115 protein-coding genes and 2 pseudogenes (2 of these 117 running past the window's edge) are annotated in these 113,035 nt (G+C 67.3%); 72 read left to right on the top strand and 45 right to left on the bottom strand.

Annotation, left to right across the window (positions count from 1 at the left end; translation table 11 throughout):
* Positions 1–558: the beginning of an aldehyde dehydrogenase family protein gene (locus G6N67_RS12905; protein WP_036435032.1), read on the bottom strand. Its footprint begins 792 nt before the window's first position; 558 of the gene's 1,350 nt are visible here — the first part of the coding sequence; the start codon lies at positions 556–558; the stop codon falls past the left edge of the window.
* Between the two features lie 171 nt (positions 559–729).
* Here G6N67_RS12905 and G6N67_RS12910 point away from each other — a divergent pair, with 171 nt between their 5' ends.
* The 6 genes from G6N67_RS12910 to G6N67_RS12935 all read left to right on the top strand — a co-directional run bounded on the left by G6N67_RS12910 (position 730) and on the right by G6N67_RS12935 (position 5,758).
* The gene (locus tag G6N67_RS12910; RefSeq protein WP_036430755.1) at positions 730–1,287 is read left to right on the top strand and encodes a CsbD family protein; all 558 of its coding nucleotides are present in this window, start codon (positions 730–732) and stop codon (positions 1,285–1,287) included.
* Positions 1,288–1,311: 24 nt separating this feature from the next.
* The gene (locus tag G6N67_RS12915; RefSeq protein ID WP_036430756.1) at positions 1,312–1,989 is read left to right on the top strand and encodes a hypothetical protein; all 678 of its coding nucleotides are present in this window, start codon (positions 1,312–1,314) and stop codon (positions 1,987–1,989) included.
* An 88-nt stretch (positions 1,990–2,077) separates the two neighbouring features.
* Positions 2,078–3,202, top strand: a complete 1,125-nt coding sequence (locus G6N67_RS12920) for a glycoside hydrolase 5 family protein (protein WP_036430757.1) — start codon at positions 2,078–2,080, stop codon at positions 3,200–3,202.
* Positions 3,203–3,260: 58 nt separating this feature from the next.
* Complete coding sequence (locus tag G6N67_RS12925; protein ID WP_036430758.1) at positions 3,261–4,100, top strand: SDR family oxidoreductase; 840 nt, start codon at positions 3,261–3,263, stop codon at positions 4,098–4,100.
* A 102-nt stretch (positions 4,101–4,202) separates the two neighbouring features.
* Positions 4,203–4,610, top strand: coding sequence for a YciI family protein (locus tag G6N67_RS12930; RefSeq protein WP_036430759.1), 408 nt, complete (start codon positions 4,203–4,205; stop codon positions 4,608–4,610).
* A complete protein-coding gene (locus tag G6N67_RS12935; protein WP_036435034.1) occupies positions 4,610–5,758 on the top strand; it encodes an RNA polymerase sigma factor in 1,149 nt (382 codons plus the stop codon). The genes G6N67_RS12930 and G6N67_RS12935 overlap by 1 nt, the downstream gene beginning before the upstream one ends.
* A 4-nt stretch (positions 5,759–5,762) precedes the next feature.
* On the opposite strand, the gene G6N67_RS12940 is transcribed toward G6N67_RS12935, so the two are convergent.
* Positions 5,763–6,203: a nitroreductase family deazaflavin-dependent oxidoreductase gene (locus G6N67_RS12940; protein WP_036430760.1), complete on the bottom strand. Its 441-nt coding sequence runs from the start codon at positions 6,201–6,203 to the stop codon at positions 5,763–5,765.
* 101 nt (positions 6,204–6,304) lie between these two features.
* On the opposite strand from G6N67_RS12940, the gene G6N67_RS12945 reads away from it, so the two are divergent.
* The 5 genes from G6N67_RS12945 to G6N67_RS12965 all read left to right on the top strand — a co-directional run bounded on the left by G6N67_RS12945 (position 6,305) and on the right by G6N67_RS12965 (position 9,838).
* A complete protein-coding gene (locus tag G6N67_RS12945; RefSeq protein WP_036430761.1) occupies positions 6,305–6,892 on the top strand; it encodes a TetR/AcrR family transcriptional regulator in 588 nt (195 codons plus the stop codon).
* A gap of 156 nt (positions 6,893–7,048) precedes the next feature.
* Positions 7,049–7,522: a hypothetical protein gene (locus tag G6N67_RS12950; RefSeq protein ID WP_036435037.1), complete on the top strand. Its 474-nt coding sequence runs from the start codon at positions 7,049–7,051 to the stop codon at positions 7,520–7,522.
* Between the two features lie 29 nt (positions 7,523–7,551).
* Complete coding sequence (locus G6N67_RS12955; RefSeq protein ID WP_036430762.1) at positions 7,552–8,271, top strand: NUDIX hydrolase; 720 nt, start codon at positions 7,552–7,554, stop codon at positions 8,269–8,271.
* A gap of 108 nt (positions 8,272–8,379) precedes the next feature.
* Complete coding sequence (locus G6N67_RS12960; protein ID WP_051578605.1) at positions 8,380–9,000, top strand: HEAT repeat domain-containing protein; 621 nt, start codon at positions 8,380–8,382, stop codon at positions 8,998–9,000.
* A 22-nt stretch (positions 9,001–9,022) separates the two neighbouring features.
* Positions 9,023–9,838, top strand: a complete 816-nt coding sequence (locus tag G6N67_RS12965) for a transporter substrate-binding domain-containing protein (protein ID WP_036430765.1) — start codon at positions 9,023–9,025, stop codon at positions 9,836–9,838.
* 1 nt (position 9,839) lies between these two features.
* Here G6N67_RS12965 and G6N67_RS12970 read toward each other — a convergent pair whose 3' ends face one another.
* The 4 genes from G6N67_RS12970 to G6N67_RS12985 form a co-directional block, all read right to left on the bottom strand.
* Positions 9,840–10,670 carry a glycoside hydrolase family 16 protein gene (locus G6N67_RS12970; protein WP_036430767.1) on the bottom strand — a complete coding sequence of 277 codons (831 nt, stop codon included), beginning with the start codon at positions 10,668–10,670 and terminating at the stop codon, positions 9,840–9,842.
* A gap of 129 nt (positions 10,671–10,799) precedes the next feature.
* Positions 10,800–13,337 (bottom strand): DEAD/DEAH box helicase, encoded by a 2,538-nt coding sequence (locus tag G6N67_RS12975; RefSeq protein ID WP_036430770.1) that lies wholly within the window; start codon positions 13,335–13,337, stop codon positions 10,800–10,802.
* A 36-nt stretch (positions 13,338–13,373) separates the two neighbouring features.
* Positions 13,374–14,027, bottom strand: a complete 654-nt coding sequence (locus tag G6N67_RS12980) for a cutinase family protein (protein WP_036430772.1) — start codon at positions 14,025–14,027, stop codon at positions 13,374–13,376.
* Between the two features lie 74 nt (positions 14,028–14,101).
* Complete coding sequence (locus tag G6N67_RS12985; RefSeq protein WP_036435040.1) at positions 14,102–14,794, bottom strand: potassium channel family protein; 693 nt, start codon at positions 14,792–14,794, stop codon at positions 14,102–14,104.
* 79 nt (positions 14,795–14,873) lie between these two features.
* On the opposite strand from G6N67_RS12985, the gene G6N67_RS12990 reads away from it, so the two are divergent.
* Both G6N67_RS12990 and G6N67_RS12995 read left to right on the top strand, forming a co-directional pair.
* Positions 14,874–16,370, top strand: coding sequence for a potassium/proton antiporter (locus G6N67_RS12990; protein WP_036430774.1), 1,497 nt, complete (start codon positions 14,874–14,876; stop codon positions 16,368–16,370).
* 17 nt (positions 16,371–16,387) lie between these two features.
* Positions 16,388–17,188, top strand: a complete 801-nt coding sequence (locus G6N67_RS12995) for an enoyl-CoA hydratase/isomerase family protein (protein WP_036430776.1) — start codon at positions 16,388–16,390, stop codon at positions 17,186–17,188.
* 30 nt (positions 17,189–17,218) lie between these two features.
* On the opposite strand, the gene helR is transcribed toward G6N67_RS12995, so the two are convergent.
* The 3 genes from helR to G6N67_RS13010 all read right to left on the bottom strand — a co-directional run bounded on the left by helR (position 17,219) and on the right by G6N67_RS13010 (position 21,487).
* On the bottom strand, positions 17,219–19,432 hold the full coding sequence (gene helR, locus G6N67_RS13000; RefSeq protein ID WP_036430778.1) for an RNA polymerase recycling motor ATPase HelR: 2,214 nt from the start codon (positions 19,430–19,432) through the stop codon (positions 17,219–17,221).
* 125 nt (positions 19,433–19,557) lie between these two features.
* A complete protein-coding gene (locus G6N67_RS13005; RefSeq protein WP_036430780.1) occupies positions 19,558–20,742 on the bottom strand; it encodes a fibronectin type III domain-containing protein in 1,185 nt (394 codons plus the stop codon).
* Between the two features lie 148 nt (positions 20,743–20,890).
* Positions 20,891–21,487, bottom strand: a complete 597-nt coding sequence (locus tag G6N67_RS13010; protein WP_036430782.1) for a PadR family transcriptional regulator — start codon at positions 21,485–21,487, stop codon at positions 20,891–20,893.
* A 120-nt stretch (positions 21,488–21,607) separates the two neighbouring features.
* On the opposite strand from G6N67_RS13010, the gene G6N67_RS13015 reads away from it, so the two are divergent.
* Positions 21,608–22,003 carry a nuclear transport factor 2 family protein gene (locus G6N67_RS13015; protein ID WP_036430784.1) on the top strand — a complete coding sequence of 132 codons (396 nt, stop codon included), beginning with the start codon at positions 21,608–21,610 and terminating at the stop codon, positions 22,001–22,003.
* Between the two features lie 2 nt (positions 22,004–22,005).
* Entirely contained in the window at positions 22,006–23,043 is a 1,038-nt protein-coding gene (locus tag G6N67_RS13020; protein WP_036430786.1) for an LLM class F420-dependent oxidoreductase, read from the top strand.
* Between the two features lie 7 nt (positions 23,044–23,050).
* On the opposite strand, the gene G6N67_RS13025 is transcribed toward G6N67_RS13020, so the two are convergent.
* On the bottom strand, positions 23,051–23,524 hold the full coding sequence (locus G6N67_RS13025) for a carboxymuconolactone decarboxylase family protein (protein WP_036430788.1): 474 nt from the start codon (positions 23,522–23,524) through the stop codon (positions 23,051–23,053).
* Between the two features lie 156 nt (positions 23,525–23,680).
* Between G6N67_RS13025 and G6N67_RS13030 the strand changes: the two genes are divergently transcribed.
* The 16 genes from G6N67_RS13030 (at position 23,681) to G6N67_RS13100 (ending at position 36,178) form a co-directional block, all read left to right on the top strand.
* Complete coding sequence (locus G6N67_RS13030; RefSeq protein WP_036430789.1) at positions 23,681–25,075, top strand: FAD-dependent oxidoreductase; 1,395 nt, start codon at positions 23,681–23,683, stop codon at positions 25,073–25,075.
* A gap of 51 nt (positions 25,076–25,126) precedes the next feature.
* Positions 25,127–26,128, top strand: coding sequence for an AAA family ATPase (locus tag G6N67_RS13035; protein ID WP_036430790.1), 1,002 nt, complete (start codon positions 25,127–25,129; stop codon positions 26,126–26,128).
* A 10-nt stretch (positions 26,129–26,138) separates the two neighbouring features.
* Positions 26,139–27,011, top strand: coding sequence for a DUF58 domain-containing protein (locus tag G6N67_RS13040; protein WP_036430792.1), 873 nt, complete (start codon positions 26,139–26,141; stop codon positions 27,009–27,011).
* Entirely contained in the window at positions 27,001–27,471 is a 471-nt protein-coding gene (locus G6N67_RS13045; protein WP_036430794.1) for a hypothetical protein, read from the top strand. The genes G6N67_RS13040 and G6N67_RS13045 overlap by 11 nt, the downstream gene beginning before the upstream one ends.
* Complete coding sequence (locus tag G6N67_RS13050; RefSeq protein ID WP_036430796.1) at positions 27,462–28,424, top strand: hypothetical protein; 963 nt, start codon at positions 27,462–27,464, stop codon at positions 28,422–28,424. The genes G6N67_RS13045 and G6N67_RS13050 overlap by 10 nt, the downstream gene beginning before the upstream one ends.
* On the top strand, positions 28,421–29,317 hold the full coding sequence (locus G6N67_RS13055) for a vWA domain-containing protein (protein WP_036430799.1): 897 nt from the start codon (positions 28,421–28,423) through the stop codon (positions 29,315–29,317). The genes G6N67_RS13050 and G6N67_RS13055 overlap by 4 nt, the downstream gene beginning before the upstream one ends.
* Positions 29,314–30,015, top strand: coding sequence for a hypothetical protein (locus G6N67_RS13060; RefSeq protein ID WP_036430801.1), 702 nt, complete (start codon positions 29,314–29,316; stop codon positions 30,013–30,015). Before G6N67_RS13055 ends, G6N67_RS13060 begins: the two co-directional genes overlap by 4 nt.
* A 43-nt stretch (positions 30,016–30,058) precedes the next feature.
* Positions 30,059–30,658, top strand: coding sequence for a TetR family transcriptional regulator (locus G6N67_RS13065; protein ID WP_036435044.1), 600 nt, complete (start codon positions 30,059–30,061; stop codon positions 30,656–30,658).
* A gap of 82 nt (positions 30,659–30,740) precedes the next feature.
* Positions 30,741–31,433 carry a hypothetical protein gene (locus G6N67_RS13070; RefSeq protein ID WP_110798379.1) on the top strand — a complete coding sequence of 231 codons (693 nt, stop codon included), beginning with the start codon at positions 30,741–30,743 and terminating at the stop codon, positions 31,431–31,433.
* A 137-nt stretch (positions 31,434–31,570) separates the two neighbouring features.
* Positions 31,571–33,097, top strand: coding sequence for a nitric oxide reductase activation protein NorD (locus G6N67_RS13075; protein WP_036430803.1), 1,527 nt, complete (start codon positions 31,571–31,573; stop codon positions 33,095–33,097).
* Between the two features lie 13 nt (positions 33,098–33,110).
* Positions 33,111–33,902 (top strand): CbbQ/NirQ/NorQ/GpvN family protein, encoded by a 792-nt coding sequence (locus G6N67_RS13080; protein WP_036430805.1) that lies wholly within the window; start codon positions 33,111–33,113, stop codon positions 33,900–33,902.
* Between the two features lie 4 nt (positions 33,903–33,906).
* Complete coding sequence (locus tag G6N67_RS39515; RefSeq protein WP_036430807.1) at positions 33,907–34,035, top strand: hypothetical protein; 129 nt, start codon at positions 33,907–33,909, stop codon at positions 34,033–34,035.
* Complete coding sequence (locus G6N67_RS13085) at positions 34,023–34,727, top strand: hypothetical protein (RefSeq protein WP_407663348.1); 705 nt, start codon at positions 34,023–34,025, stop codon at positions 34,725–34,727. Before G6N67_RS39515 ends, G6N67_RS13085 begins: the two co-directional genes overlap by 13 nt.
* A 66-nt stretch (positions 34,728–34,793) precedes the next feature.
* Positions 34,794–35,135 (top strand): hypothetical protein, encoded by a 342-nt coding sequence (locus tag G6N67_RS13090; protein ID WP_229481570.1) that lies wholly within the window; start codon positions 34,794–34,796, stop codon positions 35,133–35,135.
* A gap of 88 nt (positions 35,136–35,223) precedes the next feature.
* Positions 35,224–35,727, top strand: coding sequence for a hypothetical protein (locus G6N67_RS13095; RefSeq protein WP_036435059.1), 504 nt, complete (start codon positions 35,224–35,226; stop codon positions 35,725–35,727).
* A 40-nt stretch (positions 35,728–35,767) separates the two neighbouring features.
* The gene (locus G6N67_RS13100; protein ID WP_036430813.1) at positions 35,768–36,178 is read left to right on the top strand and encodes a hypothetical protein; all 411 of its coding nucleotides are present in this window, start codon (positions 35,768–35,770) and stop codon (positions 36,176–36,178) included.
* On the opposite strand, the gene G6N67_RS13105 is transcribed toward G6N67_RS13100, so the two are convergent.
* Complete coding sequence (locus G6N67_RS13105) at positions 36,163–36,777, bottom strand: TetR/AcrR family transcriptional regulator (RefSeq protein WP_036430815.1); 615 nt, start codon at positions 36,775–36,777, stop codon at positions 36,163–36,165. The genes G6N67_RS13100 and G6N67_RS13105 overlap by 16 nt on opposite strands.
* A 257-nt stretch (positions 36,778–37,034) precedes the next feature.
* Between G6N67_RS13105 and G6N67_RS13110 the strand changes: the two genes are divergently transcribed.
* Positions 37,035–37,940 (top strand): alpha/beta hydrolase, encoded by a 906-nt coding sequence (locus tag G6N67_RS13110; protein WP_036430817.1) that lies wholly within the window; start codon positions 37,035–37,037, stop codon positions 37,938–37,940.
* Here G6N67_RS13110 and G6N67_RS13115 read toward each other — a convergent pair.
* Positions 37,937–38,389, bottom strand: a complete 453-nt coding sequence (locus G6N67_RS13115) for a 6,7-dimethyl-8-ribityllumazine synthase (protein WP_036430820.1) — start codon at positions 38,387–38,389, stop codon at positions 37,937–37,939. The two genes, G6N67_RS13110 and G6N67_RS13115, sit on opposite strands and share 4 nt — an antisense overlap.
* Positions 38,390–38,500: 111 nt before the next feature.
* Between G6N67_RS13115 and G6N67_RS13120 the strand changes: the two genes are divergently transcribed.
* Entirely contained in the window at positions 38,501–39,856 is a 1,356-nt protein-coding gene (locus G6N67_RS13120) for an FAD-dependent oxidoreductase (protein ID WP_036430822.1), read from the top strand.
* A 124-nt stretch (positions 39,857–39,980) separates the two neighbouring features.
* Here G6N67_RS13120 and G6N67_RS13125 read toward each other — a convergent pair whose 3' ends face one another.
* Positions 39,981–41,261, bottom strand: coding sequence for a PucR family transcriptional regulator (locus G6N67_RS13125; protein ID WP_131524634.1), 1,281 nt, complete (start codon positions 41,259–41,261; stop codon positions 39,981–39,983).
* Between the two features lie 91 nt (positions 41,262–41,352).
* On the opposite strand from G6N67_RS13125, the gene G6N67_RS13130 reads away from it, so the two are divergent.
* Both G6N67_RS13130 and G6N67_RS13135 read left to right on the top strand, forming a co-directional pair.
* Entirely contained in the window at positions 41,353–43,161 is a 1,809-nt protein-coding gene (locus G6N67_RS13130; protein WP_036430826.1) for a CocE/NonD family hydrolase, read from the top strand.
* A gap of 115 nt (positions 43,162–43,276) precedes the next feature.
* Positions 43,277–44,635 (top strand): S41 family peptidase, encoded by a 1,359-nt coding sequence (locus G6N67_RS13135; protein ID WP_163642180.1) that lies wholly within the window; start codon positions 43,277–43,279, stop codon positions 44,633–44,635.
* A 4-nt stretch (positions 44,636–44,639) separates the two neighbouring features.
* On the opposite strand, the gene G6N67_RS13140 is transcribed toward G6N67_RS13135, so the two are convergent.
* Both G6N67_RS13140 and G6N67_RS39650 read right to left on the bottom strand, forming a co-directional pair.
* A complete protein-coding gene (locus tag G6N67_RS13140; RefSeq protein ID WP_235684125.1) occupies positions 44,640–45,725 on the bottom strand; it encodes an aminotransferase-like domain-containing protein in 1,086 nt (361 codons plus the stop codon).
* Positions 45,726–45,881: 156 nt separating this feature from the next.
* A pseudogene (locus G6N67_RS39650) lies at positions 45,882–46,022 on the bottom strand (hypothetical protein); the annotation flags it as partial.
* Between G6N67_RS39650 and G6N67_RS13145 the strand changes: the two are divergent.
* Both G6N67_RS13145 and G6N67_RS13150 read left to right on the top strand, forming a co-directional pair.
* The gene (locus G6N67_RS13145) at positions 46,021–46,992 is read left to right on the top strand and encodes a DMT family transporter (protein ID WP_268951277.1); all 972 of its coding nucleotides are present in this window, start codon (positions 46,021–46,023) and stop codon (positions 46,990–46,992) included. The pseudogene G6N67_RS39650 and the gene G6N67_RS13145 overlap by 2 nt on opposite strands.
* Positions 46,993–47,008: 16 nt before the next feature.
* Positions 47,009–47,374, top strand: coding sequence for a hypothetical protein (locus G6N67_RS13150; protein ID WP_131524638.1), 366 nt, complete (start codon positions 47,009–47,011; stop codon positions 47,372–47,374).
* A 53-nt stretch (positions 47,375–47,427) separates the two neighbouring features.
* Here G6N67_RS13150 and G6N67_RS13155 read toward each other — a convergent pair whose 3' ends face one another.
* The 5 genes from G6N67_RS13155 to G6N67_RS13175 form a co-directional block, all read right to left on the bottom strand.
* Positions 47,428–48,084, bottom strand: a complete 657-nt coding sequence (locus G6N67_RS13155; RefSeq protein ID WP_051578607.1) for a hypothetical protein — start codon at positions 48,082–48,084, stop codon at positions 47,428–47,430.
* Positions 48,077–48,769 (bottom strand): DJ-1/PfpI family protein, encoded by a 693-nt coding sequence (locus tag G6N67_RS13160; protein WP_163642182.1) that lies wholly within the window; start codon positions 48,767–48,769, stop codon positions 48,077–48,079. Before G6N67_RS13160 ends, G6N67_RS13155 begins: the two co-directional genes overlap by 8 nt.
* Positions 48,770–48,809: 40 nt before the next feature.
* A complete protein-coding gene (locus G6N67_RS13165) occupies positions 48,810–49,754 on the bottom strand; it encodes a GlxA family transcriptional regulator (protein ID WP_063835107.1) in 945 nt (314 codons plus the stop codon).
* 120 nt (positions 49,755–49,874) lie between these two features.
* The gene (locus G6N67_RS13170; RefSeq protein WP_036430832.1) at positions 49,875–50,750 is read right to left on the bottom strand and encodes a glycoside hydrolase family protein; all 876 of its coding nucleotides are present in this window, start codon (positions 50,748–50,750) and stop codon (positions 49,875–49,877) included.
* 292 nt (positions 50,751–51,042) lie between these two features.
* The gene (locus tag G6N67_RS13175; RefSeq protein WP_036430833.1) at positions 51,043–51,804 is read right to left on the bottom strand and encodes an alpha/beta hydrolase family protein; all 762 of its coding nucleotides are present in this window, start codon (positions 51,802–51,804) and stop codon (positions 51,043–51,045) included.
* A 123-nt stretch (positions 51,805–51,927) separates the two neighbouring features.
* Here G6N67_RS13175 and G6N67_RS13180 point away from each other — a divergent pair, with 123 nt between their 5' ends.
* Positions 51,928–52,836: a mycobacterial-type methylenetetrahydrofolate reductase gene (locus G6N67_RS13180; RefSeq protein ID WP_110798380.1), complete on the top strand. Its 909-nt coding sequence runs from the start codon at positions 51,928–51,930 to the stop codon at positions 52,834–52,836.
* A 50-nt stretch (positions 52,837–52,886) separates the two neighbouring features.
* Complete coding sequence (locus G6N67_RS13185) at positions 52,887–54,536, top strand: HNH endonuclease signature motif containing protein (protein WP_081812471.1); 1,650 nt, start codon at positions 52,887–52,889, stop codon at positions 54,534–54,536.
* 23 nt (positions 54,537–54,559) lie between these two features.
* Here G6N67_RS13185 and G6N67_RS13190 read toward each other — a convergent pair whose 3' ends face one another.
* Both G6N67_RS13190 and G6N67_RS13195 read right to left on the bottom strand, forming a co-directional pair.
* Positions 54,560–55,270 carry a fumarylacetoacetate hydrolase family protein gene (locus tag G6N67_RS13190; RefSeq protein WP_036430835.1) on the bottom strand — a complete coding sequence of 237 codons (711 nt, stop codon included), beginning with the start codon at positions 55,268–55,270 and terminating at the stop codon, positions 54,560–54,562.
* Between the two features lie 25 nt (positions 55,271–55,295).
* Positions 55,296–57,125, bottom strand: coding sequence for an acyl-CoA dehydrogenase (locus G6N67_RS13195; protein ID WP_036430837.1), 1,830 nt, complete (start codon positions 57,123–57,125; stop codon positions 55,296–55,298).
* A 138-nt stretch (positions 57,126–57,263) separates the two neighbouring features.
* On the opposite strand from G6N67_RS13195, the gene hrpA reads away from it, so the two are divergent.
* The 4 genes and pseudogenes from hrpA to G6N67_RS13210 all read left to right on the top strand — a co-directional run bounded on the left by hrpA (position 57,264) and on the right by G6N67_RS13210 (position 62,999).
* Positions 57,264–61,151, top strand: a complete 3,888-nt coding sequence (hrpA, locus tag G6N67_RS13200; protein ID WP_036430839.1) for an ATP-dependent RNA helicase HrpA — start codon at positions 57,264–57,266, stop codon at positions 61,149–61,151.
* Positions 61,152–61,194: 43 nt separating this feature from the next.
* Positions 61,195–61,398 (top strand): annotated as a pseudogene (locus tag G6N67_RS39655) (GntR family transcriptional regulator); the annotation flags it as partial.
* A 61-nt stretch (positions 61,399–61,459) separates the two neighbouring features.
* On the top strand, positions 61,460–61,846 hold the full coding sequence (locus tag G6N67_RS39210; protein ID WP_268951289.1) for a GntR family transcriptional regulator: 387 nt from the start codon (positions 61,460–61,462) through the stop codon (positions 61,844–61,846).
* Between the two features lie 10 nt (positions 61,847–61,856).
* Positions 61,857–62,999: an FAD-dependent oxidoreductase gene (locus G6N67_RS13210; RefSeq protein ID WP_036430841.1), complete on the top strand. Its 1,143-nt coding sequence runs from the start codon at positions 61,857–61,859 to the stop codon at positions 62,997–62,999.
* An 11-nt stretch (positions 63,000–63,010) separates the two neighbouring features.
* Here the strand turns inward: G6N67_RS13210 and G6N67_RS13215 are convergent, their stop codons facing one another.
* Both G6N67_RS13215 and G6N67_RS13220 read right to left on the bottom strand, forming a co-directional pair.
* Complete coding sequence (locus G6N67_RS13215; protein WP_051578611.1) at positions 63,011–64,222, bottom strand: esterase family protein; 1,212 nt, start codon at positions 64,220–64,222, stop codon at positions 63,011–63,013.
* A gap of 66 nt (positions 64,223–64,288) precedes the next feature.
* On the bottom strand, positions 64,289–65,155 hold the full coding sequence (locus tag G6N67_RS13220) for a helix-turn-helix transcriptional regulator (protein WP_036435072.1): 867 nt from the start codon (positions 65,153–65,155) through the stop codon (positions 64,289–64,291).
* Positions 65,156–65,229: 74 nt separating this feature from the next.
* On the opposite strand from G6N67_RS13220, the gene G6N67_RS13225 reads away from it, so the two are divergent.
* Positions 65,230–65,895 carry a class I SAM-dependent methyltransferase gene (locus tag G6N67_RS13225; protein WP_036435074.1) on the top strand — a complete coding sequence of 222 codons (666 nt, stop codon included), beginning with the start codon at positions 65,230–65,232 and terminating at the stop codon, positions 65,893–65,895.
* Here the strand turns inward: G6N67_RS13225 and G6N67_RS13230 are convergent.
* Both G6N67_RS13230 and G6N67_RS13235 read right to left on the bottom strand, forming a co-directional pair.
* A complete protein-coding gene (locus G6N67_RS13230) occupies positions 65,864–67,681 on the bottom strand; it encodes a CocE/NonD family hydrolase (protein ID WP_036435076.1) in 1,818 nt (605 codons plus the stop codon). The two genes, G6N67_RS13225 and G6N67_RS13230, sit on opposite strands and share 32 nt — an antisense overlap.
* 55 nt (positions 67,682–67,736) lie before the next feature.
* Positions 67,737–68,807, bottom strand: a complete 1,071-nt coding sequence (locus G6N67_RS13235; RefSeq protein ID WP_051578613.1) for a LysR substrate-binding domain-containing protein — start codon at positions 68,805–68,807, stop codon at positions 67,737–67,739.
* Positions 68,808–68,865: 58 nt separating this feature from the next.
* On the opposite strand from G6N67_RS13235, the gene G6N67_RS13240 reads away from it, so the two are divergent.
* Together G6N67_RS13240 and G6N67_RS13245 are read left to right on the top strand one after the other, a co-directional pair.
* Entirely contained in the window at positions 68,866–69,771 is a 906-nt protein-coding gene (locus G6N67_RS13240) for an SDR family oxidoreductase (protein ID WP_036435080.1), read from the top strand.
* A 79-nt stretch (positions 69,772–69,850) separates the two neighbouring features.
* A complete protein-coding gene (locus G6N67_RS13245) occupies positions 69,851–70,615 on the top strand; it encodes an SDR family oxidoreductase (RefSeq protein ID WP_036430843.1) in 765 nt (254 codons plus the stop codon).
* A gap of 16 nt (positions 70,616–70,631) precedes the next feature.
* Here the strand turns inward: G6N67_RS13245 and G6N67_RS13250 are convergent, their stop codons facing one another.
* Complete coding sequence (locus G6N67_RS13250) at positions 70,632–71,030, bottom strand: heme-binding protein (protein ID WP_036435083.1); 399 nt, start codon at positions 71,028–71,030, stop codon at positions 70,632–70,634.
* A 273-nt stretch (positions 71,031–71,303) separates the two neighbouring features.
* A complete protein-coding gene (locus tag G6N67_RS13255) occupies positions 71,304–71,741 on the bottom strand; it encodes a DUF4383 domain-containing protein (RefSeq protein WP_036430846.1) in 438 nt (145 codons plus the stop codon).
* Positions 71,742–71,902: 161 nt separating this feature from the next.
* Between G6N67_RS13255 and G6N67_RS13260 the strand changes: the two genes are divergently transcribed.
* Positions 71,903–72,334 (top strand): PPOX class F420-dependent oxidoreductase, encoded by a 432-nt coding sequence (locus tag G6N67_RS13260; protein WP_036430848.1) that lies wholly within the window; start codon positions 71,903–71,905, stop codon positions 72,332–72,334.
* A gap of 1 nt (position 72,335) precedes the next feature.
* Here the strand turns inward: G6N67_RS13260 and lipE are convergent, their stop codons facing one another.
* The 4 genes from lipE to G6N67_RS13280 are packed head-to-tail and all read right to left on the bottom strand — an operon-like array spanning position 72,336 to position 75,081.
* A complete protein-coding gene (gene lipE, locus G6N67_RS13265; RefSeq protein WP_036430850.1) occupies positions 72,336–73,571 on the bottom strand; it encodes a lipase LipE in 1,236 nt (411 codons plus the stop codon).
* Positions 73,568–74,062, bottom strand: a complete 495-nt coding sequence (locus tag G6N67_RS13270) for a peroxynitrite isomerase (RefSeq protein WP_036430852.1) — start codon at positions 74,060–74,062, stop codon at positions 73,568–73,570. The genes lipE and G6N67_RS13270 overlap by 4 nt, the downstream gene beginning before the upstream one ends.
* 33 nt (positions 74,063–74,095) lie before the next feature.
* Complete coding sequence (locus G6N67_RS13275; protein WP_036430854.1) at positions 74,096–74,731, bottom strand: SRPBCC domain-containing protein; 636 nt, start codon at positions 74,729–74,731, stop codon at positions 74,096–74,098.
* Positions 74,728–75,081, bottom strand: a complete 354-nt coding sequence (locus G6N67_RS13280; RefSeq protein WP_036430856.1) for an ArsR/SmtB family transcription factor — start codon at positions 75,079–75,081, stop codon at positions 74,728–74,730. The genes G6N67_RS13275 and G6N67_RS13280 overlap by 4 nt, the downstream gene beginning before the upstream one ends.
* A gap of 196 nt (positions 75,082–75,277) precedes the next feature.
* On the opposite strand from G6N67_RS13280, the gene G6N67_RS13285 reads away from it, so the two are divergent.
* The gene (locus tag G6N67_RS13285; RefSeq protein WP_036430858.1) at positions 75,278–78,469 is read left to right on the top strand and encodes an ATP-binding protein; all 3,192 of its coding nucleotides are present in this window, start codon (positions 75,278–75,280) and stop codon (positions 78,467–78,469) included.
* On the opposite strand, the gene G6N67_RS13290 is transcribed toward G6N67_RS13285, so the two are convergent.
* Positions 78,449–79,117, bottom strand: a complete 669-nt coding sequence (locus G6N67_RS13290) for a class I SAM-dependent DNA methyltransferase (protein ID WP_036430860.1) — start codon at positions 79,115–79,117, stop codon at positions 78,449–78,451. The genes G6N67_RS13285 and G6N67_RS13290 overlap by 21 nt on opposite strands.
* 2 nt (positions 79,118–79,119) lie before the next feature.
* Here G6N67_RS13290 and G6N67_RS13295 point away from each other — a divergent pair, with 2 nt between their 5' ends.
* The 5 genes from G6N67_RS13295 to G6N67_RS13315 all read left to right on the top strand — a co-directional run bounded on the left by G6N67_RS13295 (position 79,120) and on the right by G6N67_RS13315 (position 83,313).
* Positions 79,120–79,587 (top strand): ATP-binding protein, encoded by a 468-nt coding sequence (locus G6N67_RS13295; protein ID WP_036430863.1) that lies wholly within the window; start codon positions 79,120–79,122, stop codon positions 79,585–79,587.
* Positions 79,588–79,597: 10 nt separating this feature from the next.
* Entirely contained in the window at positions 79,598–80,137 is a 540-nt protein-coding gene (locus G6N67_RS13300; protein ID WP_036430866.1) for a hypothetical protein, read from the top strand.
* Between the two features lie 93 nt (positions 80,138–80,230).
* Positions 80,231–81,610 (top strand): PepSY-associated TM helix domain-containing protein, encoded by a 1,380-nt coding sequence (locus G6N67_RS13305; RefSeq protein WP_036430869.1) that lies wholly within the window; start codon positions 80,231–80,233, stop codon positions 81,608–81,610.
* Positions 81,603–82,091, top strand: coding sequence for a copper chaperone PCu(A)C (locus G6N67_RS13310; RefSeq protein ID WP_036430871.1), 489 nt, complete (start codon positions 81,603–81,605; stop codon positions 82,089–82,091). The genes G6N67_RS13305 and G6N67_RS13310 overlap by 8 nt, the downstream gene beginning before the upstream one ends.
* Positions 82,084–83,313, top strand: coding sequence for a Dyp-type peroxidase (locus G6N67_RS13315; RefSeq protein ID WP_036430874.1), 1,230 nt, complete (start codon positions 82,084–82,086; stop codon positions 83,311–83,313). The genes G6N67_RS13310 and G6N67_RS13315 overlap by 8 nt, the downstream gene beginning before the upstream one ends.
* Here G6N67_RS13315 and G6N67_RS13320 read toward each other — a convergent pair.
* Positions 83,291–84,106: a class I SAM-dependent methyltransferase gene (locus G6N67_RS13320; protein WP_036430876.1), complete on the bottom strand. Its 816-nt coding sequence runs from the start codon at positions 84,104–84,106 to the stop codon at positions 83,291–83,293. The two genes, G6N67_RS13315 and G6N67_RS13320, sit on opposite strands and share 23 nt — an antisense overlap.
* A 61-nt stretch (positions 84,107–84,167) precedes the next feature.
* On the opposite strand from G6N67_RS13320, the gene G6N67_RS13325 reads away from it, so the two are divergent.
* Positions 84,168–84,836, top strand: a complete 669-nt coding sequence (locus tag G6N67_RS13325) for a GNAT family N-acetyltransferase (RefSeq protein ID WP_036430878.1) — start codon at positions 84,168–84,170, stop codon at positions 84,834–84,836.
* Between the two features lie 115 nt (positions 84,837–84,951).
* Positions 84,952–85,257, top strand: coding sequence for a hypothetical protein (locus G6N67_RS13330; protein WP_036430881.1), 306 nt, complete (start codon positions 84,952–84,954; stop codon positions 85,255–85,257).
* A 69-nt stretch (positions 85,258–85,326) separates the two neighbouring features.
* On the opposite strand, the gene G6N67_RS13335 is transcribed toward G6N67_RS13330, so the two are convergent.
* Both G6N67_RS13335 and G6N67_RS13340 read right to left on the bottom strand, forming a co-directional pair.
* The gene (locus tag G6N67_RS13335) at positions 85,327–85,989 is read right to left on the bottom strand and encodes an enoyl-CoA hydratase-related protein (protein WP_036430884.1); all 663 of its coding nucleotides are present in this window, start codon (positions 85,987–85,989) and stop codon (positions 85,327–85,329) included.
* Entirely contained in the window at positions 85,986–86,591 is a 606-nt protein-coding gene (locus G6N67_RS13340; RefSeq protein WP_036430887.1) for a TetR/AcrR family transcriptional regulator, read from the bottom strand. Before G6N67_RS13340 ends, G6N67_RS13335 begins: the two co-directional genes overlap by 4 nt.
* Positions 86,592–86,693: 102 nt before the next feature.
* Between G6N67_RS13340 and G6N67_RS13345 the strand changes: the two genes are divergently transcribed.
* The 6 genes from G6N67_RS13345 to G6N67_RS13370 all read left to right on the top strand — a co-directional run bounded on the left by G6N67_RS13345 (position 86,694) and on the right by G6N67_RS13370 (position 94,906).
* Entirely contained in the window at positions 86,694–87,398 is a 705-nt protein-coding gene (locus G6N67_RS13345; protein WP_036430889.1) for a TetR/AcrR family transcriptional regulator, read from the top strand.
* On the top strand, positions 87,398–89,959 hold the full coding sequence (locus G6N67_RS13350) for an ABC transporter ATP-binding protein/permease (RefSeq protein WP_036430893.1): 2,562 nt from the start codon (positions 87,398–87,400) through the stop codon (positions 89,957–89,959). Before G6N67_RS13345 ends, G6N67_RS13350 begins: the two co-directional genes overlap by 1 nt.
* Positions 89,956–91,704 carry an ABC transporter ATP-binding protein gene (locus G6N67_RS13355; protein WP_036430896.1) on the top strand — a complete coding sequence of 583 codons (1,749 nt, stop codon included), beginning with the start codon at positions 89,956–89,958 and terminating at the stop codon, positions 91,702–91,704. Before G6N67_RS13350 ends, G6N67_RS13355 begins: the two co-directional genes overlap by 4 nt.
* A gap of 27 nt (positions 91,705–91,731) precedes the next feature.
* Positions 91,732–93,141 (top strand): 9-bladed beta-propeller domain-containing protein, encoded by a 1,410-nt coding sequence (locus G6N67_RS13360; RefSeq protein WP_131524640.1) that lies wholly within the window; start codon positions 91,732–91,734, stop codon positions 93,139–93,141.
* A gap of 110 nt (positions 93,142–93,251) precedes the next feature.
* Positions 93,252–94,457 carry a cytochrome P450 gene (locus G6N67_RS13365; RefSeq protein WP_036430901.1) on the top strand — a complete coding sequence of 402 codons (1,206 nt, stop codon included), beginning with the start codon at positions 93,252–93,254 and terminating at the stop codon, positions 94,455–94,457.
* Positions 94,454–94,906 (top strand): hypothetical protein, encoded by a 453-nt coding sequence (locus G6N67_RS13370; RefSeq protein ID WP_036430903.1) that lies wholly within the window; start codon positions 94,454–94,456, stop codon positions 94,904–94,906. Before G6N67_RS13365 ends, G6N67_RS13370 begins: the two co-directional genes overlap by 4 nt.
* Here G6N67_RS13370 and G6N67_RS13375 read toward each other — a convergent pair.
* Entirely contained in the window at positions 94,879–95,775 is an 897-nt protein-coding gene (locus G6N67_RS13375) for a LysR family transcriptional regulator (RefSeq protein WP_036430905.1), read from the bottom strand. The genes G6N67_RS13370 and G6N67_RS13375 overlap by 28 nt on opposite strands.
* A 65-nt stretch (positions 95,776–95,840) precedes the next feature.
* Here G6N67_RS13375 and G6N67_RS13380 point away from each other — a divergent pair, with 65 nt between their 5' ends.
* The 4 genes from G6N67_RS13380 to G6N67_RS13395 are packed head-to-tail and all read left to right on the top strand — an operon-like array spanning position 95,841 to position 98,755.
* Positions 95,841–97,184, top strand: a complete 1,344-nt coding sequence (locus G6N67_RS13380; RefSeq protein WP_051578616.1) for a malate:quinone oxidoreductase — start codon at positions 95,841–95,843, stop codon at positions 97,182–97,184.
* 52 nt (positions 97,185–97,236) lie between these two features.
* Complete coding sequence (locus G6N67_RS13385; RefSeq protein WP_036430908.1) at positions 97,237–97,710, top strand: hypothetical protein; 474 nt, start codon at positions 97,237–97,239, stop codon at positions 97,708–97,710.
* A complete protein-coding gene (locus tag G6N67_RS13390) occupies positions 97,700–98,320 on the top strand; it encodes a DUF6529 family protein (protein ID WP_051578617.1) in 621 nt (206 codons plus the stop codon). Before G6N67_RS13385 ends, G6N67_RS13390 begins: the two co-directional genes overlap by 11 nt.
* A gap of 12 nt (positions 98,321–98,332) precedes the next feature.
* A complete protein-coding gene (locus G6N67_RS13395; protein ID WP_036430911.1) occupies positions 98,333–98,755 on the top strand; it encodes a QcrA and Rieske domain-containing protein in 423 nt (140 codons plus the stop codon).
* A 97-nt stretch (positions 98,756–98,852) separates the two neighbouring features.
* Here the strand turns inward: G6N67_RS13395 and G6N67_RS13400 are convergent, their stop codons facing one another.
* Positions 98,853–100,115 (bottom strand): amidohydrolase family protein, encoded by a 1,263-nt coding sequence (locus G6N67_RS13400; RefSeq protein ID WP_036430914.1) that lies wholly within the window; start codon positions 100,113–100,115, stop codon positions 98,853–98,855.
* A gap of 25 nt (positions 100,116–100,140) precedes the next feature.
* Between G6N67_RS13400 and G6N67_RS13405 the strand changes: the two genes are divergently transcribed.
* Positions 100,141–101,007, top strand: coding sequence for an AraC family transcriptional regulator (locus G6N67_RS13405; protein WP_036430917.1), 867 nt, complete (start codon positions 100,141–100,143; stop codon positions 101,005–101,007).
* On the opposite strand, the gene G6N67_RS13410 is transcribed toward G6N67_RS13405, so the two are convergent.
* Together G6N67_RS13410 and G6N67_RS13415 are read right to left on the bottom strand one after the other, a co-directional pair.
* The gene (locus tag G6N67_RS13410) at positions 100,916–101,734 is read right to left on the bottom strand and encodes a DUF2127 domain-containing protein (protein ID WP_036430921.1); all 819 of its coding nucleotides are present in this window, start codon (positions 101,732–101,734) and stop codon (positions 100,916–100,918) included. The two genes, G6N67_RS13405 and G6N67_RS13410, sit on opposite strands and share 92 nt — an antisense overlap.
* Positions 101,735–101,761: 27 nt before the next feature.
* Complete coding sequence (locus G6N67_RS13415) at positions 101,762–102,421, bottom strand: O-methyltransferase (RefSeq protein ID WP_036430924.1); 660 nt, start codon at positions 102,419–102,421, stop codon at positions 101,762–101,764.
* A gap of 29 nt (positions 102,422–102,450) precedes the next feature.
* On the opposite strand from G6N67_RS13415, the gene G6N67_RS13420 reads away from it, so the two are divergent.
* Positions 102,451–103,146, top strand: coding sequence for a histidine phosphatase family protein (locus tag G6N67_RS13420; protein ID WP_036430927.1), 696 nt, complete (start codon positions 102,451–102,453; stop codon positions 103,144–103,146).
* A 1-nt stretch (position 103,147) separates the two neighbouring features.
* Here the strand turns inward: G6N67_RS13420 and G6N67_RS13425 are convergent, their stop codons facing one another.
* Positions 103,148–104,596: an NHL repeat-containing protein gene (locus G6N67_RS13425; protein ID WP_051578618.1), complete on the bottom strand. Its 1,449-nt coding sequence runs from the start codon at positions 104,594–104,596 to the stop codon at positions 103,148–103,150.
* A gap of 265 nt (positions 104,597–104,861) precedes the next feature.
* Here G6N67_RS13425 and G6N67_RS13430 point away from each other — a divergent pair, with 265 nt between their 5' ends.
* Positions 104,862–105,155 (top strand): hypothetical protein, encoded by a 294-nt coding sequence (locus G6N67_RS13430; RefSeq protein ID WP_036430930.1) that lies wholly within the window; start codon positions 104,862–104,864, stop codon positions 105,153–105,155.
* Between the two features lie 87 nt (positions 105,156–105,242).
* Entirely contained in the window at positions 105,243–106,142 is a 900-nt protein-coding gene (locus G6N67_RS13435) for a DMT family transporter (protein ID WP_036430933.1), read from the top strand.
* Here the strand turns inward: G6N67_RS13435 and G6N67_RS13440 are convergent.
* The 4 genes from G6N67_RS13440 to G6N67_RS13455 form a co-directional block, all read right to left on the bottom strand.
* Positions 106,132–107,283 carry an MCE family protein gene (locus G6N67_RS13440; protein WP_110798494.1) on the bottom strand — a complete coding sequence of 384 codons (1,152 nt, stop codon included), beginning with the start codon at positions 107,281–107,283 and terminating at the stop codon, positions 106,132–106,134. The genes G6N67_RS13435 and G6N67_RS13440 overlap by 11 nt on opposite strands.
* A 228-nt stretch (positions 107,284–107,511) precedes the next feature.
* On the bottom strand, positions 107,512–109,671 hold the full coding sequence (locus G6N67_RS13445) for an elongation factor G-like protein EF-G2 (protein ID WP_036435093.1): 2,160 nt from the start codon (positions 109,669–109,671) through the stop codon (positions 107,512–107,514).
* A 98-nt stretch (positions 109,672–109,769) separates the two neighbouring features.
* Positions 109,770–110,189: a TIGR03668 family PPOX class F420-dependent oxidoreductase gene (locus G6N67_RS13450; RefSeq protein ID WP_036430936.1), complete on the bottom strand. Its 420-nt coding sequence runs from the start codon at positions 110,187–110,189 to the stop codon at positions 109,770–109,772.
* Positions 110,190–110,194: 5 nt separating this feature from the next.
* Positions 110,195–110,671, bottom strand: coding sequence for a hypothetical protein (locus tag G6N67_RS13455; protein WP_073906187.1), 477 nt, complete (start codon positions 110,669–110,671; stop codon positions 110,195–110,197).
* A 234-nt stretch (positions 110,672–110,905) separates the two neighbouring features.
* Between G6N67_RS13455 and G6N67_RS13460 the strand changes: the two genes are divergently transcribed.
* The 3 genes in view from G6N67_RS13460 to G6N67_RS13470 are tightly spaced (at most 8 nt apart) and all read left to right on the top strand, a layout consistent with a single transcriptional unit that may run on beyond the window.
* Positions 110,906–112,057, top strand: coding sequence for an ABC transporter substrate-binding protein (locus G6N67_RS13460; protein ID WP_036430939.1), 1,152 nt, complete (start codon positions 110,906–110,908; stop codon positions 112,055–112,057).
* Positions 112,058–112,065: 8 nt separating this feature from the next.
* Entirely contained in the window at positions 112,066–112,926 is an 861-nt protein-coding gene (locus tag G6N67_RS13465) for an ABC transporter permease (protein WP_036435098.1), read from the top strand.
* A protein-coding gene (locus G6N67_RS13470; protein WP_036430941.1) for an ABC transporter permease crosses the window boundary here: on the top strand, positions 112,923–113,035 show its 5' end (the start). 688 nt of this gene lie beyond the right edge of the window; only the first 113 of its 801 coding nucleotides appear in the window; its start codon is at positions 112,923–112,925; its stop codon lies off the right edge, out of view. Before G6N67_RS13465 ends, G6N67_RS13470 begins: the two co-directional genes overlap by 4 nt.

A 113,035-nucleotide genomic window follows, 5' to 3' on the forward strand; every position in this document is an offset into this window, starting at 1 on the left:
GACAGAACCCTCACCGTCGACGATCTGCAGCACACCCTCGGGCAGGTGCGCGGCGAGGATCTCCGCGAATCGCCTGCCCGTACGCGGGCAACGTTCACTTGGCTTGTGCACCACGGTGTTTCCCGTCACCAGCGCCGCTCCGAGCAGGCCGGCCGCCACGGCCACCGGATCGTTCCACGGCGTCAGGACCGCGACGACGCCCCGCGGCTGCGGAACCATCAGGTCGGTGGCCGACCAGGCGCCCTGCAGGCTCGCCCCGCGATGCAGCGGCCCCAGTTCGGCGTACTGCTGCAGCGTCGCCGCACCGGCCTGCACGCCGCCGAGCGCATCGTCGTACACCTTGCCGGTTTCGTGCTCGTTGAGCTCGGCAAGCTCGTCGGCCGCGGCGCGCACGTCGGCGGCCGCCGCGGCTACCGCGGCCGCCCGCTCGGCCGGCGCGGTGGCGGCCCAGGCCGGGAATGCTGTACGCGCCCGCGCGACCGCGTCGTCGCACGCGACCGGCGTGGCGACGGGTACTCGACTCACCACCTCGCACGTGCGGGGATCCAGGACGGTGATGGTGTCGCCGAAGGTCGAAGTCACGATGTGCGGCGTACCCGGTTGCCGGGTTTCCAATCACCTGGGGCCGCCTGTGGCCCGGGCCACATCGGGTTTCAGCGGCGCCAGCGGTGGTATGCCTGCGGGACGGAGGACACAAGAGGACCACGAGGCCGAACGGAGGGGACTGAGATGGCCGACAACGGCAAGGCGAGCGAGGCCCGCAAAGGCCTGATCGATTCGGTCAAGGGCAAGGCGAAAGAAGTCGCCGGTGCGTTGACCGACAACGATTCACTGGCTGCCGAAGGCCAGCTCGAGCAAACCGCCGCCAAACATCGCCGGGCCGCCAACAGCGCGGACGCCGTCGGCGAGGCAGAGGCACAGGAGGCGCGGGCCGACGCGATCGACACGAGCCTGGCGGGTACCGAGGCCCGGGATGCGGTCGACGCGCGTACCGATGCTGTCGAGGACGCGGTATCCGCCGAGCAGGCGGCGCGGAAGCAGGCGGCCGAGCACGCCGGGCAACAGGTCAAGGCAGGCGCGCGCACGCGGGCCGAACTCGATGCGCAGGGCGAGATCGAGAAGGCGAAGTCGGACGAGGACGCCGAGGTGGGCGCCGCGGTCGCGGACGTCGCCGACGCGGTGGCCGACCATCAGAGCGCCGTGCGCGAAGCCGCGGGCGCGAAGGCCGAAGCCGATCAGCTACGGCGACAGGCCGAGGCCATGACCGAAGATCCAGAACGCTCCTGAGCGTCCAGATACGGGAGGCACCACATGCGAGTCACCGAAATCCCATCTGCTGTACTGCGATTGCAATACCGCATTGCCCGGTTCCCACTGCAACTCATCGACGCTCACGTGGTGTCGCGACTGGATTCCGAAGCCCCGGCGCGGCTGCTCTACGAGAACTCGCTGGGGACGCTCGATGCCAAGATCGGTGGCGTACTGGGAGACGCCGAGCTCGAACAGCGTGGCACCGCGCTCAGCGAACGCAGCAAGGCGCTCGCCCGGGCGGCGCAACTCGACGCCATGGGCACCGAAGAGATCGAGCACGCCGACGCCGACCTTGAGGCCGTTCGCGACGACGCGATCGTGGATGTCCGGGAGGCGCGCGAGGCCAAGAACCGGCGGGTCGCGGACGCCAGGGCCACCGCAGAAGAGCGCAAAAAGACTGCAACACAGCGTGTTCAGAACCAGACCGAGGCCGCCAAGCGGCAGGCCGACCAGACCGCCGCCCACCGAAAGGCTTCGGCAGAGGCCGCCCGCCGTGACGAACGCGCCGGCATCGAGGCTGCCGAAGAGCGCTCGATTGCCGAAGACGAGGCCAAGCTCGACGACGCCGCGCAGGCCCGCAGCAGCGCCGCGGGCTATCGAGCTCAGGCCGATCGGCTCGAGGAGCTGGCCGATGCCAAGAAGCGGCAGCGGCGCGCCGAGCGTGCCGACGATGCCTGAGGCCAGCGTCAGCCGGTAAAATCGTCGGATAGCAAAGGAATTCGCATTGTTTCGGCAGTCGAAGCACGCTACGCACGACGGTTCCACGGTGGCACGCCGCACCGCGCTCAAGCTGTCCCTCCTGGCCGGGCCTGCCGCGGCGGCGTTCGCCCATGCACCCCATGCCGACGCCGGTCCCGGTCAGTGGCCGGTCGACCGGGCGCAGCACTGGTATCAATCTCAAGGCTGGCTTGTCGGCACCAACTACGTCGTGTCCAACGCGGTCAACCAGCTTGAGATGTTCCAGGCCGACACGTACGACCCTCAGCGCATCGACGCCGAACTGCGGATGGCCAGGTCGATCGGGTTCAACACGGTCCGCGTCTTCCTGCACGACCAGCTGTGGCCCCAGGACGGCTTTCAGGACCGCCTGGCACAGTTCGTCGACATCGCGGCAAGCCGCGGTGTCAAGCCACTTTTCGTCTTGTTCGATTCGTGCTGGGATCCGTTGCCCAAGGCCGGGCCGCAACGCGCGCCGCGCGCGGGCGTGCACAACTCCGGTTGGGTGCAGAGCCCCGGTGCCGTGGAACTCGACGAACCCCGACACCGGTCACTGCACGACTACGTCGTGGGTGTGCTGAGCCAGTTCCGGGACGACCCACGGGTTTTGGGTTGGGATCTGTGGAACGAGCCCGACAACCCTTCGCGCATGTACCGCGCAGTGGAGCGGCCCAACAAGCAGGAGGTGGTCGCGAGCCTGCTGCCCGAGGTGTTCCGATGGGCCCGGTCGGTCGACCCGATTCAGCCGTTGACCAGTGGCGTGTGGCAGGGGGTGTGGGGCGACCCGGACCGGCGCAGTGCGATCAGCAGCATCCAGCTCGACAACTCCGACGTCATCACGTTCCACAGCTACGCCAAGCCAGCGGACTTCGAGGCGCGGATCGACGAACTTTCCCACTTCGGCAGGCCCGTGATGTGCACGGAGTATCTGGCCCGGAGTATGGGCAGCACGGTCGAGGACATCCTGCCGATCGCCAGACGGCGCGGCGTCGGTGCCTACAGCTGGGGGCTCGTCGCGGGAAAGACCCAGACTTACCTGCCGTGGAACTCCTGGCAGCATCCCTACGCACAGCCTCCGCGGCTGTGGTTCAGCGATCTGCTCCGTGCCGACGGCAAGCCCTACCGCGACGATGAGGCCCGCACGATCCGGCAGCTGACGGGAGCCGCACGCTGAGCACACACATGACACCTATGGTGTGATGTGTAACGCCGGGCGTTGTACGGTCCTGGGTATGAGTCGAGTCTCGGTGATCACGGGTGGCGCGGGTGGAATGGGTCTGGCGACTGCACGGGTGGTCGGACGGGACCACGCGCTGGTGCTGTGTGACGTCCGGCGGGAGCGGCTGGACTCCGCGGTGGCGGCATTGACCGCCGAGGGAGTCGCCGTGACGGGGATCGACTGCGACGTGACCGACGAACCGGCCGTCACCGCATTGTTCGACACCGCGGCCGGGCTCGGGACCATCGCGTCGGTGATCCACACCGCGGGTGTCAGCCCGAGCATGGGCGCCGCCGACTACGTCATGAAGACCAACGCCATCGGCACGGTCAACGTCAACGAGGCGTTCCACCGCGTTGCCGCCGATGCAGCGGCGATCGTCAACGTCGCGTCGATGGCCGCGCACATGTTGCCCGACGAGATCGTCCCGACGGATCGGTTCCCCCTCGCACTCACCGACCCGGACCAGTTCATGGCGGAGATGACCGCGACGTGCAGCATGGCGCCCGAAGAGGCGCGGTCCGGCTTCGCCTACACCGTCAGCAAGAGCTTCGTCAAGTGGTACAGCTCGTCGCAGGCGGAACGATTCAACGGCCGCGGCATCAGGATCGTCTCGGTCTCACCCGGCTCGATCGACACCGAGATGGGCCGCCTCGAAGAGCAGGCCGGTGCCGGCGCGTTGGTGGCCGACGCCGCGGTTCCGCGGTGGGGCAGGCCCGAGGAGATGGCCGAGCTGCTGGCGTTCTGCGCAGGCGACAAGGCCGGTTATCTGACCGGCACCGACATCCTCAACGACGGAGGTGTCATCGCGTCGATCCGGGAACGCGCCCGGCGCGCCGCGGCCACCGCCTGAACTCGGTAGAAAATTTCTCCCGGCGGATGTCGAGAACGCCGTGACGGTTCCGTCCCAGATGTGAGCGACCAACTAGGGTCGCGAATCTGAAGGGAGAAACTCATGGCCAAGTACCTGATGCTCAAGCACTACCGGGGTGCGCCTGCGGCGGTCAACGACGTTCCGATGGACCGGTGGACCCCCGCCGAGATCGAGGCCCACATCCAGTACATGAACGACTTCGCGGACCGGCTCAAGGGCAGCGGCGAGTATGTCGACAGCCAGGCGCTTGCCCCCGAGGGCGCGTGGGTCCGCCATGACGGAGAGGGCAAGCCACCGGTCACCGACGGTCCGTTCGCGGAGACCAAGGATCTGATCGCGGGCTGGATGATCATCGACGTCGACTCCTACGAGCGGGCCGTCGAACTCGCCGGGGAACTGTCCGCGGCACCCGGCGCGGGCGGCAAGCCCATCCACGAGTGGCTCGAGCTGCGCCCGTTCCTGAACCACGAGCCCTGCGTCACCGAGTGATCGACGACGCCCGGCTGCGGGATCTGATCCCCGGCGTCCTGGCGGCCCTCGTCCACCGCGGCGCGGACTTCGCGACCGCGGAGGACGCCGTGCAGGACGCCCTGCTCAAAGCTTTCGAGGTCTGGGGGAACCAGCCGCCCGACGATCCCAAGGGCTGGCTGATCACCACGGCGTGGCGGCGCTTCCTCGACCTCACGCGGTCGGACGTCGCCAGGCGCAACCGAGAGCTGCGGGTGTCCGACGAACCTGCGGCCGGACCGGCCCTGGCAGTGGACGACACACTGCAGCTCTATTTCCTGTGTGCGCATCCGAGCCTGAGCCCGTCGTCTGCCGTCGCCCTGACGCTCCGCGCGGTCGGTGGCCTCACCACCCGCCAGATCGCACAGGCCTACCTGGTGCCCGAAGCCACCATGGCGCAACGGATCAGCCGCGCCAAGCGCACCGTGAGCAACGTGCGACTGGACCGGCCGGGGGATCTGCGCACTGTGCTACGGGTGCTGTACCTGGTGTTCAACGAGGGCTACAGCGGCGATGTCGACCTCGCCGCGGAGGCGATCCGGCTGGCCAGGCAGCTGTTCGCGACGACCAACGATCCGGAGGTCGCGGGCCTGCTCGCGTTGTTCCTGCTGCACCATGCGCGCAGGCCGGCGCGCACGCGTGCCGACGGCAGCCTCGTACCGCTGGCCGAGCAGGACCGTCGGCTGTGGCGGCGCGACCTCATCGTCGAGGGCATCGCCGTGCTGCAGGCCGCCTTGGCGCGGGACCGCCTGGGCGAATTCCAGGCACAGGCGGCGATCGCGGCCCTGCACGCCGACGCGCAGACCGCGGACGAGACCGACTGGACCCAGATCGTCGAGTGGTACGACGAACTCGTCGCGCTCACCGACAGCCCGGTCGTGCGCCTCAACCGCGCCGTGGCGGTCGGCGAGGCCGACGGGCCCCACGCGGGGCTCGCCGCGCTGGCGGAACTCGACCCGACGCTGCCGCGGTATTGCGCGGCAGCGGCCTACCTGCACGAGCGAGCCGGGGATATCGCCACCGCGGTGGATCTTTACGTCGAGGCCGCCGCGCACGCGCACAACGTCGCCGAACGCAACCACCTCACGCTGAAGGCGGCCGAGTTGCGGCAACGGCTCCCGGCCGGGTGAGCCGTCAGCTCACCAGATCGCAGATCACCACCGGGATGTCACGAGTCGTACGCTTCTGGTAGTTCGCGTACCCCTTGTACGCCGCGACGATCTTCGGCCACAGCTCGGCCTTCTCGTCGGCATTCGCGGTGCGGGCGTGCACCTTTCGCCGCTCGCCGTCGATCACCAGCTCGGCGTCGGGGTACGCCTGCAGGTTTCGGTACCAGTCGGGATGGCGGTCGTCGCCACCCTTCGACGCCACGAGCACCACCCGGTCGGCGTCGTGCAAAGGCGCGGTCAGGAAACACGACCGGGGCAGTCCGGACTTGCGCCCGGTGGTGTGAAGCTCGACCAGGGGCATGCCAAAAGGCTTCGCCAACAATCTCTTACCGCTGATCGTGAGGATCGCGCGATGCCCGATGTTCATCAGCTTGGCGCCGCCGTCTTTGAGCGCGTCGGTGTTCACGGGTTGTGATCCCTTCAGTCTTCTGCGGTGCTCAACTTGTGTAAGCAGTGCTTACACTAGGCACCGATGTAAGCACTGTCAACACTTGTTAGGTTGAGGTCATGTCGCCGCGTTACCACCATGGTGATCTGCCCAGTGCGCTCGTGCGTGCCGCCATCGAACTCCTCGAGGACGAAGGCGCGACCGAGTTGTCACTGCGCGCCGTGGCGCGACGGGCCGGTGTCTCCACCGCGGCGCCATACCGTCATTTCTCCGACCGCAATGCGCTCCTGTCGTCCGTCGCGGCCGTGGGTTACCGCGAGTTGGCCGCCGACCTGGCCGCGGTGCACCACGAATCGGTCAGCGCCGACGATCTCGGGAGCATCGCTGTCGCCTACGTCCAGTTCGCCCTGAAGCGCCCGGGCCTGTTCCGGGTGATGTTCGCCGAGCAGTGCGATTCCAGCAGCGCCGAACGCGTGGCCGCGGTCGAGGCCATCCAGGCGTACCTGAACTCGATTGTGCGGCAGGTATTTCCGACGGCCGATCAGGATGCCACCGCGACGGCGGTCTGGGGCATGGTGCACGGGCTGGCATTTCTGCACCTCGACGGCAAGCTCGACACGTCGTCTGACGAGGTCGTCGCCGAGTGCGTCCGCTCGGCGGTGCGTGCAGTGCTCGCGGCACCGGCTCACATCGCGGGTTCGCGCTGAACACACGTTGCGGCACGCCAGTGGACGTTGCCGACCGGATCCGCCGGAACCGGGAGCAGCCCTTCGGCGTGACCTGCATCGTTCAACCGATTGGTGGACAACCGGTTCAGTCGGGTGGTCGTCGCGCTGGGCATCCGTCACCGCCACGATGGGGTCATGTCCTGGGCCCGGGTGTGCCGCGCTGCCGTCGTCGTAGCCACCGCGCTGGCGTTCGCGCCGAACGCCGCGGCGTCGGAAGCTTTTGTCCCCCTGAGCCTGATGTACCGCGCGTGCGATCACACCAAGATCGGCTACCTGGGTGGGCGGGGTTCCGCTTCGGTCAACGCGTTGATGCGCTGGGACGCGGCCACGGTGTCCGCGGATGTCGAGATCGCGGTCGGCAAGCCGGACACCGTCTACCGGCTCCGGCTGATCCAGGTGCCGAGGCCCGCGGTGGGGACGTGCAATCCCGGCGACCCGGCAACGGTGGCAGGCACGCTGCGCACCGACGGCAACGGCACGGGCGCCGCGTCGGTCCAGGGCACCCGGTCACCGGGGGCGACGGGCTTCTGGGTGTGGGTCGACGGGCCGCGCGACGTGTCCGGCGTCCCGGAGTTCTACACGTCCGATTACGTGACTCGATTCGGGTAGCGGAATCATGCCGTCCTATCGTCGAACGGATGATCATCAGCTACGACGAGACGCTGCGGGACCGGATCCAGACCCATCTGGCGGCCCATGACCGCCGCGTCGTCACCGACCCGTCGAAACGGCACGCGGCAGTCGCGGTGGTGCTGGTGGATTCCGAGGTCGGCGAGGACCGCGTCGACCCGGCACCCGTGGATGACTGGATAGCCGGCCGCCCGATGCCGGAGGCCGGCCTCGACGGGCGCATGGTCGACGTGTCCGGCGGCGCGGCCTTCTTTTTGTGCCGCAGGGCGTCTCGTCTGAGTTCTCACGCCGCGCAATGGGCGCTGCCGGGAGGACGTCTCGACCCCGGCGAGAGTGTGGTCGACGCGGCGTTACGCGAGCTCGACGAGGAAGTCGGGATCAGCCTCCCGGGCTCGACCGTCCTGGGGCTCCTCGACGACTACCCGACCCGATCGGGTTACGTCATCACCCCGGTGGTGATCTGGGGCGGCGGGCGGCTCGACCCGCAACCTGCGCCCGACGAGGTGGTGGCCGTCTATCGCGTCGGTCTGCACCAACTGCTGCGCGAGGATTCACCGCGGTTCATCGACATCCCGGAGAGCCCGCGCCCGGTCGTGCAGATCCCGCTGGGCCACGATCTCATCCACGCACCGACCGGCGCTGTGCTGCTGCAACTGCGATGGTGGGGTCTGGAAGGTCGGCACGATCCGGTCGACGAACTCGAACAACCGGTGTTCGCCTGGCGGTAGCAAGCGCACCCTGACTGGAGTAGTGCACTACTCGCGACACCTCCCGGCGCCGGTTGAACACTGTGATTGATAGCGCACGTATCGCCGCAGCCATACGGAGATCAGACGATGTTGACACCGCAGCCACTCGACGGCCAGGCTCCTGAACATCTACTGCTGCGGCGAGGTTCGACGCTCGCGGGCAACGGCAGAACCACGCAGCCGCCCGCGCGCGAACGGGTCGAGCAGTTGCTGCGTTCGCACGGCCCCGAGGACGTCCCGGCCGTCACCCGGCAACTGGGACCGGATGATCGTCTGGCGTTGCGCGTCGTCGCCGCCGGCATCGGGTCGGCGGCAACCGAGCCGGGGCTGCGCCGGAATGCCATCGCGGCGCTCGGCCGGCTGCGCGGTGTCGAGGATCTCAACATGCTCTTTGCGCTGGCCCGAACGGATCCCGATCCTGTGATGCGCTCGTCGGCGTTGCTGAGCCTGGCCGACACCGCGCTCGCGATGGTCGCCCCCGTGTTGCGCGACGCATTGGCGAGCCGTGACGCCATGGAGCGCGCCGCCGCTGAAAAGGGCATCGCCAAACTGGCGCGGGACGTCGGCACGCGGGCCGTGCTCGACGCGATCAGGCCTCCCGTCGGCGTCGGCCGATTGGTCAGGAGCGCAGAGTCGCTGCTGCTGCGGGAACGGCAGAAGGCCGCGGTGCGGACCAAGCCACGCCGGGCCCGTACCGACCCGATGTGAGGGCGTGTGTCACCGTAGTCCCATGCGCCGCACCGTACTGGCCCTTGGCGTCCTCGTCGCCGTGGTGTTCGCCGCGGGTTGTGATTCCCCGCCGCAGACACCCCCGCAACCGACCGCCGCGTCCGGCGGACTGTCGCAGATCCGCGAGCGCGGCACGATACGCGTATGCAGTACCGGCGACTACCGTCCGTTCACTTACCGTGACGCGCAAGGGAACTGGAGTGGCCTGGACATCGACATGGCGGGCGACATGGCGAAACGACTCGGGGTCGGGCTCGAACTGGTCCCGACCACGTGGGCCACCCTGGTCGACGACCTCAGCGCCAAATGCGATGTCGCCATGGGCGGTATCTCGATCACGCTCAAACGTGCCGAGCGGGCGAGCTACAGCGCCCCCTACGTGCGCGACGGCAAGGCGGCCATCGTGCGGTGCGCCGACGCGGCGAGGTTCCGGACCCTGGCCGACATCGACCGCCCCGGTGTCCGGGTCGTGGTCAACCCGGGCGGCACCAACGAAGAGTTCGCCAAGGGGCAACTCCACCAGGCGCAGGTGATCGACTATCCGGACAACAACACGATCTTCGGTCAGATCATCGACGGCAAGGCCGACGTCATGGTCACCGACACGAGTGAGATCCGCTGGCAGACCAAGCAGAACCCGCAACTGTGCGGCGTGAGCACCGACCAGCCGTTCACGTTCTCGCAGAAGGCCTACCTGATGTCGCTGACCGCGCCCGATCTACAGCAGTGGGTCGATCAGTGGCTCAACATCGCGCAGCACGACGGCACGTATCCGGCCTTGAGCGAGAAGTACTTCGGCGTCGTCCTCGGGCCCTGAGCTACCAGACCCTGATCCAGTCGACCAGCATGTCCGCCGGATAGGTTCCGCCGCGGGGGTCGCCGCCACCCGAGCCCGCAACCGCGAGGTTGACGATGGGAAACAGCTGGTAGCCAGGTTGGTTGAACTGCCAGTCCGGCAGCGTGCGCGCCGGGACGTTGAAGTACGGCTGCGCGCCGTCGACGTAGTCCTTCCAGAAGCGCATGCCCGCGTCGTCCCACTGCACCCGCCAGGTGTGCCACGCGTTGTCGACCGTGATGCCCTGGCTGACGTGCTCGCCGCCGTTGAGCTTGGCGTGCACCGTGGTGCCCGCGGCCCAGTGGCCGTTGCCGTACCACTCCATGATGTCGACCTCGCCGCCGTTGACCGGGCTGTTGTTGGCCAGGTACCACGCGGGCCAGCAGCCGGGTGTGAGGCAGTTCAGCTTGATCCGGGCTTCCCACGTGGTGCCGATGCCGCCGCGCCACTTGCCGAACAGTTTCCCGCTGTAGTACGTGTTGCCGTCCTTGGCGGCGTGGAAGACCAGGTTGGACTTGCCGTCGAGGTACACGTTGCGGCGGTCGTCGCGGTACTGGCCGACGTTCTCAGGCAACTCCCAGTAAGTCGGGTCTTCCATGGATTCGCGCTCGGTGGCGATCTCCCACTTCGAGGTGTCGGGAGCGGACCCTGCGGGGCCGTCGAAATCGTCCACGAACAGGTACTTTCCGGGCGGCGCAGCAGGTGGCGGCACCCGGTCCAACGGGGCGGCGGTCGCGGACGGAGTGGGGAGAGCGGCCGCCAGCGCGGCGATTCCGGCGAGCGAGATTGCGTCGCGACGGTTGAAGTCAGCCATCGCCCCAGCAAACCGGGTCACCCGGGGGATTGCAAACGGGCGCGGCCAGACGCGCGAAAGTGAAGAAGATCGCGAGATTTTCGAGAATCCTCGCGATCTTGTTCACTTTCGTGGCGCGGTAGCCCGGTTTCAGTCCATCCGGCCCGCATCGACCAGCCGGATCACCGCCGCGCCTTCCTCGTCGGAGGCCGCCAGGTCGACCTCGGCATCGAAGCCCCAGTCGTGGTCGCCTGCCGGATCGTCGAGGATCTGTCTGACGTGCCACACCCCGGGCCTGCGGTCGACGATCAGCAGCGCGGGCCCGCGCGCGTCGGCATCGATGCCCACGTCGGAGTGCTCGTCGAAGTATGCGTGCCCCACCTCGGCCCAGCGGTCGGCGGTCCAGCCGGACCCGGAGTCCAAGGCGCCCAGCTCATCCCATCGGCGTCGCGCAAACAGCTCGACCCGGCGGAACAAGGCGTTGCGGACCATCGCGGTGAACGCGCGATCGTTGCCGGTGAGCGGGCGTGGCCGGGCCGGGACCGCCACCGGCGCGTCATGCGGCTGATCGGGGCTCGTGAGCTGCTCCCACTCGTCGAGCAAACTCGAATCAACTTGGCGCACAAGCTCTCCGAGCCATTCGACGATGTCGGTGACCTCTTCGGTGCGTGCGGTCGCGGGCACCCCGAACCGTAGCGCCTTGAAGGCGTCGGACAGATAGCGCAGCACTGCGCCCTCCGAGCGGGTCAGGCCGTAGCCGCTGACGAACTCCCGGAACGTCATTGCGCGTTCCCACATCTCGCGGACCACGGACTTCGGCGACAGGTGTCCGTCGGCCGCCCACGGGTTGGTCTGCAGATACACCTCGTAGGTATGCTCGAGGAGTTCCTGCAGTGGCTTCGGATAGCTGACGTCGTCGAGCAGCTCGATGCGCTCTTCGTACTCGATCCCCTCGGCCTTCATCGCGGCGACCGCCTCGCCGCGGGCCTTGTTCAGTTGCGCACCCAGGATCTGCCGCGGATCTTCCAGCGTGGCCTCGATCACCGAAACCACGTCCAGTGCATAGGTTTCCGAGTTCGGATCGAGCACGTCGACGGCCGCGAGCGCGAACGTCGACAGCGGTTGGTTGAGCGCGAAGTCGTCGGGCAGGTCGACCGTCAGCCGGTAGCGACGGCCGTCGGGCTCGGGTTCTTCGAGTCTCTCGATGACACCGGCCTGCAGCAGAGACCGCGCGATACCGACCGCCTCCCGGATGAGGCGCAGCTGGCGTTTGCGCGGTTCGTGGTTGTCGGTGAGCAGCCGGCGCATGGCCTCGAACGGATCGCCCGGGCGGTCGACGACATCCAGGATCATGGCGGTCGAAACCCGCATGTTGCTCGTCAGCGCTTCGGGTGCGGCCGCGACGAGCCGGTTCATGGTGGCCTCGCCCCACGGCACCATGCCTTCGGGCGCCTTGCGGCGGACCAGCTTTCGGCGCTTCTTCGGATCGTCGGCGACCTTCGCGAACTGTTTGAGGTTCTCCACCTCGTGGTCGGGTGCCTGCACCACCACGGTGCCCACGGTGTCGAAGCCCGCCCGGCCGGCCCGCCCGGCGATCTGGTGGAACTCGCGCGCATTGAGCAGCCGCATGCGGGTGCCGTCGTACTTCGACAGCGCCGAGAACACCACCGTGCGGATCGGCACGTTGATACCGACACCGAGCGTGTCGGTGCCGCAGATCACCTTGAGCAGACCGGCCTGCGCGAGCTGCTCGACCAGCCGCCGGTACTTGGGCAGCATGCCCGCGTGGTGCACGCCGATGCCGTGCCGGACCAGCCGGGACAGCGTCGCGCCGAAGGCCGATGAAAAACGGAACGCGCCGATGTGTTCGGCGATCGCGGCCTTCTCCTCCTTGGTGCTGACGTTGACGCTCATGAGGGCCTGCGCGCGCTCGAGCGCCGAAGCCTGTGTGAAGTGCACGACGTAGATCGGCGCCTGCCTCGTCTCGAGCAGATCGCCGATCGTCTCGTGCATGGGCGTGGTCGCGTACGAGTAGAACAGTGGCACGGGGCGCTCGGCGCCTGCGACCAGAGCTGTCGGCCTGCCGGTACGACGGGTCAGATCCTCCCGCAGGAACGTCACATCGCCGAGCGTCGCCGACATCAGCAGGAACTGCGCGCGCGGCAGCTCCAGCAGCGGCACCTGCCACGCCCAGCCGCGGTCCGGGTCGCCGTAGAAGTGGAACTCGTCCATGACCACCAGCCCGATGTCGGCATCGGCACCTTCGCGCAGCGCGATGTTCGCCAGGATCTCGGCGGTGCACGCGATGATCGGTGCGTCCGAATTGACTGCGGCGTCCCCGGTGAGCATGCCGACGTTGGCCGCGCCGAACACGTCGCACAGCGCGAAGAACTTTTCGCTGACCAGGGCCTTGATCGGCGCGGTGTAGTAACTGCGCCGGCCCGCGGCCAATGCCGCGTACTGTGCGCCGGTCGCCACCAGCGACTTACCGGAACCGGTCGGGGTCGCCAGCACCACGTTGGCGCCGCTGACCAGTTCGATCAGCGCCTCTTCCTGCGCGGGGTACAGCGTCGTGCCGTTCGCCTCGGCCCACGCGGCGAAGTCGGTGAACAACTCGTCCGGATCGGTGGCTTTCGCGTGCAGCGTGGACAGGTCGGCCGGGTCGGCGAGCAGGGGAGCGGCGGTCATCGTGCGCTCCAGCCTGCCCTAGCGGGTGCCGGGTTTCTAATCGCGCGGCTTGATGAATCGCGTGGTCCACTGCGCCGCGAGCTTCACCAGGCCCGATTGCGGATAGCGCACGTGCGCGTCGAAATCCCGGCCGAGGGAGCAGACCGGGTCGTTGGTGTTGCACAGGTCCGCGGTGCGCGAGCCGAAGACGGGGCTCATGCGGGTCAGGGGCTGGCCGATGCGGGCCGACGGGTTGCCGAACACCACGACCGACGCGATCCGCGGGACGACCGAGGCCGGTAACGGCGCCGTGTAGCCGAGGCCCGCGATCGGCGATGTGGCGACGACGTCCACGACCGCGGCGCCCTGCGAATAGCCGCCGAGCACGATCTGGGTCTTGGGGCAGCGCGCCGCGGTGGCCTGGGCGCGCTTGCTCATGTCGGTGGCCCCGGCGGCGGCCTTGATGAAGTCCCACGACGCGGGGTACTGCACGGCGTAGCTGCCCACCGTCGCGCCCTTCACCATGGGCTTGAGAGTTTCGACGAACGCCTGGCCGACCGAGCCGATGCCCGCGGGTTCGTCGGTGCCGCGCGCGAAGATGACCTCGATGTCGGTGCATTTCGGTGCGGCCGCGGCGGGAGGGGCTGTGAGCGCGCCGAGGGCGGTGGCAGCGCAGACGGCCGCGACGACCGCTCGCTTGCCGGCAGGCATGACTCTCCTCGACGTGGCTAATTCCCAATAGCCACTTTTACCACTGTTTTAACAGCGGCGTCGAATACGGCGGGCTACGCCTCGTCGGCGATGACCTCGCGGAGAAAGTCGCGACCATGGATTGCGGCGAGCAGTGAACTCTCCGATGACCGGTTCGCGACGAACAGGATCTCGTCGCCTGCCTCGAGGACGTCGTCAGGCTGCGGCCGGATCACGGTATGGCCGCGGACCACGGTGACCAGGGCCGTGTCCGCAGGCAGGTTCAGCCGGTCGACGCGCTGGCCGACGACGGGGTTGTCTTGCGGGAGCGTGAGTTTGGTCAGCTCGGCCCGACCCTCGCGCAGGCCCATGAGTCGCACCAGGTGTCCCACGTCGATGGCGCCCTCGACACCGGCCACCAGTGCGCCCGGAGTCGACACCGCGACGTCGATGCCCCAGGACTGACCGAACAGCCACTGGTTGCGGATGTCGTTGATGCGGGCAACCACGCGGGGCACGCCGAATTCCGACTTGGCCAGCAAGCCCACCACGAGGTTGGCCTTGTCGTCGCCCGTCGCGGCGATCAGCACATCGCAGGTCTGCACGCCGGCTTCCTCCAGCGCGACCAACTCGCACGCGTCGGCGAGCAGCCAGTCCGCGGCCGCGACGGTGTGCGGTTCGAACCGGCGGCGTTCGCGCTCGATGAGCAGAATCTTGTGGCCGTAGTCGAGGAGCTCCCGCGCGACAGAGCGGCCGACGTTGCCTGCGCCGGCGATCCCGATCCGCATCTTTCGCTCGGTCACTTCGACATTTTCGCTCATCTACAGCCGACGCCGGACCGTGTCGTCCTGATTTACTGACTGCACAATGACCCTGAACCAGCTGTACCTGGCCCTGTTGGTCGGTGGCCTCGTGCTGCTGGCCAGCATCGTCGGCACGCGGGTGGCGAGCCGCGTCGGCTTCCCGAGCCTGTTGTTCTTCCTGCTCGTCGGGGTGGTGCTGGGCGAGGACGGGATCGGGCTCAACTTCGACAACGTCGAACTGGCCCGCAACGTGTGTACGGCGGCGCTGGCCGTCATCCTCGTCGAAGGTGGTCTCACCACCCGCTTCTCCGACATCCGCAAGGTGCTGGCGCCTGCGGGTTCGATGGCAACGGTCGGCGTGGTGGTCAGCACCGCGGTCACCGCGGTGGGTGCGCACCTGCTCCTCCAGATGGATTGGCAGCTCGCGCTGTTGCTCGGGGCGATCGTGTCGTCCACCGATGCGGCGGCGGTGTTCTCGGTGCTGCGCGTACTGCCGCTGCCAAAGCGCTTGGCCGGGCTGCTTGAGGCTGAGTCCGGATTCAACGACGCGCCCGCCGTGATCCTGGTCCTGACGTTCAGCGTGGTGCCGTTCGTGTTCGAACCCGAGGGTGCGGTCACGGATCTGCTCTACGAGTTGCTCGCCGGTGCGGTGCTCGGCCTCGGGATCGGTTTTGCCGGCGCAGTTGCGCTGCGCCGCATCGCGTTACCCGCATCCGGGCTGTACCCGATCGCGACATTCGGGCTCGGCATGGTCGCATTCGCGGCCTCCGGCAGTGCGCACGCGAGCGGTTTCATCGCGGCATACCTATCGGCGGTGGTCCTGGCCAATTCCGGGCTGCCGCACCGGTCGACGACGCGGTCGTTCGCGGAGGGGCTCGGCTGGCTCGCGCAGATCGGACTGTTCGTGTTGCTCGGGTTGCTGGTGGATCCCAGCGAGCTGACCGCAGACGTGGTCCCGGCGATCGTGGTGGGACTCGTGCTGCTGTTGGTAGCGCGGCCGGCTTCGGTGCTCGTGTCGCTCATCGGGTTTGGCATCTCGTTTCGCGAACAGCTTTTTCTGTCCTGGGCGGGGCTGCGCGGCGCGGTTCCGATCGTGCTCGCGACGTTTCCGATCGTCGCGGGCGTGTCGGGCAGTACGCGGCTGCTCAACATCGTGTTCGTGCTCGTGGTGATCTTCACCCTGGTGCAGGCACCGAGCCTGCGGTTCGTCGCACACGCACTGGGTTTGGTCAACCGGGAATCGACGCGCGAGATCCAGGTCGAGGCAGCGCCGCTCGACGTGCTCGACGCCGAACTGCTGACCATGAAGGTGCGACCCATGTCGCGCCTGCACAACGTGACGATCCTCGAGCTGCGGCTGCCCGACCCCGCGGTGATCACCCTGATCATCCGCAACGGCCATACGTTCGTGCCGCTGCCCGACACCCGGCTCGCCATCGGTGACGAGCTGCTGATCGTCACCACGACGAAGATGCGGGCCGCGGCCGAAGCGCGGCTGCGCGCGGTGAGCCGGCGCGGCAAGCTCGCCTACTGGTTCGACGAATACGGCGATCCGGACTGAGCGGAGGAAGGCGTGAGATGAGCTTCGAGAACTATCGGCAGTTGACGTTGAGCCGCCGGGCCAACGGCGTACTGCTGATCACGATCGACCGGCCGGAGAAATACAACGCGGCCGACGAGCAGATGCACGCCGAGCTCGCGAACATCTGGAAGGACGTGTCAGCGGACCGGGACACCCGCGTCGCCGTCATCACCGGTGCGGGCAAGGCCTTCAGCGCCGGGGGCGACCTCGCGATGGTCGAGCGGATGGCGGGCGACTACCACCGGGTGTCGCACATGCTCAGTGAGATGAGCGACCTGGTCTACAACATGATCAACTGCGAGAAGCCCATCGTGTCGGCGATCAACGGGGTCGCGGTCGGTGCCGGCGCGGTGGCCGCGCTGATGGCCGACATCGCCGTGATGGCCGAGGATGCCCGGATCGGCGACGGTCACGTCAAACTCGGGGTCGCCGCCGGGGACCACGCCGCGATCATCTGGCCGCTGCTGGCAGGCATGGCGAAGGCGCGGTACTACCTGATGACCGGAGACATGGTGACCGGGACCGAGGCCGAGCGGATCGGGCTTGTCGCCAAAGCGCTTCCCCGCGAGCAGGTTCTGGATGAGGCGCTGCGCATCGCCGATGGCCTCGCGACCGGCGCGCAACAGGCGATCCGACTGACCAAACGCGCGCTCAACAACTGGGTCCGCGGCGCGGGCCCGATCTTCGACCAGTCCGCAGCCTACGAGATGCTGACGTTCCTGGGCCCGGACGTCGTCGAGGGCTACACCGCGCTGCGGGAGAAGCGTCCGCCACGATTCCCGTCCGCCCAGTCCTGACCGCCGATCGAGCTGACAGCACCGATCACGTCACGAGCCGACGTCGACCAGACCGGAGAGCGCAGGCGGCAGCGGATCGACGTGCAGCACACCGAGGCGCTGCGTGGCGCGGGTGAGGGCCACGTAGAGTTCGGCCGCGCCGCGCGGGCCGTCGGCCAGGATCCGTTCGGGTTCGACCACGAGCACCGCGTCGAATTCGAGCCCCTTGGTCTCCGAAGGCGGCACCGTGCCCGGCACGCCCGGCGGCCCGATCACCACACTGGTGCCGTCGCGGGCCGCCTCGTCACGCTCGAATTCTGCGATGGCACCGGCAATCTCGTCAGCGGACACGTGCCGGGACCACGGCTGCACGCCGGACGCGCGGACCGACTCGGGCGGTTGCACCGACGGCGCGAACTCGGCGAGCAAGGCCGCGGCGACGGCCATGATCTCCGCGGGAGTGCGGTAGTTCACCGAAAGGGTCCGGTAGAGCCAGCGGCCACCCCTGTTCGTGCTCCTCGCGTCCGCGGGCACATACGGCGCCAGCACCGTGTCCCATGACGTCGCGCCGGCCGACGAACGCCGTTGGGCCAGATCTCCGACGACCGTGAAGGACCGGCGCGGGCACCGGCGCATCAGCACCCGCCACGCCATTTCGGACAGTTCCTGCGCCTCGTCGACCACGACATGGCCGTAGGTCCACTCGCGGTCCGCGGCAGCCCGCTCACTCAGTTCGCGATTGTCGCGCTCCTCGAACCGTTCGGCGAGTTCTTCGGCGTCGAGCAGGTCGCGGGCCAGCAGCCGGTCCTCGTCGTCCATCAGGTCTTCGCGAGCGATCATCAGGTCGAGCACGCCCGCCGCGTACGCGGCTTCCTCGCGGCGTTCCCGCTCGGCGGCTTCGTCGGCCGCCTTGTCCCGGCCCAGCAGGTCGACCAGCTCGTCGAGCAGCGGCACATCCGCGACGGTCCAGGCGGCGCCGTCGGCCCGCCACAACGTCTCGTCGACGCCGGCCGCACGCAACCGCTCCGGTGACGAATACAGCGGGGCCAGAAGCGTTTCCGGCGTCAGGACGGGCCAGAGTTCGTCGAGGGCGGCGGTGAACGCCTCGTTCTCGTCGAGCTCGCTGACCAGGCTTGCCCGCAGCTCTTCCCACGCCGCGCGGTCTTCCCGGGTCAGCCAGCCTTTGCCGATCCGGGCGACGGCCCGTTCGGTGAGCACGTAGGTGACGATGTCGCGGAACACCGCGCGGGCTTCGTTGTGGGGCAGCTTGCTGTCGCGCGCCTCCTGACGGGCCCATTCGGCGGTCTCGGCGTCGATGCGCACCGTGACGTCGGCCAGGTCGATCAGCAGCGGCTCGGCCGGCACCTGCTGGCGGTCGGCGATCGCTGCCGCGAGCACGTCGAGCATCCGCAGCGAACCCTTGACCCGGGTCGCCTCCGGGGTGTCCTCGGCAGTGACATGCAGGCCCGGATACAGATCGCCGACGGTCATGAACACGGCGTCGGTCTCGCCGAGTGACGGCAGCACCCGCCCGATGTAGTCCAGGAACGCGGGGTTGGGGCCGACCACCAGCACACCGTGGCGCTGCATGCGCTCGCGGTGCGTGTAGAGCAGATATGCCACGCGATGCAGTGCCACCACGGTCTTGCCGGTGCCCGGCCCACCCTCGATCACCACCACACCCATGTGGTCGAGCCGGATGATCTCGTCCTGCTCGGCCTGGATGGTGGCGACGATGTCGCGCATGCCCGCGCCACGCGGTGCGTTGACCGCCGCGAGCAGGGCCGCGTCACCGCGGTCACCGGCGGTTGGGCGCCCGAGGATCTCGTCGGTGAATCCGGTCAGCCGGCGGCCCAGCGTGTGGAACTGGCGCCTGCGCCGCATGTTCTCCGGGCTGGCCGCCGTTGCGACGTAGAAGGCCCGCGCGAGCGGCGCCCGCCAATCCAGCAGAAGGGGCTCGTAGTCGTTGTCCCGGTCGAGGATCCCGATCCGGCCGATGTAGAGGCGTTCATCCTCGATGGTGTCCAGCCGGCCGAAACACAATCCGTTGTCCGACACGTCGAGCCGGTGGATCTCCTTGGCAAGGGCGCGCACCGCGGCATCCCGCTCCACCAGCGTCCCACCGTTCTGGGGATCGACCGGGTCACCCAGGGTCGCCCGGTAGCGGTCCTTGGCGCGCGAACGCTCGGCATCGAGCCGGGTGTACAAGCCCGCCACATAGGCGCGCTCGGCACGCAGCTCATCCTCGTAATCGTGGTCTGTCACACATCTCCCAAGTCCGCGAATCCCGCCTTCGGCCTGCCATTTTGGGGCACAACCGGGGCCTTGCCGCAAGTCCGGGGGTGCGCGATATGGTGGAAGGGGCAGGGCCGAACCGGTGCAGACCCAATCTACGCCTCGTAGGAGACCCTGACCGTCCCGCGGACTTTGTACACGAGTTCGCCGTCGACCGAGATCGTGAACGGTTCCGTGAACTGTTCGTCCACGTCGCCGGGAGCCCACGGCGGCCCCTGCCGGGCCAAACCGATCGTGATCTCGTCGCCGGCGTGCTCCATGCAGCCGTCCGCACTCCAGCTGTCCTTCCAGGACTGCCCGTCGTGCGGTGGCCCGTGACCGACGATGCAGTCGAACACCATGATCTCGAATGCGTCGGTGTCGTCGTCGTAACCACCCACACCGATCCGAATGTCGTTCGGCGCGTTGATGAATCCTGCGGCGACGTCGATGGGGTACGTCGCGCCGCTGCCCATACCGGTCTTGTTGTCCTGACTGCCGTACCGGATCGGCTCCAGATCTGCCACGCCGAAGTAGAAGAAGCAGTCACAGTCGCCGTCGAGTGGCCCGTCACTGTCCTCGATCATCTGGATCTCGTCGAAATGCACGTTCACGCGCCGTTTCAACGTCGTGAAACTGCCGGTCTTCACCTGCTCGTGGTTGCCCACCTGGGCGCGCACGACGTAGTGGTACTTGGTGTTCGGCGTCAGGCCGGCCAACGGCGGCGCGTAGTGGTCGGTGGGGACGACGGTCCCCGCGAACGCCGTAACCGCGTTGGGGTCGCTCCACTTGCCGCTGCTGTCAGGCGGTGTCGTGCTCGCCTCGACCGTGATCACTGCCGTCTTGTTCATCGCGATCGTGAACTGGGCCCAGCCTCCGTGTGGTTGCACGTCGACGCTCTTGATGCACCGCTGAGCGCAACTCATTTCGACGTGGGGTTTGTCGGTCGTGATGACGAGTGGGGCGCCCAGGTCGCCGAAGACGTTCTTGAGTTGCGCCGTGTAGGTCTTGTCATAGGCGACCTCCAGCGGGACGGTTCCTTCACCCGTGCCGGAACCCACCGTCTGCGTGAGCACCTGTGTGCCGCTCTCGGTCACGGTGAGCGTCGCCAGCTGGAACGGATCCAGGCGCCACGTGAGGTCGATGGTCTTCTTGACGAAGTGCGGGTAGGCGATGAGGACCGGGTTCTCGCTCGCGGTGACTTCGGGCGCCGCGGCCTGTGCGACCGGCAGTCCCGGCGTGGGCAGCCACACCGCAAGGACCACCGCCGCGAGGGCGGCCGCCCCGCGACGTATTCGCATCGTGAACCCGGTTGAAGCACACTGTTTTTCAGACTTCCCCGCTCGATTCGGTACCACCGCAGCCCCCTGGATCTCCGCGCGCCTACGCGCTGTTTCTCGTGCAGCGATATCGTGGGCCGGCCTGTGCGCGGGTGTATGGGGTAATGGACTACTCCACTTTGGGCTGGGCGTCTCTCGAGGCGTCGGCGCGAGTCCGGAGCCGTTGGTCGAGCAGCGCGAGGGTGCGCTGCGACCACCGAACGTTCTCTTCTTCGAACGCAATTCCGCGCAGCAGCGTGAGGTAGGGACCGACCCGGTCGCCGTGTGCGAGATAGTCGTCCTCGGTCTGCCCGTCGAGCAGCCGGGTTCGCATGCGTTCGTAGCGCGCGAGTTTGGTGGTGGACCACTCGAGTTGTTCGGCGACCAGGTCACGGACGGCCTCGGCGTTGCCGCCGTCGACCGCGTTGACCTTGATGAGCAACTCGTCGCGGATGGTCAGGGGCTTGGGCGGGCGCGCGGTGAACGCGTGGATGGCCTCCCGCCCGGCGTCGGTCAGGGAGAACATGCGCTTGTTGGGCCTGCGCTCCTGCTGTACGACGCGTGCGGCGATCAGGCCGTCGGCGGCCAGCCGGTCGAGTTCGCGGTAGAGCTGCTGCGGGGTCGCGGTCCAGAAGTTGGCGACCGACGCGTCGAAGCGTTTGGCCAGGTCGTAGCCTGAGGACTCACCGTCCAGCAGGGCGGCCAACACCGCGTCTCGAAGCGCCACGGCGGCAGCGTACAACCGTTCTGGATAGTCAACAAAGTGATTAATCCCATCTGGACATGGCGGGCAAGGCCGCATAGCCTCATCCACACCTATTCAACAAAGTGACTAAGTGAGGTGCCGATGCATCCCTTCCGGCAGGCCGTCGAGGCCCGCGACGAGGACGCGATGGCTGCGCTCCTGGCCGACGACGTCGTGTTCACCAGCCCCGTGGCGTTCAAGCCCTATCCGGGTAAGTCCATCACCGCGGCCATCCTGCGCGGCGTGCTGCGCGTCTTCGAAGACTTCCACTACATCCGTGAGATCGCCGACGCCAACGGCCACGACCACGCCCTGGTCTTCGAGGCCACGGTGTCGGGCAAGCGGATCACCGGGTGCGACTTCATCCACACCAACGACGACGGACTGATTGACGACTTCATGGTGATGGTGCGCCCGTTGTCGGGCGCGCAGGCACTCTCCGAGGCCATGGGTGCCCAGTTCGAGCGGATCCAGCAGGAAGCATTGGCGGGGCAGTGACCATGCGCATCGGACTCGGTATCAACTACGCGGGCGGTTTCAAAGAGGTGGCCGCCGAGGTCGCCGACCTCGAACGCGCGGGGCTCGACATCGTCTTCGTGCCCGAGGCGTATTCGTTCGACGCGGTGAGCGCACTGGGCTACCTGGCGGCGAGCACCGAACGCGTGCAATTGGCGTCGGGGATCATGCAGCTCTACACGCGCACCCCGACCTTGACCGCGATGACGGCCGCCGGGCTCGACTACGTGTCCGACGGCCGGTTCGTCCTGGGGCTCGGAGCCTCCGGCCCGCAGGTGATCGAGGGCTTCCACGGCGTGCCCTACGACGCTCCGATCGGCCGCACCCGCGAGGTCGTCGAGATCTGCCGCGCGGTGTGGCGCCGTGAGCGGCTGCAGTATGCCGGCAAGTACTACACGGTCCCGCTGCCCGCCGACCAGGGCACCGGGCTGGGCAAGTCCCTCAAGCTCATCAACGAGCCTGTCCGGGAACGCATTCCGGTGTTGCTCGCGGCGCTTGGCCCCAAGAACGTCGAGCTGGCCGCCGAGATCGCCGAGGGCTGGCAGCCGATCTTCTTCCTGCCGGAAAAGGCGCAGGACGTGTGGGGTGACGCCCTGCGGGCCGGCAAGGCCAACCGCGACCCCGCACTCGGCGAACTCGACGTCTACGCGGGCCCGGTGCTGGCCATCGGCGACGACGTCGAACCGCTGCGCGAGTTCGTCAAGCCGCACCTGGCCCTGTACATCGGCGGCATGGGCGCCAAGGGCAAGAACTTCTACCACGCGCTGGCCACCAGCTACGGCTACGGCGCCGAGGCCGACCGCATCCAGGAGCTCTACCTGGCCGGTGACAAAGAGGCCGCGGCGAAGGTCGTTCCCGACGACCTGGTGCGTGACGTATCCCTCATCGGTTCAGCGGGATTCGTCAAGGAACGGATCGCGGCGTTCCGCGAGGCCGGCGTCACCACACTCAACGTGGTGCCGATTGCGGCGACGCCGGCAGAACGCGTCAAGCTCATCGAGCAGCTGCGGAACCTGGTGTAGCCCGCGGCTACCCGAACTGGCCGGGCTGGTAGTCGCCGGCCGGCTGGCGGGTGATGACGTTGAGGCGGTTGACCGTGCCCATGAACGAGATCAGGCAGACCAGTGCGGCGAGCTGATCCTCGTCGTAGTGTTTGGCCGCGTTGGCCCACACCTCGTCGGATACCCCGCCCGCCGCGTCGGCGATGCGCGTGCCCTCCTCGGCCAGCTCCAGGGCCGCGCGTTCGGCCTCCGTGAACACCGTGGCCTCGCGCCACGCGGCGACCAGGTTGAGCCTGGTCTGACTCTCGCCGGCCGCGATGGCGTCCTTGGTGTGCATGTCGGTGCAGAACCCGCAGCCGTTGATCTGGCTGGCGCGCAGCGCCACCAGCTCGCGCGTGGCCTGGGGCAGCGGCGAATCCTTGATCACCTTGCCCGCGGCCGTCACGTACTTCAGCATCTTCATGGCTGTCGCGTTCTCGAACATGTTCAGTCGAGCATCCATGGGGTGCACTCCTTGTCGATGTGTCGTTATCGGGTTCCCCCTCTAGACACCTCGACTGCGCGGAATGTGACAGCTTTCGAGAAATTGGTCGCGGAATTGGATTGGAGTAGCGGCCTACTCTAGGGCGCGGTCTCGCCCCAGCCGGACAATCCGAGCATGGAAATGCGCGGTGAGCACGCAATCGTCCTCGGCGCCAGCATGAGCGGCCTGCTGGCCGCCAGGGTGCTGGCCGACTTCTACCGCACCGTGACGATCGTCGAGCGTGACGAACTGCCGAGCGACCCGGCCAACCGGCGTGGGGTGCCGCAGGGCCGCATGATTCATGCGCTGTCAGCCCGGGGATCGCAGATCCTCGACGAACTGTTCCCGGGTTTCCTCGACGAGCTGACCGCTGACGGGGTCGCCAGCTGGAATGACGGCGACTTCTCGAAGATGTGCATATCGGTCGGCGGCCACTTCTTGGTGCGGTCCGGGAAGTCCGCCAGACACGAGCCGATGACCATGCAGTTCCCCAGCCGGCCGCTGCTGGAACACCATGTCCGCGAACGTGTTCGGCGCATATCCAATGTTTCGGTCCAGGACGGCCGCGATGTGCTCGGGCTCACCGCGACGCCGCGGCGCGACCGGGTCACCGGGGTACGGGTGGCACGTCACGCAACGGGCGAGGTCGCCACGCTTTCGGCCGATGTGATCGTCGACGCCACCGGCCGCGGTTCCCGGACGCCGGTATTCCTCGACGAACTCGGTTACGCCAGGCCCTTCGAGGACGATCTGGTGGTCCGGCTCGTCTACGCCGGCCAGCTGCTGCGGCTGCCGGCCGGGGCCGTGGACGAGCACTTCGTCGCGGTCATGCCGGTCGCGGGGCGGCCCCGGATGCTGGGTTTGGTCGGATACGAGAACGGTATGTGGATGTTCGCGGTCGGCGCGATGGCCGGACTCGAGCCACCGACGGAGTTTCCCGAGATGCTGGAATTCGTCACCGATTTCGCGCCCGCGCATGTGCTGGCGGCGCTGCGAACCGCCGAGCCCGTCGGCGAGGTGCAGCATCATCGGGTGCCGTCCAACCGCTGGCGCCGCTACGACGCCATGCGCAGCATGCCCGACGGATTGCTGGTGTGCGGTGACGCGGTGTGCAGCTTCAATCCGATCTATGGCCAGGGTATGACGATTGCGGCTGCCGAGGCGCTCGAGCTGCGCGACTGCCTCCGCCGTGGCACTCACGGGCTGTCCCGGCGCTTCCATCGCGCGAGCGCAAAGAAGGTCCGGGTGGCGTGGCAGACCGCCGCGGGATCGGATCTGGCGCTACCCGAGGTGGTGGGCCCGCGCCCGCTGTCCATGCGCATCAGCAACGCCTATCTGGACAAGGTCATCATCGCTGCGGAAACCGATCCCGATGTCGCGCAACAGTTTCTGCGGGTCATCGGGATGATCGACTCACCCGTGAACCTGCTGCGGCCCAGGTTCCTGACCCGGGTGGCACAGTGCAACCGCCGCAGCGCCCAGGTCGGCAGGCGGCACCCGCCCGTCATGGCAGGCAGCGGGCAGGCATGAGTTCGGCAAACCCTGGGTACTCCGGTCAGACATCTCCGACCGGAAGGCCCCATGACGACGTCGCAGGAACAGCTCGACCAGCGTGACGTGGCGCTCGCGCAACAGGTGGCCGGCGCCGTGGCCTCGTCATTCGCGGCGAAGGTCGTCGGGCAGCAGCACCTGCGCGAGTCGATGCTCGTCGCGCTGCTCGCCGGCGGGCATCTGCTGCTCGAAAGTGTTCCCGGCCTCGCCAAGACCACGGCCGCGCGCGTCGTGGCGGAATCCATCGACGGCACGTTCCACCGCATCCAGTGCACGCCCGACCTGTTGCCCAGCGACATCCTCGGCACGCAGGTGTACGAGGCCGCCACGCACTCGTTCGCGACCCAGCTCGGGCCCGTGCACGCCAACATCGTGCTGCTCGACGAGATCAACCGGTCGAGCGCCAAGACGCAGAGCGCGATGCTTGAGGCGATGGAGGAGCGCCAGACCACGATCGCCGGCGTCGTGTACCCCATCCCCGACCCGTTTCTGGTCGTCGCGACGCAGAACCCGGTGGACCAGGAAGGCACCTATCCGCTGTCGGAAGCCCAGACCGATCGCTTCATGCTCAAAGAACTGCTGCACTATCCGTCGGTCGACAACGAGGTCGAGATCATCGCGCGGATGGACGCCGGGTTGTACGACCGGAACCATCGCACCGCACCGGTGGTGAGCGTCGAGGACGTGCGGCGCGTTCAGGCGATCACCGGGGCCGTGCATCTGGACCGCGCACTCGTCGAATACGCGAGCCGCCTGGTGGGGGTCACCCGGGAACCGCACGAGTACCTGCCGGCCAACCTGGCCAGGCTCGTCGAATACGGTGCCAGCCCCCGCGCCACCATAGCGTTCTGCCGAACGGCCCGAGCCTTGGCCATCCTGCGCGGACGCGACCACGTGGTGCCCGACGACATCGCCAGACTTGCCCATCGTGTCCTGCGGCACCGGCTGATCCTGGGCTTCGAGGCCGCAAGCGCACGAGTCACCCCCGACGTGATCGTCGACGCGGTGCTGCGCGTGGTCCCGGTTCCATAGGCGGGCAACCATGGGTAGACGCCTCGACGCCGCCAAGGTGCATTTCGGCCGGGACACCAGCGGTCTGCTGACCGGAGGCCACCACGCCCTGATCCACACGCGCAGCCTGGAATTCGACGAACTGCGGCCGTACGTGGCGGGCGACGACGTGCGTGACATCGACTGGAAGGCCACGGCGCGGTCCGGCCACACCTTGATCAAGCGGTTCGTGTCGGAGAAACACCACAAGGTCGTGGTGGTCGCCGACGCCGGGCGCAACTCCGCGGGGCTGGCCCCTTCGGGCGAACTGAAACGTGACGTGGCCGAGCACATCATCGGTGCCATCGGGTTGATCACCCTGCCCCGGTCCGACGAGATCGGCATGGTGTTCGGAGACGCTCGCGGCTGCCTCGACATCAGGTTGCGGCGCGGTGAGACTCACATCGAGTATCTGCTGCACCGGTTCCATCAGCACACCACGACCAATCCCGGCGCGAGCGACGTTCTGGTGCAACTCGACTGGACCGCCCGGCACTACCGGCACCGGTCCGTGGTCGTGGTGGTCTCCGACGAGCCAGACGTCACCGACCGGTTGCGCGATGTGCTGCGCGCGCTCACCGCGCGTCACGACGTGTTGTGGGCGATGGTGCCCGACGTGCCTGCCGTGGCGTCGGCCGACGACGACCGCCCCGGAGCCGACGTGCTCGACGGCCGGTTCATCCTGGCCGGTGACGTCCTGGGTCCCGATGTGGTTGCGGCTTATCGGGACTCTGAACGCCAACGCCGCGAGCAACTTTCGGACACTCTCACCCAGCACGGGGTGTCACACGCGATGGTGCCGGGGAGCGACCGCATCCGGGCGGCCCTGACCACGATGACCGGGACGTACGCGCGTGCCGGTTGATCTGCTTCGCCACGTGATGGGGCCCACGCCCTACTCGGGTGTGTGGCTGTGGGTCGCGGTGGTCGCTGCTGCGGCGCTGATCGTGTGGTACACCGGGGTTTTCATGCTGACCAGGCCCGGCCGTCGACCGCTGCCGCTGGTCGGAGCCGCACGTGCCGAACTGGTCAAGCGGCGGTTCGCGCGCGCCGTGCGGCGCATCGGAATCCGTTATCGCGAACGCGACCTCGCGTCCGCGGCGGCCGGGGCAGCGCTGAGCCGTGAAGTCCGCGCCTTCCTGCACGCCATGACGGGTGCCCGCGCACAGTACATGCAGGTCGACGACATCGCCGCGCAGAGCACGCTGGCCCCCGCTGCGCCGCTGCTGGCAGATCTCACCGACGCGCAGTTCAACATGCTTTCGACAGTGGACGTCGCCGCGGCCAGTGATCACGCCGAGGAGTTGATCCGCACGTGGACCTGATCTGGTGGATCGTCGCCATCGCGGGATGTCTGGCCTTGGCCGGTTGCGTGGTGGTCGCACTGATGTGGCCGCGGCGCCAAGCGATCTCGCCGCGCCCGATGGCCAACACCCGTCGGCTCACCGGTCTGCCCGCGTACGTCCGGGCCGTCCGGCGTCACACCATCGCATCCTGTGTCGCGGGTGTGCTGTTGGTCGTCGCATTCGCCGCGGCGGTGCTCGCCGCGGCCCGGCCCACCGGCCTGCCGTCTTCCGCGCACCGATCGGCGGCCCCGCAGCCCGAGGACATCATGGTGTGCGTCGGCAGTCCGGTGACCGACTCGGCAGTGAGTGCCACGCTGCGCTATTTCGCGGGTGAAACCCCCACATTCGGCACCGAGCGCATCGGCCTGACCTCGGCGAACCGCCGCGTGGTGCCGATGACGCGCGACTATCAGTACGCCGCGGCACAATTCGCCCGGTATGCGCGGGCCGTCGAGACGCCCAGCGATGTCGCCGGATTCGTGGCGCCGGTGAGCTACAGCGACTACAGTCGCGCTGCCACAGACGTCCTGGCGATGTGCTTGACCGGTTTCCCGGCGTTCCAGGAGAAGGTGGCCCAGCGTCGATCGCTGATCTACGTCGGACCGGACATCGCGGCGGGCTCGGGGTCGCCACTGTTCACCGGCGAGCAGGTGCGAAAGCTCGCGGTCGACGCGGATATTCAGGTCAATGCGATGGTGACCGGTGGGCCGGGCGAGGTGCTGACCGCGCTCGCGCGAGACACCGGCGGCCGCGCCTATGCGGCCGGTGCCGACGCGACCGCGCACGTCGAGGAGATCCGGGACCACCGGCCTGCCGCCACGGCGGCAGGCACTGCGATGCTGAAATCCGCCGAGGCTCCGGATGTTCCGTTGACCGTCGCCCTGATCGCAGTGGCCGCGGCGCTCGCGTGGGGGGTGGTGATCCAGCGATGAGATTCGAACCCGTCGCGCCTGCGGTGGTGCTCGTCGTGCTCGCAATGGCTGTCGCCTGGGCATCGGTGGCGGCGGTGCGTTCGCATGGGCGGCGTGCGGTCGGACCGGTGGTGGCCGCGGTGTTGTTGTTGATCGCCGCCGCGAGGCCCGTGATCGGTGGTGCCGCGCAACCCGGTGTGACCATTGCCGGCGACCACGAGCCGAGCATCTTCGTGGTGGTCGACCGGTCGGCGGACATGGCCGAGCGCGGCGCGGACGGTCGACCGAGAATCACAGCAGCACAAAACGATCTGGCATCGCTGATCGATCGCTACCCTCGCGCGCGGTTCGCGGTGATCGGCTTCGCGGCCCGCCCGGCACTGGATTGGCCACTGTCCGACGATCAGTGGAGCCTGCGGCCGGTGGTGTCGACGCTGAACCCTGAACCCGCCGCCGCGCAGGACCAGACCAACGTGGGTGCGGCCGCGACCCTGCTGCGGTATCAACTGATCAGCGCGGTACAGCAGTATCCGAGGGCGCAGAACCTGGTGTTCTACCTCGGCGCCGGGGCGCCCGGATCACAGGCCGTGCCGAGGGATTTCGACCTGCCTGCCGACTCGGTCGACGGTGGCGCGGTGTTCGGCTACGGCACCGGTTCCGGTACGGACACCCTGCGCGCGGTCGCGGACCAGATCGGCGTGCCGTACCTGCCGCGCGCGGCCGGGGGATTGCCCGACGACGCCTTTCCGCACATCAGCGCCGCCGAAACCGGCCCGTCGGCGCGGACCCGGGACGGCATCGAGACGTACTGGATCTTCGCGCTCGGCGCCGCAGCACTGATCGTCACCGAACTGTTCCGCGTGCTGACCGATTTTCGTCGCACCCGGTTCGGCAGCAGGAGCGTGTTGACATGACGGACCGCCCGACGCTTCGGCGTCGACTCCTGCTGTACTCGACGCCCGTCGCAGTCATGTTGGTCGTGGTGATCCTCAAGTGTGTCTCGGTGGTCCTGGCAGGCACTGCGGCGCAATCAGACTTCGCCGCGCGGGACACCACTGCGCTGGGGCGCGACGTCGCGATCCTGAACGTGCTCAACGTGATCGAACCGGCCAAGACCCGGTTCGCGGCAGGCGCTCTCGCGGTTCTCGAAGGTCGGCTCGACGACGCCGACCGTGAATTCGCGCTCAGCTTGGCCGTCACCGGCCCAGACTCCGGATGTCCGGCGCGGGTCAATCTCGAACTGGTCCGGGAGACGCTCGGCGACCGCGCCGCGGCCGGCTTCGACGCCCCGGGGGCACTGGCCCGCTACCTGAGTGCCCGGGAACTGGTCGAGCAGGCACCGGTCGGTTGCTTCGCGGGCAACTCCGATCCCGACCCGGAGCGTCGCAAGGTCCGCGATGAGACTGCGCCGCGTCTGGACGCCAAGATCGCGGCGCTGCGGACCGCGCCACCGTTGCCACCCCCTGCCGCTGTTCTGCCACCGCCACCGCCACCGGCGGCCGCGGACTCCGGCGCGGCCCGGCCCGATGCGCCGCTGCAGCTCGATCCCCGCGGCGGGGATCCTTTTGCGCGGTTGCAGCAGATCTTGCGTGATGCCGCGGCACGGCCGTAGCGCGATACTGTCGAGCCGGTACGGCTACGACGAAGGAACGAGCATGGCGGTGGCGGACGGGTTGTCGGCGCGGGAAGCCAAGCGACTGCAGACGCGGGAGCGGCTGATGGGCGCTGCGATCGCGGAATTCAAGCGTGCGGGCATGGCCGAGGCCGACGTCGGAGCGATCGTGGCCGCGGCCGGAGTTGCCCACGGCACGTTCTTCTTTCACTTTCCGACCAAGGAGCACGTGTTGCTGGAGCTGGAGCAGCGCGAAGAAGAGCGGATAGCCAAGCAGTTCGCGCAGTACCTCAAGAAGCCACACGACCTGGCGGGCGCGCTGCGGGAGGCGATGCGGCTCGTGGCGGGCCTGGAGCGCAGGCTCGGTGTTCTGCTGTTCAAAGACTTTCTCGCGCTGCATTTCTCGCAGACACGTCCTCAGACCGAAGGCGGCCAGGACCACCCGGTGATCGTGGGGGTGGCCGGCGAGATCGAACTGGCCCAGCAGCGGGGTGAGGTCGGTGCCGACGTCAACCCGATGAACAGCGCGGTGTTCTTCCTGCTGGGCTTCTATGCACTGTTGGTCACCACCACCGACTGGCCGACTCGCGACGACCTCCTGGAGGACTTCGTGCGCAGGACGCTGCGCAGCATCCGGCCCTAGCGGCGGGCTGGGATCCACCCTCTGTCGGTGTGCTGTTTCATTGACTATAGTCAGTCAACATCGCACACGCGCAGGAGGGGACTTGAAGCTGTCGACGACCGACGTCGGGACATCTGCAGGCGATCACGAGGAGCGGTCCCGGCGCGCGCAACGTGAGGCCGACAGATGGCTGATCTCGGGATCCCTGCTGATCGGCAGCGCCGCCCTCGGGATCTTCGGGCTGCCGCTGTTCCTGCGCGGGGTCTGGCTGCTCCGCCGCGCGCACCGCGACGGGCTCTCGGTGCGGCCCATGATCGTGACCCTGCTCGGCTACCTGGTCATCATCGATGCCGCGATCAATGCCGTGGGATGGTCGCTCGACCTCGTCGGACACCACACCCTGCTGGCTCGCGTGCTACTCAACGGCTGGGGCAACATGTTTGACGCCGGCTACTTCTGGCACTTCAACGAGTTGTGGATCGGCGGTGCCGCGGGCCCGGGCGAGAAGGGCTGGGAAGTGGGCCTGATCCTCACGGTCTTCACCATGCGGATCGCCGCGGCCATCGGGTTCCTGCAGATGAAGCGGTGGGGCCACCAGTGGATGATCGTGACCTGCTGGATGGGCGTCGTGATCTGGGTCGGCTATGTGTTCAACATGACGATGTTCGCCGACGTCCGCTACGCCGGTGTGGTGTTCCCGGTGATCGGCTGGTGGCTCTACGACATCTTCTACATCACGCCGTTCCTGGCCATCCCGTACCTGCACTCGGTGAACCGGGAGATCTTTTCAGACTGACTGTAGTCAGTATCTTTCGAAATGGAGGTTTCGACATGCTGTGGGAGATCTGCCGGTACATCGGTGCGTGGGGCGGCACAGCCCTGATCATCTGGTTCTGGTACTGGATGTTCTCGAACATCGGCACGTTCTGAGCGATGACCGAGTACACCGGTTGGCACCCGAGCATGATCGAACGCAGCTGCGCGTTGACGGCCGTGGCGCTGAGCGGAAACCGCCGAGAAGGCGTCCGCCTGGTGACGGGCGCGCAGCGCGGTTTCGGGCTGAACTCGGCCATGACCTACGTCCAGGTGCCCTATCCGGTTACCGCGTGGACGCGTAGGGCATTGACTTGTGGTGTGGCCCTGCAATGTTCACCGTCCAAAGACCGGCTCGCGGCCTACCGGCTGCATGAGCTGTCGGCCCGCGAACTGCGGGCGCTGACGCTGATCGAAGGGGGTGTCGCACTCGGCTGGATCGCGTCCAGTTGGCCGGGCTTACTGCCCGATCTCACCGGCCTGATCCCGGGCCTGCCAGTCGGCGCGGCCGAGACCGATGCCACTGAAATGCTGAATCAGGCTGTGGCACTGGCCCGTACGAACGGCCCCATCGGGCTCCATCCGCTGCTGGGCAGCCTGCCCGCAACCCACGTCGCGCCGATCGGGCTGACCGACACGCTGCGCCGGCGGTTCGGCCGCATGCCGTGGACCAGTACCCAGAAACGTTTGCCGAGACCGTATTCGGTACCCGTGGGCGGCGACGGCGGGGTGCGCAACCCGAACCTGCCGCCGCCGAGTCGCCCGCAGGACGACGACCTCGACGTCACGCCCGAAAATCGCCCCGGGATCCCGTACCCCGAGTGGAACGCGTGGACCGAGAGCTTCTTGCGCGACCACGTCGCGGTCGTCGAGCGGGCCGCACCGGTACGCCGGACTGGCCCCGCGCCGGCATCGACCGACCTGCGCAGGTGGTTCCGGGAGCACACGCACCGCGCGATGACCGGCCGACTCGATGACGGATCCGATCTCGACGTCGACTCGTACGTAAGGCATTACATCGACCTCGCCACGGGTGAGGCCTCCGAACCAAAGGTTTTCCGTGACCTGTTGCCCGCATGTCGGGACGTCGCCACAGCGCTGCTGCTCGACGGCAGCTCGTCGCTCGGCATCCACGGCGGACGTATCTTCCGGCTGGAGCTCGCGTGTGCGGACGCGCTGTCACGGGCCATGGCGCAGACCCGCGAACGGCATGGCATCTTCGTGTTCACGGGCAACACCCGCCACCACGTCGAAGTGCAGTGCCTCAAGGACTTCGCCGATCCACGCTTCGTGCCGCCGAGCGGATCGGGTCTGGCGGCCGGTGGCTATACGCGGCTCGGGGCACCGCTGCGCCACCTCACCCGGCGGTTGCTGGGCCAACCTGCCGAGCGGCGCCTGCTGATCGTCATCGGCGACGGGCTGATCTCGGACGAAGGCTACGAGGGGCGCTATGCGTGGGCAGACGCAGCGCACGCGGTGCAGGAGGCCGACGACGCCGGGGTCTCTCTCTACTACGTCGGGGTCGGCCCGACTCGGGTGGATCCGTTGCCCGAAGTGTTCGGACCTCGCCGCTCGCAACGCATCCGGCGCGTGGAGGAACTGCCTCGCGTGCTGGCCCACGTACACCGCGAGCTGGTCGCGGCCTGACGGTGAGGATCCTATGAGCACGTACTACGCGAACGGCAACGAGGTCCGGCTGTTCGAGCAGGCCTATCGGCAAGGCATGCCCGTGATGCTCACGGGGCCGACCGGATGCGGCAAGACCCGGTTCGTCGAACACATGGGTTTACTGCTGCAGCGCCCGGTCGTGACCATCAGTTGCCACGACGACCTTACGAGCTCCGACCTGGTGGGCCGGTTCATGGTCACCGGAGGCGATGTGGTGTGGACGGACGGTCCGCTGACCCGGGCGGTCAAGGCGGGCGCGATCTGCTACCTCGACGAGGTCGTGGAAGCCCGCCACGACTCGTTGGCCGTCCTGCACTCGTTGACAGACCACCGGCGGACGCTCTACCTCGACCGGGCCGGTGAAGTGGTGCAGGCGCCGTCTTCCTTCATGCTGGTGTGCTCCTACAACCCCGCGTACCGCAGCTCGTTGAAAGAGCTCAAACCGTCGTTCCGCCAACGCTTTGTCACCCTGAGCATGGACTACCTGCCGCCCGATGGGGAGGCCGAGGTGATCGTCGCAGAAACGGGCGTCGCGCTCGACACCGCGCAACGCCTGGTCCGATGCGCACACGCCATCCGCACCGCCGACGCGGCGTTTCACTACGAACCGCCGTCCACGCGCGTTCTGGTCACCGCGGCCGCGCTGATCGCCGCCGGTGCCACCGAACTGGAAGCCGCGGACGCCTGCGTCCTGGCTCCACTGAGCACCGACGGGGCGATCACCGACGGCCTGCGGGAGGTCGCGGCCGCGAGTCTGCAACACGCCGTGAACGAAAGGAGTTGAGCCCGTGAACGAACAGGAGCGCAAGCGTAAGCGCGCGTTGATCGTGCTGCAGGTGGTCATCTACGGCTACCTGTTCGCGATGTTCTGCATCCAGCTGTACATGTCGTTCGCCCGCGGTTGGTGGGATCTGTGAGTGTGCCGCTGGCCCAATCGGATTCGGTCGGCCTGGAAGAGCATCACGCCGAGTCCCGGCGAGCCCAGCGCCGGGCCGACAAGTGGATGATCGCGGGTGCGCTGCTGATGGGCATGTGGATTCCCGGGCTCATCGGATTCCCCATCTTCATGCGGGGCGTCTGGCTGCAGCGGCAGGCCCAGCGCGCAGGTCTGTCCGTCCGGCCCATGATCGTGACGCTGATCGGCTACCTGGTCCTGATCGACGGCGCGCTCAACAGCCTCGGTTGGGCGCTCGACCTGGTGGCCAACCACACCCTGATCAACCGCGTGCTGATGGTCGGGTGGGGCAACATGTTCGACGCCGGCTACTTCTGGCACTACAACGAACTGTGGGTCGGTGGTTCGTCGGCGCCGGGCGAGAAGTCGATGGTGTTCGGAATGATCGTCACGGTCTTTGCCATGCGCTGCGCCGCCGCGATCGGCTTCCTGCAGATGAAGCGCTGGGGCCACCAGTGGATGATCGTGACCTGCTGGATGGGCGTGCTGATCTGGTGCGTCTACGTGTTCAACATGACCATGTTCGCCGACGTCCGCTATGCCGGCGTGATCTTCCCGGTGATCGGCTGGTGGCTCTACGACATCTTCTACATCACGCCGTTCCTGGCCATCCCGTACCTGCACACGGTCAACCGCGAAATCTTCACGGACTGAAGGAGCATCACAGTGACGGAAGCACCGACAGACCTGCCGCCGGGCACCACACCGTACTACGCGCGCATGCACAAGTGGATCAAGCGAGCCGTGCTGGTGTGCCTGGTCGCCCTCGTCATCGAGGGCGCCTTCACGCTGCCGTTCATGGCGGTCTACTACGGCTACCCGACGTTGAGCCTCACGCAGATCTGCAGCGAGCTGCTCAAGGTCCGCTACTCAGACGACACCCTGGAATGCCAGCACCCCTACCCGATGCTCGGCCCGCCCGAGGGCGCCGCGGGCAAGGACACCGCGCGCGACGAGTGGGGCATCCAGCCGGTGCCGAAGTACGACCGGCTGGGCTTCCGGGAGTTGGTGCGACGCTACGAGGAACGCCAGGCCCGGCAGGCTGCCGAACATCAGCCCTGACGTGACTGGTCTCGAGGGCCTAACGATTCAGTAGTTTCTCGGCGTCGACGCCAGCGTAAGCAGCAAACCCGTGGTGTCGTGGATGTCGATGTTCTCACTCAGCTTTTCACCCGGTACCGCGGCGCCCCGCCTGACTGTCGCGGCGGCCGCGGGTCTGGCGCTGCTCGCGCTCGGAGCCCCGGCGGTGTCGGCGGCCCCGAGCACAGACGCACAGGGCTACGTCGACTCGACTGCCCGGTGCGCCACCGCCGCGGACACGGTGCTGTACGCCAGTACCGAGGGTTCGCGGCTCGCGATCTGCAGCGTGTCGGGCGGCAAGTACGAATACCGCGGCGTGCGGCTGCGGGACGGTGCCCGGCTGATCGTGCCCGCGACCCGGTCCGACGACGGTGCATTCATCGTCGAGAACGCCGGGGTCACGTATCTGATCACGTCGAAATCGCTGGCCATCAGCGTCGGCGAACGGGTGATCCGTGAAGAGCCGATGGTCGACTTCAACCGGCCGGGCACTGCCTCGCCCGCGCAGACGCCGACGTCGTCCACGCCGCTACCGCCGCCGCTGGCGGCAGAGGTGGGTGGCAGCAGCCGGTAGCGCGCGTGCCATCCTGAGTTGAAAATGATATTCAGTAAGGATGACGTTCCTCCAGTTCGAGTGCCCTGAGCTCGAGGAACTTGCCGTCGGCGCGATCCGGCTGACTGTTCCACTGCACGACGACGTCATCCAGGTGGGCATCGGGGGCCGCTACCCGACGGGCGTGATCGAGGTATGCAAGACGCGCGACGCCGTGAGGGTGCGGCGTATCGACGGCCGCCCGGTACAGGCCCACATCGTTCGTGACTGGCAGGGTCCGAACAGCCCAGGAACTCGCAGCGCGGTGCTCCGCCATGGGGTGGCCGTGCTGACCTTCCGCCGGAGGTCTCCACGGGGCTGGGCGGCAGACGGGCTCCCGATCCGCAGGCCCGCGGACCTCGAGGCCTTCGTCAGCACTATCGCCAGATTCGCGCTGGCCAAACAGCGCCGGCCGGGTCAGCTCACCGCGTAGGTCTGCAGATAGGTGGTCAGCGCCCGCTCGCCTTCGGTGAGCACGGCCCGATCACCGGTCGGCCCGGCGTGGTACGCCAATTCCAGTACGCGATCGCCCATTTCGACGGCGACCGCGGTGACCAGCGGGTCGGTGTCCGGATGGAGCAGACCCCAGCCGAGCAACGCGGTGTGCAAGGCGTGGGCGAACTGCGCGCGCCGCAACCGCGGGTCGTCGAGCAGGCCGCGGGCGACGCTCGTGTAGTGCAGGGTCACCAGGTGCGGGTGCCGGTGCAGGTGCGTGTAGTGGAATTCGAAGATGCCGTGCACGACTTCGCCGAGGCTGGTCGGGGCCAGTTCGTGCAGCAATGCCGCGCCCTCGGCGTCCCGCCGGTCGAGGTGGTCGAGCACGATCTCGAGCAGGATCGCGTCACGGTTGGGGAAGAACTGATAGACCGTCGCGACGGGAACGTCGGCATGGTCGGCGATCGCGCGGGTGGTGACGGCGTCGGGCCCATCCGATTCCAGCAGCGTCATCGCTGCCGCTCGGATTCGTTCGACCCGCCGTCTGCTGCGCTCCTGCACCGGCTCGCGCCGACGGAGGGCGTTGTGGCTGACCACGTAGGGAATGGTCTCACACGGCTAACGTGAAACCGATTCATGTTACTGTGCTGCGCGACTGGTTTGTCAGCTGGCCAGAGGGGTGGCCGGATGACCAACCCCAGGCCGCGATCACCATGGCGACGTGGCCGGCGGATTCGGGGGCCGCCGTCGCGTTGATGCCGGACTCCGTGCCGGCCCATGGTGGTCGCCCCGACCATCATCCGTACTCCCGAGTGGGGCGTGCGGGCCTGATCGTTCGGTAGCGTGGGGAAACTGTGTCCATCCTCTCGAAGCCGCTCGTAGCCGACATGCTCGCGCGACTGTTCTCCGCCACCGTCAACCCCGCCCCGAAGCCGGGCGTCCGGTTCCCGGAAATACCAGGCGACACAACCGAAGTGGTGATCCCGACGCGGCACGGCGATACCGCAGCGACGGTGTACCGGCCGAAACCGGGCAAGGCCACGCCTGCCGTCTACGTCAACGTCCACGGTGGCGGCTTCGTCGTCGGGCACCGGGATCAGGACGACCCGTGGTGCCGGTATCTCGCCGCGCACGCGAATGTCGTTGTGGTCAACACCGATTACGTACTGGCACCGCGGCACCGCTTCCCGGCTCCCGTCGAGCAGATCTACGACGTTCTCGGCTGGGCGGCCGCGGCGGACCGTGACTGGGATCCAACCAGGCTTTGCGTCGGTGGTCAGAGTGCCGGCGGCAGCCTCTCCGCAGCGGCGGCCCGGCTGGCGCTGGAACTCGGCGGGCCGGACATCAAACTGCAGGTCTTGCACTATCCGCCACTGGATCTGGTGACCGCGACCAAGGACAAGAGGTCCGCGCTCGGCGCCAAGGCCGTGATGCGGCCGTGGATGGGCGAGGTGTTCGACACCGCTTACGTGCCCGATGTCGCGAGACGCACCGACCGGCTCGTCTCGCCGGCGTGGGGCACCAATGCCGATTACATCGACGGCATCGCACCTGCGCTCGTGGTCACCGCCGAGTACGACCGGCTGCGTGACGAGGCATGGCGTTACGCCCAGAAGCTCGATGCCGTCGGTGCTCTGGCCGAGTACCACGAGGTGCGCGGCGTCGACCACGGCTACAACATCATGAGCGATGCCGGGGACGTCACGCGGCGTGTGTACGACGTGATCGCCGGACACGTGAGCCGCGCCATCGCGGCCTAACCGAGGGCTGCGTGCAACTCGAGGGTGGCCGCGACGGCGGTGGCCGCCTCGGCGCCCTTCTTGACGAAGTGCTTGGTGAAGTAGCCGACGTGCTCGTCGTGTTCGTGGAAGTGGTGCGGCGTGAGCACCACGGAGAACACCGGCACATCGGTGTCGAGTTGCACCCGCATGAGCCCGTCGATCACCGCGGTGGCGACGAAATCGTGGCGGTAGATGCCGCCGTCTACCACCAGGCCCGCGGCCACGATGGCCCGGTAGCGCCCGCTGAGCGCGAGACGTTTTGCCGTCAGCGGGATCTCGAACGCACCCGGCACCTCGAAGAACTCGAGGGCGTCGGCGGTGAATCCGAGGGTACGGATCTGATCGGTGAAACCTTCGCGCGCCTGGTCGACGATGTTGCGGTGCCAGGTGGCCTGCACGAACGCGATCTGGGTGGCTGCGGCAGTCATGGGAGAACGCTATCGCAGGGCACTCGGCGAACGTGATGCGAATCTCGTGCGGAGGCCTTGCGAGCGCTGAATTGATATTTAGGCTTGCCTTACCTAATACGTGAGGCGGTTATGAGGCAGATCCAGATTGCGGTCATCGGCGCAGGTCCAGCGGGAATCTATGCCGCTGACATCCTGACCAAGGAATACGAGCACGCGCGCGTCGACGTGTTCGACCGCTTACCCGCGCCCTACGGCCTGGTGCGTTACGGCGTTGCGCCCGACCATCCGCGGATCAAGGAGATCATCAAGGCGCTACGCCGGGTGCTCTCGCGTGACGAGATTCGCTTCATCGGCAACGTGCACTACGGGACCGACCTCACCCTGCCCGAACTGCGCCGCCACTACGACGCGGTGATCTTCTCCACCGGTGCACGCGCCGACCGCGCGCTCGACATCCCCGGCATCGACCTGCCCGGCAGCCATGGCGCGGCCGACTTCGTGTCGTGGTACGACGGACATCCCGACGTGCCGCGCACCTGGCCGTTGACCGCGAAAAACGTTGCAGTGCTCGGCGCGGGCAACGTCGCGCTGGACATCGCGAGAATGCTCGCCAAGCCCGCCGACGAGCAACTCACCACCGAGATTCCCGGCAACGTGTACCAAGGGCTGGCGGCCAACGTCGCCACCGACGTGCACGTGTTCGCCCGGCGCGGTCCTGCGCAGATCAAGTTCAGCCCCATGGAGTTTCGCGAGCTGTCGCACTCTCCGAGCGTCGATGTGATCGTGCACCCAGAGGGTTTCGAGATCGACGCGGCCAGCCAGCGGGCCATCAACACCAGCAAGTCGACCAAGCTCGTCGTCGACACCATGATGAAGTACCTGGAGCGCGAACCCACCGGCGCACCGCACCGCATCCACATCCATCTTTGCCAGGCGCCGGTCGCGGTGCTCGGCACCGACCGGGTCGAGGGATTGCGCACCGAGCGCACCGAGCTCGTCGGCGACGGGACCGTGCGTGGCACAGGCGAATTCACTGACTGGCCGGTCGAGGCCGTGTATCGCGCGGTGGGCTATCTGTCGACCCACCTGGCGGGCCTGCCGTTCGATCACCATGCCGGCGTGATCCCGCACGACGCCGGTCGCGTGCTCGACATCGACGGTGGTCTGGTCGACGCAACATATGTGACCGGCTGGATCAAGCGCGGTCCTGTCGGGCTCATCGGACACACCAAGTCCGACGCCGCCGAAACCGTCAACAGTCTGCTGAGCGATCTGCCGGGGTTGCGCGTACCCGAGGTCACCGACCCCGACGCGATCCTCACGCATCTGGCCGCCAAGGACGTCGACTACACCACCTGGGCAGAGTGGGAACGCCTTGATGCACATGAGATCTCCCGCGGCGAGGTGCAGGGCCGCGAGCGCGTAAAGGTGGTGGCCCGCGAGGACATGATCCGCGCCGGACGTGAAGCGCTGGTGCGCGACTAGGCGCAGGGTTCTGGGCCACGTCACTCCAGTCATAGATTCCGACGGTGGTGTCGTTGTGCCCGGCCGTTTGCGATAAGTCGCGTAAATCGCCGCACAGCACGTGCAGTGCCACCAACCCCGTTGGTCACAGTCTTGATGCAAACGGATGGGGTACTTCTGATTGCCCGGTTACAGCGCGGTAGGCGGCGAGTGCCGCAGTGGCACGGACGATGTCACGCGGGTTGGTCAGATCCAGCCCGGTCAGCATGGTGGCCTTGCGCAGGCGGTACCCAACTGTGTTCGTGTGCACGTTCAGCTGTTGCGCCGCTACCGAACGGTCGCAGCCGCAATCAAGGTAGGCCGCAAAGGTCTCCATGGTGCGCTCATGATCGAAAAGTGGTCTCAGTATCTCGACCAGAACGGTGTGAGCAGCGCTGGGCCGGGACAACTGGAACTCAACGGCGATGTCTTCGAGGGTGACCACGCCGCACTGGCGGCCATGATTGCGTGCCACGGCGAGCAGTTCGCGGGCCTGAGCGAGTGTGGTAGGCACGTCGGTGGGTGTACTCGGGGCGAGTGCGGCAAGTAGCGGTGCGCCGACGGCCCGTTCGATCGCCAGGAGTTGTTCACGTACCCGGTCGACCGGGATATCCGGCGATGACGGTATGAGTGAGATGCCGCCATCGGCCATGACATCACACAATGCTCGTCCTAGTGCCAACCGGTTGAGTTCACGTTGTAGTCGCCGGGCCTTGCGGCACCGGACGACGTCCTGATCGACCTCGGGTAGGTTCTCGTCGGGATGTCGGGCGATGGACATCACCACCACCCAGTAGGACGAGGCGATCGGCAGCCCCACTTGTGCCGCAGTCGAATTCGGGTCCGTGCCCGAAATGAGGGCGGTCAGCAATGCTTGTTTGGCGACAAGGTCGTCGTACGTCGGCGCTTGTTCGGCACCATATCCGGCGAGCACCGCGGCCGTTGCGGCGCGCAGATGGGCTTGCAATGTCCCCGCGGCGTACGCGAGCAGGTCGATGTCCTCAACGTGTGTACTGATCGCGACCCACAAATGCTCTGCGCCGATGTGATAGGCCAGCAGGATATCTGAGAGCGGGATGTGTTCATCGGCTCGGCGGGCGGCAGAGGCGGTGAGATCGGCCAGCGCATCCGCGTCCGATTCGCGCCCGGTACGCAGGCTTAACCAGATCAGCTCAAGGTTGCGTCGGATGATGGCCGTCACCTCGCCTCGAACAGCCTCATCGGGCAGTGCTCGGTAGGCGGGAATGCGGGCACACAAAGCCTGCACTGCTTCGACCGTGAGCAATTGCGTGCGCTGAGCCAATCGGTCGGCCAGTTGTTGCTGTGTGGTTATCGGTGTGTTGGTCGCAGGCACAAATATCTTCCAAATCTCAAACGCTGCCGACAATGCGCAATGGTCAGCCGCAGCACAACATTGATTTGCACGGTCACCGTAACCACGGTGATGTCCCTGCGATCATGTCGAGGAGCGGTGTCCCATGCCGAAGATTAGCGTCGTTCGCGCGGCGCTCGCCGTGGCGCTGGCGGGCGTGGTCTTCGCGACCGCTTCGCTGGCCTGTGCTGCGCCCGCCGCAGAAGGCGGGACAATCCGCGAGTGGGGATACTTGTCGCTGCCGGACGGCAACCGAATGCGGTATTCCGTGCTGTTGCCTCCCGAGCCGGGTCCGCATCCGGTTCTCATCGAATACGACGGATACTCAGCCGGTTCCGATCCCGACATCGGTCGACGCTGGACGTCCAGGGGCTACGCCATCGTCGGCGTCAATGTTCCCGGGACAGGGTGCTCGACCGGTGACAACAGGGTCTTCGACGACACGGTCGGAGTGGCCGGTGCCACAGCGGTGGAATGGGCTGCAAACCAGCCGTGGTCGACGGGACGAGTGGGCATGATCGGGTATTCGTATTCGGGATACAGCCAGCTGTGGACCGCCGCCCAGCGGCCCAAGGGCCTTGTGGCCATCACCCCCAGCAAGAACGTTGCAGACCCGTACCGTGACGTCGGCTACCCGGGAGGCATTCAGAATGTCGGCTTCCCGACGGGATGGTGGAACGGGTTCCCAGCGATCTGGAACCGAGCCGGCGAGATGGCAGCTGCGCTCGACGGGGACTCCGAATGCGCCGCGATCGTGGAGCAGAACATCGCCAAGGCAAGGCGCGCAGACATCGACCTCGAACGGTGGCTCGACACCGATCACTTCTTCGGGCAGCGCTACGCCGACAAGAGTGCCTACTTTCGGGTGCCGGCCATCGACGTGCCGGCCTTCGGCACGCAGTCCTGGCAGGACGAGCAAGTCGGCACCCGCGCAGGCTATTACGAAGAGCTGATCCCCCCTGACAAGATGTGGCTGGCGAGTTCCAACGGCGACCACCACACCGACATCACCTCCTCCGAGATCGACTCCATGTTGCAGCGGTTCCTCGCCCATTTCGTCAAAGGCGAGGACAACGGGTTCGAGCGTGAGCCGCACGTACGCCTGCTGCAGGAGATGCGAACAGTTCGCCCTGGCGACCCGGAGTCGCCGATCGAGCCGACCGTGATCGCGTCTCTTGACCGGCTGCCCGTGGCAACTACACCCATGCGCCTATGGCTACGTGAAGGAGCCACGCTCAGCGACGCACCGCCAAGCGAACGGGCCAGTGGCACAGCCGAGTATCGATATCCGGTCGACGGGCCTACGGTCAATGATCCGGACGCCGAAGGCTGGCAGCCGAGCGGACCCGACGGGCATTTGACTTTCACCACGGCCGCGTTGCCCGCTGATTTGAGTTTTTACGGTGCCGGTTCGGCGGATCTGTGGGTGAGTTCGACCGCCCAGGACACCGACCTACAGGTGACTGTGTCGGAGGTACGCCCAGATGGCATGGAGATGTTCGTGCAGCGCGGGTGGCTGCGGGCTTCGCGGCGCAGCCTCGACAGCTCCCGCACGACTGAACTACGCCCGTGGGGCGATTTCACCGAGCCCTCGGTGCAACCGCTCAGCGTCGGCCGACCGGCGCTGCTGCGAATTGAGATCAACAAGTTCGCTCACGTATTTCGTGCCCGGTCGAGTATCCGCATCACCATCGACGCGCCATCAAAGACGGGCTATTGGGTGTTCGAGAAGTTGGATACGCCCGCAACGAACACGGTGTGGACAAGTGCGCGCTGGCCGTCCAGCGTCGTTCTCGGGTACGTGCCCTATACCCACGCGCAAGCCCTACCCGACTGTGCGACGACGTCGCGTCAGCCCTGCCGGGCGGACCAGCACCCAGTCCCGCCGGGCATCGGACCGCGTCCGCCGACGTGACGCGCCGTGCTCCGTCCCTATGCGCGCCTCGCCCTGGCGAGTGACACAAATGATGATCACGATGAGCGTCCGTGCCGCTCGAAGCGCGGTGCGGGAAAAGAGATGGAGAAATTTCATGAGGTTGCGATGGATAGCGCTCTCGCTTCCCATCGTTACGGTGGTGGCCGCTGCGGCCATCCTGCGTGGGGGAGGCGCGGGCACCGAATCGGCGCCGGCAGAGTCGGTGACCGAACGGCAAATCTGGCAGTCGGACGGGTATGGCTACACCTTTGAAATATCTGGTGATTCCGTAGATATGTACAGCTCGACCAGGGATAGCTTGGTGCTTTTCGGCAAAGGTCATATCGACAGCGATGGAAGCATGTATGTAGATGAGATTCTTGCAGCAACCCATGGTGCACAAAGGTTCTGGCTCGGGCGGTTCGTCGACGGTGTCATGACAGACCATTTGGGCTATGCGAAGAACTTTCATCGGCTCGACCGTCTTCCCGTCGCAAAGTATGACGGGTTCACCGAGGATCCCGTCCAGAATTTCGAAGTTTTTTGGCAGACCTACGAGGAGAACTTCAGCTTCTTCCCAGTCATAAATGTCGATTGGCGCAGTGTTTACCGCGAGTACCGCCCGAAAGTGAGCACTGGCACGACAGGCCGAGAACTGCAGGAGATCTTTCGGGCGATGATACGTCGTCTGAATGACGGCCACAGCAATTTATTCAGTGGAGACGACGTATTCTCATCGCATTCTGAGGGGCCGCGCGAGGCCTTCTTTCAAACCAGCCGGGATGCCATCGCGGGCAATGTCGTCGATCGCTACATCGAAGGTGGTTTGACGACCAAGCTTGACGGCCGAGTGCAATACGGGCGGACGATAAGCGGTGAAGGCTACATCCGGCTGCTGGAGTTTGACGTTTCCGATCCAGAGGAAGTGGACCAGGCGCTCGCCGACATGGTGCGCGATCTCGAACGCTGCCAGACCTTCATCGTCGACCTGCGCTTCAACCGTGGCGGCGAGGACTTCTTCGGAACGAAGGTGGCTGGCCTCTTCACAGATGAACGAAGGATCGCGTATCGGAAGCAGGTCAGGACCGGAAGTTACGACGAATTCTCCGAACCTGTCTCGATCTACATGGAACCTGCCGCGAAGAGATTCATCACGGACAGAGTAGTGATCCTGACGAGTCCGCTGACAGTCAGCGCGGGTGAGACCGCGACGTTGGCGCTGAAGGAACTCGATCAGGCAGTGACCATCGGTGAGACGACCGCCGGCTACTTCTCCGATATGTTGCTGAAATCGCTGCCGAACCGGCAGCTGTTTTCTTTGAGCAACGAACGCTACACGTCTGTGGGCGGCGTGAATTTCGAGCACCTTGGTTTGCCGCCCGATGAGCAGATCACAATCACGCAGGCCGACGTGGGTGCGTTGCGGGATCCGGTGATGGATAGGGCTTTGGAGCTGTCGAAGCAGATGCCGTGACGGCTCACACCACAGAGGCGAGCCGACGAACCCCTTCCGTGATGTGCTCGATGTCGCTGCATCCGTAGCTGAGCCGGAGGTGCGGGCCGTCGGGTTCGGCGGGATACCACGGCACACCCGAAGACACGAGGACGCCGGCGGCCAATGCGCGGGCGCCGACCGCGTCGGGATCCGCGCCGGCGGGCAGCCTGGTCCACAGGTGCATGCCTCCGCGAGGAATGCACACGGGTTGTGTATTGGGCAGTCTGGCGGCGAGCTCGCGGATCAGAGTGTCGCGGCGGCGGCCCAATTCTCGTGCGATGGTCCGTAGGTGCCGCGGATACGCCGTCGAGGTGAGGAAGTCGAGGGCCGCAGCCTGGACGGGTCCGGCGACACAAAGGTCATCGAGGGTCTTGGCGGCACGGAGCCTCAGGTAGACGGGACCATGGGCACACAGAGCGCCGACGCGCATGCCGGGGGTGATGCCTTTGGTCAGCGAACAAATGTGGATGATGTTGCCGGACTTGTCTTCTGACATGAGTGTCGGGGGTGTTGGTCCGTCGATCGACAGATGCCGGGCCACGTCATCTTCGATGGCGAATGCGGAATGCCGCTCCAATGCGTCGAACAACTCGGCACGACGTGCAGCACTCAGCGTGGTGCCGGTGGGGTTGGCGAACAGCGGTTGAACGACCACCACTCGTGCCCCTGTTCGTAGTAGGGCGTCGTCTAGCAGATCGGTACGGAGGCCGTGCTCGTCGACGGGCACGGGGACGATCTGCAGACCATGGGTACGTGCGATCGAGATTGCCGCAAGATACCCCGGACTTTCTATGAGGATCGGTTGCCCGGGAGACGTCAGGGTGCGTATCGCGATGGACAGGGCGCTCTGGCCTCCGTTCGTGATGAGCACCTCGTCGTGCGCGACGCCGCCGATGGCGCGTGCGAACCATTCGCGCAGCGCGACGTCACCGTCAACCGGTGGTCTTCCCCAAGCTCCCGGGCGCCGCGCTGCGCGTTCGAACGAGGCGCTGAGGGCTCTAATGGGCATGATCGGTTCATCGAGATACCCGCCGGACAGACGGATCGTGTCGGTGGGTGGATCGGACACGAGATCCAGTGCGCGCACGGCGGCGTCCGGCGGAGGTCCGCCGAGCGCAAGGTGTTGCCACCCGACGTCACGGGACCGTTCGATGCGACGCTGAGCCACGAATGTTCCTGCCCCAGGGCGTACTTCGACGAGCCCAGCGGCGGCGAGCTCGCGGGTGACGGCCTGCACGGTGGCTGGGGATACTCGGTGCTGGCGCTGAAGGGTTCGGACGGTCGGGAGACGAACCCCGGGCTGCTCTCGGACGATGAGCGCACGCAGTGCTGCTAGTAACGCTGCACGACTGCTATCGTTCTCCATGAGAGACAATAGTAACGGTACCGCGATATATGGGTATCGCAGTAACAATTTTTCGGCGCCTTCCGTAGCCTGGCTTCTGGGCGGGGCGGGCGTCTTGGCGTTCAGCCTCTCGCTCACCGCGAACAAGGTTGCCGTCGCCGGTATCGATGCGGTTGGAATCACGGTGTGGCGTGCTGTTTTCGCAGGTGCGTTGGCCGCGGTCTATCTTGTCGCCGTGCGCGCGCCGCTACCGGGTCTTTCCTCCGCGGGACGCCTGCTGGTCTCCGGTCTGGGGGTGATCGTGGGATTTCCGTTGCTGTCATCGTTGGCGCTGCAATCTATCGATGCTGGCCGCGCTGCAATCATCTTGGGTTTGTTGCCGGCTTTCACTGCGATGTTCGGCCAGGTGATCGGTGGGGAGCGATTGCCATGGGGGTTCTGGGCAGCTGCACTCGCCGGGATCGCGGTGTTGACAATCTTCTTGCTTGAGACCACTGCCGCAGCCGCGCCGCAACGGCTCGGGTGGGGAGATCTTCAGATGCTGGGTGCAACCCTCTGCTCTGCGTTGGGCTACGCGCTCGGCGCGCGGGAAGCTCGCGAGCTGGGGGGTGCCCGCAGCATTTCCTGGTCGCTGGTGCTGCTGCTGCCAGCGACAGTTGTCGCGGCGTTGCTGACGCTGCCACATGCGCACTACGAGTTGTCGGTCCCGGTACTGACCGCGATGGCCTACATCGCGGTGGTGTCTCAGCTTCTCGGCTTCTTCGCGTGGTATGGCGGGCTCGCGCGGGGCGGCATCGCCCGTGTGGGCCAACTCCAGCAACTCCAGCCCATGCTTACCATCACAGCTTCGGCACTCCTACTCCACGAGCCGCTCACGATTGCGACTTTGTTCGTCGGAGCAGTCATCGCCGTGCTTGTCTGGATCGCGCAGCGAACCCGGGCTCAGTCGCCGACATGCCGCTTGCAAGCCCCAGCGAATGCAAGCAACTGAACCACGCAGACCGAAGGTGCTAGGCACCGACTTCGCATGGCGTCCAGTGCATCTGGATAATTCATGGCTCATCGACGCCCTCGCCGCATATGAAGTTGGCAGGCTAAATGCAGCTGAGCACATCGAGGACCGCGATGCGGTTGTGCAGCAGTTGGTGATAGGCCAGGTCGTGTTCGGCCAGCTGCTACTCACCCTGCGCCCGATTGAGCATGAATACCACTGTGCCCTCATACTCCTCGACGAACCTTCGGTGAGCACACAGGACCGACTGACGCAACGAGCCGCGCATGCTGGGGGAGTCTGCTCAGAATCCAAAGGAAGTGCAGCGTTTCCTGAGACGACAATTCTCGTGCTGGCTCCTTTTCCGGGATTTGGTCAGTAGTTCCATGTTCGTGATCACTCGTGTGGCCGCACGGATTCCCGGGCTGACCGGCATTACGACGAACTCGTGCCACGCCGGGTTCTGCTGATCAAGAACGGGACGACCCCCATCCCGGCGCTCGCAAGGAACACAAGGATCGCCATCGTGGTGACGCGGACCGGGTAACCGGATTCGTCGGGCAGAGAGGGCAGGGGGTACTCGAGGTACTTGGCGGCGGTTTCTGCAACACGTCGGCCGTCGGTACGGGCGACATCGGCAAGGATCGGATCGAAGCTGGTGTTTCCCGGGCTCGCGGCGGCGGGAAGGAAGACGGGCGTCGGATGGGTCGCGTCCGGCAGTCGCGAGGACGTCACACCCGGGATGATCAGTCGGTCGAATCGCCCAGCGTCGGCGATCGGCGTGGCGCGGAGCCTCATCCCGTGCTTGGTGACGATCTCGTCGGTCTCGGCGACCGGGATCACCTGCGCGGTGAACGCGACGCCGCCGTATACCTCGGCTGCAGCCGCGATGTCGATTTCGTCGACGCCGGGCGTCAGTCCAAGGCCGTAGCGCGGCTGACCCCAAGGGATGGTGGCCCCGAGAACATACGGGTAGTCGGACAGCGAGATTGTGCGGATCGGAATATCCATGGTGCCGTTCGGGATCCAGTGCGGGTATCTCACGGTGTCGGCGATACGGATCGCTTCGTCGGGCCCGGCCAGTTTATGCACGACATGCAGGCTTGCGGCGATACCGGAGCTCACCCCGGCGGTCGTGACAACATTCGCATCCTCGACCCCAACGCGTCCCGCCGACCCAGATGGTCTCCGGGTGGGTGGCCTTCATTCCGTCGAGGTCGGACCAGAACGACGTCGCCTTCTTGCCGTACAGCACGCCGGTCTCCACCAGTACTCGGGCGCCTGCGCACACGCCCATCACCATGCGCCCTGCCGCGTGCACCGACTCGATGAAGGCCCGGAGCTCGGCTTCGTCGCTACCGGCGGGTTCGGTGATCGCCGGCACCACCACCAGATCTGGAAGCGGCAGCCGTCCGGACTGATAGTCGTCGTAGGTGGCTTCGGGCATGACCGTGAGGCCGCCGGACAGGGCCACTGGCGACCGCGCCGACGACACGGTGCGCACGTCGAACTTCGGCGAGCCGGCGAACACACTGTAGGGGCCCATCACATCGGTGGCGACGGAGCCGTTGCGTCCCAGCAGGATTGCCGTCTGGATCCGGCCAGGTCGCGGCGCCCTGGCTGGGCTATCTCCCACGACGGAATGCTGCGCATTGACCTTGGCGAAGTCCCGCGCCATGGTGGTGTTGAAGCCCACGAGGGCGAAGCCGGCTAGCGTCGCCATGCCGAGGACCGCTCCGGTGGCAGCGAGTAGGACACAGCGGACGAGACTTTTCATCGGGTACTCCTGGTGCGAAGAGATAAGCGGGACAACGCCTTCAGCGGCGTATCGCGACGCGGTAGTCGCGTGGCGTGATTCCCTGAGATTGCGTGAAGGCGCGCCGGAGTTGCCGTGCGTCGCCATAACCACAGGCGGCGGAGATATCCTCGACCGACAAATCGGTCGATGCGAGAAGGGTTTTCGCGTGGCCGATCCGGAGCGTCTGCTGGTACTGCAACGGTGTCATGCCGATCGCCTGGACGAAGTGCGCGGTCAAGGTGCGCGGCGCCACGTGTACCGCGGCGGCCAACTCGGCCAAGGTGTACCGACGCGCGAAATCATCGGACAGCATCTGCTGGACGGCCTGTACCGCCGGAACGACATGGTCCCGGAATTCCACGAAAGGACTCAAGGGCGCGGCCGTCCCGTTACGCCGTAGATACACGACAAGTTCGCGGGCCACCCGCGCGGCAAGAGTGGGACCGTGGTCTCGTTCGACGATCGCCAACGCCAGATCGATGCCGGACGCGATGCCCGCGCTGGTGAAGATCGGTTCGTCCATGATGTACAGAAGGTCGTCGGCGACTCGCGCACGCGGATAACGCCTACGCATCTCCCGGATGACGCTCCAATGGGCCGTGCACCGGCGCCCGTCGAGTAGGCCCGCCTCGCCGAGCAGGAACGCACCGGTGCACACGGATGCGATCGTTGCGCCGGCCCGCGCCGCGCCCTGAATCCAGTCGACGACCGCCGGACTGATTTCCAGCGATCGGCTGAGATCCGGCCCGGGCACCAGAACCAAGTCGTCGGCCGCCACCTCGGGGAGCTCCTCGATCGATGCCAGCTCCAGCCCCTGAGCCGAACGCACAGTGGGCCGCGGCGACACATAGGTCACCCGGTAACCGGCGCCAAGGTAGGTCGCCGTGGTGAAGACCTGGACGGGACCGGACAGATCCAGCAGATTCACCCAAGGGAGAACCAGGACGACAATTCGTTGCTGCACACAACGAAATTACAAACGCCGAACCGAGCAAACCAGGCCGACCATGGAGCGATCACCGGACGTTTCTGGCAACCGCCGAGGTGTCGGCACGTGCCCGCGCCGCGGTTCGTCAGAGGCGGGTTACACCAGCGCGGCAACCGTGTCGTAGTAGACACCCTTGGGAGCGCCTGAGCTGTCCTTGATCCCGTAGCCGCCGCCGTCGCCTGCGGTGTCTTGGTAGCAGAAGAACCACGTGAGAGGGAAGTTGGGATCCTGGTTGGCCAGTTGCCATGTCAGCCAGTCGGACGCGTCGGCCAGGCTTACTTTGTCCGGCGTGATGTATCCGACCTCCGTGAAGGCCATTGGTCGGGTATCGCCCTTTGACGCCTGCACCGCCTTCAGCGCATCGATCTGCGCGATCCCGAACGGGGTCGTACGGGGATCCACGAAGGTGGCATTCTGGTCGTCTTTGATGCTGTACGGGTGGTAGCCGAGCAGGTCGTAGTCGCCGCTCTCGCCGCCTGCGTACATGCCGTTGAGCCAGTCCACCGGAGACTTGTTCGACCCGAAGGTCGGGTAGGCCGCCATTCCCCCCGAGATGACCTGCGATCCAACTGCTCTGATCTTTGGCGCTGCAGCCTTGAGGTAGGTGACGTAGGTGGCCGGGCTACCGATGTTGAACGCGATGAGATTGGGCTCGTTCCACACCTCGTAGTAGGGGATGCTGCCGAAGATCTGCGTGCACCTGTTCACGAAGTTGCCGAACCCCGTGGCACTGTGATTGAACGGATAGTGGATGCCCAGGCATGGCATCGGGGTCAGGCCGCGAGCGGTCAGTGCATTGTTCACAGCCGTCACAGGAGCGTAATTGGTCTGGCCGAAAGCATTGCTCAGGTAGCCCCAGTCGACCGCGAATCGCACTGTGGTGAACCCCATTCCAGCGATGCCGTCGAGTGTGGCGGCCAGACTGCCTGACGATAACTGGCACAGGTTGCTCTGGTTGATGCCGATGCTCATCAGTTCCCCTCGTTCGAGTGTGGCGCCCCGCAAGTTGGGCGAATCATGCAGTGGGACAGACCCACCGCGTTGGGGGCCTCACTCGTTACTACCAGCTCCACGGACTGTGGGTACAACGGATCGTGCAGGTAGTGTCAGCCAGGTCGACAGGCCGATATGGTTGCCTCCGAAGGGAATGCGTGGCTGATCGCGAGTCTCGGGCGGACACCGGCAACAGGATTTGCATGCTTTAGCGCGACATAGCCGGGCGCATCGGCCCAGCGCTCCCGAGTCGTGGCGGCTGCGAACCCGCTCAGTGCTCGCCGAGATAAGCGTCGGCCCACGCACCGATGATGCGCCCCGCCCGGCGGGCCTGACCGGGGCCCGTGAGCAAGTGTTCGGAGCCTTCGAGAGAGACGAAGCTGCGCGGATGCCGGGCCGTCCAGAAGATGTCGCTGGCGTTCTTGATGCCGACGGTGTTGTCGGTGGGCGAATGCAGGATCAACAGTGGCATCTTGAGTGCCTTGATCTTGTCCTGCAGATCGGCAGCCCGGACGTCCTCGACGAACGCGCGCTTGAGGGTGAGGGTCTTGCCGCCGACCATCCATTCGCCGGTTCCCTCGGCGAGCACACATTCGATCACGGCCTCGTACTGGTGCTCGACGTGCGTGGGGTCGAACGGTGCTCCGACCGTCACGACTGCGCGCACCCCGGGCGCTTGCCGCGCGGCCGCGATGACCGCGGCTCCGCCGAACGAGTGCCCGATGAGAATGTCGGCGGGCGTGCCACGCTCGGCCATGAACGTGCAGGCCGCGATGATGTCGTTGACCTTGACGGTGAAGGATCCGTCGCCCCAGTCACCCTCGGAACCGCCGAGCCCGAGTGCGTCGAAGCGCAGCATCCCGATGCCGTCGCTCGCGAGCTGTTTGCAGATGCGCGAAGCGGCGGGCGAATCTTTGCCGAGCGTGAACCCGTGGGAGAAGACGCCCCACCCTCGGATCGGGCCGTCGGGCACTTCGATCGACCCGGCCAGCATCGGGCCGGTCGAGCTGGGAAACATGACGCGCTCAGCCATGGGGGAGGTTTATCACGGCGGCCGCGATGATGTGGATTACTGAGCCACAGTTCGGAGTCGTAGGGTGGAGTGTCCGCCGGATGTGGTCAGTGTCGCTCACGACGCCGTGCGGAACGGAATCAGATGTGGAGCAAGCAGGTGCCGCTGAACACCATCGCGTTGGAACTCGTGCCGCCGAACATCGAGCGGGGACCGCACTATCCGGTCGAAGAGGCCCAGAAGGTGCTCGCGCTGGCCGCCCAGGCCGGCATCGAGGGCCGGATCAAGCACGTCATGATCCCTGGGATGATCGACGAGGACGACGACCGTCCGATCGAGATGAAGCCGCGGATGGACGTCCTGGAGTACTGGTCGATCCTCCAGCCTGAGCTCCCGGGCATGCGTGGCCTGTGCACGCAGGTGACCTCGTTCCTGGACCAGACGGCGCTGCAGCAGCGGCTCACCGACCTCAGCGGCGCCGGCTTCGACGGCATCGCGTTCGTCGGGGTGCCCCGCACCATGAAGGACGGCGAGGGTGAAGGTGTCGCGCCGACCGATGCGCTGACGATCTATGCCGACCTGGTGCCCAACCGCGGCGCGATCCTGATCCCGACCCGCGAGGGCGAGCAGGGCCGGTTCGCCTTCAAATGTGGCCAGGGCGCGACGTACGGCATGACCCAGCTGCTGTATTCGGACGCCATCGTCGGCTTCCTGACCGAGTTTGCCAAAACCACCGACCACCGCCCGGAAATCCTGCTGTCGTTCGGATTCGTGCCCAAGCTCGAGTCCAACGTCGGCCTGATCAACTGGCTCATCCAGGATCCCGGCAACGAGGCCGTCGCCGCGGAGCAGGAGTTCGTCAGCCGGCTCGCCGAGATCGACCCGGCCGAGAAGCGCAAGCTCATGCTCGATCTGTACAAGCGCGTGATCGACGGGGTCGCCGACCTCGGCTTCCCGCTGAGCATCCACTTCGAGGCGGCTTACGGCGTGTCCAAGCCCGCCTTCGACACGTTCGCCGAGATGCTCGCGTACTGGTCGCCCGACCAGGCCTGACCCGGGGCGCGATCACCGAGACGCGCCGACCGCAACTTGTCGGTGGTCGAATGTATGTTCGAATCATGCAGGTAAGTGCTGTGGAGGCGGTGGCGGCGTTGCGGGCCGCCCTCGACGCCTTCGCGGCATGCGAGTTCGAATCACTGACCCGCGACGAACTGTTGGCGGTGCTCGACGAGTACGAGACCCTGACGTGTCAGCTGCCAGCCCCGCTGCACCGGATGCTCGCTCAGCTCCAGGCCGACACCACACCACGCGCGTTGGGCGCCAAGTCGTGGAACGCCGTGCTGCGGATCCGCTGGAGGTTGTCCACCGCCGAAGCCGGCCGACGCCTCGGCCAAGCCGCCGACCTCGGGCCACGGCGTGCGCTGACCGGCGAGCCGCTGCCCCCGGTGCTCCCGGCGGTCGCTGCCGCTCAGGCCGCCGGCCTGATCAACCCCGACCACGTCACAGTCCTGCGCGACGCGATCGACAGTCTGCCCGGGTTCGTCGACCAGTCGACTCGTGAGCAGTTCGAGCTCGACCTGGTCCGGGTCGCTGTCGGCGTCGGTCCCAAGGAGCTCAAGGACGTCGCCGAGCTGCGGCTGTTCCTGCTCGATCAGGACGGCCCCGAACCCGACGACGCCGAACGCGCCCGGAAGCGCGGGGTGTCGGTGGCAAAGCAGGGCCGCGATGCGATGACGGCGATGACGGCCAACCTGACCCCGGAAGCCGCGGCGGTGTGGGAGGTGCTGTTCGCCAAGTTCGCCGCGCCCGGCATGTGCAATCCCGACGACGAGGAACCCTGCACCAGTGGCACGCCCACCAAAGCCCAGATCGAGAACGACAACCGCACCGTGGCTCAACGTCAGCACGACGCCATGCTCGTCGTAGGCCGCATCGCGTTGATGACCGGTGATCTGGGCCAACTCAATGGGTTACCCGTCTCGGTGATCATCCGGACCACGCTGCGGGATCTGGAATCGCGCGCCGGGATCGGCACGACTGGGGGTGGCACGAAGATCCCCATCGAAGACGTCATCCGGATGGCGTCGCACGCCAACCATCATCTGGCGGTGTTCGACCATGCCACCGGCGCCGCCCTCAACTATTTCCGGGCCCGCCGCATCGCCAGCCCGGCGCAACGCATCATGCTGATCGCCCGCGACGGCGGCTGCTCCAAACCGTGCTGCACCGTCGGCGCCTACGGCTGCCAGGTCCATCACGCCTCCGCGGATTGGGCCCACGGCGGCAACACCAACGTCGACGAGATGACCTTGGCCTGCGAGCCCGACAATCTCATGGTCGACACCGACGGCGGCTACACCACCACCGTCAATGCAAACGGCGATGTCGAATGGCGCCCGCCGGCGGGTCTGGACCACGGCCAAAATCGCATCAACTACTACCACCGACCCGAACTCCTGCTCACGCAGGCGGAGCGTGAACCACAACGTGAGCAGGATCCGGAGCCCGAGCGAGAACCCGAACCGGATCCGGACTGGGATATGCAGTGGGGCAACGACTTCGACCAGTCGACATTGATCGCACCCAACGTCGAACACCTCTGGGATCGCGAGCCGCTCAGCGCAGAACCATTCGACCCGGGACTCCCACCCGGCTGGATTCTGCTCGACAACAACCCATCGCCGACCGGAACCGACGCGTGCCGACCCATCGATCCCCATGCTTTGGAAGGCAAGGGAGTACGCGGGCCCTAGACCTCACCCATCGCGGTAGCGGGTCAAGCGGGTCGCCGATCGGGCGGGCCGACCGTGAACGTGAACTCCGCGACACCGGTGACGCCGCCGGACACGACGTCACCGGGCTGCATGGGGCCGACGCCCGCGGGTGTGCCGCTGAAGATCAAGTCGCCGGGCGCGAGATCGACGGCGGTGGAAATCGCGCTGATGACTTCCGGCACCGACCAGATCAGCTCCGTGAGGTCGCCGCGCTGCTTGAGATCGCCGTTGACGCGCAGCCAGATCTCGCCGCTGTCCGGGTGGCCGACGTCGGCTACCGGGTGGATCGGCGTACACGGCGCCGACGCGTCGAAACCCTTGGACCAGTCCCACGGTCGGCTGAGCTTCTTGGCCTCGTCCTGCAGATCGCGCCGGGTCAGATCGACGCCGACGCCGTAACCCCACACCAGGTTCAGCGCATCGGCAGGCGCGACGTTGCGGCCGCCGGACCCCAGCGCCACCACGAGTTCGATCTCGTGGTGGAACGCCGACGTCAGCGACGGGTAAGGCACCGTGCCCGTCGCGTCGACGACTGCGTCGGCCGGCTTCATGAAGAAGAACGGCGGCTCGCGGTCGGGATCCTTGCCCATCTCGCGGGCATGGGCCGCGTAGTTGCGGCCGACGCAGAACACCCGCCGAACCGGAAAGCGTTCCGGCCCGGTGCTGACGGGAAGCGACGGCTGCGGTGGAGGAGGGATCACGTAGTCGGCCATGGATCCATCCTCGCGCAGGGCCGCGTCAGAACGCCTCGTTGTCCAGTTGCATGACGTCGCCGTCGACCGACTCGACGATCTCGCGAACCGCCGTCAGCAGCGGCAACATGTTGTGTGCGAAGAACTTCGCCACCGCGATCTTGCCTTCGTAGAACGGGCGGTCGCGGTCTGTTGCCGTGGCCAAGGCGGTCTGGGCGGCCTGTGCGCCGACCAGCAGCCGCCAGCCGATCAGCAGATCACCGACCGCCAGCAGGAACCGCACCGAACCGAGCCCGACCTTGTAGAGCTGCTCGGGCTGTTCCTGGGCGGCCATCAGGTATCCGGTGAGGGTGGCCGCCATCGACTGCACATCGGCCAGCGCCGTGGTCAGCCGCGCGATCTCGGGTTTGAATTCGTCGTCACCCGCTTCCAAGGTCGCGGAGATCTGGGCCGCGACGTGGGCCAGCGCACCACCCTGATCGCGGACGATCTTGCGGAAGAAGAAGTCCAGCGCCTGGATCGCGGTGGTGCCCTCGTACAACGAATCGATCTTGGCGTCGCGGATGTACTGCTCGATCGGATAGTCCTGCAGGTAGCCGGATCCGCCGAGGGTCTGCAGCGATTCGGTCAGGATCTCGTAGGCCTTCTCGGAACCGACACCCTTGACGATCGGCAGCAACAGGTCGTTGACGCGGTGCGCCAGCCCGGCGTCGGCGCCCGAGACATGTTGTGCCACCACGGAATCCTGATGCGCGGCGGTGTAGAGGTACACAGCCCGCAGGCCCTCGGCATACGCCTTCTGCGTGAGCAGGCTGCGTCGCACGTCCGGGTGTTCGATGATCGCGACGCGCGGTGCGGTCTTGTCGGCCATCTTGAGCATGTCCGAGCCCTGGATGCGCTCCTTGGCGTACGCGAGCGCGTTGAGGTAGCCGGTCGACAGCGTGCCCGCCGACTTGACGCCCACGGTCATGCGGGCGTTCTCGATCACCCGGAACATCTGCGCGATGCCGTTGTGCACGTCGCCGACGAGGTACCCGACGGCCGGCGTGCCGTGCGCGCCGAACGTGAGTTCGCATGTGGGGGACGATTTGATGCCCATCTTGTGCTCGACGCCGGTGACGAACACACCGTTGCGCTCGCCGAGTTCGAGCGTCTCCGGGTCGAAGTGGAACTTCGGGACGTAGAACAGGCTCAACCCCTTGGTGCCGGGTCCGGCACCCTCGGGACGCGCCAGCACGAGGTGGAAGACGTTCTCGGCGGTATCGCCCACGTCGCCACCGGAGATGAAGCGCTTCACGCCTTCGATGTGCCAGGTGCCGTCAGGCTGCGCGATGGCCTTGGTACGCCCGGCGCCGACGTCCGAACCCGCATCGGGCTCGGTCAGCACCATGGTTCCGGACCAGCCCTTGTCCATACTCATGCGCGCCCAGCGCTGTTGCTCTTCGGTGCCGACCTCGGCCAGGGTGTGCGCCATCGCCGGGCCGAGCCCGTAGAAGAACATCGCCGACGGGTTGGCGCACATGATCATTTCCTGGATGGCCCACACCAGCGACGCGGGAGCTGGTGTGCCACCGGCATTCTCGGCGATCCCGATGCGCCACCACTCGGCGTCCTTGACGGCCTGCACGGTCTTGGCGAGCGGACCGGGCACCGTGATCTCGTGCGTGGCCGGATCGAACTCGGGCGGGTTGCGGTCACCGTCGGCGAACGACTCGGCGACGACGCCCTCGGCAAACCGCGCGACCTCGTCGAGCATGGTCCGTGCGGTGTCGCTGTCGAGGTCACCGAACGTGCCCTCGTCCAGGATCGGTCCCAGCTGCAGAACCTCGAAAAGATTGAACTCGATATCGCGAACATTGGCGATGTAGTGACCCACGATCCGCAAGCGTCGCCGACGTCCGGCGGGATACGCAACCGTAGGTTCGGGCAACCTACGGCTACGGAACCGGAGGTTGCCAGTTCAGTGCGGGCTATGACCTGCATCACACCTGGTCGAGCACCTATCCTTGACCAAATGTCCGAACCGTCAGTCGCCGAGCTCCGCTCCCGCCTCGACGCACTGACCATCCGTGACGCCGACCGGCTGCGCCGCCGCCTGCGGAACCTGAGCGGTGGGGACACCACCAAGATCGCCGAACAGGTCGCCGCGGCAGAAGGACTCGTCCTCACCAGGCAGGCCGCCGTCCCGGCGATCACCTACCCCGACCTGCCCGTCAGTGAGCACCGCGATGAGCTGGCCAAGGCCATCAACGAGAACCAGGTGGTGGTGGTCGCGGGCGCGACGGGCTCGGGCAAGACCACTCAGCTGCCGAAGATCTGCCTGGACCTCGGCCGCGGCATCCGCGGGACCATCGGACACACGCAGCCCCGGCGGCTGGCGGCGCGCACCGTTGCGCAGCGCATCGCCGACGAGCTCGGCACCCCGCTCGGCGACACCGTCGGCTACACCGTGCGCTTCACCGATCAGGCGAGCGACCGCACGCTGATCAAGTTGATGACGGACGGCATTCTGCTCGCCGAGATCCAAAGGGACCGGCGGCTGCTGCGTTACGACACGCTGATCCTCGACGAGGCGCACGAGCGCAGCCTCAACATCGACTTCCTGCTCGGCTACCTGCGTGAGCTCCTTCCGCGCAGACCCGACCTCAAGGTCATCGTGACGTCGGCGACCATTGAGCCCGAACGCTTTTCGAGGCACTTCTCCGATGCGCCGATCGTCGAGGTGTCGGGCCGCACCTACCCCGTCGAGATCCGGTACCGGCCGCTCGAGGTGCCCGTTGCGGCAGACGACGCCGATGATCCCGACGATCCCGACCACGAGGTCGTGCGCACCGAGATGCGTGATCCGACCGAAGCGATCATCGACGCGGTCGCCGAGCTGGAAGCCGAACCGCCCGGCGACGTTCTGGTGTTCCTGTCCGGGGAACGGGAAATCCGGGACACCAGTGAAGCACTGCGGGCCGTGGTCGGCCAGAACACCGAGGTGCTACCGCTGTATGCACGGCTGCCGACCGCAGATCAGCAGAAGGTCTTCCAGCCCAGCCACGCGACGAGGCGAATCGTGTTGGCCACCAACGTCGCCGAAACCTCGCTGACGGTGCCGGGTATCCGCTACGTCGTCGACCCCGGCACCGCGCGGATCTCGCGCTACAGCCGTCGCACCAAGGTGCAGCGCCTGCCGATCGAACCGATCTCGCAGGCTTCGGCCGCGCAGCGGGCAGGCCGGTCGGGCCGCACCGCGCCCGGCGTGTGCATCCGGTTGTATTCGGAGGAGGATTTCGAATCCAGGCCCCGCTACACCGATCCGGAGATCCTGCGGACCAACCTCGCGGCGGTCATCCTGCAGATGGCCGCCTTGCAACTCGGGGATATCGCGGAGTTCCCGTTCCTGGATCCGCCCGACGCGCGCAGCGTCCGCGACGGCGTGCAGCTGCTGCAGGAACTCGGTGCTTTCGATGCCGCAGGGGCACTGACCGATGTCGGGCGCCGGCTGGCCCGGCTGCCGTTGGATCCGCGCATCGGCCGCATGATCCTGGCCGCCGACGCCGAGGGTTGCGTGCGTGAGGTGCTGATCATCGCCGCGGCGCTGTCCATCCCCGACCCGCGGGAACGGCCGGTCGACCGTGAGGAGGCAGCGCGGCAGAAGCATGCGCGGTTCGCGGATGAGCACTCGGATTTCGTCTCGTACCTCAACCTGTGGAGCTACCTGAGTGAGCAGCGAAAGGAGAGGTCGGGCAACGCGTTCCGCCGGATGTGCCGCGAGGAGTTCCTGCACTATCTGCGGATCCGGGAGTGGCAGGATCTGGTCGGGCAGTTGCGGAGCATCGCGCGGGACATCGGCATTACCGAGTCCGACGAGCCGGCCGACCCGGCGCGCATCCACGCCGCGCTGACCGCGGGCCTGCTGTCCCACGTCGGGCTGCGCGAGGGTGACGGCCGCGACTATGCCGGCGCCCGCAACAGCAAGTTCGTGCTGGCTCCCGGTTCGGTGCTGACCAAGAAGCCGCCGCGCTGGATCGTGGTCGCCGACCTGGTGGAGACCAGCAGGCTGTTCGGCCGGATCGCGGCGCGGATCGAGCCGGAAGCCATCGAACGGGTCGCGGGACACCTGGTCCAGCGCACCTACAGTGAGCCGCATTGGGATGCCAGGCGCGGTGCGGTGATGGCGTTCGAGCGCGTCACGCTCTACGGATTGCCGCTCGTGCCGCGGCGGCGGGTCGGCTACGCGCAGATCGACCCGCCGGTCGCCAGGGAGCTGTTCATCCGCCATGCCCTCGTCGAAGGCGACTGGCAGACCCGCCACCATTTCTTCCGGGACAACGCCCGCTTGCGGGCCGAGCTCGAGGAGATGGAAGAGCGGGCTCGCCGGCGCGATCTCCTGGTGGGTGACGACGACATCTACGCGCTCTACGACGCGCGGATCCCCGCCGACATCGTCTCGGCCCGGCACTTCGACGCGTGGTGGAAGAAGCAGCGGCACAAGACACCCGACCTGCTCACCTTCACCCGCGACGACCTGCTGCGGTCCGACGATTCGGCCGAGCATCCCGACACCTGGCAGGCCGACGACCTGAACCTGCCGCTGACCTACAGGTTCGAACCGGGGGCGGCCGACGACGGCGTGACCGTGCATGTGCCAGTCGGAGTGCTGGCGCGGTTGGGTGGCGATGGATTCGCCTGGCAGGTGCCTGCACTGCGGGAAGAACTGGTGACAGCGCTGATCAAGTCGTTGCCGAAAGACCTGCGGCGCAACTTCGTTCCCGCGCCGGACACCGCGAGGGCCATCCTCGGTGACCTGGATCCCACGGCCGGCTCGCTGCTCGACGAGGTCCAGCGCGAACTACGCAGGCGCAGCGGCATTCTGGTGCCGATCGACGCGTTCGACCTGGACAAGATCCCCAACCACCTCCGGATGACGTTCGCGGTGGAGGCGGCCGACGGTAGAGAAGTCGCACGCGGCAAGGACATCGACGCGCTGCGCGAGCAGCTGTCGGTACCGGTCGCGCAGGCCGTCGCCGCCGCGGTGGCGGGCGAGCTGGAGCGTACGGGGTTGCGGTCCTGGCCAGACGATCTCGACGAACTGCCCCGCACGGTCGAGAACGTCAGCGGTGGGCACACCGTGCGCGGCTATCCCGCGTTCGTCGACACCGGAAAAGCCGTGGACATCAAGGTGTTCGCGAATCCCGCCGAACAGGCCGCGGCGATGCGACCGGGCCTGCGGCGGCTGCTGCGGCTCACGGTGCCCTCGCCCGTCAAGGCCATCGAGCGAGGCCTGGGTACGCGAACCCGGTTGGCCCTCAACGCCAATCCCGACGGCACCCTTGCCGCGCTGCTCGACGACTGTGCCGACGCCGCGGCCGACCTGATGGTCCCGAAACCGGTGTGGACCAGGGCCGCGTTCGCTGATTTGGTGCAGCGGGCCGGAAAGGAACTAGGGCCCACCACACAGGCCGCGGTGAGCCGGGTCGAGAAGGTGCTGGCGGCTTCGCACGAAGTGCGGGTCGCGCTGCCAGACAAGCCGTCGCCCGCGCAGGCCGACGCGGTGGCCGACATCCGTTCGCAGCTGGATCGGTTGCTGCCCAAGGGGTTTGTCACGGCTACCGGAGTCGGCAGGCTCAACGACCTGACGCGCTACCTCACCGCGATCGCCCGCCGGTTGGACCGGCTGCCGCACGCCCTTGGCGCCGACCGGGATCGGATGTCGCGCATACACGCCGTCGAAGACGCCTATGACGAACTGGTGCAGGCGCTTTCGCCGGTGCGGGCCTCGGCCGACGACGTCCGTGACATCGCGTGGCAGATCGAGGAACTCCGGGTGAGCCTGTGGGCCCAGCAGCTGGGAACCCCTCGACCGGTCAGTGAGCAACGCATCTACAAGGCGATTGACGCCGTCGGGCGCTGATCACCATATGATATTGCGAACCGAGGAGAGGCCGATGGGCGAGATGACCGTGGGAAGGCAGTTTCAGTCCCTGCGTGATCTCGTCTGCAATGACCTGCGCACCCGCATCATCGAAGGCCTGCTGCTGCCGGGCGAGCGTCTGGTCGAGCGCGATCTCGCCGAAGAGCTCGAAGTGTCACGCATCGTGGTGCGGGAGGCCATTCAGCAGCTGGTGGCCGAGAAACTCGTGGTGGTGCTGCCGCGGCGCGGCGCGCAAGTGGCTTCGATGGACGAGCGGGACATCGCCGAGCTGTTCCAGGTGCGGTTGAATCGCTCGGTGCGCTGCGGAGAACCGCACCGATGCCGACCTCGCCAGGCTCAAGGACGTGTTCGATGCGGCCACGTCCGCTGCCCAGGCAGGCGACGTGAGCGAGGCGACGCGGCTCAACGTCGAGTTCCACTTCGCGATCGTCGACGCCTGCGGCAACGATCTGCTCGCTTCGATCATGCGCTCGCTCAAGGGGCCGGTGCGGCGCGTGTTCCGGATGACGCAGGACAGTGTGGCCGTGGACCCGGGAGCCGACCACGCGGCCTTGCTGAAGGCCATCACCGACCACGATGCCGAGACCGCGGGCCGGCTCGCGTACGACCACATCGAGGCGACCCGGCTGCCCACCTTGGAGCACGTCGCCAAGCTCGCGGCCGACGCGCAGTAGCCCGGCGATCGTGGACCGCAAGCGCGTGGTGATCGCCGGCCTCGGCGACACCGGCGTGCTCACCGCGATTCGGCTGGCCCGCCGGTTCGACGTCGTCGGTGTCTCGGTGAACCCCGGTCTGGTGAGCGGTCAGGAGGTCGGTGTGCGGCTGGCTCGGCCGGACGTGTGGGCCCGCGACTATTGGATCGGGTTCGACCGGTTCCACGGGCTCGACGATGTCCGCACGGTGCACGGGACGATCACGGGCGTAGACCTGCCGGGGCGGACCGTGAGCGTGCGACACGCCGCGGGCAACACCGTGCGCGAACCCTATGACGCGCTGGTCATTTCGACCGGTGTGGCCAACGGGTTCTGGCGCAGACCGGTCGTGCGGTCGGCCGACGAGATCGGCGCGAGCCTGCGTGAAGCGCACGACACGCTGGGCGCCGCGGGTTCGGTGGCCGTGATCGGTGGCGGTGCGGCCGCGGTGGCAAGCGCGGTCAACATCGCCGTGCGATGGCCGGATACCCATGTCGCGCTGTACTTTCCGGGTGGTCAACCGTTACCTCACCATCATCGGCGCGCCCGCGCCCGCATCGTGCAGCGCCTTGCCGAAGCCGGGGTGACGACGCATCCGGGACACCGCGCCGTGGTCGCCGACGGTTTCGAGTGCGACGCCATCACGAATGCGCCGGTGCACTGGAGCACAGGGCAGGAGCCTGTGCAGGCGGATGCCGTGCTGTGGGCGATCGGGCGCGTGCGTCCGAACACGGGCTGGTTGCCGCCCGAGGTGCTCGACGCGCGTGGCTTCGTCCGGGTGACACCGCAATTGCAGGTTCCGGGCTACCCCGGTGTGTTCGCGGTGGGTGACGTCGCCGCGACCGACCCGTTGCGATCCTCGGCGCGCAACCGGGCCGACGGCCTGCTGGCCCACAACATCGCCGCCCATTTCACCGGGCAGCGCATGCGGGCGTACCGGCCACCCGCGTACCGGTGGGGTTCGGTGCTGGGCGCACAACCCGACGGGCTGGAGGTGTTCGCGCCCAACGGGTTCGCGTTCCGGTTTCCCTCCTGGACCATCGACCGGGTACTGCAGCCCTGGATCGTCCGGCGCGGCATCTACCGCGGCGTGCGCGGCGGTGCGCACGCTCAGGGCGCCATGACCGAGGGCTGATCGACGGGCGCCTACCGCGGCAGCGTTACCGGAACCGTTTGCAGGCCAGGCGCCGCCGGTGCCACGGGCGCACCCGCAACACCGGGTACTCCGGCCACGACGGGTGCTCCGGCGACGCCGGGTACCGCTGGGGTCGCGGGCGCGACCGGCGCCGGCGCGACCTGGCCCGGCACGGCGCCCGGCGCCGGGGCCACCTGCGCAGGCACCGGCGCGGGTTGACCGACGCCGAGCACGCGCAGCATGTCGGGCTTCATCTCCTGCAGCTGTGCGCCCCAGTAGTTCCAGTTGTGCGTGCCGTTGGACGGGAAGTTGAACTTCGCGTTGCGGCCCCCGGCGGCCTGGTACTTCTGCTGGAAATCCTTGTTCGAGGTGACGGTGATGTTCTCCAGGAACTGCGCGCTGTACATCGTGCCGAAGTTGCCGTCCGAGCCGTCGAGGTCCGACGGGGCACCGTTACCGCAGTACACCCACACGGCTGTGTTGTTGGCCACCAGCCGGTTGATGTTGACGGTGGGATCGTTGCGCCGCCACGCCGGGTCGTTGCTGATGCCCCACATGTCGGCTGCGTTGTAGCCGCCCGCGTCTTTCATCGCGAAGCCGATGAGCGTGGGCCACAAGCCACTTGAGGGGTTGAGGAAGCCCGACAGCGCGCCGGCGAAGATGAACTGCGTGGGATGCCAGATCGCCAGGGTCAGCGCTGCACCGCCCGACATCGAGAGCCCCACGACGGCGTTGCCGGTCGGTGAGACGTTGCGGTTGGTGGCCAACCAGGCAGGCAGTTCCTGAGTCAGGAACGTCTCCCATTTGTACGTGGTCGTGCCCGCACTGCCCCGGGCGGGCTGGTACCAGTCGGAATAGAAGCTGGACTGACCGCCGACGGGCATCACGACCGCGATGCCGGAGTCGTGGAACCACTCGAACGCCGCGGTGTTGATGTCCCAGCCGTTGGCATCGTCCTGCGCGCGCAGCCCGTCGAGCAGGTACAGCGCCCGGGCGCCACCCGTGCTGGGAGTCGGCCCGCTGGCGCGCTGGAACTCGACCTTGATGTCACGGCCCATCGACGGGGACGGCACCTGCAGGTATTCGACCGGCAGGCCGTCGCGGGAATAGGCCGCCGCCTCCGGGGCCGGTCCGGTCACGCTCATCGAGGCCGTCAGCATCAGTGTGGCCGCCGCGGTCGCCGCCACGCGACGCCACATCCTGTTGAGGAACGTCCGCTTCACACCAGGCAAGCTAACAACGTGCGTACGCCGCGCCGAACCCGCGCGCCGAGCGTAACCCCTCTGTTATCAATGTGATTCGCTTCCGAAAGCTTGGCGCCACTGCCGGGGTGACAAGTCGTGCGCCCGGCGGAACTGCCTGGTGAAGTAGCCGGGGTCGAGTATCCCGACGTGCCGGGCGACGTCCGAGATCGGTAGATCGGTCTCGCTCAGCAGTTCCCGAGCCCGGGTCATGCGCCGCTCGGTGATCCACTCGCCGACCGTGCGGCCGGTGCGGCGCTTGACCAGCGTGGTGAGATGACCGGCCGTCATCCCGACGGTCTCGGCGACGTCACGCAGTGAGAGCGGCCCGGCCAACCGGCGTTCGATCACCGCGAAGACCTCGGCCAGCAGCGGTTCGCCACTGCGCCGCAGGTCACCGACCACATCGTCGGCGAGCCTCGCCAGGTCGATCAGCAGCAGCGTGAGGTACGCGAGCGCCGCCTGCCGATAGCCGTCTTCGCGGCCGGTCAGCTCGTCCTCGATGGATCGGATCATGCTGTCCCACACCGCTTGTCGCTCCGCAGGGATGGCGAGCCGCAGCAGCCCGCCCGGCCGGCCGTGGAGGAACGGGAACAGCAGCGGATGCGCCTGCCACGCCGGCCACGGCGAGCCGGCGTCGTGCCCCAGCGCCGCGGGATCGAAGAACACGCCGACGCCGTCGGTACCGGTGACCAGAGCCCTCGGGTCGATCACCGCGCCCGCGGCGACGACGTAGACGACGCCTTCGGTGTGCGCGTACCAGAGCACCGGGAAGTCGTGGATGTGCGGTCCGTGTTCGAGCAGGTCTTCGCGACGGCCACGGATCACCGAGACCGGAGGTGCCTCGCGGGCCGTCCAGTACCGGTACACCGGGACACCGTCACGGTGCCGCACGAGCCGGGCCGAGTCGGGCATGACACCGAAAATAATCCAGATATTGCCGATCTTCACCCAACTACTGCCATATCAGCAGTTGGACCATGGAAACCATGACCGAACATCGTCCACATCTATTGGCCAACAAACACGACTATCTGCCTGCCGCCGGACACGACGCGCTGCTTCCCGGCTACGACCTGCTGACCCGAGTGCTCGGTATGCGCCGGGTGTACGACACCCTGGTCAGGCAGGCTGGTTTGGCGGCAGGTCAGCGAATACTCGAAATCGGCTGCGGCACCGGGAACCTGACGACACGGGTGAAACGCGCGAACCCCGAGGGCGACGTGACCGCGACCGACCCGGACCCACGCGCGTTGGCGCGGGCACAGCGGAAAGCCAAGCGAATGGGCGGCATCCGGTTCGAGCGGGCCTATGCGCAGGAGCTGCCGTTCGCCGACCAGGCCTTCGACCGCGCACTGTCGTCGATGATGCTGCACCATCTTGACGACGCCACCAAGGCCGCTGCCGTCGGCGAACTGTTCCGTGTCCTCAAACCCGGCGGAGAGCTCCACATCGTCGACATCGGCGGCGACATGACCGGTGACCACGACGTGATGTCGCGGCTGATGAAGCGCAACCACCACGCCGCAGGGAACCTGGGCGACGCGATCCCACGCCTGCTGACATCCGCCGGATTCGATTGTGCGGTGGTCAGATCCGAACCGCACCGGATGATCGGCCGGCTCACCTACTATCGCGCGACGCGGCCGCGGTGAACGCTGTGGGGTCGGTCATCGGGATCAGCAGGCTCGACGCCGTCGTGCCGCCCTGGCGCACCTGATAGACCCCGCCGGCCAAGGCCTCCCGCGCGGGCTTGGTGGGCACCAGGTGAGGGAAGTCGTACGTGGTCAGGGTGAGCCGCAGGCGATGCCCCGGCTCGATGAGCGCTGCGGTGGGAAAGATCTCGATGTCGTAGCGCGTCAACTCGCCCGGTGTCACGGGCTCGACCGCGGCCCGCGTGCTGATGTGCTGGGGACGCAGCACGGTGCCGTCGGGCAGGTACCACGTCGACTCGGGATCCAGTGCCCGGTGCGAGCCCAGCAACGCGCCCTGCGTCAGCGGTCGGCTGACCCCGTCCGGCGAAACGTCGTCCAGATGCGCGACCCACAGCGTGTCGGTGGTGTCGGCCGTTGCGTACACCGTCAAGGTGACCGGGCCGGCCACCAATTGGGTGGTCTCGTACGACGGCGTCGTGTACGTCAGGGCTTCGCGCTGCAGCCGGCTGTTGTCGAGGTCGTAGCGGATGCGGCGACCCGTCTGCGACACCACGAAACTGCCCATGCCCAGACTCCACTGCTCTAGGCTGCGTCCCGAGATGGGGCCGCGGACGGCATAACGCAGCGTTGCCTCGGTGTGTGCGTCCGCGGGTTCGTCCTCCAGCCGTCCCCCGTCGGCGAGGTACAGCCGTCGCGGCGTGGCCTGGGGGAACGGGTACTCGCTGGTGTGGAACCACTGTGTGCTGCCGATGGGCTGGAACCGCAGCGGCGGCCCGGTCACCGCGGCATCGTCGGTGTCCTTGAGCCACCTGTCGAACCAGCGCAACTGGATTGCGTTGAGGTGCAGCCCGTCCAGGTCCGACACGTGGTACCACGGACCCATCATCAGCTGGATCCGGTCCGACACCGGCTGGCCCGGCTCCATGGGTGCATGCGGTGGACGGTGCGCGAACGCGTTCTGCAGGGTCGCGTAGTTGAGCGGCGCGCCGCGCTGGAACGCGTCGTGCCAGCCGCCGATCAGGAAGACCGCGACCCCGTTCTCGATGATCTTGGGCAGGACGTCACTGGCCCGCATGGTGTCCCAGAACGGCCCGTCGAACGCGGTGTCCCCGCCCTTGGCGGCGTCGGCCGTCATCGACTTGAAGTACTGCCGTTGGTCGCGTCCGCGTTGGCGCACGGTGGCGAGGCCGCCCGCGCGAGGGCGGTCGTGGGCGCCGCGCTTGGCGAATTCCAGCGCCGGGTTGACGACGTTGAGCAGCGAGTAGACGGCGCCGTACGCCCGCACGGTACGCATGTGCGGCACGCCGCCCATCGTGACCACATCGCGATAGAAGTCGTTGGCCGCCATGACCGGGAAGATCGCCTTGAGCGGCGAATCGGGGCCGACCGCGGCCGCGGTCAGCAGCTGATTGATCGCCAGGTACGAGATGCCGAACATGCCGACGCGGCCATTGGAGTTCGGTAGCTTCGCGGCCCAGTTGACCAGATCCACGCCGTCGGTGACCTGTTCGGTGCCCAACATCTCGAACGACCCGCCGGACACCCCGGTGCCGCGGACGTCGGCCATCACCTCGATGTAGCCGCGCCGGATCAGGTACCGCGTGGCGCCCCCGCCGATCTGGGCTGCAGGCGGCGGAGCCTTCTTGCCGTACGGAGTGATGGACAGCAATACCGGAAACGGCCCGTCGGCGGGCCGGCCGGTCTCGGGGTCGGTCGGGTAATGCACGTCGGCACGGAGAACCGTGCCATCGGACATGGGCACCGCGATGTTGTGGTGCACGCCCACGCCGTACCGGGCCGGTGGTGGCGTCCACTCCGGTTCCAGCGGTGAGGGACTGGTCTTACGAGTGCGTGCCGCGGCCCACCCGGCGATGGCCCTCTCGCGGATCGCCTGCAACCTGTTCGCCATTCGTCTCCCTTGACGTCGTGCCGACACGCTCAACGGTAGGACGTGCCGGGCCGGGTTTCCGCAGGGCCTCGTGACCTGGCGGAAGGCCGGTCTCGACCGCACGCACCGCCGCCCGGACCACGTCGCGAAGCCATTGGTGGCGCGCATCGTCGTCAAAGGCGGGATGCCAGACCATCCGGTAGGGCATGGTGGCGATCTCGGTAGGCGCGCGGACCACGCACAGCGTGTCGGGCGCCGAGAATGCGTTGACACTCTTGCTCGGAAGGGTCGCGACGAGCTCGGTGCCGGGTAGCAGTTCGGCCGCCACGGCGTGGTACGGCACGGTCACGGCAGCCTGTCGGGCGCTGCCGAGTTCGGCCAGCGGGAGATCGATGTCCGGCTGGATACCGTCGTGAACATCGACGACCACGTGGCGCGAGCGCTCGTAATCGGCCAGGGTGATGGCGCCCTGCCCGGCCAGCGGATGGTCGGCCGCGACCACGCAGACGAACCGTTCGACCAGGAGTTCCTCGGAGTGAAGGTCCGAAGTGCTGTAGCCGCCGTACAGGCCCAGATCGATGCGGGAGGCCCGGATCTGTTCGGCGACGCCGTCGTGACGCCAGCTGTGGAAGCGGACCGGGGCAGCTGCCGACTGGCGGACCAGCTCACGACAGATCGCAGGCCCGAACGTCTGCACGCCGTAGTCGGTGGCTGCCACATGGACGGGCTGAGCGGTTGTGTGTGGGTCGAAACGGCCAGGGGCAAAGACGGTTTCGAGCTGTGGGAGGAGCGAGCTCAGCTGTGCCCTGAGGGTTTCGGCGCGTGCGGTCAGCCGGTACCCCGTCGAATCGCGGATCAGCAGCGGATCGTCGAGCAGCCGCCGTAGCCGCTGCAGCGCGCGGCTCATGGCCGGCTGGCTCAGCCCGACGCGCTCGGCTGCGCGCGACACGTGCTGCTCCTCCAGGAGCGCCACGAGCGGCGGGACCAAGTTGAGATCGACCCGCCCGATATGCGTGGTACGCATAGCCATGATCATAACCATGCATGTGACTTATGCATGGAGCGGTGCCACGCTGGTCGTCATGAGCGCAGAGGTTGTCCTGATCACCGGTGCCTCCAGCGGTTTCGGCCGCTTGACCGCCGAAGCCTTGGCGAGGGCAGGCCACGTCGTGTACGCGTCGATGCGAGACGCCGGAGGCCGCAACGCAGCCACCGCGGCGGGTTTTGCGGAGCTGTCACAGCGCGAGAACATCGAGCTGCGGGCGCTTGATCTCGACGTGCAGTCCGAACAGTCGGTGAGCGACGCGGTGGCACGCGTGGTCGCGGACAACGGACGCCTCGACGTGGTGGTTCACAACGCCGGACACATGGTGTTCGGCCCGGCCGAGGCGTTCACGCCAGAACAGTACGCAAGCCTGTTCGACGTCAATGTCATTGGCACACAACGGGTCAACCGCGCAGCCCTGCCGCACCTGCGGCACCAGGGACGAGGGCTGCTGGTGTGGGTGTCCAGCAGCAGTTCGGCCGGGGGCACACCGCCGTATCTCGCGCCGTACTTCGCGGTGAAGGCGGCGATGGACTCGCTGGCGGTGTCCTACGCGCGTGAACTGAGCCGGTGGGGCATCGAAACCTCGATCATCGTTCCCGGCGCATTCACCGCGGGCACCAACCACTTCGCACACGCCGGCGCACCTGCCGACCAAGCGGTGGCCGCCGAGTACCAGAGCGGGCCGTACCGCGATTTCGGTGCTGAAGTGCAGACCGCCTTCAACGCGATCGTGCCGGCCGACGCCGACGTCTCGGACGTCGCGCGCGCCATCGTCCGGGTGGTCGACACCCCGTTCGGCCGGCGGCCGTTTCGCGTCCATATCGACCCGTCTGGTGACGGCGCCGACGTCGGGTTCGCGGTTCTCGACCGGTTGCGTGCCGAGATGTTGCACAGGGTCGGCCTGGCCGACCTGTTGAGCCCCACTACCGCCAGCAGGTAGTCGCATTTACCGCCAGCGGCAGCGACGCCGCGGGCCTGAGACGGCAAAAATTCTTCTCGACAGAGAGAAAGGCATCAGCATGAAGATCTCCGGCAACACCATCTTCATCCCGGGCTCCACGAGCGGCATCGGCCTCGAGCTCGCGCTTGCGTTGCAGGACAAGGGCAACACCGTGATCATCGGTGGCAGGCGCACTGAGTTGCTCGACGAAATCTCGGCGGCGCATCCGGGGCTCGACACCGTTCACGTCGACATCGCCGACGCAGGCAGCATCCGTGCCGCGGCAGCTCAGGTGCTCGACCGGCATCCCGATCTCAACGTCGTCATCGCGATGGCGGGCATCATGGCCGTCGAGAACTGGCACTCGCCCGAGTCGTTCCTCCATTCCGCGGAATCGGTGGTGATCACCAATGTGCTCGGGCCCATTCGGCTTATCGCCGAGTTCATCGAGCACCTGCAAGCACAGGAAGACGCGACGTTCGTCACCGTGTCCTCCGGACTGGGATTCGCGCCGCTCAAAGCCACCCCGAGCTACAACGCGTCGAAGGCAGCCGTTCACATGCTCACCGAGTCCGTGCGGTTGCAACTGGCGGATACCAGCGTCAAGTTCGTCGAGCTGATCCCGCCGTCGGTGGCAACGGATCTCATTCCGGGACAGCGGGAGAGCAGTTTCGCGATGCCGCTCGACGAGTTCGTGAGCGAGGTCGTCGAACTGCTGGAGAGCCGGCCCGATGCCAAGGAGATTCAGGTCGAGCGGGTCAAGTTCCTGCGCTACGGCGAGGCCCGCGGCGATTACGACCAGGTGGTCGCCACCCTCAATGCCGCTGATCCGCACGGGCATTGAGGGTGGCTGCCAACTGCTATCCGGCCATGAACTCCTCATAGGCCGATGCCAGCTCCGGCGACAGCGCGGTCACGTTGCAGGTGCGCTGCGCTTCGCCGATCGGCGCGAGGATGCCGCGCAGGTCGTAGTACTCCTGCGGATTTGCCGTGAAGTAGCCGCGCAGGGTGGCCGAAGCCTGGTCGCGCGGCTGCGTCATCGCGGTGCTGACCGCCTGGTTGGCGCCCGGGTGGGTGTCGAGGTACGAACGCGCCGCACCCGTGGCCGAGCTGACGGTGTTGGCCAGGCCGCTGGCGCTGCAGTCGGGTGCCGCGCTTGCGGTAGGCGCCCCGATCATTGCTGCGGCCACGCCGCCGAGCAGGCCGGACGCGCAGATTCCGGCGATTCCCCGACGCGCGGTGATACCAGTGGATTTCATGATCATTTCCTTTTGGGTCGCGATTTGAGTCGCTGAATTCCCCGCCCGAATCGAACGTAACCGTCTCTCGCGCGAGCAAACGCGGCGTGCCCCGCGGACCTGCTACCAGCGGAGAAGCGTTACAGCGTGCGGAAGTGAATTAGGCCTCAATCGCAAGCTCTTTCGACTCGAGATCTTGAAGATTCTCAGAGTTGCCGAGGCGCCCTTAATTGATCGTGATCTGCACGGTGACCGAATTGTTATCGGTCGGAGGTGCCAGCTAATCGCGCGCCATCACCGTTTGGCACTTAGCTCGGCCAACGAGTTGCGCAGCCCGCCGTCCCGGCGGATCTGCACCGCGGCCACCGCGTACATCACCGCGGCGGTAACCAGGTGCACGATCGCGTCGGTCGTGTTGTTGGGGAAGGCAAAGATGTAGGCGACCTGGTTGGAGAAGAACGCCCAGATTCCCGGTAGCGCGCCTGCGGTCGCGGCCAGCAGCAGGTACAGCACCGCCCAGGATTTTCGCCGGCACAGCACCAGGCCCGGGCCGAACAGGGCGAGGCCCGCGACGGCGTGCCAGCCGTTGTAGTCCATGCCGAGAAGCTGGACGGTCGGAGCGTCGGGGCCGGTCGCGAAGCTCGGTTCGAGGATGAACCCGACGATCGCCTGGACCACGTGAACCACCGAGATGATCAAAAGCCCCCACTGGGCGAAACTCCATCGCCGCATGTTTCGGACGCTACGTCTACTACAGCGTGTAGTCAACGGTTCATCAGGTGTCGACGCCGTCGGGCCGGGCGGCGTCCTGCGTCAGCGCGCGCCTGCGCAGCAGTTCGGCGCGGTCGTCGCGCAGTGGAATAGGGGCGTGCGGCCGTGAGTTGCCCATCCATGTGACCGCCACCACGTTCGATCCACGTGTTCTGCTCGCCGAGGCCCGGTTGGGCGTGCTCGCCACCATTAAAGCCAACGGAATGCCGCAGCTGTCGCCGGTCACCCCGTATTACGACCGTGACGCGGACGTGGTCTACGTGTCGATCAGGGCGGGGCTGGCCAAGACCGCCAACCTGCGCCGTGATCCGCGGGCCGCCGTCGAGGTGACCCGCGACGACCGGTGGGCCTGGGCGACCGCGGAAGGCTCGGTGACCCTGATCGGCCCAGGCTCGGATCCACACGGCCCCGAGGTCGAGGCGCTGGTCGACTACTACCGCGCCGCCGCCGGTGAACACCCCGACTGGGACGAGTACCGGGCGGCCATGGTCTCGGATCAGCGTGTGTTGATGGTGCTGACGGTGGAGAAGGTGTACGGCCAGCAGCTGCGCTGAGTCAGCGCTGCGGAATCTCGGCCGCGATGCGGTCCAGCACCGCGGGGTAGCGGTTGGCCTCGCGGTGTGCACCCGGCTTGCCACTGCTGACGATCGCCGCGGACAAGGCGCGGGCCGGGTCGGCCCACACCGCGATGTCGACCAGGCCGGTGTGGCCGAACGCCGATGCGGTGTTGCGGCCGAATGGACCCCACCGCTTGCCGCCCAGCATGTAGCCCGTGCCCCAGCGCATAGGCTTGAGGCCGGTGGCGACGTCTGGGCGCATCCGGCGGGCCGGTTGGATTGCGGCGTAAAGGGTTTCGGGCTTCATGATGCGGATGCCGTCGAGTTCGCCTCCGCGGCGCAGGATCTCGGCGAACCGCGAGAGCTCGTCGGCGTTGGACACCGTGCTGGACGACGGCACGACGCTGGTGAGGAACAGCGGCGTGTTGCTCAGCGGGATGATCCGGTCGAGCGTTCCGCCGACCGCGGCGCGGAACGCCGCGGCGATCGGTGGCGGCAGCGGCTTCCCGGTGGGATGGCTCGGGGCGACCAGCGGAACCTCGTCGGGGGTGACGCCGTAGTTCGTCCACCGGAACCCGAGCGGGTCGAGGATCTCCTCGGCCAGGATGTCGCGGATGTTGCGGCCGGTGGCCGCCGAGACGATCTCGCGGATCAGTGGGCCCCACGTCAGGCCGTGGTAGATGTGCACCAGCCCGGGACGGTAGACGGGCTTGAGGGCGCCCAGCTGTTCGCGCGTGTACTCGCTGTCGTTGACGCGTGTGACGTCCGGGCGGGGACCGGTATGGATGGGCACGCCCGCGCTGTGCGTGACGACGTGCCGGATGGTGGTGCGGTCCTTGCCGTGGCTCGTGTAGCCCGGCAGGTAGTCGCACACCCGGTCGTCGAGTGAGAAGTGCCCGCGTTCGACGAGCATGTGCACGACGGTCGTGCTGACGGCCTTGGCGGCCGAATAGACGCAGAACGGCGTTTGCGTTGTGACGTTTATCTTTTCGGCGTCGGGTGCGTCGTCGGGGCCGTTGCCCCAGCCATGCCCGATCGCGCGGTTCAGCACGACTTTGCCGTTGCGCCGCAGGCACACCTGGATCGCGGGATGCATGCCCGCCCGGTACCAGTACCGCACCGACTCCCAGATGCGGTCGATGGCCGCCGGGTCGATGTCGGAGTGGTCCTCGTCGCCGATGTCGGTGACCGCGTCGAGGTCAGCGGGTACTGCGATCCTGCCGTCTGTCGTCATGCCTGCTTCCTGCGTAGCGTTGCGGCCAGGTGGTGTTGCAGCGGTTGCCCGACGGCCCCCATGCGCAGCGTATAGGTCAGTTCGTCACCGGCGACGCGGACCGAACGGCTCAGCGCCGTAACGCTTTTTGCGGATGCCGTGAGCCCGATCGCCGTCGCGGTCAGTTCCATCTCGATGGTGCCGCCGTCGACGACGAGGGTGCCCTCCTGGACCTCGGTGATGCCCGTGGGGTGGGCCAGCACCCATTCCACCCGGCCCGGTGACGGTGCCCTGAGGTAGCCGGTTTCCGCGTGCAGCGGCCGTCCGTCATCGCGCGCCCTGGTCCGCTGGCTGTACGCCAGGAACAGCTTGCCGACGTGGCCGAACGTGATCTCCTCGGCGTAGCCGAAGCCTTCGATCGTCGGGTATTCACCGTCGCCCGGACCTGCCCACGTGCCCAGCAGGGGAGCGAGCACGGCGATGCCGGGATGCAGATCGGGGCTGTCGATCACATGGCCAGGGTACTTGCCGGGTGATCGGTCGGGTCAGCCCGCGGTGTAGGCCGCCCGGGTGCGGTCTGCCGCGGCGCGGGCCTGCGCGGGATCCTCACCTGCGGCCAGTGCGGCCTCATACCAGCGTTCGCCGGCAGTCGACATGAACGTGCGGCCCTCTGCACTGGCGGCCCACGCCGCGCCCTCTTCGGGCGTGATGCGGGCGCCGCCGCCGAGATAGCCGGCGAGGCCGAGAAGTGCGGAGTCCCAACCGACTCCGACCGCCCCGGGGCCGAACTGCAGCCAGAACTCGTCATGGTCGTCGGCGTGCATGATGTGGTCGAGCGTGAACGTGGCACGGTCGTCGGATTCCGGCGTGATGCTGACCTCGACCCAGCTGGTGGCACCCATGGCTTCCCAGGTCGTGGTGAACGTGCGGGGTGGGTCGCAGCTCAGCACCTCGCCCGAGGCGTTTCCCTCCAGCTGGAACCGGCCGCCCACCCGCAGGTCGCCCGTGATGGGCAGGAACCAGCGCGGGATCCGCTCGACGTTGGTGCATGCGTCCCACAGATCGACGGCATCGGTGTCGTAGGTCTGGCTGACCGTCACGACGCGCGCCTCGCGGGCCTCGAACGTCTTGCGGCCCACGCTGCGGCGTACGTCGTTGAGCTGGCGTTGGATGTCGATCACGGGGAGGCCTCCTTGTTCGTGTTTTTTCGGCGTTCTCGTTTGCCGCGCGCGATCTCGGTCGCCAGGGCATCCAGGCGGGGCGTCCAGGTGCGCCTGAACCGCTCCAGCCATTCGTCGACCTCACGCATGGGTGTGGTGTCGACGCTGTACAGGCGACGGGTGCCTTCTGCTCGAACGCTCGCAAAGCCGTTGTCCCGCAAAACCTTGAGGTGCTGCGAAACCGCCGGCTGGCTGATCGCGAACTCCGCTCGGATCACCTCGGTGATGGCGCCGGACGACTTCTCGCCCGACTGCAGGAGCTCCAGGATCCGCCTGCGCACCGGATCGCCGAGGATGTCGAACGCGTGCACCGGATGATACTAAAAGGAATGACTTATATAAGTCAAGGCTGTTACTTGCCCGTCGTGCGTGACTGTGAGCCTGCCGGGAGGCGCTGAGGGCTGGCGGCGAGTAATTCGAGTTCGCGTCAATAGCGGCGTTTCGTGCTGGTGAGAGCTCTATTGTTGGGCGGTCGGGGCAGTCCTGCCCCGAGGAGGGTGGCGTGCCATGGCGCCCGCTCTGGCGTGCACGACGTGCGGCGCTGAATTGCGGTCGGGCGCGAAATTCTGTGATGAGTGCGGTGCGCCTATCGCGATGCGAGCTGTTACGCCGGCCGAGTACAAGCAGGTGACGGTGCTGTTCGCCGATGTCGTGCGTTCGATGGATATCGCGGCGGCAGTGGGCGCGGAGCGGTTGCGCGAGATCATGTCCGAACTCGTCACCCGGTCCTCGGCGGTGGTGCGGCGCTACGGCGGAACAGTCGGAAGCTTCACCGGCGACGGGATCATGGCGGTCTTCGGAGCGCCAATAGCGTTGGAAGACCACGCACTTCGCGCCTGTTTGACCGCACTGGGCATCCAGGACGAAGTGGCAAGACTGGCGGTCGACATTCAACGTCACGACGGTGTGGACCTTCGACTGCGCATCGGCCTCAACTCCGGACAGGTGGTAGCTGGTGAGATCGGTTCGGGCGCTTGGAGATACACCACTATTGGTCAACAGGTCGGGCTGGCGCAGCGGATGGAGTCGGTTGCCCCGCCCGGCGGGGTGATACTCAATGAGTCCACCGGCCGGCTCGTTGAGGGCGCCGCGGTGCTTGCCGAACCGGTAATGGTGCACATCAAGGGCTCCGATCAACCCGTCTGCACCCGCCGGTTGTTGGGCGTGTTGGAACGACCTCGCGGTGGGGCGCGCACTGAGTCGCAGCTTGTCGGTCGGCGCCGGGAGATGGCCGCGGTCGAGGGCCTGCTGGAGCGTGCCGTCGACGGGCATGGCGCGGTCGTCGCCGTGGTGGGGACAGCTGGGATAGGCAAGAGCCGACTGGTGCGCGAGGTCTCGACGATGGCAGCCGTCCGCGATGTCGACGTGTTTTCCGCGTTCTGTGAGTCGCATGCCGCCGATGTTCCGTTCCGTGTGGTGGCGCGGCTGTTGCGGGCGACCACAGGGGTGGGCGAGTTGGAGAGGCCGGCTGCTCGCGCGCAGGTGCGAGCTCAAATCCCCGGCGCCGACCCCGAGGACATGTTGCTGTTCGACGACCTGTTGGGTATCGCCGATCCCGACGTGGTGCCGGCGAAGATCGATCCGGATGCGCGACGTCGGAGATTGACCGCACTGGTCAATGCCGCGTCGCTGGCCCGCGGGGCCCCGGCTGTCTACATCATCGAGGATGCGCACTGGATTGACGAGGCCAGCGAGTCGATGCTGGCCGAGTTCCTCACGGTGATCCCGCAGACGCCCTCGCTGGTGCTGATCACCTACCGCCCCGAGTACCGGGGAGCGCTGAGCCGAGTCGCCAATGCTCAGACCATCGCCCTTGCGCCGCTGACTGGTCCGGAGACCACCGCACTGATCGCGCAGCTGCTCGGCGCGGACCCATCGGTCGGCGAGTTGGCCGCCATGGTCACCGCAAGGGCCGCCGGTAACCCGTTCTTCGCTGAGGAGATGGTGCGCGACCTGGCCGAGCGCGGGGTGCTGCACGGCAACCGCGGCGCCTATCTGTCGACGGCAGATGTTGGTGATGTGACTGTGCCGGCCACGCTGCAGGCGACCATCGCCGCGCGCATTGACCGCCTTGACCCGTTAGCCAAGCGCACGCTGAACGCGGCGGCAATCGTCGGCTCTCAGTTTGGCCTGCAGTTGCTCACCGCAGTCGGAGTGGAACCTGTCGTCGGTGACTTGGTGGCGGCCCAGCTCATCGACCAGGTCAGTCCTTCCGTGCAAGCCGAGTATGTGTTCCTCCACCCGCTGATTCGATCGGTGGCCTATGAGTCACAGCTCAAATCGGATCGTGCCGAGTTGCACATGCGCGTCGCCGCTGCGATCGAATCGGGCGACCCATCGGCGGCCGAGGAGAATGCCGCGCTGATCGCCCAACATCTCGAGGCCGCAGGCGATCTCCGCGCAGCCTATGGCTGGCACATGCGCGCGGCAGCGTGGGCGACCAGCCGCGACATCGTCGCGGCGCGGCGCAGTTGGGAGTGGGCCAGAACGATCGCGGACTCATTGCCCACCGATGATCCGAACCGGGCAGCCATGCGCATCGCCCCTCGCACGATGTTGTGCGGGACCGCCTATCGGGTCCGCGTCAACGTCGGCGACGCCCACTTCGACGAATTGCGGCAGTTGTGCACCGCCGCCGGCGACAAGGCGTCGCTGGCCATCGCCATGGCAGGCCTGGTGATCGACCACGCGTATCAGGGCCGGGTCCGTGAGGCGTCGGGCCTGGCATCGGAAACCATGGTCCTCATCGAGTCGCTCGGCGATCCGACCTTGACGGTGGGGTTGTCCTACCCGGCGATCTACGCCAAGTTCGAGTGTGGGCACTGGCCTGATGTGCTGCGGTGGTCACAACGGGTAATCGAGCTGGCCGAGGGTGATCCGTTCAAGGGCAACTTCATCTTCGGATCCCCGCTGGCGCTGGCCTTGACGTCGCGAGCGATGGCCCGCTATTACCTGGGACTACCCGGATGGCGCGAGGATCTGCGCCACGGCCTGGCCGTGGCCCGCAGCGCCGACCCCGTGACGTTCGCCGCGGTCGGCGTCTTGAGTTACTGCTCAGGAATCTCCAATGGCGTGTTGGCTGCCGACGATCGCGCGGTGCATGAGATCGAGGATGCCCTGCGGATTGCCGAACGATCCGGAAACGACTATGCGCTGGGCTTCGCCCGGATGTCGTTGGGCGTCGCGCTGGTGCACCGTCGAACGGCTGTGGAGCATGACAGCGGCCGGACGCTGCTGGCCGAGGTCAGCGACGTGTTCGCGCGTGATGCACATAACCTCGGAGATCGACCGCTCGTCGACGTGTACGAAGCGCGGGAAAGGGCTCGGCGTGGAGACGCCGACGAGGCGGTTCCACTTATGCGCGCCGCGGTCGACCAACTGGTGCGCGAGGGGCAGCTGCTGGCGTGGGGCGTTTCTGCAACGGGTGTTCTGGTCGAGACACTGCTGGACCGCGGAACCGAGAGTGACATGCTCGAAGCCGAGGCTGCGATCGACCGCCTGAGTGCCACGCCGGCAGATCAGGGCTTGGTGCTGCGTGATGTCTGGCTGCTGCGGATGAGGGCATTACTCGCGCGGGCTCATGGCGACGAGGTCACCTACCTGGACTTGGTGAATCGCTACGGCGCCTTGGCGAGATCGCTTGGGTTCGAGGGGCATATCGCGTGGGCCGAGGCGATGTCACCCAGCCTGAACGGGTGATCGCCGCGCGATCACAAAGGCCTGGTCGGCAGTCTCGGCGAGGCCGGGCAGGCGGCTGCGGGTGGCCGTCGTGTACACCGTGAAGCCGGCCGCGCGCAGTGCGTCGTGCACATCGGCGACATCGTGCCGCAGGAATTCCATCGACACCTTGCGGCCGAAGGCTTCGTCGAAAGTCAGTGTGGGAGCGCCGGTCTGAAAGCCCAAGAGCAGCCAGCCGGGATCGGCGAGCACGCGGGAAAACTCCTCGAACAGCGCGGGCAACACGTCGACGGGGGTGTGGATGATCGAATACCAGGCACTGACGGCGGCGAAGGACGCGGCGGGGTGCGGCAATTCCCGCATGTCGGCGACGCGGAAGGACAGGTGCGGGTACCGGTCCCGGGCGATCGCGACCATGGCAGGAGAGCCGTCGACGCCCTCGGCCGAAAGCCCGCAGCGCGCGAGCGCCGCGGCGGCCTGCCCGGGCCCGCACCCGGCATCGAGCGCGCGGTCGCCGCCCGACCGCAACACGAGTTCGGCGAACGATGCCACGAAATGCTGGTCGAAAGGCCTGGCCTCGAAGTCGTCGGGGAACATCTCGGCGTACTCGGTGGCGATCAGCTCGTACTGGTCGTACACGGTGAGCCACAGTAGCCAGGGAGACTGCACACATGACCGCAATCCTGATCACCGGCATGTCGGGCGTGGGCAAGTCCACCGTCCTGACCGAGCTCGCCAGACGTGGCCATGAAACGGTCGACACCGACTACGGCGACTGGATCCATGTGGTCGGTGGTGAACCGTTGTGGCGGGAGGAGCTCATCGACAACCTGCTGGACCGGCCCCGTGCCGGCCCGCTTTTCGTGCAGGGCACCGTTGCGAACCAGGTGCGGTTCTATCCGCGGTTCGATGCCGTGGTGCTGCTGACCGCACCGCGCGACGTGATCTTTCACCGGCTGCGCACCCGGACCGGCAACGACTTCGGAAAAACCGCTGATCAACTGGCCAGGATCGGTCGCGACCTCGAGGAGACCGAACCACTGCTGCGGGCCGCCGCGACGCACGAACTGGACACCTCCGGTCCGCTGGAAACGGTCGGCGCTGCGCTCATGAAGATCGCCGAACTCGCCGGGCGGTAAGGTTCCGCAGGTGAGCACCCCTGCCGACCACGCCGCGCACCTGCGTGGCGCGCTGGTGGGGGCGTGCTCGGCCTTGACCGCGACGGTGGCGCACACCGCGGCCGGCGGCGCTGCGCCGTCGAGCAGCCCGCTGGTGGTGCTGGTGATGCTGTGCGCGACCGTCGGCGCAGCTGTCGGCGGCTTCACTCCTGAGGCCAGGCACACCCGCACGGCGCTGCTCATCGGGGCGCTCGGCGCGGGGCAGGCCCTCGGGCACGTGGCACTCACGATGGCAAGCGGTCACCACCACGCCGCCACGCTCAGCGCGCCCATGCTGGGCCTGCACATCGCCGCGGCGGTCGGGTTGAGCCTGCTGATCGGTCTCGCCGAGTACCTCTATGTCGTCGTCGCCTCGGTGCTGTGCTGGCTGCGGATCTTCAGCGCAGGCCGGATCCGGCCACCGGCCCGCGAGGTGTGGTGGCCGTCGAATGTGGTTGTGGCGCGGCCAGTTCTGCTGCGCGCCGGGCTGGGAATGCGGGCACCGCCAGTGGTGTCCACTGCGGGCGACTAGCACCCGCAATCGCTTCATGTGAGCCCGTCGGTCACCGGCGGGCTGCTGCCCGTTGCGCGCCAAGGCGCGCTCCCCTCAAGCGAAAGCATTCTCATGACCACGACCCCTGACGATCAACTACGCACAGAATCCCCACCCGTCAAACCTCACACCATCCGCCCGCTGCTGGTCCGGCTGCATTTCTACGCCGGCGTGTTCGTGGGCCCGTTCATCCTGATCGCAGCCGTCACCGGGCTGCTGTATGCGCTCATCCCGCAGATCGACAACATGGTGTACCGCCACGAGCTGACGGTCGACCACGTCGGGCAGCAGCGGTTGCCGCTCGCCGACCAGCTCGCCGCGGCCCGCGCAGCACATCCCGAAGGCGCTGTCGAGAGCATCCGGCCACCGGTCGAACCCGACGACACCACGCAGGTACGCCTGACCGTCGATGATGTACCGCCCGACTACTCGCGCACCGTGTTCGTCGATCCATACACGGGTGAGGTGCGCGGAGCGTTGACCACGTACGGGCAGTGGATGCCGCTGCGCGCGTGGTTCGACGAACTGCATCGCAACCTGCACCTCGGCGCCGTCGGGCGCAACTACAGCGAGCTGGCTGCCAGCTGGATGTGGGTGATCGCGTTGGCCGGCCTCGCGCTGTGGCTCATGCAGCGCCGCTCGTCGGCCAAGAGTGTCGTGGTGCCGGATCGGTCGGCGATCGGTCGTCGCCGGACACTGTCGTGGCACGCCGCGGTGGGGGTGTGGACGGTCGTGGTGCTGCTGGCCCTTTCGGTGTCCGGCATCACGTGGTCGCGGTACGCGGGCCAGACCGTCAACAGCATCCAGGCGCAGCTGAACACCACGGCGCCCAGCGTGGACACGGCGTTGGGCGGCGGTACCGCCGCAGCCACGTCGCATCACGGGCACGGCGGCGGCGAGACCAAGCTGCACGGCGTGGACACCGTCTTGCGCACCGCCGAGTCGGCTGGGCTGCAAGGCCCCATGTGGCTGTACCCGCCGACGGAATCGGGCCAGGCCTGGCAGGTTGCCGAGCGAAAGCGCGATTGGCCGACCCGGTATGACGCCATCGCGGTCAATCCGGAGTCGGGCGCGGTCACCGACCGGGTGGACTTCGCGCAGTGGCCGCTGCTCGCCAAGCTCACCGAGTGGACGATCGAGGCTCACATGGGCCTGCTCTTCGGCATCCCCAATCAGATCGTCTTGGCACTCACCATGATCGGGCTGATCACCGTCATCGTCCGCGGCTACCGCATGTGGTGGCAGCGTCGCCCCACCCGCGGGTCGGACTGGGCTGTCGGCCGTCCGCCGGTGCGCGGCGCGATCCGCCGGCTGCCCCCGCTGGGCATCGCGGCGCTGACCGTTGTCGCGATCGCCATCGGGTGGTGCCTGCCGTTGTTCGGGCTGAGCCTCGCGGCGTTTCTGGTGGTCGACGTGATCGTGGCGGTTCGGAAGCGAGGCGCAGATGCGTAGGGCAGCAGTGCTTCTCATTGCGCTCGCGGTGGCCGGATGTACGCGGAGCCATCAAGAGGAGAAGATGGCGGAGGCCGTGTCGGTCAGGGATCAGTGGGCCAGCGCCGCGGAATCGGGCATGACGGCAGTGTTCGGCATGTTCGAGAACTCGGGTCACCACGACGCGCACGTTGTGTCGGCGACGTCGCAGGCCGCGGGCATGGTCGAACTGCACGAGGTGGTTCCCGACAGCACTGGCGCAAAGACCATGCGGCCCAAGGACGGTGGCTTCACCATCCCGGCCGGTGGCTCGCATGAACTGGTTCCCGGCGGCGACCATCTGATGTTGATGGATCTCAAGGCGCCGTTGCAGCCGGGTGCCGATGTCACGGTTACCGTGGTGTTCGAGGACGGTTCGACGCTCCCCGTGACGGCACAGGTTCGCGACTTCGCCGGTGGCAACGAGAACTATCAACCCGCCGCACCGCACGACCATGGTTGACCGGTCGTCTCTGAAGGTCAACCGGCGGCGCCTCCTCACCGGGGGTGCCGCCGCGTTGGCCGCAGGTGCCGTCCTCGCCGAATCCGGGGCGGCTCATTCCGCAACGCTGCAACAGGGTTTCGGCGTCGACGTCGAACCGTTCCACGGGCCGCACCAGAGCGGGATCGCCACCGCACCGCAGGCCCACGCGTCGTTCATCGCGTTCGACGTCAAGGCCGGCGGTGGGCGCAGCGAGCGCGATACCGTCGCCGCGATCCTGCGGTTGTGGACCGCCGATGCGTCCCGGCTGACCCGGGGAGCGCCGGCACTGGCCGACACCGAGCCCGAACTTGCCACGCGCCCAGCAAGATTGACCGTGACAGTCGGTCTGGGCGTGGGTCTGTTCGACCGGATCGGACTGGCGTCGGCACGCCCTCGATCAGCCCGAGAGCTGCCGGTGTTCGCGGTGGACCGGATCGAGGACCGGTGGTCGGGTGGTGATCTCATGTTGCAGATCTGCGCCGACGATCCGGTAGTCGTGGCGCATGCCATCCGCGTGCTGACCAAGAACGTGCGATCGATGACGGTGCAGCGCTGGCGACAGACGGGGTTCCGCAACGCGCGCGGCGCCGATCCGCGCGGCACCACGATGCGCAACCTGATGGGGCAGGTCGACGGCACGGTGAACCTCGCGGCCGGCGAGTTGGACGAGCTGGTGTGGCTGGACGACGCCGATGCGGGCCTGGCCGGCGGCACGCTGATGGTGCTCCGGCGCATCGCGATGCAACTCGACACCTGGGACGAACTGGACCGGCAGAGCAAGGAATTCACAGTCGGGCGCACGCTGGACACCGGCGCCCCGCTGACGGGGCACCGCGAAACGGACGAGCCGGATTTCGCGGTGACCCGCAACGGTATTCCGGTGATACCGCAGAATTCGCACATCGCGCTGGCCCATCACCGGGACAGTCGGGAGCGGTTCCTGCGCCGGCCGTACAACTACGACGATCCACCCGCCGCGGGCCAGACGTCCGACACCGGGCTGATCTTCGTGACGTACCAGCGCGACATCGACACGCAATTCCTGCCGGTGCAGCGGCGGCTCGCCGAATTCGACGCGCTCAACCAGTGGACCACCGCGATCGGTTCAGCCGTGTTCGTCGTGTTGCCCGGTGTCACCACGCCCGACGGATACCTGGGTCAGCGACTGCTGGAAGGGGCTAGCCCAACCGGAACAGGTTGAGCTTGTAGCTGTTCACAGCCGGGCCTGCGATACGTGCCAGCGCGGGCAAGCCGTACCGGTAGCGCGCCGGCCAACCGCGACCGACTTCGGGTTGCGGGGTTGCGAAGGTGCGGCTGTCGAGCAGCTGCATGCCCCAGCTCTCGAGCCGCTTCGGTTCTTCGCAAACCCACTGCATGCGGGCCGTCACGGCTTTCATGGACCCGTTGCGCTCCTGGTTGCGCATCATCACGGCGCCGCCGGTGTCGAACGCGAGCAGTGCACCCGGGAAGCGTTCGGCGAGTTGGGTTACCACCGTTCGCGCCTGGTCTTCGGTGAAGTAGACCAGCACGGCCTCGATCACGAACAGATATGGCTCGGGTGCCTCGGCTGCGGTGTCGAACCAGTCGGTTTCCAGGACCGACCCGGACACCATCGTGCAGCGGTCCCGGTCGGTGAAGAAGCGCCTGCGCAGCGCGATGGTGTCGGGCAGGTCGACGTCGAACCAGCGGACGCTGCCGTTGTCCAGCCGGTCGAATCGCGTGTTGAGGCCCGTGCCGATGTCGACGACGGTCCCCGCGGGATGCTCACGCAGGAACTGCCGCACCCAGCCGTCGAAGATCGCCGAACGCAGCACCGAACCTGACAGCGACGGTCCCTTGAAGCCGCTGAAGTCGTAGTCGATCCCGTCGACGAGCTCGACGGCCCGGCGGTCGTTGAGCACCGAGCGGCGAGCACGTGCATCGCGGGCCCGGCCGTAGAGCGGGATCAGCAGAGTTTCCTGAATTTCGCCCAGTCCGGGCTCAACCCTCGTCACAAAGAATTAGGGTACCCTAACTAGCTTACGAGCGGGGGGTTGCTGCTCTACGCTCACTGGCATGACCGATCACGACAAAGCCGCGGCGCGGCGCGAAATCGCCGATGCTCTGCTCAATGCGCTGAACCGCCGCCACGAGGTGCTCGACGTGATCGTGGAGGCCGACGATCGCAAAGCCGCCGTAGACGCCGTCGCGCAACTGCTCGGCACATCGCATGCCGCTGCGGACGCCGTCGTCGGGCTGTCCTTCGACCGCATCACCAAGGAATCTCGCCGCAAGATCGCCGCGGAACTCGACGATCTGAACAGTCAGCTCAGCTTCACCGTGCAGGAGCGGCCGGCAAGTTCCGGTGAAACCCTGGTGCTGCGGGCGTTTTCCGCGGAGGCCGACCGGGACATCTTTGCCGCGCGCACCGCTGATGTCGGCGCATCGGGCGACGGCTCGGGCGCCCCGGCCGCCGAGGTCGACGACGAGATCCGCGCCGCGCTGAACCGCGTGGACGCCGACGAGGCCGCGTGGTTCGTGGCCCTCGAAGGCGACCAGAAGGTCGGCATGGTGTTCGGTGAACTCGCAGGCGGCGAGGTGAACGTCCGGATCTGGATTCACCCCGATTTTCGCAAGCGCGGGTACGGCACCGCGGCGCTGCGCAAGTGCCGCTCGGAGATGGCGTCCTACTTCCCGGCGGTCCCGATGGTGGTGCGTGCACCTGGAGCGGTGCCGCCGGCCTGAACCGGGTGTAATCGACATGCGGTCGGTAACCTCCTGACCACCGCATTCATCGAAAAGTGGTGTCAGCGCTCACAAATTACTTGGCAGCAGACTCACAGCGGAGGATTATGGAGTCATGCTAACCATACGAAAACTAGCGGGGTCAGTATTCGTAGCGGGAGCCGCAGCGGCCATTGCAGCCGCACCGACAGCCATGCTGCTCGCTGACGCACCTTCATCGATCACTGACATGTCCGGAACCAGCCAGGTGGTCCTGGCCGATCCCGTCGGCGGCGGCGACGCCGGTGGCGGCGGTGGCTGCGACAGCGGTCCCGGCTGGAACGGCTGTGGTGGCTGGAACCCGGTCCAGGGTGGCTGGGGACACGGCTGCTGGAACGGTATCTGCGGTGGCTGGGACGGCCAGCGCGGATGGGGTAACTGACCTTTCAGTGTTGATTCTGCGTTGAGGGCGGAAATTTGCGAGTAACCGCCGCCCTCACTGCAGAGTGATCTACGGGTTCTGCAGTGCCTGCACCGCAGGGCCGAACATGACCTGCTTGATGGCGCCGAGCGTGCCGGAATCCTTGCCGCCCAACGGGCGCAGCAGATCGGTGGCCGCGGCCGTGACCCCGCCTTCGGCCGCGGTCTGATCGACGATCCCGTGAGCCGCGGCGTCGGGCCCGCCGAATCGCCGGCCCGTCGTCATCGAAGCCACCGCGGCCTGCGGCGTGAGCTTGGCCTGGATGAGCGCCGCCATGCCGGGTGTGAACGGGATCCGGATGTCGACCTCGGGAAAGCAGAAGTAGCCACGGTCGGCCCGCATCACCCGGAAGTCGTGCGCGATCGCCAGCATCGCCCCGGCGCCGAACGCGTGTCCGACGACCGCGGCCGCGGTCGGGATGGGCAGCGTCAGGAAGCGGGCCAGCAGGCCCTGCACCCGGCCGACATACCACGGGCCCTGATCACTGTGCGCGCCAAGCCAATCCAGATCGAGGCCGTTGGAATAGAACTTGCTGTCGGCCGTAGTGACCAATCCGTGTGCGCCGCGCTCGAGGACGGCGTCCAGTTGCGCGTCGACCTCGTCGAGGAACTCGGGGGAGAAGCGGTTCTCGTCGTCGCCGAGATCGAGGATGGCGATGTCGCCGTCGTAATCCAGTGAGGTGGTGGCGGTCATGAGCTTCCTTTCGGTGGTGGGCCGACGGCGAGCACGGCGCGTACCGCGGCGTTCAGGTGGTCTTGCGCGGTTGTGCTGGCAATCCTGTTGCGCTGCAGCAGGATTGCGGTGGGAAGATCCACGATGCACGTCGTGACGGTGTCGACGGCGGCGCGGTCGCGGCGATCCCATGCGGTGATGGACAGCTGAATCATCAAGTCCACCAATTGCTTCTCCAGGTCGACAAGCTCGGCGGCCAGCGGTGCGGGCAGATCGTCGGACAGAGTGTCCTCCCGCCGGATCTGCAGCACCAACCGGGCCGACGCCGGGTGCCGTTCGGCGAAGACGGCAGGCGCTCGCGCCGCGGCCACGATGCCGTCGGCGCCGGATCCTGCTGCGTCGACCATCTCGCGCTGCAGCGCCAGGAACCGGCGCCCGGCGCGCACCCAGGTCTGCCCAAGCAGCGCGGCGCGGGAGCCGAACGAGTGGTACAGCGCGCCGTTGGACAGTCCGACCGCCTCACTGATCGCCCGGATGGTCGCCGCGGCCGGACCCGACGTCACGACGAGCGTCTCGACGGCGTCGAGCACGGCGTCGGGATCGTAGACGCGCGGCCGGGGCATGGGCTCACCGTAACAGAGCAATTGCTCTTTTATCCGCTGGGAGCGGTTGACGTTCGGTAAGGCAACCCTTAGTTTGTGGGTATAACTTTCCGGGAGGGTGACGTGGCAATCCACGATGTCGCAACGCGGGTCGGCGGCCGGCCGCCGCTCATTGCGGTGCCCGACATCGTGCGGGCCGGCCGCGAACTGGGTATGCACGGCCTCAGTGTGAACGCCGTCGCGGCCCGGCTCGGGGTATCCGCCACGGCGCTGTACCGCCACATCGACGGCCGGTGGGAACTGGAACGGCTCGTCGGCGAAAGCCTGCTGGCCGACCTCGAACTCATCGACGATCCCAGCCAAAGCGTCGAAGAACATCTGCTGGCCTTCGGGGTGCAGCTGCACCGGTACGCACTCGACCATCCGGGGTTGGCCGCCTATCTGCAGCTGCTGTTCCCGCGTGGCGAGGCCGGTGCGCGGCTGCTCGCCGAAGAGGTCGCGATCCTCGCCGGGCGGGGTTACCCCGCCGAATCCGCCGCGCTGCTCAGCAGCTCGGTCGCCGTGCTGGCCATCGGTCTGGCAGCCCAGCACGAGATCAAGGCGGAGGCCGGCGACGGGTTCACCCGCGAACGCGATGCCGCCGCGCAGCGGCTGGCCGCGGACTCCGCGCTCGGTCCGGTCCACACCGCGGGCCGGCAGCTGGCACCCACGCAGTATCTGAAGTTTCTTCTCAACGCCCTGATCCGGGGACTGCTCACGGCAGTGACGCCCGGCCGACCTGTAGACGAGATCGTGGCGGACCTGACCGCCGCGGGAGAGGACCGCTGATGGCACGCGGATTCCAGGGAGTGATGATGCGCGGGTTCGGCGCCCGCGATCACCAGGCCACTGTGGTCAGTACCGAGCAGGTGACGCCGAATCTGCTTCGTATCCGGATGGTTTCGCCCACCCTGTTCGAGGACCACGTGGCGGCACCGACGTCCTACCTGCGGTTCTGGGTGCCGGACCCCGAAGGATCCAAGACCGAGTATCAGCGTGCGTACACGATGACCGAACCCGACGTGGACACCGGCCATTTCACGATCGACGTGGTGCTGCACGAACCGTCCGGTCCGGCGTCGAAATGGGCCAGGACCGCCGAACCCGGCGCCACCGTGCCGGTGATGACGCTCGGGTCACCGGGCTTCAGCGTGCCCGAAGATCCGCCGGCCGGTTACCTGCTGATCGGCGACGCCGCCGCGACGCCGGCCATCAACGGCATCATCGGCGCTGTCCCGCACGACATTCCGATCGAGGTCTATCTCGAGCAGCACGACGAGAGCGACCTGCTCATCCCGATCGCCGAACACCCGCGGCTGAACCTGCACTGGGTGCCCCGTGCCGACGCCACGTCGCTGGCGCACGCGATCGAGGCGAGGGACTGGTCGGACTGGTACTGCTGGGTCACCCCGGAAGCTGGATCGCTCAAACACCTGCGCACCCGGCTGCGCGACGAGTTCGGTTTCCCCAAGACCGAACTGCACGCCCAGGCGTACTGGACCGAGGGCCGCGCCATGGGCACCAAGCGCGACGACGAAACCGCCGCGCAGAGCACGGCGCCCAAACCCGTTGTGGCGGAGCACCCCGACACGAAGCCGGTCGCCACGCGCGGCAACTGGCGGGCTCAGGCCGCAGGGCGGCTGCTCGCGCCGCTGCGCAATCAGCTGATCGTCTCCGGGGTCTTGCAGGCGTTGATCACCTTGGTGCAGCTCGCGCCGTTCGTACTGCTGGTCGAGCTGGCCCGGCTGTTGCTGTCGGACGCAGGCGCCGACCGGCTGTGGACACTGGGCCTCACGGCCGTCGGCTTGCTGGGTACCGGGACGTTCCTGGCCGCGGCCCTGACGCTGTGGCTGCACTGGGTCGACGCGCGGTTCGCCCGCGAGCTGCGGACCCGGCTGCTGACCAAGATGTCGCGACTGCCGCTGGGCTGGTTCATCGCACGCGGCTCGGGATCGATCAAACAACTCGTGCAGGACGACACGCTGTCGCTGCATTACCTTGTCACGCACGCGATCCCGGACGCGGTCGCCGCGGTGGTCGCGCCGGTCGCGGTGCTGATCTACCTGTTCGTCGTGGACTGGCGGCTGGCCCTGGTGATGTTCGTGCCGGTGCTCACCTACGTCGTGCTGATGTCGGTCATGATGATCCAGTCCGGGCCGCGTATCGCGCAGGCGCAGCGCTGGGCCGAACGGATGAGCGGTGAAGCCGGGGCCTACCTCGAAGGCCAGCCGGTCGTGCGGGTGTTCGGCGGTGCCGCGTCGTCGAGCTTCCGGCGCCGCCTCGACGAATACATCGGCTTCCTGGTGGCCTGGCAGCGGCCGTTCACCGGCAAGAAGTCGCTCATGGATCTCGTCACCCGGCCGGGCACGTTCCTGTGGCTGATCGCCGTCGTCGGGACGCCGCTGATCATCAGCGACGCGATGAACCCTGTCGACCTGCTGCCGTTCCTGTTGCTGGGCACCACATTCGGGGTGCGCCTGCTGGGCGTGGGCTACGGGCTGGGCGGGATCCGCGGTGGCATGCTGGCGGCACGCCGAATCCAGACCGCACTCGACGAGGCCGAGCTGGCGGTCACGCCGGCGGACGCCGTCGATTCGGCCGGAGCCGTGGTGTTCGACGACGTGACCTTTGCGTACCGCCCAGGTGTCCCGGTCATCGAGGGCGTGTCGCTGACCCTCAGGCCGGGCACGGTCACGGCGCTGGTCGGGCCGTCCGGCTCGGGCAAGTCCACGCTGGCCGCGCTGCTGGCCCGGTTCCACGATGTCGGCGAGGGTGCAATCCGGGTGGGCGGCAAAGACATCCGGTCACTGCCGGCCGACGAACTGTACCGCCAGGTCGGATTCGTCCTGCAGGAAACCCAATTGGTGCACGGCACGGTGGCCGAGAACATCGCGCTCGCCGACCCAGACGCCGACCTCGAGCGCATCCAGCAGGCCGCCCGCGACGCGCAGATCCACGACCGGATCCTGCGGCTGCCCGACGGGTACGACACCATGCTGGGCGCCGCGGCCAACCTGTCCGGCGGCGAGCGGCAACGGCTCACGATCGCCAGGGCGATCCTCGCCGACACTCCTGTGCTGATCCTCGACGAGGCCACGGCATTCGCCGATCCCGAATCGGAATACCTCGTGCAGCAGGCCATCAACCGGCTGACCGAGGACCGCACGGTGCTGGTGATCGCGCACCGCCTGCACACCATCACGCACGCCGATCAGATCGTGGTGCTCGACCACGGCCGCATCGCCGAAACCGGAACCCACGACGAGCTTCTCGCGGCAGGCGGGCGCTATCGCCAACTCTGGGAGACCGGACAACGCCACACCGTCAGCGCCGGAGAGGCCGCACGATGATCCGTACGATGTTCGCTCTGATCCCCGCCGACCGCCGCGGCAAGGTCGGCCTGTACGCGGTGCTCACGCTGCTGTCGGTGGTGGTCCGTGCGGCCGGCACGGTGTTGCTCGTGCCGCTGGTGGCCGCGCTGTTCAGCGACGCCCCACAGCAGGCGCTGCCGTGGCTGGGATGGCTCACGGCCGCGACCGTCGCGGGCTGGATCGTCGACACCGCAACCTCACGGCTCGGTTTCGACCTGGGTTTCGCGCTGTTGGACAACACGCAGCACGACGTCGCCGACCGCCTGCCCAACGTCCGGCTCGACTGGCTGACCGGTGCGGACGGTGCGAACACCGCCAACGCGCGACAGGCGATCGCCGCGACCGGCCCGGAACTGGTGGGCCTCGTGGTCAACCTGCTGACTCCGCTCATCGGCGCGATCCTGCTGCCGGCCGCCATCGCCGTTGCGCTGCTTGCGGTGTCGGTGCCGCTCGGGCTCGCGGCGCTGGCGGGCGTCGTGGTGCTGTTGGGTGCTATGTGGGCGTCGGGCCGGCTCACCCGCAAGGCCGACGCCGTCGCAGACCAAACCAACAGCGCTTTCACCGAACGCCTCATCGAATTCGCCCGCACGCAACAGGCATTGCGGGCCGCGCGCCGCGTCGAACCGGCCCGCAGCCTGGTCGGCGGTGCCCTGGCAGCGCAGCACGGCGCGAGCGTGCGACTGCTCGGTATGCAGATCCCGGGGCAGCTGCTGTTCAGCCTCGCCAGCCAACTTGCGCTGATCCTGTTGGCGGGCATCGCAACTGTGCTCACGGTGCGCGGCGAGCTTGGAGTGCCCGAGGCGATCGCGCTGATCGTCGTCATCGCCCGCTACCTGGAGCCGTTCACCGCGCTGAGCGAGCTGGCACCCGCGATCGAGTCGACCCGCGCAACGCTTGACCGCATCGGCGGCGTGCTCGACGCCCCCGTGCTGGATTCGGGAACCGAGACGTTGGCGGATCCGCACACTGCGCCGCGCATCGAATTCGACGGCGTGAGTTTCCGTTACGGCGACACCCCGGTGCTCGACGACGTCAACTTCGTACTGGAGCCCGGCGGCACCACCGCCGTCGTCGGACCGTCCGGCTCGGGCAAGAGCACGATCCTGGCCCTCATCGCGGGCCTGTACCACCCGACGGCCGGGCGCGTGCTGATCAACGGTGTGGACGCGGCCACGCTGGACGCCGAAAGCCGCCGTGCGGCAACGAGTGTGGTGTTCCAGCAGCCCTATCTGTTCGACGGGTCGATCCGGGACAACATCCTGGTCGGCGATCCCGGTGCGGACGAAGAGCGCCTCGCCGGTGCGGTGCGGCTGGCCAGGGTCGACGAATTGACGAACCGGTTGCCCGACGGCGACGCATCGAAGGTCGGCGAGGCAGGCACGGCGCTGTCCGGTGGCGAACGGCAGCGCGTGAGCATCGCGCGGGCCCTGGTGAAACCGGCACCCGTGCTGCTGGTCGACGAGGCCACCAGTGCGCTCGACACCGAGAACGAGGCCGCGGTCGTCGACGCGTTGACCGCCGACCTGCAGCCACGCACCCGCGTGATCGTCGCGCACCGGCTCGCGAGCATCCGCCACGCCGACCGGGTTTTGTTCCTCGACGGCGGCCGGATCGTCGAGGACGGCAGCATCGACGAACTGCTGGGCGCGGGCGGAAGGTTCGGCGAGTTCTGGCGCCAGCAACACGAGGCCGCCGATTGGCAGATCACGCATCAGCCGGGGTGATCAGGTCGCGTTGTTAGGGTCGGGTGCGTGACAGGGTCGGGTACTGAAGTCCGCGAGAGCTTCCGCCGCATGAAATGGTGGCACTGGGTGCTCACCGTGCTCATGGCCGTCGGTGTGTTCTTCGGAATCCAGTGGATCCTGAAGTCCTCCGACGACGACACCCACCCACTGTCGGCCGTGGCTTACCAGGGCCAGGTCGGTGTGCCGGGCCAGGTGCTGCTGCCGCCCATGCAGCGCCAACCGGTACCGGGCTGGCGGGTCGACCTCCGACAGCTCTTCCCCGATGTGGTCAGGCCGACCATCGAGCACGTCGGCGACAACGGCAACCGCGCATTCTTCAGCGTGAGCTACAACGTGCGCGCCACCGGCCAGCCGAAATCCTGGCTGCTGGGCATCGACGCGACCACGGGCGCAACGCTGTTCGCGCCGGTCGAGATCGAGAAGCCCGTCGTGGTCAACTGTCTGCCGAACGGTCCGCAGCGGGTGCTGTGCCTCAACGAGGCCGGCGGGCCCGGTGCCGTGACCGCGTGGGTGATCGACACCGACGCGGGCACCGTGATATCGCATGCCGCGAGCAATCTGCGGACCACGGGCATCGATCCGGCCGCGGCGGTGGTGCGCAGCGCCGGTGACCGCGTGATCGCATTCCAGCCGGGCACCGGTTGGCGCGGTGTGGACGATCAGGGGCAGCTGACCTGGACCGTGAAGGCTGCGGGCGACTCGATCAAGGTGCTCGACCGGCGGCCTGGTGACCCCGTCACCGACATCGCCGTCACCGCGATCAACGACAAGGAGTCAGTGGCGTTCTCGACCGTCGACGGCACGGTGCTGAGGAAGTCCGGCGGCACCCTGACGCCCGTGGTCGGCGGCTTCGTGGAGCTCGAGCGGCAGAGCGCGGCGGTCAGCCGTAGCCCTGAGGAGTTCGCGTTCTTCGATGCGCGGGGGACCAGGGTGGGGCGCTACACCGATCAGACCGGCGGCCCGAGTCTTTTCGAGGGCAGCGAGCTTCCGGTGCTGACACTGTCGTTGACCGACCAGCTCGTGGTTCTCGATCCCAAGGGCACCCCCATGACCGTGGTGCCGGCAGACTCGCCGTGGTCAGTCCGCATCGTCGGTGAATCCGTGTACACGCGTGGCACTTTCACCGACATCGACAATGCGAACGCGGTGTGGGAGAAGTTCGCCCTCAAGACCGGCGACCACGTGTCGTCGTGCACGGGAGCGCCACTGGAGGACGGCGCGTTCGTCGGGTCCGACGGCACCCTCGCGGTCGGTCGCCTGGACGACAAGGCGCCGATCATCGCGGTCGACACCAACACCTGCGAAGTGGTGTGGCAGATCGAATCACCGGCGCCCACCTGGATGATCGGGTCGACGCTCGTGCAGGCCAAGCGGGACACCTACGAGATCGCCTCGCTCGTCCCGCCCGCGGCATAACCGTTCCCGAGAGTAGCCGCGCGGCAACTTGAGCTCTACTACTGTAACTATTACAGTTAGGCGTCCGGAAAAGGCGTCAGGACGACGCGGGGGTTCCGGCGGGAGGTCATGTGACGACATCGCAGCTGGTGTTCGACCCGTTCTCGGCGGACTTCTTCAACGGCCCGTACGAGACCTATCGCCGCATGCGTGACGAAGCACCGGTCTACTACAGCTCCGAGTACGACTTCTATGCGCTGACCAGGCATGCGGACGTCGCGGCGGCATTCAAGGACTTCGAGACCTACTCGTCGGCCTATGGCGTCGACCTCGCGATGGTGCGCACCGGGCAGAAGCTCCCGGCCAAGATGATCATCTCGATGGATCCGCCCGAACACCGGCACATGCGGAGCCTCGTCAACAAGGCGTTCACACCGCGTGCGATCACGGCACTGCAGGCCATGGTCACCGAACTGATCGACCGCCAGTTGAGCGCGGTCGATCCGGATCGCTTCGACGTCGTCTCGGACTTCGCGGCACTCTTTCCGGTCGAGGTCATCACGCGCATGCTCGGCGTGCCCGCGGGCCTGCGCCAGCAGGTGCGACTGTGGATCGACGAACAACTGCACCGCGAGCCCGGCCAGATCGAGGTGTCCGAAGCCGGGATCGAGGCGATGGCACAGACCTGGTTGATGTACTACGACCTGATCGGAAAGCGTCGGGCCGAGCCGCGCGACGACATGATCAGCCGCCTGGTGGCCGCCGAGATCGAGCGCGAACACGGCCGGCTCACGGGCCTGCGCAACTCCGAGATCGCCGGATTCGCAACCCTTCTCGGCGGTGCGGGCGCCGAGACCGTGACCAAGCTGATGGGCAGCGCCGCCGTCGTGTTCGCGCGGCATCCCGAGCAGTGGCGGATGCTGCACGAGGATCGAAGCAAGATCCCGGCCGCGATCGAAGAGCTGCTGCGTTACGAGGCGCCCGCGCAGTACAACGTGCGTCGTTCCCAGCGCGACGTCGAACTGCACGGTGTGACGATCCCTCCGGGTAAACCGGTGTTCCTCGTCGGCGGTTCGGCCAACCGGGATCCCGAGGCGTGGACCGACGCGGACACCTTCGACATCGACCGCAACCGGACCGAGGCGCAGAATCTCGGTTTCGGTTACGGCATTCACAGCTGTCTGGGCGCAGCGTTGGCCCGGCTGGAATGCACTGTCGCGCTGAACAAATTACTCGACTTCATGCCGCGATACGACGTGCTGTGGGACGGATGCGAACGCGTCAGCATGCAGAACGTCGCGGGCTGGTCTCACGTTCCTGTGCAGGTGCTCCGATGAGAGACCGGGGCCCGACGACCTATCGGCTGTACGTCATGGCGCCCGACGTGACCGATGTTGTCACGCACGCCGCGGGTTTGATCGTCGACCGCGTGATGGCGGGTTGGCGGGTGTCCGTCGCACTTGTCGACGCGCACGACGCCTGGGCCCTGCGGATACTCGGTGCCGACACCGTCGATCTCGGCCCCGAACTCGACAGCGAGTGCTGTGCGCTTGCCGTCGCGTCCGAACTGTATGCGGAAGAAAGGCTGCCGGTGACCGGCGGCACCGACGTGCTGGTGTGGGGCGAGTCGTCAGATCCCGGTGTGCGCCATGCGCTCAGCGCGGCGGCCCGGGCGTTCAAGGCGCACGCCCTCGCGGCGGTGGGCGCGCCGGCGTCGAGTGTCGACGGATTCGAGGACTTCTGCGCCGCGGCAGGCGTTCAGTACCGGGCGCGCGTCGCCAGATAGTCGTGCAGGCGCTGAGCCGCAGGCGTCAGTGGTGTCGGCGTCCGGGCCAGCGCGATGCCGCGGGAGTAGTCACCGCCGGTGAGCGCGATACCCGTCACGTCGGAACGCGGCACCTCCGGGTCCGGCAGGACGGCGATCCCGAGATCGTGTGCGACGAGCGCGAGCAGGGTGTCGAACTCGGTGATCTCGTAGGCCACCCGCGGCGTGAAACCGGCTTCGGTGCACCAGCTCTGCAACAGCTTGCGCAGATTGTAACTGGGCGGGTTGGCGATGAACGTCTCCTCGGCCAGTTCGCCGAGCGCAACGCGCTTGCGGTGGGCGAGTCGGTGGCCGCGGGCCACGTACAGCCGGAGGGCTTGGCGGCCCAGCGGCACGGTCGGCAGATCGACCGGCGGGGGTATCACGACGGCGACGTCGAGCTCGCCCTCGTGTAGACCGCGAACGAGCTCGGCGCCGTGCGCCTGCCGCAACGTCAGCCGGATACCCGGCGCCGAATCGTGAAAGGACGCCAGTAGCCGCGGCACGCTCACTGGGCCGAGGGTGAGCGGAAAGCCGAATCGCACCAAGCCGGTTCGGCCGTCAGCGTCGCGCGTCACCGCACCGATCGCTCCGTCGAGCGCATGCAGTGGGCCCCGGATCCGCGCCATCAGATCGCGCCCCTGCGCCGTCAGCACAACGCGGCGCCCCGCGGGCGCGAACAACGCGACGCCGAGCGTGTGCTCGAGGGCGCGCAGACGGCGGCTGACCGAGGACTGCGGGACACCCAGCAGATCCGCGCCCTGCGTGACATGTCCGGTGGAAGCCACTGCTTCGAATGCTGCCAAGAGCGGCAACAGGGCTCCGGTTTCGTCAGAAACCAATCCATCCATATCTGGATGATAAAGCGTCAAACATACATTGGACGGATTGGATGCCACGGACGCACCATGGCCACATGACCACTTCGACTCAGATCGAAACCGTGGATGCCGTGCTCATCGGCGGCGGCATCATGTCGGCCACCCTCGGGGCCCTGCTTACGACGGTGCAGCCCGACTGGTCGATCGTGCTGCTCGAGCGTCGCGACGAGTTGGCCACCGAGAGCTCGGCCTCGTGGAACAACGCGGGCACCGGGCACTCGGGATACTGCGAGCTCAACTACATGCCGGATCCCGATGACGGGGCGAAGGCCGTCGACGCGGCACGGCAGTTCCGGCTCACCCGGCAGTGGTGGGCCGAGCTCGCCGAAACCGGCGTGCTAACAGACACTTTCGTTCACTCCACCCCGCATCTCGACATCGTGTTCGGCGAGCGCGACGTCGATTACCTGCGACGCAGGTATGCCACGCTGCAATCGTCCCCGTTGTTCGCCGACATGGAGTACACCGAGGATCCCGCCGTGATCGAGCAGTGGGCGCCACTGCTGATGGAAGGCCGAGCGGTGGACGGCCCGATCGCCGCCACGCGGTACCGTGACGCGACCGATGTCGACTTCGGCGCGCTGACACAGGGTTTGGCCCAGACGGTGGCCGATATCCGCACCGGACACGAGGTCACGCGTCTGCGCAGGCAGGCCGACGGCTTGTGGCATGTGCGGGGCCGCACCCACAGCGGCAAGTTCGCGGTGCGCGCCCGGTTCGTGTTCGTCGGGGCAGGCGGCTATGCGCTGAAGCTCTTGCAGAAAGCCAAGGTTCGTGAAGTGCGCGGCTACGGTGTGCTGCCCGCAGGAGCGGCGTTCCTGCGCTGCGACAACCCCGACGTCGTGCGCAGGCATGCGGTCAAGGTGTACGGGCAGGCCGAGATCGGCGCGCCACCCATGTCGGTGCCGCACCTCGACAAGCGCTTCGTCGGGGACACCGAGTCCCTGCTGTTCGGGCCGTATGCGACCTTCAGCACCCGGCTGCTCAAGCACGGTCGGCTCACCGACCTGTTCACCACCATCCGATGGCACAATGTGCTGCCGCTGGCCGCGGCGTGCGCGCAGAACCTGCCGCTCCTGCGGTACCTGCTCCGGCAGCTGATGGCCGGGCGGCGCACCAAATTCGCTCAGCTGCAACGCTTCTATCCGAACGCCGACCCCGCGGACTGGACGCTGTACCAAGCCGGGCAACGGGCCCAGCTGGTGGTTCCCGACGGGCGCAGGATCGGTGAGCTGCGGATGGGCACCGAACTCGTGGTCAGCCCGGACACGGGCATCGCCGGTCTGCTCGGCGCGTCGCCGGGCGCTTCGACCGCGCTGCCGATCATGCTCGAACTGTTGCGGCGGTTCTCGTGGTCAGGCGTGGAAATCTCCACCTAATCTCCATCTGTTCTCCAAGCATCGGTGCCCGCTCGAGGCGCAACCTCAGTGCATGAAGATCAAAGGCCCCATCGCCACCCTGGGCGCGGTCGCCGCCCTCGGTACCGGCATCTGGCTGGTGAACGTCAACAGCCAACCTGAGCCGCGACCCGCCGCCACAGCCACCGCCACCGCCACGTCGGCCCCGGCCGCCGCGCCCGTGGCGCCACCCGCACCATCCACACCGACGGCGGCGCCGTTCGGGGCGCGGGAAGACTTCGTCGCGACGATCCCCACCAAGAACGGTGACCTGGGTCTGGAGATCCGCGTCACCGGCACCACGGCGCGGGCCTACGCCTGCGACAACAAGGGCATCGAGACCTGGTTGTCGGGCAGTGCGCTCAACGGCCTGCTGAAACTCGACAGCGCGGACAAGACCAGTCACCTGGAGGGTCGCCACGTAGGCAACACCGTCGTGGGCAATCTGCGGATCGGAGAGAAGAACTGGGATTTCACGGCCACGCCGGGTGAGACCAATGCGCTCTGAACCCGAGCCGAACGCCGACACCGAGTCGGTCGCCGCGCTGTCGTCGGCACCGACGCGGCCCGCACCTGCCGTCACAACGGGCGGCGTCGCGGCCGTGCTGGTGCCCGTCCTGATCGGGGCCGCCGTGGCCGTCGCGCTCGGGGCGTTCGGCAGACTGCATGAGCCGCAGTTCTTCTCGGTGAGTGTGGCAGGCTTCTCCAGCGGCACCGCGGTGAAGTCCTGGCTCGCGACGCTGGCGGTCACGCTCGCGATCTTCCAGCTGGTGTCCGCGTTCATCATGTACCGGCTGACCCCGCGGGGACGCGCGCCGAAGTGGATCGGCACGGCCCACGTGTGGTCCGGGCGGTTGGCCGTGCTGGCGAGCGTGCCCGTCGCCGTGCACTGCCTCTACGCGCTCGGGTTCCAGTCGGGCGACACCCGGGTGCTGTTCCATTCGCTGTTCGGCTGCTTCTTCTACGGCGTCTTCGTCACCAAGATGATGCTGCTCACCCGCAAGAACCTTCGGCCCTGGGTGATCCCGATCGCCGGGGGACTGCTGTTCTTCGTGCTCGTGTATGTCTGGCTGACCTCGGCGCTGTGGTTCTTCGACACCACCGGCGTCACGTTCTGAAAGCAGGTTTCGATGTTCATCTCCCGCCGCCACGTGCTGGTCAGCACCGGGGTCACCGTGGCCGCCGGCGCGGTCGCCGGCTGCGCGACCTACGGGAAGCCGCCTGCCGAGCCCGCGCAGGCCCCTGCTCCCGCTCCCGGGACCACCGGGGCGGTGGCGAGCGCGCTCGCCGCGACCGCCGACGTGCCCGTCGGCTCCGGCGTGATCGTGGGCGATACGGTGCTGACCCAGCCGAGCCAGGGACAGTTCAAGGCGTTCTCCACGGTGTGCACACACGCCGGATGCAATGTCGCCGAGATCGTCGGCGCGGCTATCAACTGCCCATGCCACGGCAGCAGTTTCAACCTGGACGGCACCGTCGCCAAAGGACCGGCCAAGAAACCGCTTGAGGCCAAACCGATTGCCGTGAAAGGAGACTCGATCACGCTGGCGTAGCCCGGCGAGCAGACGTCAGAGTACCCAGGAAAGCGCATTCCCGGGTACCTGCGCGTCTGCTCGCGGGAATAGGGTGAGCCCGCGGGAACGGGTGAGCTCAGGCCTTGGCGAGCTGCTTCTGCTCGTAGAGCCGAGCCCACTCGGCGCGGGGCCGGATGGACACGTCGACGTCGGCGCCCTTGGCGCGCAGCGCCTTTACCGTGGCCTCCGAGCGCGAGATGCGGGCGAACGGATCCCAGCCGAAGAACCGGCAGGAGTTCTGCCAGGTGATCTTGTCGATGTCGGAATCGCTTGCGCCTGCGGCATTCAGCTCGGCCAGTACCTGCTCGGGCGCGTCGGGCCAGAAGCAGTCGGAGTGCGGGTAGTCACACTCCCACGCGATGATGTCGATGCCGATCTCGTGGCGCAGTTTCAGCGACGTCTTGTCGGTGACGTAGCAGGCCAGGGAGTGCTCGCGGAAGACATCGGACGGCAGCTTGTCGCCGAAGTCGCGGCGCAACCACTTCTGGTTGGTGTAGTGCCGGTCGCTGCGATCGAGATAGAAAGGTATCCAACCGATTCCGCCCTCGGAGAAGGCGAACTTGAGGTCGGGGTAGTTGCGCATCGCCGGGCCCCACAGCAGATCCTGCGCGCACATCGCCGAGACCTGGGTGGCCAGGATGATGAGATTGTCGATCGGGGCGTTGGGCGCCATGCTGATCGCGCCGAACCCGGTGCCGATGTGCAGGCACATCACGACGTTCTCCTCGGACAGGGTCCGGAACACCGGGCCCCAGTAGTCCTCGTCGTGGTAGCTCGGAAGCCCTTCCAGGTGCGGCAGTTCCGGCATGGTCACCGCGCGGCAGCCCTTGGCGGCGACGCGGCGGATCTCGGCGCACATGGCCTCTGGGTTCCAGGTCGGCATGATCGCGATCGGGATGAACCGGTCGGGGTACGAGCCGGCCCACTCGTCGATGTGCCAGTCGTTGTAGGCCGACACCATCACCAGCGTGGCTTCTTCCCGGTGCATGTTGAGGTGGCGCGCCGAGAACCCCGTGAAGGTCGGGAAGCACATCGACGCGAGGATCCCGTTGCGGTTCATGTCGCGCACGCGCTCGTGCACGTCATACACACCGGGACGCATCTCGGCGAAGCCGGCCGGGTCGCGGCCCCATTCCTCGGCCGGCCAGGACACGACGGCGTTGAGCCCGCTGACGCCCTGCGGCCGGCCCTGATACATCCACTGGTCGACGCCCTTGTCGTCGGTCACCACGATCGGCGCCTCGTCCTTGTACTTGGCCGGGACGTGGCGCAGGAACATGTCGGGCGGTTCGACGACGTGGTCGTCGATGCTCACCAGGATCAGGTCGTCGGTTTTCATATACAACGTAGTACCGTCTAGCAGCGTGACCGTCTCTGCGCTTTCGGACAGAGGTTTAGCCGAATCGGCCAACCTGTCGCGCCCGGTCATCGAGCTGCGCCGTGGTGGTCGCGCGCTCGCCGGAAGCTACCTCTACCAGGGCGAAGGCCTCATCACGGGCTGGCACTCGCACGAGGTCCACCAGATCGAGTACGCACTGCACGGTGTGGTCGAGGTCGAGACCGACGCCGCGCACTACCTGCTGCCGCCGCAGCAGGCCGCGTGGATTCCGGCCGGGCTCGAACACCAGGCCGTGATGAACCCCGACGTGAAGACCGTCGCGGTGATGTTCGACCGGCAGCTGATCGATGCCGGCGGCGACCGCGCCCGCATCATCGCGGTGTCCCCGTTGATCAGGGAGATGATGATCTACGGGCTGCGCTGGCCGATCGACCGGGCGCACGGCGACGACACGTCCGACACGTTCTTCCGGACCCTGGCCGACCTCGTCGTCGAGGCACTCGATCACGAGGCGCCGCTGAGCCTGCCGACCACCGAGCATCCGATCGTCGCGGCCGCGCTTGCCTACACCAAGGAACACCTCGACTCGGTCACGGCCGACGACGTCAGCCGTGCCGTCGCGGTGTCCGAGCGCACGCTGCGCAGGCTGTTCGCCGACACGATCGGAATCTCTTGGCGGACATACCTTCTGCACGCGCGCATGCTGCGGGCGATGGCGCTGCTGGCAGGGCCGGATCAGTCGGTGCAGGCGACCGCGACGGCCGTGGGGTTCGAGAGCCTGAGTTCGTTCACCCGGTGCTTCACGCAGTTCTGTGGCCAGACGCCGTCGGGGTATCGCCGTCGCTCGGCCCAGGACCATCAGGAGCCGCCAGCCCGGCCCGTTCGACGCTGAGCAGGCTCTCGGTGTGGTGCTCGGCGCGATAGGCCGCACCACCGCCGTTGAGGCCGAAAAGCCGCTTGCTCCAGAGCAACCAGACGACCGCGGCGAGGTTGATCAACAGCGCGCCGAGGCGCAGCACCGTCACCTTCTCGGTCAACTCGTAGATCTCCAGCGGCAGGAAGATGCTCGTCGCGACGACCGCGAAGTACTCACCCCACCGCCGCATGAACCACAGGCCGAACGCCTCGATGAACTCGATCAGCGCGTAGACCGCGAGGCCCACCGCGATCCACAGCAGTGTCGTCGCCGACAGTGAGAAGGCCTCGTCGATATGCCGGACGATCTTGGATTCGTCGATGTTCCAACCGATCTGGTCGGCGAGCGGCCGCATCAGCGGGATGTCCTTGTCGAACGCGTCGCGCAGCTCACTGCGCGACGCGCGCACCTTGAGCACCCCTGCGGCGAGCAGCAGCAACACGACGCCGCGGATGGCCCGCTCGACGGCCAGCAGCCGCATCAGGGTGCGGTCGCGCAGCAGGCGCCCGCGCGGGATCTCGGGTGCGGTGTCGGCGGGTCCGCTGCCCCGCGGCGGGCCCACCACGAACGTCTCGCAGCGCAGGCAGCGCCAGGCTTCGCCGACCGGGGTGTCTACGCGCAACCGCTCACGCAGCTCGGGTTCGTCGGGTGCGAACGTCGCATGCCCGCGCAGGCCGCACGACCGCAGGGCGAAATCCACCATGTCAGCACCGTAGCGGCGATGCGCCGGTCAGGTCCGGCAGCTGAGCTCCATGCTGTCGCTGTCGCGCGCCAGGAAGTTGACGCTCACGTACCCGTTTGCGCTGTCCCGCACGTGGTCCAGGTACGGCCGGGTGTCGTCCATCGAGGTGTTGTCGGCCACCAGCAGTGCGCCCGTGACGAGCTGGGGCTCGATGAGCTTGAGAACCGGCAGATACAGCTCCTTCCACCCGTCGAGCAACACGAACCCGATGTCGCCGCGCACGGTCTTGAGTGTCTCCAGCGCGTCGCCCTCGAGCACCGTGATGACGTCGTCCAGACCGGTCTCGGCGAAGGTCTGCTTGGCCGCGGCGATCTTGGCGGCGCTGAGTTCGGTGGTGTAGACATGCCCGGTTCCGTTGTCGCGCACGGCCGATGCGAGATGCAGTGCCGACAGCCCGAACGACATGCCGAACTCGACCACGATCGCGGGCTTGGTGGCACGCACCAGGGAATACAGCAGCCGGCCTGCCTCTGGCGTCACCGGCATGTAGATGTCGCTGAGCGCGTCCGCGCGCTCCTGAGACGTGGCGTTGGACAGATCGGCGAACCGGCGGGTTCCGTCTGCACGCAGTTTGGCGAACTGTTCGGAGGATGCGGTGTACATCCGGTCAAGGGCCCGTGCGACCCTGTCATCGTCAAGCGTAGTCATGCTAACGAAACTACGCGGAGAGGCTGAGAATGGGTCGGCTACAAATCCTGTGCGCGGTGGTCCTGCTGGTCGCCGCGACATTGCTGGCGCCGACGGCCGCGGCCGGTGGCTATCGGACGATCACCCTGACCTTCGTTCGCCATGCCCAGTCGGCGGGCAACGCGTCGGGGCTGATCGACACCTCGACACCCGGGCCCGACCTCACCGATCTGGGCAGGCAGCAGGCCGCGGCGAGCGCCGCGCGGCTGGAGGGCAATCACTACGACGGCATCTTCGCGTCCACCATGATCCGCACGCAGCAGACCGCCCAGCCCATGTCCGAGGCCCTGCAGGAACCGATCACGGTGCTGCCCGGGCTGCGGGAACTGGAGGCCGGCCAGTACGAAGGCCAGCCCGAGGCCAGCGTTGCCGACACGTACTTCGCCGCGCCGCAGCAGTGGCTGAGCGGCGACCGCACGGCCCGGATCCCCGGATCGCTGGACGGCAACGAGTTCGACGCCCGGTTCGACGAAGCCGTGCAACAGATCTACGACAGCGGCGACGACGAACCCGTCGCGTACTCGCACGGTGGTGCGATCATGCTGTGGGTCATGATGAACGTCCGCAACCCGGATCCGGGTCTGTTGCGGTCACATCCGCTGGACAACACCGACTACGTCGTCGTCACCGGCAACCCGACCGACGGCTGGACGCTCACGGATTGGGACGGCCTGCGCCCCAGGTGATTCAGCCCAGCGGCACGATCCGCTGAATGCCGGTCAGCGTGCCCTGGTAGATCGCACCACCCGGCGCGGTGGTGCCTGCGGTCTGGATCGGGTCGAAAGCCGTCGTCGCGCCGATGAACTGTTCGGTCAGCAGCGCGCCCGTCGACGCGTCAACGGCGGCGTACGAGTACTTGTCGGCCGGTGTGGTGCCGAACTGGTCGCCGAGCGGGTTGTGCCGCGTCACGGTCGCGATCATGCCGTCGGCGATCGACAGCTTCGGCAGTGCGGCTGAGCGCACCGTGTTGTTCCACTTGACGTCGCAACCGGATTCGTCGGGCCGCACGTCCACGCGCGTCATACCGCCGACGAACGGCGCGGTCGGTGGCACCGATGGTCCGGCGCCGTCGGGAACCGCCGGATACGGATAGCCGTACGTGCTCGCGGCGATCACGGTGCGGCCTGCGCCGATCGGTGAGTTCTCGGAACCCGGTCCGCCCGAAGCGAATACGGGCGTGGTGCACAGCAACGTGCCCGAGGCCACCTTGACCACGAGAACGTGGACCTGGTTGTCGGCGTTGTCGACGAGAGTCAGATACTCGCCGCCCGTTGCGGGGCCGAAGAACGTCGGTGTCGACCCGCTGCCCCAGCTCAGCTGGCCGGGCTTGCGGGCCGACCCGCGGTCGTAGGGGACGCGGAACTTCACCACCGGGTTGCCCGCGGGATCCTCGGCCATCAGGTACAGCGCATGGCTGGTCACCACCGCGGTGCCCTGCGGCGCGGTCGCGATGCTGTTGTCGACGCGTTCGCCGGCGGGCAGCGCCACCGACGTCACGGTGCGGGTCGCGGTGTCGACGATGCCGACGGTGCCGGTCGCCGTCGCGTACCAGACCTTGCCGTTGTAGGCGGGAGAAAGGCTCGTGACGGTGTCCCCGGACGGCAAACCCGCGCCCAGTGGCGTGGATTCGGTGATCGACAGGTTCCACAGACCCAGCTTGTTGCGCATGTGCGCAACCCGGATCAGGTTGTTGTTGCCGTCGACGAGCACGAGCCGGTCGGCGTGGTCGAGGTAGGCGTACACGCCGCCGAGCAGGCTGCCCGGCGCGATGGCCATGCTCGCCAGCGGCACACCCGAGGTCCGGTCGAGCAGATAGACCCGTGGGCTGCGGCCGAGGATCTGGGTGCACAACGCCACGGGCAGGCCGTCGGAGCCGATCAGGTTCGTCGGACAGGCCGCCGCGAGCGGGATCGGCTGGGCCACGACCGGACGAGTTCCGGGTCCGGGCAGCGGCGTGGTGTCGGAAGCACCGCTGTCCCCGTGCATCGCCGCGCTGCCGACCGGGCCGTCGAAGGGGTTGTCGGGCAGTTGTGGACTGTACGGGTTCGCGGCCACCGCGTTCGGTGCGGACGCCAGCGCCAGGGTCGTGGTCAGGAGCCCTGCCAGCGCCCGCGTCAGCGAGCGGATTACCGACATCGTCACTCCTGCTGCCTGCGGACCCGTACGGTCCACGAACGCTACGGCCGCACTGTCACGAAACGGCATCCGAGCGAATGCGGTTGCGCCAAGAACGCGGCGCGTCTCAAGAGCGCGGCACCCCATGCCGATGCGGTGTGATCCGCGCGCGACTCCCGGGCGCAGTGCGGTGCCCATCACGTCTGGCTCCCGACCGGCGCTTTGCGGCGCTACTGTGAGCCATGACGCACGTGAGGATCCGGCATCGGAGATGGGAGCGGGGCAGATGAGATTTCGGCTGTTGCCATACGTCACCGTCGAGGTCGACGACCGGTTGCGGCAACGCGTGCGCAATGCCGGCGAGCGGTTGCGGATCAACGTGCGCGGCTATCTGCGCAGTGCTGCCGACGACGTCGAGATCGCCAGCGGCCGGGTGCGGGATCTGTGCGACAACGCGGTCAACCGCGTCGATTCGGCGGTGGCCACCGTGAACGACAAGATCGCACCGGAGCCCGCACAGCAGACCGAACCCGAGAATCGCGAACCCAAACCGGACACGGAGCGCCTCGAAGTCGTCTAGCCCGTTCGGCATGTCGGCCTCGCGCCCTCTACGGTTGGGTTGACTGACGTTCAGGGGCCGGATCGGCCCGAAAGGGGTTGACGAGGCTTGCTCGGCAACGGTCTTGCGGTGCTGTTCGCCCTGTGCGCAGCGATCTTCGCGGCGATCGGCATCGTGGTCCGCCAGCGCGCGACCATGGACGTCCCGGCGGAGAAGGGTGTCAGCACCGTCATGCTGCGCACGTTGCTGCGCAGGCGGCTGTGGTGGCTGGGCACCGCGTCGGCCGTCGCGGGATACGGGTTCCAGGCGGTCGCGCTGGCGTTCGGATCCCTACTTCTCGTCCAGCCCGTACTGGTGTCCGCGCTGCTGTTCGCCCTGCCGCTCAGCGCCCACCTGGCGCACCGGCGGGTGAGCCGAGCCGAATGGCTGTGGGCGTTGCTGCTGACGACCGCGCTCACGGTGTTCGTGGTGCTCGCGCGGGCCAGCACAGGCTCCTACCAGGTTTCGGTGGTCACCACGGTGACCGTTGCGGTCGTGTGTGCGATCGCCGTGGGCCTTTGCGTGCTGGCCGCCACGCGCAGCGCGAACTGGCGCCGGGCGGTGCTGCTGGCGCTCGCGGTCGGCGTGATGTTCGGTGTCGTCGCGGTGCTGACCAAGATCGTCATGCACACGGTCACCGAGGGCACGCTGTACCAGACGCTCACCACGCCCGCGCTGTACCTGGTGATCCTGCTCGGTGTGGTGGCGACGCTCTTGCAGCAGTCCGCGTTCCATGCCGGATCACTGCAGACCTCGGTGCCCACGATGCTGGTGCTCGAACCGGTGGTCGCGGTGGTGCTGGGTTCGATCGTGCTGGGCGAACACCTCGCGATCACCGGCTGGGAACCGATCGCACTGACCCTGGCCATCGGCGCGATGATCGCGGCCACCGTCGCACTGGGCCGAGACGAAGGCGCATACGAAGAGCGGCTCGAAGCCGAGATGGCCGGCCGGACGACTACGGGTTGATGGTGTTCTCGCCGACCTGGCGGCCCCAGACGTATTCGGCCATCAGCGGCTGCCCCAGCTCGAGGTGGTTGTAGGGCGCGATCGACGCACCGGTGTCGAAAACCAGGTACGGCGCGGGCCACAGATCCCGGGTGATGGGCTGCCAGCAGCCGGGCCTGCCCTCGGGACCGCCGCTCGCGTTCACGCGCGGCAGGTTGTCGGGGTACTTCCAGGCATTCGGGGCGCCGACCAGGAAGTCGTGCAGCAGGAACGAGTAGCCGTTGCGGGTCTGCTGGGCGAACGCCGGTGCGGCGTCGTGGTAGTTGCGGATCATGCAGAACAACGACGGGCTGTTGCGGTCGAGCATCGCGCCGACCGGCAGCAGATCCTGCGCGCCCCGCACCAGGTACGGCCCGCCGCGCTCGAAGATGTCGCCGCCGGTGTTGCCGAACCCGACCGCGGCCATCAGGGCCTGGTCGAGGTTGCCGCGCTGATCGTTGAGCGTGCGAGCGGTGGTGACCGCGTTGGTCAGCCCGTCCCACAGATCGGGCGACGCGTCGGCGTAGACCTCGCTGAGATCGGCCAGACCCGAGATGTCGCGGCGGATCTGGGGCATCCGCGGGTTGAGGTCGGCCAGGATCGTGTTGCCGTTGACCACCGACTGACCGAATCTGTCGCCCAGCCCGTCGAGCGCCTGGGCCGCGGCGGTCAGCGTTTCGTTGAGCTTGATCGGATCGACCTGCTGTGAGATCGCGGTGATGGTCTCGAACAAGGTGTTGAATTCGGTGGTCACCCCGGTGGCCTGCAGTTCGGCGCCCGGCGCCAGCCTGGCAGGCAAAGGATTTTCCGGCGCGATGAACGAGATGTATTTGTTGCCGAACACCGTGGTGGCCCGCAACTGAACATCCACATTCGCCGGAATCAACCGCAAATATTTCGGATCGACATTCAGCGTCAGCGCGGCTTGCGGTTCGCCGCCGCGCTCTTGTACCGCGATGGATTGCAATCGGCCGATCGGGACACCGTTGTAGGTCACCTTCGAACCCGGGTCCATCGACAGGCCCGCGCGCCCGGACATGACCGTCAGCTGCGCCTTCGGCTCGAAGTAGCCGCGGAATTGCATCCAGGTCAGGGCGAAGATCATCGCGATGACGGTGGCCATGACGAAAAAGGCGGTCTTGAGCGGCGGGTCATACCGCCAGTGCCGGTACCGCTGTTCGAAGCGATCCCGCAGTCCCGACCCGGGTGTGGCCACGCAAGCCCTCCGATTATTGACGCAGCCAGAAGTTAAGCTCATCAAACTTTCTCAAACAACATGAAGTCTGCGCAACTAATTCGGGTCGAATGCGGCGAAAGTCAAGTCACCGGCATCGGGAGATGGACGTCACAATCAGACGGCACTGCGCATGCGGGCCGCGGCGGATTCCGGCATGGGCTCGTAGCGGCAGAACGATCTGCTGAACGAGCCCGCCCCGTGCGACAGCGAGCGCAGGTCGATCGCGTACCGCGTGAGTTCCACCTCGGGGATCTCGGCTTTGACCGCGGTGCGGTCATCACCGGCCTGGTCGGTGCCGAGCACGCGGCCGCGACGGCTGGACAGATCACTCATGATCGGGCCGACCAGGTCGTCGGGCACGATGACGGTCACCTCGTCGACCGGCTCGAGCAGGTTGATCCGGGTCGCGGCGGCGGCCTCGCGCAACGCGAGCCCACCGGCCATCTGGAACGCGTAGTCCGACGAGTCGACGCTGTGCGCCTTGCCGTCGAACAGCGTGACCCGGATGTCGACGACCGGATAGCCGGACTCGCCGGTGAGGCCCTTCTCCATCTGGGCCCGCACCCCCTTCTCGACGCTCGGGATGAACTGGCGCGGTACCGCGCCACCGACCACCTTGTCGACGAACTCGAATCCCGAACCCTGGGGCAGCGGTTCCACCTCGATGTCGCACACCGCGTACTGCCCGTGTCCACCGGACTGCTTGACGTGCCGCCCGTGCCCCTTGGCCTTGCCGCCGAACGTCTCCCGCAACGGCACCCGCAGTTCGACGGTGTCGACCGAAACGCCGTAGCGTCGTGCCAGCGCGTCGAGCACGACACCGGCGTGCGCCTCACCCATGCACCACAGCACGATCTGGTGGGTCTCACGGTTCTGCTCGATGCGCAGCGTCGGATCCTCGGCGGCCAGCCGGCCCAACCCGACCGCGAGCTTGTCCTCGTCGGTCTTGGCGTGCGGCGCCACCGCGATGGGCAGCAACGGGTCGGGCATGGTCCAGGGCCGCAGCACCAGTGGATCGGCCTTGTCGCTCAACGTGTCCCCGGTCTCGGCGCGGCTGAGCCTGCCGATCGCGCAGATGTCGCCCGCCACCACGGCAGGCGCGGGGCGTTGCTGCTTGCCGAGCGGGAACGACAGCGCGCCGATGCGCTCGTCCTCGTCGTGATCGACGTGGCTGTTGCCCGCGGCGCCTGGGGAATTCGGGTCCGAGTCGGTGAAGGCAGAAAAATGGCCCGACACATGCACGGTGGCGTCGGGCCTGATGGTGCCCGAGAACACCCGGGCCAGGCTCACCCTGCCGACGTAGGGGTCCGACGTCGTCTTCACCACCTCGGCCAGCAGCGGTCCGTCCGGGTCGCATGCCAGTGCGGGCCGCGGTGCGCCCTGCGGCGTGAACACCTCCGGCAGCCGGTGTTCGGGTGGTGACGGGAACCCGCGCGTGGCGACCTCGAGGAGTTCCAGGGTGCCGATGCCGCTGCCGCTGCACACGGGGATCACCGGGAAGAACGAACCCCGCGCCACGGCCTTCTCCAGATCGCCGATGAGCACGGACTGGTCGATCTCCTCACCGCCCAGATAGCGTTCCATGAGCGACTCGTCCTCGGACTCTTCGATGATTCCCTCGATCAGCGATCCGCGGAGCTCGTCGATCTGGTCGGCATAGGAGTCGGCGGGCTCGCGCGACGTGTGCTTGCCGTCGGCGTATTCGTAATGAGTCCGCGTGAGCAGACCGATCACCCCGTCCCCCGCGGGGAAGTACAGCGGCAGCACCTTGTCCCCGAACGCGTTCTGGGCACCGGTCAGCGTGTTCTGGTAGTTGGCCCTGGCGTGGTCGAGTTTGGTGATCACGACGGCGCGCGGCATGCCCACCTCGTCGCATTCCTGCCACAGCGCCTTGGTCGGTTCGTCGACGTCCTCGTTGGCGGCGATCACGAACAGCGCGCAGTCCGCGGCGCGCAACCCGGCCCGGAGTTCCCCGACGAAGTCGGCGTACCCGGGAGTGTCGATGAGGTTCACCTTGATCCCGTTGTGCTGCAAAGGCGCCAGCGCGAGACCCACGGAACGCTGCTGTGAGATCTCCGCGTCGTCGAAGTCGCACACCGTCGAGCCGTCGACGACGGAACCGGCACGGTTCAGCACCCCGGCTGCGACCAGCAGGGCATCGACCAGGGTCGTCTTGCCTGCGCCGGACGGACCGACCAGAACCACGTTGCGAATGGCCGACGGGTCGTCCGCGGTGGGGACCGGTCCGTGCGAAGAGTTGTTCTTGTCCGCCATGGCGTTGCCTCCTGCGGTCCCCGGGTCGCCGCGCTGCGGCCCGCCGGACCTGCCCTCCACCATTCCCCGATGTGACCTGCAACACAAGTCCCGGGCGCTCAGGCCTCCCAGGACGACCAGCGCGTCACGGCCACCGTGACCACCGGACCGTCTAGCGCAATACGTTGGTATTGAGGGTATTTCGCACGCAGCAAGCCGTATCCGGTGGCCATCTGCTCGCCGCTGTAGTGCACGGTGGCCAGGCCATCGGCCCGGACCCACCACAGTTGGGTCCAGTCGTCGGCGTAATGGTCTGCCAGCAGGCTGACCCGAGCATCGCCCTCGATGTTGGCCAGCCGGCGCAACCGGTGTGTCGACTTCCGCTTCGCGTCGACCGCGGTGTACACGGTGTCGCCGTCGGCCGCACAGCGGACCGCGAACACCACGGGCACCAGATGCGGCGCGCCGTCGGCCCCCAGCGTCGCCAGCACCGCCGTGGGTGCCTGGCCGAATCTGGTTGCGGCGTCGACGTCGGCCACGGGACTCAGTTCCTCGGATGCCTCGGTTGCGGCGCGACGCTGATCGGTGAGCGCGTTACGGGCGTGCGGGTCACGCCGATCTCGGGCTTCTTGGTGGGCCGCTGTTGCTGCGGCGGCCGATACACCGGGCTGCGGGGCGCCTCCTGGGCGGGCGGCGGCGGTGGCGGGGGAGGCGGCGCCGCGGGTACCCCGACCCGCAGCGAAGGTGACGGGACGACCGTGCTCGAGGGTTCCGGTGTGGGGGCCGGTGGCGCGTCGTCGGTGGTGTCGCGCAACAGCAGCAGCACGGCCGACACCACGATCGCGGCCGCGGCCAAACCCGCTGCGACGAGCGCGATCACCGCACGGCGGGTGCGGTACCAGGGCGTCGGCGCCGGTTTGAAGACCCACGTGCTCGGCTCGAACGCGTCGAAACCGTCCGGGTCTGGGCCGGGTTCCTCCCACAGGTAGTCGAAGCTTCCCGGGGCTTCGCGTTCGGACACCTCCTGATGCTATCGGCACGACCTGGGGAGATGTGCGGTCAATGACGTTCCTGCCGATCGGATCGCGTTCTGGCCCCCGGTCGCGAAAGGTCACGATAGGGTGCCAGCAGTCCCGGTCGGTCGCACCTGACGTGCGATTGGGGGAGCCTGTTCACCCTGGCGACCGGCGCGTGATCGGCCACGGTTACCTCGGCGCCACTACGGCGCCTCCTGACCATCGGAAGGTTTAGGCCTATGACCATCTCCCGGAACACCTCACGCATCTTCACCCACGCGACTGCGGTCGCCGCCGCGGCCATGCTCGCCGTGGGACTTGCGGCCTGCGCGCCGCCGGAGAAGAAGTCCCAGGGCGGTGAGACCGATTCCGGGGTCAAGGTGGCAGAGGCGAAGTCGGCCGCGGACTTCGGCGGCATGGACAAGCTCGTCGAAGCGGCCAAGGCCGAAGGGCAACTCAACGTCATTGCCCTGCCGCCCGATTGGGCGAACTACGGCGCGATCATCAAGGCGTTCGAAGAGAAATACGACATCAAGGTCAACTCCGCGCAGCCCGACGCCGCGAGCCAGGACGAGATCAACGCCGCCAACCAGCAGAAGGGCAAGAGCACCGCGCCGGACGTGTTCGACCTCGGACAGTCTGTGGCACTGGCGAATACCGCGATGTTCGCGCCCTACAAGGTCGCGACGTGGGACGACATCCCGTCGGCCTACCAGGATCCCGACGGCAAGTGGGTCAACGACTACGGCGGATACATGTCGATCGGTTTCGACTCGGCCAAGGTGCCGCCGGTCACCGGCGTCGCCGATCTGCTGAAGCCCGAATACCGGGGCAAGGTCGCGCTCAACGGGGATCCGACCCAGGCCGGCGCGGCGTTCTCCGGCGTGCTCATGGTGGCACTGGCGCAGGGCGGATCCGCCGACGACATCGCTCCCGGCGTCGAATTCTTCGCCAAGCTCAAGCAAGCGGGCAATTTCCTGCCCGTCGACCCGACCCCGGCGACCATCGAGTCCGGCCAGACCCCGGTGGTCATCGACTGGAACTACACCAACGCCTCGGAGACCAAGAAGCTGCCGAGCTGGCAGGTGCTGGTGCCGCAGGACGCCGCAGTCGCCGGTTACTACTACCAGGCGATCAACAAGGACGCGCCGCATCCCGCGGCCGCGCGGCTGTGGCAGGAGTTCCTGTTCAGCGACGAAGGCCAGAACCTCTACGGGGCCGGAGGCGTTCGTCCCGTCCGCGCCGACAACATGGCGGCCGCAGGCAAGCTCGACAAGGCCGTGGCCGACTCCATGCCGATCGCGCACGGTCCGGTCACAGTCCCCAGCCCGAAGCAGACCGAGGCGGCCACCAAGTATCTGGCGGACAATTGGGCGAAGGCGATCGGCTGAGCCGGTCGATGCCGGGTCATTCTGTCGCGCGGCGGGTCCGGGATGCCCTGCCGCTGCTGCCGTTTGTCGCGGTGGTCACGGTGTTCCTGATCGTGCCGACCGTGACGGTGATCGTGATGGCGTTCTTCGCCGACGGCTCGTTCTCCCTTGCGCGCATCGCCGCATTGTTCTCGGGTACCGCGTTGTCGGCACTGGGCAAGAGCGTGGTGCTCTCGGCGAGCACCGCGGTGCTCGGGGCGGTTTTCGGCGCGGCGCTGTCCTGGTTGATCGTGAGCAGCCCGCCGTCGTCGATGCTGCGCCGGTCGGTGCTCGCGCTGTGCAGCGTGCTGGCCCAGTTCGGCGGCGTGGCATTGGCATTCGCGTTCCTCGCGACCGTCGGCCTCAACGGCGTGCTGACGCTGTGGGTGCAGGAGCACCTCGGGTGGAACCTGGCCGGTTCGGGCTGGCTGTATGGCCTGCCCGGCCTGATCCTGGTGTACACCTACTTTCAGATCCCGCTCATGGTGATCGTGTTCATCCCCGCGCTGGAGGGCCTGCGCGAGCAGTGGCGCGAGGCCGCGATGAGCCTCGGCGCGTCGCGGTGGCAGTACCTGCGCGAGGTCGCGGTGCCGCTCTTGACCCCGGCGTTCCTCGGCTCGATGCTGCTGTTGTTCGCCAACGCCTTCGCCGCGTACGCGACCGCTGCGGCCCTGGTCAGCCAGGGCAGTCCGATTGTGCCACTGCTGATCCGGGCCGCCCTGACCAGTGAGGTGGTGCTCGGCCAGTCCGGGTTCGCCTACGCGCTGGCGCTGGAGATGATCGTGGTGGTGGCCGTGGTGATGTTCGCCTACAACGCGTTGGTGCGGCGCACCGCGAGGTGGCTCAGATGAGACGCGCGGTGCGGGCCGGGCTGTGGGTGGTGTTCGGCCTGTTCTTCCTGTTCCCGCTGTACGCCATGGCCGACTTCTCCACGCGCAACCTGATTTCGGGCGGCCGCAC

It is taken from the genome of Mycolicibacterium mageritense (genome assembly GCF_010727475.1).
GTDB lineage: Bacteria > Actinomycetota > Actinomycetes > Mycobacteriales > Mycobacteriaceae > Mycobacterium > Mycobacterium mageritense.

Bases quoted from the DNA above. Each gene is read 5' to 3' on its own strand.
- G6N67_RS13315 (WP_036430874.1), top strand. From the start codon at position 82,084: ATGGTTGACCGGTCGTCTCTGAAGGTCAACCGGCGGCGCCTCCTCACC.
- G6N67_RS12970 (WP_036430767.1), bottom strand. From the start codon at position 10,670: ATGGCTGACTTCAACCGTCGCGACGCAATCTCGCTCGCCGGAATCGCC.
- G6N67_RS13445 (WP_036435093.1), bottom strand. From the start codon at position 109,671: ATGGCGGACAAGAACAACTCTTCGCACGGACCGGTCCCCACCGCGGAC.
- G6N67_RS13080 (WP_036430805.1), top strand. From the start codon at position 33,111: ATGAGCACGTACTACGCGAACGGCAACGAGGTCCGGCTGTTCGAGCAG.
- G6N67_RS13020 (WP_036430786.1), top strand. From the start codon at position 22,006: ATGCGCATCGGACTCGGTATCAACTACGCGGGCGGTTTCAAAGAGGTG.
- G6N67_RS13370 (WP_036430903.1), top strand. From the start codon at position 94,454: ATGAGAGACCGGGGCCCGACGACCTATCGGCTGTACGTCATGGCGCCC.
- G6N67_RS12980 (WP_036430772.1), bottom strand. From the start codon at position 14,027: ATGCCTGCCGGCAAGCGAGCGGTCGTCGCGGCCGTCTGCGCTGCCACC.
- G6N67_RS12965 (WP_036430765.1), top strand. From the start codon at position 9,023: ATGCGCCGCACCGTACTGGCCCTTGGCGTCCTCGTCGCCGTGGTGTTC.
- G6N67_RS13170 (WP_036430832.1), bottom strand. From the start codon at position 50,750: ATGAGCATCGGCATCAACCAGAGCAACCTGTGCCAGTTATCGTCAGGC.
- G6N67_RS13245 (WP_036430843.1), top strand. From the start codon at position 69,851: ATGAAGATCTCCGGCAACACCATCTTCATCCCGGGCTCCACGAGCGGC.
- G6N67_RS13180 (WP_110798380.1), top strand. From the start codon at position 51,928: ATGTGGAGCAAGCAGGTGCCGCTGAACACCATCGCGTTGGAACTCGTG.
- G6N67_RS13025 (WP_036430788.1), bottom strand. From the start codon at position 23,524: ATGGATGCTCGACTGAACATGTTCGAGAACGCGACAGCCATGAAGATG.
- G6N67_RS13035 (WP_036430790.1), top strand. From the start codon at position 25,127: ATGACGACGTCGCAGGAACAGCTCGACCAGCGTGACGTGGCGCTCGCG.
- G6N67_RS13410 (WP_036430921.1), bottom strand. From the start codon at position 101,734: ATGGTGGATTTCGCCCTGCGGTCGTGCGGCCTGCGCGGGCATGCGACG.
- G6N67_RS13340 (WP_036430887.1), bottom strand. From the start codon at position 86,591: ATGCCCCGGCCGCGCGTCTACGATCCCGACGCCGTGCTCGACGCCGTC.
- G6N67_RS12995 (WP_036430776.1), top strand. From the start codon at position 16,388: ATGAGCTTCGAGAACTATCGGCAGTTGACGTTGAGCCGCCGGGCCAAC.
- G6N67_RS13055 (WP_036430799.1), top strand. From the start codon at position 28,421: ATGAGATTCGAACCCGTCGCGCCTGCGGTGGTGCTCGTCGTGCTCGCA.
- G6N67_RS12990 (WP_036430774.1), top strand. From the start codon at position 14,874: ATGACCCTGAACCAGCTGTACCTGGCCCTGTTGGTCGGTGGCCTCGTG.
- G6N67_RS13335 (WP_036430884.1), bottom strand. From the start codon at position 85,989: ATGACCGCCACCACCTCACTGGATTACGACGGCGACATCGCCATCCTC.
- G6N67_RS12960 (WP_051578605.1), top strand. From the start codon at position 8,380: ATGTTGACACCGCAGCCACTCGACGGCCAGGCTCCTGAACATCTACTG.
- G6N67_RS13175 (WP_036430833.1), bottom strand. From the start codon at position 51,804: ATGGCTGAGCGCGTCATGTTTCCCAGCTCGACCGGCCCGATGCTGGCC.
- G6N67_RS12955 (WP_036430762.1), top strand. From the start codon at position 7,552: ATGATCATCAGCTACGACGAGACGCTGCGGGACCGGATCCAGACCCAT.
- G6N67_RS13310 (WP_036430871.1), top strand. From the start codon at position 81,603: ATGCGTAGGGCAGCAGTGCTTCTCATTGCGCTCGCGGTGGCCGGATGT.
- G6N67_RS13115 (WP_036430820.1), bottom strand. From the start codon at position 38,389: ATGACTGCCGCAGCCACCCAGATCGCGTTCGTGCAGGCCACCTGGCAC.
- G6N67_RS13090 (WP_229481570.1), top strand. From the start codon at position 34,794: ATGCACAAGTGGATCAAGCGAGCCGTGCTGGTGTGCCTGGTCGCCCTC.
- G6N67_RS13380 (WP_051578616.1), top strand. From the start codon at position 95,841: ATGACCACTTCGACTCAGATCGAAACCGTGGATGCCGTGCTCATCGGC.
- lipE (WP_036430850.1), bottom strand. From the start codon at position 73,571: ATGACGACAGACGGCAGGATCGCAGTACCCGCTGACCTCGACGCGGTC.
- G6N67_RS13285 (WP_036430858.1), top strand. From the start codon at position 75,278: ATGGCGCCCGCTCTGGCGTGCACGACGTGCGGCGCTGAATTGCGGTCG.
- G6N67_RS12910 (WP_036430755.1), top strand. From the start codon at position 730: ATGGCCGACAACGGCAAGGCGAGCGAGGCCCGCAAAGGCCTGATCGAT.
- G6N67_RS13305 (WP_036430869.1), top strand. From the start codon at position 80,231: ATGACCACGACCCCTGACGATCAACTACGCACAGAATCCCCACCCGTC.
- G6N67_RS12950 (WP_036435037.1), top strand. From the start codon at position 7,049: ATGTCCTGGGCCCGGGTGTGCCGCGCTGCCGTCGTCGTAGCCACCGCG.
- G6N67_RS12975 (WP_036430770.1), bottom strand. From the start codon at position 13,337: ATGACCGCCGCTCCCCTGCTCGCCGACCCGGCCGACCTGTCCACGCTG.
- G6N67_RS13135 (WP_163642180.1), top strand. From the start codon at position 43,277: ATGAGGTTGCGATGGATAGCGCTCTCGCTTCCCATCGTTACGGTGGTG.
- G6N67_RS13425 (WP_051578618.1), bottom strand. From the start codon at position 104,596: ATGTCGGTAATCCGCTCGCTGACGCGGGCGCTGGCAGGGCTCCTGACC.
- G6N67_RS13330 (WP_036430881.1), top strand. From the start codon at position 84,952: ATGCTAACCATACGAAAACTAGCGGGGTCAGTATTCGTAGCGGGAGCC.
- G6N67_RS13005 (WP_036430780.1), bottom strand. From the start codon at position 20,742: ATGCGAATACGTCGCGGGGCGGCCGCCCTCGCGGCGGTGGTCCTTGCG.
- G6N67_RS13420 (WP_036430927.1), top strand. From the start codon at position 102,451: ATGGGTCGGCTACAAATCCTGTGCGCGGTGGTCCTGCTGGTCGCCGCG.
- G6N67_RS13460 (WP_036430939.1), top strand. From the start codon at position 110,906: ATGACCATCTCCCGGAACACCTCACGCATCTTCACCCACGCGACTGCG.
- G6N67_RS13295 (WP_036430863.1), top strand. From the start codon at position 79,120: ATGACCGCAATCCTGATCACCGGCATGTCGGGCGTGGGCAAGTCCACC.
- G6N67_RS13040 (WP_036430792.1), top strand. From the start codon at position 26,139: ATGGGTAGACGCCTCGACGCCGCCAAGGTGCATTTCGGCCGGGACACC.
- G6N67_RS13240 (WP_036435080.1), top strand. From the start codon at position 68,866: ATGAGCGCAGAGGTTGTCCTGATCACCGGTGCCTCCAGCGGTTTCGGC.
- G6N67_RS13065 (WP_036435044.1), top strand. From the start codon at position 30,059: ATGGCGGTGGCGGACGGGTTGTCGGCGCGGGAAGCCAAGCGACTGCAG.
- G6N67_RS13325 (WP_036430878.1), top strand. From the start codon at position 84,168: ATGACCGATCACGACAAAGCCGCGGCGCGGCGCGAAATCGCCGATGCT.
- G6N67_RS13465 (WP_036435098.1), top strand. From the start codon at position 112,066: ATGCCGGGTCATTCTGTCGCGCGGCGGGTCCGGGATGCCCTGCCGCTG.
- G6N67_RS13430 (WP_036430930.1), top strand. From the start codon at position 104,862: ATGAGATTTCGGCTGTTGCCATACGTCACCGTCGAGGTCGACGACCGG.
- G6N67_RS13395 (WP_036430911.1), top strand. From the start codon at position 98,333: ATGTTCATCTCCCGCCGCCACGTGCTGGTCAGCACCGGGGTCACCGTG.
- G6N67_RS13075 (WP_036430803.1), top strand. From the start codon at position 31,571: ATGACCGAGTACACCGGTTGGCACCCGAGCATGATCGAACGCAGCTGC.
- G6N67_RS13145 (WP_268951277.1), top strand. From the start codon at position 46,021: ATGAGAGACAATAGTAACGGTACCGCGATATATGGGTATCGCAGTAAC.
- G6N67_RS13095 (WP_036435059.1), top strand. From the start codon at position 35,224: ATGTTCTCACTCAGCTTTTCACCCGGTACCGCGGCGCCCCGCCTGACT.
- G6N67_RS13120 (WP_036430822.1), top strand. From the start codon at position 38,501: ATGAGGCAGATCCAGATTGCGGTCATCGGCGCAGGTCCAGCGGGAATC.
- G6N67_RS13190 (WP_036430835.1), bottom strand. From the start codon at position 55,270: ATGGCCGACTACGTGATCCCTCCTCCACCGCAGCCGTCGCTTCCCGTC.
- G6N67_RS13440 (WP_110798494.1), bottom strand. From the start codon at position 107,283: ATGGCCACCGTCATCGCGATGATCTTCGCCCTGACCTGGATGCAATTC.
- G6N67_RS13235 (WP_051578613.1), bottom strand. From the start codon at position 68,807: ATGCGTACCACGCATATCGGGCGGGTCGATCTCAACTTGGTCCCGCCG.
- G6N67_RS13350 (WP_036430893.1), top strand. From the start codon at position 87,398: ATGGCACGCGGATTCCAGGGAGTGATGATGCGCGGGTTCGGCGCCCGC.
- G6N67_RS13130 (WP_036430826.1), top strand. From the start codon at position 41,353: ATGCCGAAGATTAGCGTCGTTCGCGCGGCGCTCGCCGTGGCGCTGGCG.
- G6N67_RS12985 (WP_036435040.1), bottom strand. From the start codon at position 14,794: ATGCGGATCGGGATCGCCGGCGCAGGCAACGTCGGCCGCTCTGTCGCG.
- G6N67_RS13415 (WP_036430924.1), bottom strand. From the start codon at position 102,421: ATGACTACGCTTGACGATGACAGGGTCGCACGGGCCCTTGACCGGATG.
- G6N67_RS13375 (WP_036430905.1), bottom strand. From the start codon at position 95,775: ATGGATGGATTGGTTTCTGACGAAACCGGAGCCCTGTTGCCGCTCTTG.
- G6N67_RS13100 (WP_036430813.1), top strand. From the start codon at position 35,768: ATGACGTTCCTCCAGTTCGAGTGCCCTGAGCTCGAGGAACTTGCCGTC.
- G6N67_RS13060 (WP_036430801.1), top strand. From the start codon at position 29,314: ATGACGGACCGCCCGACGCTTCGGCGTCGACTCCTGCTGTACTCGACG.
- G6N67_RS13400 (WP_036430914.1), bottom strand. From the start codon at position 100,115: ATGAAAACCGACGACCTGATCCTGGTGAGCATCGACGACCACGTCGTC.
- G6N67_RS13355 (WP_036430896.1), top strand. From the start codon at position 89,956: ATGATCCGTACGATGTTCGCTCTGATCCCCGCCGACCGCCGCGGCAAG.
- G6N67_RS13030 (WP_036430789.1), top strand. From the start codon at position 23,681: ATGGAAATGCGCGGTGAGCACGCAATCGTCCTCGGCGCCAGCATGAGC.
- G6N67_RS13385 (WP_036430908.1), top strand. From the start codon at position 97,237: ATGAAGATCAAAGGCCCCATCGCCACCCTGGGCGCGGTCGCCGCCCTC.
- G6N67_RS12930 (WP_036430759.1), top strand. From the start codon at position 4,203: ATGGCCAAGTACCTGATGCTCAAGCACTACCGGGGTGCGCCTGCGGCG.
- G6N67_RS13015 (WP_036430784.1), top strand. From the start codon at position 21,608: ATGCATCCCTTCCGGCAGGCCGTCGAGGCCCGCGACGAGGACGCGATG.
- G6N67_RS13390 (WP_051578617.1), top strand. From the start codon at position 97,700: ATGCGCTCTGAACCCGAGCCGAACGCCGACACCGAGTCGGTCGCCGCG.
- G6N67_RS13220 (WP_036435072.1), bottom strand. From the start codon at position 65,155: ATGCCCGACTCGGCCCGGCTCGTGCGGCACCGTGACGGTGTCCCGGTG.
- G6N67_RS12915 (WP_036430756.1), top strand. From the start codon at position 1,312: ATGCGAGTCACCGAAATCCCATCTGCTGTACTGCGATTGCAATACCGC.
- G6N67_RS13250 (WP_036435083.1), bottom strand. From the start codon at position 71,030: ATGAAATCCACTGGTATCACCGCGCGTCGGGGAATCGCCGGAATCTGC.
- G6N67_RS13160 (WP_163642182.1), bottom strand. From the start codon at position 48,769: ATGAAAAGTCTCGTCCGCTGTGTCCTACTCGCTGCCACCGGAGCGGTC.
- G6N67_RS12945 (WP_036430761.1), top strand. From the start codon at position 6,305: ATGTCGCCGCGTTACCACCATGGTGATCTGCCCAGTGCGCTCGTGCGT.
- G6N67_RS13185 (WP_081812471.1), top strand. From the start codon at position 52,887: ATGTATGTTCGAATCATGCAGGTAAGTGCTGTGGAGGCGGTGGCGGCG.
- G6N67_RS13225 (WP_036435074.1), top strand. From the start codon at position 65,230: ATGACCGAACATCGTCCACATCTATTGGCCAACAAACACGACTATCTG.
- G6N67_RS12925 (WP_036430758.1), top strand. From the start codon at position 3,261: ATGAGTCGAGTCTCGGTGATCACGGGTGGCGCGGGTGGAATGGGTCTG.
- G6N67_RS13255 (WP_036430846.1), bottom strand. From the start codon at position 71,741: ATGCGGCGATGGAGTTTCGCCCAGTGGGGGCTTTTGATCATCTCGGTG.
- hrpA (WP_036430839.1), top strand. From the start codon at position 57,264: ATGTCCGAACCGTCAGTCGCCGAGCTCCGCTCCCGCCTCGACGCACTG.